This is a genomic window from Nonomuraea sp. NPDC047897 (assembly GCF_043204415.1).
Taxonomy (GTDB): Bacteria; Actinomycetota; Actinomycetes; order Streptosporangiales; family Streptosporangiaceae; genus Nonomuraea.
The window spans coordinates 57672-148191 of the sequence record NZ_JBIDCC010000018.1; the positions used below are offsets into that span (position 1 = coordinate 57672).

Genomic DNA, 90520 nt, shown 5'->3' on the forward strand with positions numbered 1-90520 from the left:
GGGGTCGCCCGTGACCGCGGGGCCCGTGGCCACGGGCGGCGCGGCGGCCGCCCACCCGGCCCCCGCGCAGGGCCGCCCCGTCCCGCCGGAGCGGACGATCATCTCCGTGCCCCGCAGGTGGCTGCTCTACGGGCCGCTGTCCGGCGCGTACCTCTTCACGCCGTTCGCGCTCGCGGGCGGCGCCATCGGGCTCGCCTTCCAGTGGGGCAACGAGTTGGGCGTCGGCCGCGACGCCGCCTGGCAGGCGGCCCGCTGGCTCGGGGACCGGCCCTATCTGCTGCTGGTCGCCGTACTGCTCCTGGTCGTGGCCATGCCGTTCGTGGGCGGCGTCATGTACGCGGTGTTCAACTGGGACTTCCGGCTGGAGGACCGCGACGGCTACCTCGTCGCCGAACGCGGGCTGATCAACCGGCGCAGCGTCTCGCTGGAGACGAGACGGGTGCGCGGCTACGAGATCGTGGACGGCCTGGCCGAACGCCGGGCCGGGGTGGTGCGGGCCTGGGCGATCGTGACGGGCCTCGGCGACTCCTCGACGCGGGGCCAGCTCCTGCCCGTCGTGCCCAGGAAGGTCGCCGTCGAGGTGACGGCCGGGGCGATCGGCCCGTTCCTGGCGGACCTGCGCCCCCACCCGCCCGTGGCGCGCAGGCGCCGCCTGTTCAGGGCGATCGCCCCGTGGCTGGCCGTGTGCCTGACCGCCCTGGCGGCGGCCGTGGCGACCGGGCTGCCGCTGTGGTGGGTCCTCACCGTGCTCGCCCTCGCGCCGGCCGGGCTGGGAGTGCCGCTCGGCCTCGACCGTTACCGGTCGCTGGGGCACGGCTACGACGGGGCGCGCCTGTCGGTCCGCTCGGGTTCGCTTCGGCGGTCCCAGGCGGTGGTGGAACGGCGGGCCGTGGTCGGCTGGCGGATCAGGCAGACGTGGTTCCAGCGGCGGGCCGGGGTCTACACGCTGATCGCCGGCGTGGGGGCCGGCGAGGGCGGCTACCATGCCGTCGACGTCTCGGCCGGCCAGGCCGGTGACTTCCCGGCCGAGGTGACGCCCGACTGGCTGGCGCCGTTCCGGACCGAGCCGGGCGCGCCGCGGTCATCCTGACGTACGGGCCGGCTCCCGCGACGCGTCCGGCGCGACGGCGCGGCCCAGACGGTCGACGACCTTTGCACGCGGGCGGCGGCCGAGCGGGCTCACCGAACGCGACCCACCGGCCGCGCCCTCCGGGAACGCGAAAGGGCGGCGGGGCACGTCTTTCAGGTCGTGCCCCGCCGCCCTTCCCGGCGGTGTCAGTCCTGGCGGCGGGCGCCGAACATGATCTCGTCCCAGGTGGGCACGGAGGCGCGGCGTCCCCTCGAACCCTTGCGCGGCTGGCGGGCCGCCGGCGCGGGCGGCGCGGACGGGACCGGCACGTCCTTCGCGGCCTCCTTGGCCTTGTCGCCCTTGCCTGGACCGCCCTTGCCTGGACCGCCCTTGCCGCCGGCGGTCGCGTCGTCCCTGCCCGGGCGGGCCGCCGGCACCGCCGCCGCGGCCGGTGCCGGCTTCGGCTTGGGCGCGGGCGGCCTGGGAACGGGCTTCGGCTTGGGCGCGGGCGGCGCCTCGGACACGTCGGCTTCCGCCGCCTCGGACACGTCCGCGCCTGAGCCCGTCGCGCCTGAGTCCACCGTGTCCGGGGCTGTCGCGCCTGAGTCCATCGCGTCCGGGGCTGTCGCGTCCGGGGCTGTCGCGTCCGGGGCTGTCGCGTCCGGGGTCGCCGTCGTTTCCGACGTCGTCGTGTCGGATGCGGTCGTTTCTGGCTCGGTCGTTTCTGGCTCGGTCGCCGTCGGAGGAGCCGGGTCGGGCGCGGTCCTGTCGGGCGTGGCCGGCTCCGGCTGAGACGGCTCGGCCGCTGCGGCTGGTTCGGTCGTCAGGGGCTGGGGCGTCTCGGCCGGCGTGGGTTCGGGCCCTCGGGTGCCGGTCGGGTCCTGCTGCGGAGCCCCGGCTTCCGGCGCGGCCTGCTCCGGTGCCGCTTCGATCGCGGGGCTGTCCTTGGACGCTGTCATGGACGGAGCCGTGGGTGCCTCGTCGGGTGTCGGCACGGGTGCTGCCTCGCTCACCGCATCCGACTGGGCCGCGGCCCCGTCGCTCGTGCCGGCTGTCGCTTCCTCGGTGGCCGCGGGCGCCTCCGCGGGTCCGGCGGCAACAGGGAGGGAGGGCGCTTCGGCGGGCGCCGAAGTGGTGGGGCCAGACGGTGCGTCCCGCACGCTGGATGCACCGGTGTCCGGTGTGCTCGGGTCTGGTGTGCCCGGGTCCGGTGTGCCGGTGTGCGGTGTGCTTGTGTCCGGTGTGCCAGTGTCCGGGGCGCCGGCGGCGGACGGCACGGGCTCCTCGACGCCCGTGACGGTGTGAGCGGGCTCCTCGGTGACCGGCTCAGCGGTCTGGGCGGGGGAGGCGGGCAGGGGTGTACCCGGGTCGGCCGGCTCAGCCGTGGGCTGTCCGGCAACCGGCGGTGCGGCAACCGGCGGTGCGACAGCCGGTGGCGCGGTGGCCACCCGGTCCGCTGCCAACTCCTCTGGGGCGGCCTGCCCTGCGGCAGCCCGCTCCACAGCGGCCTGGTCCACAGCGGCCTGGTCCACAGCGGCCTGGTCCACAGCGGCCTGCTCCCCAGCGGCCTGCTCCACAGCGGCCTGGTCTGCGGCGGCCTGATCGGCGGCCTGGTCTGCGGCGGCCTGCTCGGCACCCGTCCGCTCGGCAGTCGCCCGCTCCTCCGCACTCGTCCCGGTGGCCGCCGGCCAGGGATGCGCCGGTTCGGCGGGCCGTGGTCCGGGGGCGGGTGCGGGGGTGGGGTGCGAGGCGGGCGGGGCCGCGGGACCGGTCGGCGGCTGCTCCGCCGGGCGGGACGGAGCGCCGGACGGCGGTGGCTGGGGCGTGGGCTCGCGGGTCACCGGGGCGTAGAACGCCTCGGCCTCGACGGCACCACCACGCTCCTCCGTACGGCTGAGGCCGAAGTCGGCGGGCCAGGCCCCGGGCGCGCCACGGCGGGCGGGCGGCTCGGACGGCGAGCCGGCGCCGGGTCCGTCGTCGCGTGCCGGAACGGCCGGCGGCGCGGCGGAAGGGGACGGCGGGGCGGGCTCGCGCGAGGCGGCCGGGTCCGGCGGGAAGGCAGGGCGACGGGCCGGGGGCGTGCCCGGAGAGCGTTCGAAGGGCGGCGGGCCGAAGTCGGCGCCGCGCGGCGGCCCGTGGTGCCCGACGGCGGGCTCCTCCGGTTCGCGGCGCGCCGACGGGAACGGCAGCGGGTCCGAGCCGAGCGGCGGCACCGGCTGCAGCTTGGCCACGCGCGGCGTGAACGGCGTGACCGTCGTGTCCTCCACCGGAGGGCTCGGGTCGAAGTCGGCCGACGACAGTCGCATGGCCTCGTCGTCGTGGGGTGTGACGTGGCGGCGGCGCGGGTCGAACAGCCACTCGGCGTGCCGGGTGTGACCGTTCCAGACGTAGCCGAGCTTGACCCGCCACAGGCCGTCGTCGCGCTTGGCGGAGTCCCAGTCGATCTCGTCGGTGGGCACGCCGCGCCGGGTGAGCCGCTCGGCGACGAGCTCGCCGAGCGTCGGGCCGGCCGACGACTCGCCGGGCATCCGTACGGTCACGCGCTGCGCCTGTTGGGCGACGTACTCGCGTTCCTGCAGCACCGGCCCCTCGAACCAGCGCACGCGTTCGACCGGGATGCCGGCGGTAGCGGCGATCTCCTCCGCGGTCTCTCCGGCGCGGATGCGCGCCTGGATCTCCTTGGGGCGCAACGGGCTCTCCACTTCGATCTCGTACTGCCCGAGACGGGAGAAGTTGCCGCGGACGGCAGCACGGAGCCGGTCGTCCACGGGAAGTGTGAAGCGTGTACCTCGCCCGGCAGTCGCCAGCACGAGATAGGTGCCGTCCTCACTCACCGCGACGAGTCGGAGCTCCTGCATGCGAGTCCCTTCGTCAGCGTGCTCATTCTTCCCCCGGACCCTTGAGTCTCTCGCGTGTGCCGGTTGCCTGCCAGCACCGTACCCGGCATGTCCGAACATCGCCTTCATGGGATAGGCCCCGGGCGATGTGACGCCGGTCACATTTACCGATTCGATCCCCATCAGAGCTCACCGATCCGGAGAGTCCCCGACGGATTCTGTCGGACTAGGACGTGTGACGCACCGTGGTCGGGTGAAAACGCCGGACGGCCCGGATGGGCGAGCGAGGCGCCGGTGACGGGAACGCCCGCCCGTTCGAGCCGCCGGACGGCCGTCGCCAGGACAGCGGAGCCGGCTCCGTCGACGGCGAGCGTCGCGACGGCGGGCTTCCTGGCGTGCCTGCGCACCCAGTCGAGACCGGCGACGACGTCCGACAGGGCGCCCGTCCCGCCGCAGCCGAGCACGCGGACCGAGGCGAGCCTGGCCCGCGGCGCCATGCCGTGAACGCGTCCGGCGGCCTGGCGGGCCACCCGCGTGCCGTGCCCGGTGCAGTCGTCGCCCGTGCCGCCGGTGGCGTCGAAGGCCCGCCACGCCCGGTCGCCGAAGTCGCCGTGGGCCGGGTTCAGGCCGCTGTCGACGACGTACACGGTGGTCCCGGGGCTGCCCGCCGTGCCGGCGGGCAGCCGGTGGGGGCCGGGAACGGGCAGGACCAGCCGGTCGGGCTCCACCCCGCGCACCCGCGGGTCGGTGAGCAGCTCGGCCGCCTCGGCGGCGGTGAGCCAGGTGGCGAAGCCGGGCAGCGCGGCGGTGTAGTAGCGGCGCACCCGCCAGCGCACCTCGCCGACGAGGTCGCGGGCGGCGGCGCGGTCACGGGCGGTGACGAGGTACGCGCGGGTGGACTCGCTCGCGCCGGGCCGGACGGCCAGCCCGGAGGCAGGCGTCACGGCGAGGGGCACCGCGGTGGTCACCGCGGTCGCGACCGCCGTCGCGGCGGCCGCGGCGAGATAGACGGAGGGCAGGCCGAATCGTCGGGGCACGAGCCAGAAGGGTGCCTGTCACCTACGTCACAGGAACAACGGGACACGCGCCTGCGTCTATTCACGAGGAAGCTCTTTACCCGGCGCATGGCGAACGGCGCCCGCGGGCGATTCCACGACACGCACACCACGAAGGGGGACTGGTTTCAGGCATGGGCGGCGAGCAGCGGAAGTTCGAGCTGAGCCTGCCGCAGATCGGGGGAAGCGCCCTCGCGGCGCTGACGGCCGCGGTGGCCGCCTCGTACTTGGGGGTCGCGGGCACGGTGATCGGTGCGGCGGTGATGAGCGTCGGCAGCACGATCGGCACCGCCGTCTACACGCACTACCTCAAGCGCACCGGCGACAAGGTCAAGCAGCGCACGGTCATCGTCTTTCGGCGGGAGGACGGGGAGCCGCCGGGGGACGCCGGGAGCGAGGAGACACGGGACGCGCACGAGGGCGCGCCGGTGACGGCCGTCCACACCGCGCACACCGCGACCCACACCGGGGCCCACACCGGGGCCCACACCGGGGCCCACACCGGAGCCCACACCGTGGCCGACGGCACGGTCCGCGATGCCGGCGACGAGGGGAGAGACGCTCCCACTCTCGTGATGGAGCGGCCGGTGCCGGCGCGCGGCGACGCCGGGCTGCCGTGGAGCAAGATCGCCGCGGTGGCCGCGCTGGTGTTCGCGATCAGCATGGGCGGCATCCTGGCCTACCAGGGGCTGACCCAGACCACGGTGCACGAGCAGGTCACCGGCCAGACGCGGGAGAAGCGGCCCGACCCTGCGCCCGAACGCGAGGAGCGGCGGTCCGAGGAGCCCGTGGGGCAGACCGGCACGGCGCCGGCCGGACCGCCGGAGACGCGCGCGCCGGTCGCCACGCCCAGCGCGACCCCCACCCCCACGCCGACGCCGACATCCACCAGGTCCGGAGACTCTTCGGCGACGCCCACGCCCACGCGCGGCTCGGCGGAGCCGTCGGCGCCGGCCGCCGAGACGCCGCCGCAGGACGCCGAGGAGACGGGGGCGCCCGCAGTGACGGAGCCCGCGCCGCAGGTCAGCGAGCCGGACGCGGACCCGGAGCCCGACACGGACCCGCTCCCCCAGTAGGAGGCCCCGGTAGGAGCCCGGAGGGGTTCGGGGGGCCGCCTTCGCGTGGTGCGGGAGCGGGCGATCAGCCGAGGACGCGGTCGAGGTAGGCGTTGCCGAACAGCCGGTCCGGGTCCAGCCGGTCGCGCAGCGCGACGAAGTCGGCGAACCGCGGGTAGACCGTGGCCAGGTACGCGGCGTCGCGGGTGTGCAGTTTGCCCCAGTGGGGCCGTCCCTCCAGCCGCGTCATGATCTCCTCGACGCCCTCGAAGTACGCCGGGTGCGGGGTCGGCCGGTACATGTGGCAGGCGACGTACCCCGTCGGCCGCCCGTACGCGGTGGACAGCCACGCGGTGCTCGGCGGCGTGACCCGCACCTCCACCGGGAAGGTGATCCGCCACCCGGCCCGCTCCACCAGGTCGCGTGTCTCGCGCAGCGCCCGGCCGAGATGTTCGCGCGGCACGGCGTACTCCATCTCCAGGAAGCGCACCTCGCGCCGCGAGGTGAAGACCCGGTACGAGACGTCCACGGCCTCGGAGTCGGCCAGCGCCGCCGCGCTGAGCGCGTTGATCCGGGGGATCAGGCCGGGCAGCCGGGCGCCGGCGGCGCAGGCCAGGCCGAAGAGGGTGTTCTCCAGGAAGACGGCGTCCAGCCAGTGCTTGACCGCGCTCGGCGGCCGGGCCGGTCCCGGGTCGCGGTTGCCGGTCTTGACCAGGCAGGTGTCGGTGTGCGGCAGCCAGAAGAAGTCGACGTGCTCGTCGGTCGAGGTGATCTCGTCGAGCGAGCCGAGCATGCCGCTCAGCGTGGCCCGCCGCCGGCGGCTGCGCAGCAGGAACGCGGGCTCCACCCGCAGGGTCACGGCCGTGAGCACGCCGAGCGCGCCGAGCCCGACCCGGGCGGCGTCGAACAGGTCCTCGCCCGGCGCGGCGGTCACGACTGAGCCGTCGGCGAGGACCAGTTCCAGCTGGGTGACCTGGTCGGCCAGGCCGCCGGTGTCGCGGCCGGTGCCGTGCGTGCCGGTCTGGATGGCGCCGGCGACCGTCTGCTCGGTGATGTCGCCCATGTTGGCCAGGGCCAGGCCCCGCTCGTGCAGCAGCTCGTTGAGCGCCTTCAGCGGGGTGCCGGCGAGCACGGTGACCTGGTCGCCGGCCAGGGAGCGGACGCCGGTCAGCGCTGTGGGACGCAGCAGGATGCCGTCGGTGAGTGCGACGCCGGTGAAGGAGTGTCCGGTGCCGACCATGCGCACCCGGCGGCCGGTCGCGGCGGCGTCGCGCACCGCCCGCGCGACCTCCGCCGCGGAGGCGGGCGTGCGGACCTCGGAGGGGCTGGCCGACTGATTGCGCGCCCAGTTGGTGAAGACCATGGCCCCTCCGAGGCTCGTTCGACTAAACGTGAACGATACTCAGTTTTCCCAGCCTTGGGGAAGCGGGAAGACGTCGCCCGGCTTGAGGTCCTGCTTCTTGACGACCTCGGACACCGTGACCAGGTGGTAGCCGCGGCTCTGCAGCGTCTTGACGATCGAGGGCATCGCGTCGACGGTCTGCTTCACCCAGTCGTGCATGAGGATGATGCCGTCCTGCTCGGCGATCTCGAGCGTCTGCTTCTTGATGGCCTCGACGTTCTTGGTGTCCCAGTCACGGGAGCCGGCCGTCCACAGGACGATCGGCATGTCGAACTCGGCGGCGACCTCCGTCACCTGCAGGTCGGCCAGCCCGTACGGCGGGCGGAGGATCTTGGGCTCGACGCCCGCGGCCTTCTTGACCTCGTCCTGCGTCTTCTTGATCTCGCTGCGAATGGCCCACGGCTCGATCTCGGTGAACTTGGGGTGCTTGTAGCTGTGGTTGCCCAGCTCGTGGCCCTCCTCCGCCATGCGCTTGACGTAGGAGGGGCGGCTCTTCACGTACTGGCCCTCAAGGAAGAACGTCGCCTTGGCGTTGTACTTCTTCAACGTGTCGAGCAGCGTGCCCGCGTACTTGCCCGGTCCGTCGTCGAAGGTCAGCGCGATGCACTTGACCTGCGTGCAGTCGACGGGCTTGGGCGTCTTCTTCGCCGCCGCCGCCTTGCCGGCCGGGGGGGTGGGGGTGGGAGTGGTGTGGGCGAGCGCGGGTGCCGGGATGAGGGCGAGCGTGACAGCCGCGATGGCCAGAAGTGAACTGCTTTGTCGGGACATAAGAGTCGTATCCAATGTGAAGGGTGTTGCGAGGGATGTCTCGACCGTAGCGGATCAGCGTTCGGCGGGTGAAGCCACGTCGGGAATCCTCAGCAAACTCGAACCTCCCACACCCACCACGACGGCGACCGCCGCGGCGGCCAGCGCGAAGCCGTAGGCGTTGGACGCGCCGAACGTCTCGGTGAGCCGGCCACCGGCCCACGCGCCGATCGACACGCCCAGCCCGATCGAGGTCGAGATCCACGCCATGCCCTCGGTGAGCAGCGACGACGGCACCAGCCGTTCGGTCAGCGAGAAGCCGGTGATGAGCGTCGGCGAGATGGCCAGCCCCGCCACGAACAGCGCCACGGCCATCACCTTCGCGTCGCCGATGAAGACGATCGGCAGCAGTCCCACCGCGAACACGCCGAGCGCGCGCACGAACCGCCCGCGCAGCGAGATCCGCCAGTGCCGCGAGCCGAACCACAGGCCCGACACCATCGACCCGCCCGCGAACGCCGCCAGCAGGAATCCGGCGGCGCTCTTGACGCCCTCCTCCTCGGCGAACGCCACGGTGATCAGGTCGACCGAGCCGAACACCGCGCCGAGCGCCAGGTAGACGCACGACAGCAGGGCGATGCCGGGGATCAGGATCGGCGTGCCGCCGCCACCCCCGCGGACCGGCTGCACCGGCGGCTGCGTGCGCCGCTGGGCCGCCAGCGCGAGCGAGCCGCCCAGCATGGACACCAGCGCGACGAGCAGTCCCGCGTACGGGTTGATCGCGGTGGCCAGCACCGTGACCAGGGCGGGCCCGGTGACGAAGATCACCTCGTCGGCCACCGACTCGAAGGCGAAGGCGGTGTGCAGCCGGCCCGAGCCGGCGTGCAGCGCCGACCAGCGGGCCCGCACCATCGAGCCCAGCGACAGCGAGGTCGCGCCGACCAGCAGGCCGGCGGCGTACAGGACCCACTCGGGCAGCCCCAGCCGGGCGCACAGCATCAGCCCGCCCAGCGCGAGCGCGTTGACCAGGGCGAACGGCACGATCACCCGGGCCTGGCCGAACCGGTCCACCAGCCGCCCGGACAGCGGGGCGGCGATCGCGAAGGCGAGGTTGGTGGTGGCGGCGACCGCGCCGGCCACGGCGTACGAGTCGGTGAGTGCGGTGATCAACAGGATGATGCCGATGCCGAGCATGGACATCGGCATCCGGCCGAAGAAGCCGGCCAGCACGAAACCCTTGACGCCGGGCCCGTCGAACAACCCCCGGTAAGGCCCGACCACGTACTTTCCTCCTGTCACGCTACCCGCTTACCTTTACGTGCCGTATGTCCGGACGGCAAGTGGTTTTCCCTGTGTTTCGGCTAACCTTTCGCGGGTGTCGGGACTTCCTTCGCTCCGCGCCGTGCTCCTCATGGCCGCCGCCGCGGTCGCGCTGACCGTGGCCGGCGGGGGCGTGGCGGTGGTCCTGGGGGACGACACGTCGCGCACGGCCCGCGAGACGCCCCGCGTGCAGGCCTTACGGCCGGCGCAGCCCGAGCGGCTCGACCGGCTTGTGCCCAGCACGGCCCCCGTCAACGACCAGCGCGCCGACTTCGGCGCCGGCGGCCCCGGCGTCACCCCCACCCCACCCCACCTGCTCGCCGTCGCCCGTGGCGAGGTGTCCAAGCGGACCCGCCACGCGCTGGCCGCGATCAGGCACGTGCAGAAGGTGGCCGTGGCCGACGCCGGCACGGTGCAGGTGTCGGGCACCGGCGTCAACCTGCTGGCCGTGGACCCGGCCGAGTTCCGGTCCTGGACGCCCAAGACGGTCGCCGACCAGCCCGCCGTGTGGAGCGCGCTGGCCAGGGGCGAACTCGTCGCCGAGTCGTCGGCCGCCCGGCGGCTCGGCCTGGTGCTGGGCGCCGGCTACCAGGTGGACGGCGGCCCGCGGCTGCGCCTGGCCGCCTCGGCGCCGCTCGGGCTGAAGGGCATCGACGGGCTGGTCAGCAAGGAGACGGGCGCCCGGCTCGGCCTGGCGAGGGGGGTCGCGGTGCTGCTCCACGGCGCCCGGCCCGACATCAGTCAGGCGCGGGTGCGGCGGCTGCTCGGCTCGGGCGCGCAGGTGCTCTCGCTGACCGCCACGCCACGCAAGCCCCGGACGACGGCTGACCAACCCCAGGCCGGACAACCCCAGGCCGACCAACCCCAGGCCGGACAGCCGCGCGCCAGGCAGACCCCGGGCCCGGCCGCGGCCGGCCGGCCCACCAGCTACCTCGACCTCTACAAGCAGTCGGCCACCCGCTGCCCCGGCCTGTCGTGGACCGTGCTCGCCGCGATCGGCCAGGTGGAGAGCTCGCACGGCCGCAACAACGGGCCGTCCAGCGCCGGCGCGCTCGGGCCGATGCAGTTCATGCCCGCCACCTGGAAGGCGTACGGCGTGGACGGCGACGGCGACGGCAAGGCCGACATCTGGAGCCCGTACGACGCCGTGCCCGGAGCCGCCAACTACCTGTGCGCGAACGGCGCCGGGAAAGGCGGACAGAAGCTGCGCAAGGCGATCTGGTTCTACAACCACTCGTGGGACTACGTGAACAAGGTGCTGGGCATCGCCGAGGCCTACGCCCGCGCCTACGCCTGACGTGCGGCGCCGGGCCGCGCCGGGGCCGGGCAGCACGTCAGCGCGCACGGCACCGGCTCCGGCTCGTCCATGAGCTCGCGCACCATCCGGACGAACGCCGGGTGCGTGCCCGCCGTCGCCGCCCGCTCCATCGGCAGGCCCAGCTCCTCGGCCACCTGCCGGGCCTCGGTGTCGAGGTCGTAGACGACCTCCATGTGGTCGGACACGAACCCGATGGGCACCAGCACGACCGCCGGCGCGTCAACCTTGCGCAGGTGGTCGCACACGTCGGGCTCCAGCCACGGCACCTGGGGCGGGCCGCTGCGCGACTGCCACACCAGGTCCCACGGCCCGGTGCGGCCGAGCGCCTCGTTGACCAGCTCAGCCGAGCGGCGCAGTTGCGCCTCGTACAGGCCGCCCTCGGGACCGGCGCTGCGCGCCATGCCGACCGGGATGCTGTGCGCGGTGAACACCAGCCGGGCGTCGTCGCGGCCCAGCCTCGCCAGCGCCTGCCGGGTGTGGTCGGCCATCGCCTCGACGAACCCCGGATGGTCGCCGAAGTGACGCATCTTGACCAGCTCGGGACCGCCCTCGATCGAGATCCTGGCGATGTCCTCGTAGTACTGGCGGCAGCTCGAGTAGCCGGCGAAGGCCGAGGTGGCGAAGACCGCGGCCCTGCGCACGCCGTCGTCCTTCATCCGCCGCACGGTGTCCTCGCCGAACGGGTGCCAGTTGCGGTTGCCCCAGTAGACCGGCACGCCCGCCACCGGGCGCAGCGCCTCGACCAGGTCACGGTTCTGCTGGTTGATCGGGCTGACCCCGCCGAAGCCCTGGTAGTGCTCGGCCACCTCAAGCAGCCGTTCGCGCGGCACGCCGCGCCCGCGCACCACGTTCTCCAGGAACGGCAGCACGTCGTCCGGCCCCTCGGGACCGCCGAACGACAGGACCAGGAGCGCGTCGTAATTCCCCACGTGACAACCCTATGCCGGGGCGGTGACGGTCCACGCCGCGAGGTAGGTTCGATCGGGTGAGCGCATTCAACGACATACGCGACTATGTGGCCGTCCCCCGAGTTCTCTCGCTGAAGCTCTCGCCCGACGGCTCCAGGCTGGTCTGCGCAGTGCAGTCACTCAACCCCGACGGCAAGTCGTACGGCACCGCGCTCTGGGCGATCCCCGTCGGCGGCGAGCCGCCCCACCGGCTGACCCGCTCGGCCAAGGGCGAGAGCGCCGCCGAGTTCACCGCGGCGGGTGACCTGCTGTTCACCTCGGCCCGCCCCGACCCCGCGGTCAAGGACGCCGCCGACGAGGTGCCCGCCCTGTGGCTGCTGCCGCGTGCCGGCGGCGAGGCGCGCCAGGTGGCCGCCCGCCCCGGCGGCGTCGCCGCGGTCCGCACGGCCGGCGACGTGGTCGTGTTCGCCTCCGACGTGCTCGACGGCGAGGAGGCGGACGAGGCGGAGCGCCGCAAGGCGCGCAAGGACGCCGGGATCAGCGCGATCCTGCACGAGAGCGCCCCGGTGCGCTACTGGGACCACGACCTCGGGCCGGGCCGCACCCGGCTGTTCGCCGCCCGGCTCGGCGACGGCGACCGGCTGGAGGACGTCCGCGACCTGACGCCCGACCCCGGCGAGGGCCTGCGCGACGTGTCGTTCGACCTCACGCCCGACGGCTCGACCGTGGTCGCCACCTGGCGCGTGCACCTGCCGCTCGGGCAGTTCCGCGCCGAACTGGTCGCCATCGACGTCGCGAGCGGTGAGCGGCGCGTGCTGTTCGCCGACGACCGCCACGACTTCACCGGGCCGCTCTCCGTCTCGCCCGACGGCGCCCGCGTGGCCTGCGCCCGCGACCGGCACACCGCCCTGGATGTGTCCGCCCGCTCCGAGCTGTGGATCGGCGACCTGGCCACCGGCGAGGGCCGCGCTTGCGCCGCCGACCTGTTCCCGACGGACCTCGCCTGGGCGCCCGACTCCTCGGCCGTCTACCTGGCCGCCGACCACCAGGGGCGCCGCCCCGTCTTCCGGGTCGGGCTCGACGGCGAGGTCACCCGGCTCACCCTGGACGACTCGGCGTACCTCGGGCTCAACCCGTCGCCCGACGGGCGGTCGCTGTACGCGCTGCGCAGCGCCGTGGACCGCGCGCCCGGCCCGGCCCGGATCGACCTCGCCACCGGTGAGATCACCGACCTGCCCTCGCCCGCGCCGCGCCCCGAGGTGCCCGGCACGCTCACCGAGATCTCCGCCACCGCCGACGACGGCGCCACCGTCCGCGGCTGGCTCGTGCTGCCGGAGGGCGCCTCCGCCGCGCACCCCGCGCCGCTGCTGCTGTGGATCCACGGCGGCCCGGTCGCCTCCTGGAACGACTGGCAGTGGCGCTGGCAGGCATGGATCATGGCGCAGCGCGGCTACGCCGTCCTCATGCCCGACCCGTGCCTGTCCACCGGGTACGGCCAGGGCATGATCGACCGCGGCTGGGGCGACTGGGGCCCGCGCACCATGGCCGACCTCGACGCCATCGTGGACGCGGCGGTGGCCAGGGACGACATCGACGCCGAACGGCTGGGCGCGATGGGCGGCTCGTACGGCGGCTACATGGCCAACTGGGTCGCCGGGCACAGCGACCGCTACCGGGCCATCGTCACCCACGCCTCGCTGTGGCACCTCGACCAGTTCGCCGGCACCACCGACGCCCCCATGTACTGGCAGCGGGAGTTCGGCGACCCCGGCTCCGAACGCTACGCCAGGCTCTCCCCGCACCGCTTCCTCGACCGGATCGACACCCCGATGCTCGTCATCCACGGCGACAAGGACTACCGGGTGCCCATCGGCGAGGGCCTGCGCCTGTGGTGGGACCTGCAGCGCGTCGGCGCCGAGGCGAAGTTCCTCTACTTCCCCGACGAGAACCACTGGATACTCAAACCGGGCAACATCATCGCCTGGTACGAGACCGTTCTGGCATTCTTGGCCCAGCACGTGCTCGGCCAGGAGTGGAAGCGCCCGGACTCGGTGGCGTGATGACGAACCACACCGACTCCACCGACGCGGCCGGTTTCCTGCGGCTGGCCGAGGACATCGCGCGCGAGGCGGGCGACATGCTGCTCGCCAAGCGCCCCGGCATGTCCACCGCGTACGGCGACATCGAGACCAAGTCCAGCCCCACCGACGTGGTGACCGCGCTGGACAAGGCGTCCGAGCAGCTCATCCGCGCCCGCATCCAGGCCGCCAGGCCCGGCGACCGCATCCTCGGCGAGGAGGAGGGGGAGGCCGGCGGCGACTCCGCCGTGCGCTGGATCGTCGACCCGATCGACGGCACCGTCAACTTCCTGTACGGACTGCCCGAGTGGGCGGTGTCCATCGCCGTCGAGGTGGCCGGGCGGATCGTCGCGGGCGCGGTGAACGTCGTGCCACGCGGCGAGCTGTTCACCGCGGCGCTCGGCGCGGGCGCCCACCTGAAGACGGCCGCGCCCGGCGGCGAGCGGCTGCGCTGCAACACCGGTGTGCCGCTGGAGCGGGCGCTCGTGGCGACCGGGTTCGGCTACGCCGCCGGACGCCGCGCCGTCCAGGGCGAGGTGGTGGCGGCCGTGCTGCCGAGGGTGCGCGACATCCGGCGCGGCGGCTCGTGCGCGGTGGACCTGTGCTCGGTGGCCGCCGGCCGGGTGGACGCCTACTACGAGCGCGGCGTCAACCGGTGGGACTACGCCGCGGCGGGACTGGTGGCGAGCGAGGCCGGCGCCCGGATGGGCGGCCTGAACGGCGAACCGGCCGGATCGGGGCTGGTGCTGTGCGCGGCGCCCGGCCTGTTCGAGGACCTGCACGACCTGCTCGTCTCGCTCAACCCTGATCGCGACGCCTGACGTCTCGCTCGACCCTGATCGCGACGCTGGAGCGCCTCGCCTGCCGAAGCGGGGCCGGACATGGGAACGGCCGGGGCCCTCCTCCTCCACAGGGCCCCGGCCGTCGTCGTGCGGTCAGCCGGTCAGCGGGATGCCGTGCTCGTCCGCCAGGCGGCGCAGGTCCGCGATCTCGGCGGTGAGGGTGTCGGCGAGGTAGTCGTCTCCGGTGTCGCGGGCCTCGCGGAGGCCCTGGTATGCCTGGTCGAGACGGTGTTCGATCGTGGTCGTGAACTCGCCCATTCTCACCTGCTTTCTGCGGGGGTAACAGAAACTTCCGGGGCGAAAGCACCCCGCCCGTGCCATCGCACGTGGTCAAGGGTGTCCACCAGGCATACCCACGCCCGTCGTCGTCCCAAACCACCGAGGTGCCGCGCCGGCCGTCCGGTGGCTCCATCCGGCCGGCGCATGCCTTACCGTGCGCTTATCGACGTGCTGGGCAGAATGAACGCGGGAACCGGAAAGAGGTGCATCGGGCGTGCGGGTGCTGGTGGTTGAGGACGAGCGGGTGCTCGCCGACGCGATCGCGACCGGGCTGCGGCGCGAGGCGATGGCGGTGGACGTGGCCTACGACGGCGGCGGCGCGCTGGAGCGCACCTCCTACATCGACTACGACGTGATCGTGCTCGACCGCGACCTGCCGGTCGTGCACGGCGACGAGGTGTGCCGCCGCCTGGTGGCCCAGCGGACCGCCTCCCGCATCCTCATGCTGACGGCCTCGGGCGACGTGGACGACAAGGTGGAGGGGCTCGGCCTCGGCGCCGACGACTATCTCGCCAAGCCGTTCGTCTTCGTCGAGCTGGTCGCCCGGGTGCGGGCGCTCGGCCGCCGCTCGGCCCCGGCGTTGCCGCCGGTGCTGGAGCGCGGCGGCATCCGGCTCGACCCGGGCAAGCGGCTGGTCGAACGCGACGGGCGGGAGATCAGCCTCACCAAGAAGGAGTTCGCGGTCCTGGAGGAGCTGATGCGCGCCGAGGGCGCGGTCGTCAGCCAGGAGGACCTCCTGGACAAGGCATGGGACGAGAACATCGACCCGTTCACCAACGTGGTGCGGGTGACGATGATGACGTTGCGCAAGAAGCTGGGTGACCCTCAGGTGATCGAGACGGTGCCCGGAGTGGGATACAAGCTGTGATCCCGTCCCTCCGAGGCGGCGCGTTCGGCGGAGGGCCGGCGGAGGAGGCTCGGTGACCGAACGGCAGGACGGGCGTGAGGCGGTGCCCACGCATCCCATGATCAGCCCGCATTCGGAGCGCAAGGCGACGCGGGTGCAGGCTCCGCCGCCCAGCGGCCCGCCCGTCTGGGACGGTCCCCCGCCGCCCACCCACAACCCCCTCCAGCGGACTGCGCGCGAGCGCGTGCGGGAGCTGCCCGCCAAGCTGAGCATCCGCTGGCGGCTCACCCTCCTCTACAGCACGCTGTTCCTCGGGGCCGCCGGTGTGCTGCTGTTCTCCATCTACGCGATCGTCGGCCGGGCCATCGACGGAGGATGGCCGCGCCTCGACCTGAGCGAGTCCGGCCTGGATCCCCGTCTGGAGCTGCTGGCGCAGATCCAGTGGAAGGAGGCGCAGCAGGACGCGGTGCGGGAGGCGCGCGACATGCTGCTGCGCAGCTCCATCCTCGCCCTGGTGGGCGTGGGCATCCTCGCCGTCATCCTCGGCTACTTCGTCGCCGACCGCGCCCTGCGGCCCGTCGCCAAGATGAACGCCACCGCCCGCAAGCTCTCCGACAGCAACCTCGCCCACCAGCGCATCGACCTGCAGGGCCCCGACGACGAGCTGAAGGAGCTGGCCGACACCTTCGACGCCATGCTCACGCGGCTCAACGTCGCCTTCGACACCCAGCGCCGGTTCGTCGCCAACGCCTCGCACGAGCTGCGCACCCCGCTCACCATCAACCGGACGGTCCTGGAGATCGCGCTGTCCGACCCGGAGGCGTCCGAGGACCTCAAGGCGCTCGGCCGCACCCTGCTGGAGGTCAACGCCCGCAACGAGAAGCTCATCGAAGGGCTGCTGCTGCTCGCCAGGAGCGAGCGGGAGCTGGCCGTGCGCAAGCCGCTCGACGTGAGGGACGTGGCCCGGACGGCCGTCGAACAGGTCACGCCTTTCGCCGAGGAGCACCGAGTAACCCTCGCCACCGATCTGGTCAGCGCGCCTACCGTCGGTGATCCGGTGCTCCTGGAGCGGTCCGTCAGTAACCTCCTTGAGAACGCCGTGAAGTACAACATTCCCGAAAACGGAAAAGTCTGGGTCCGGACGGGAATGGTGGACGGTGCTCTGGTTGTTCAGGTGGCCAACACGGGGCAGCACGTCCCGGCGTACGAGGTGAACAGCCTGTTCGAGCCGTTCAGGAGGCTTCACGCGGATCGCGTGGATTCGGCCAAGGGAGCGGGTCTCGGGCTGTCCATCGTCCGGGCCGTGGTGCAGGCACACGGGGGCAACGTGACCGCGGTGCCCCGGGAAGGTGGCGGGCTGGTGGTGACCATTCGGTTGCCGAGTCGCTGATCCGGCGTGTTGGTCCGGTGGGGGCGTCTCGTTCTTGCCGCACATGTGGTTGGATGTGCCGTCGAAACACGGTGGTGCGTGACGCCCGGGCTGTGGGTTTCGCCATATTTGGCTAACCATCGCCACTGGCAGCAGGCCCTGACGTGTTGGGAGGTTTCGTTTGCCGTTCTCCAGGGGTACCGATGCACAATCTTCCCCGACGAGCGGGCACAAGACGTACCTCTCGGACGTTAGAAGACGCGCGACGAGCGCGAAGACATATAGATGAGGGGGATGGAGTAGCACCATGGCTACCGACTACGACAGCCCGCGCAAGACAGACGACGACCTCGGCGAGGACAGTCTGCAGGAGCTGCAGGCGCGCCGCACCGACAAGTCCTCGGGCAGCATCGACATCGACGAGACCGACCTGGCGGAGTCCCTGGAGCTGCCGGGCGCTGACCTGTCCAACGAGGAGCTCAGCCTGCGGGTCATCCCGCGCCAGGCTGACGAGTTCACCTGCTCGCGCTGCTTCCTCGTGCACCACCGCAGCCAGCTGGCCTCCGAGAAGAACGGTCAGCAGGTCTGCCGGGAGTGCGCGGCCTGACCGGAGCGAAGGATCTCGGGGCTTCGTCCGGCATGAACCGATGCCGGCCGGGCACTGAGCTGTCGCGACCATAGGACGGAGGCTTCGCGTGGCCGAACCGGACAGGGACCAGCAACCGCACAGTGAGGTCGCCGACTCCGACGTCGGCGAGCTCGTCGGCAGGCTCACCGAACCCGGTGACCTGGAGCCGGCCGAGCGGCGCAAGCTGCTCGGCCGCCTGACCCGTGCTCTGCGTCAGCGCTCGAAGCAGGCGAAGGCCGAGGGCACCGGACGGGGCCGGTGGCTGGCCGACGTCTTCCTCAGCATCACACCCCGCATCCCCATCCGAGACGTCCAGACCCTCTCGGAGCATCACCACGGACTGACCGGCGAGTTGCTCGCCGACGACCTGATACGCACCGCCCAGAAGGCCACCATGACGGTCGGCGCCATCGGCGGAGCGCTCGCGGCGGCCGAGTTCGCCGCCCCGCCCCTGCTGCTGTCGGCCCCCGCCCAGCTCGTGGCCGAGACCCTCGTGGTCGCCGCCATCGAGGTCAAGCTGCTCGCCGAGCTGCACGAGGTGTACGGCGTGCGCGTCGAGGGCACCGGCCCGCAGCGCGCGGCCGCGTTCACGGCCGCCTGGGCGAAACAGCGTGGCATCGACCCGCTGGCCCCCTCCTCCGTCACGCTGGCGCTCGGCGCCGCGACCAAGACGGCGCTGCGCAACCGCCTCATGCGGACGCTCGGGCGTCACCTGACCACGCTTGGCCCGTTCCTCACCGGCGCCGTCGCGGGCGGCGCGCTCAACCGGCTGGCGACCAAGAAGCTCGGCGAGGCGATCCGCACCGACCTGCGCGGCAAGCTCCCCGCACCCCCCGAACGCAAGCGCCTCGGCCGCTGATCCCCACACTCCTGCCCCCCGCCGCTCGGCAGGGTCGGGACACGCGGCGGAGGGCGGCTCACCGAGGCGCATCCGGTCTCATCTCCCTGCTGCGGCCGCGGAACTCCGCGACCACCTGGCCGTCGTTCCGGCGCACCGTGACGTCGTAGATGCCGCTGCGGCCGAAGCGGGTGCGCTCGGCGGCCTCGGCCACCAGCCCGTCGCCGGCGCGGGCCGGGGCCACGAACGTGACGTCCGCGCCGGCCGCCACCGTGACGGGGCCGTAGGTGTTGCACGCGCAGGCGAACGTGGTGTCGGCCAGCAGGAAGACGTAGCCGCCGTGGCACAGCCCGTGCCCGTTGATCATCTGGTCGGTCACCGTCATGCGGCACACCGCCCGGCCCTCGGCGAGGTCGACCAGCTCGATGCCGAGGGCGGCGGAGGCGGTGTCGGCGTCCAGCATGCGCCGCGCGCTCTCCACTCCAGCCCCTCTCCACTGACCGAATGTTCGGTAAACAAAACACTTCGTGACGGTGCCTGTCAAGGGGGTCGGGATCGGCGCGGCGGCGGCTTGCCAAGTGCGGGTGCCGCCGTGCCGGGCAGGGCCGGGTGCCGCCGTGCCGGGCAGGGCCGGGGGGAGGGTGGCGCCGGGATGGCCGGGAGATTTCGGTCCGGCCACCATCTGGAACATTTGGGCGAAATGTGTTAATCGCGTTTGTTTATGCAGGTCCTGGGCATGGTGCCTTAGGCGCCGCTCGCCGTCTGCGAGCTCGCGGCGAAGACTGGCACCGGTGGCCCGGCCGAACCTCGGCCGTGGCCGGCCCCTCCCTGGGCCCCACCAGCCGCTGGGTCGCCGTGCCAGGTCCCCGCCCGGGACCAGCGGGCGGCGGTCGCCGTGAGCCGCGCGGCGCGGCTCTCGACAAGCTGAGCCTAGGAGGACTTGGGTGGATGGCCGTAGCTCGTTCCTGATCGTCGCCAATCGGTTGCCGGTCGACCGGTCGATCGAGCCCGACGGAACGGCCTCATGGCGCAGGAGCCCCGGAGGGCTCGTCACCGCCATCGCACCGGTGATGCAGCGCCGCCACGGCGCCTGGCTCGGGTGGCACGGCGCGCCCGACGAGACGCTGGAGCCGCTCGAACAGGACGGGATGAGCCTCATCCCGGTCCCGCTGTCGGCCCGTGAGGTGGAGCTGTACTACGAGGGCTTCTCCAACGCCACGCTCTGGCCCCTCTACCACGACGTGGTCGCACCCGCGATCTTCGAGCGGGAGATGTGGGACGCCTACCGCGCCGTCAACGAGCGCTTCGCCGTCGCCGCGGCCGAGGCCGCCGACGAGGGCGCGGTGGTGTGGGTGCAGGACTACCAGCTCCAGCTCGTCCCCGCCATGCTCCGCAAACTCCGCCCCGACCTGCGCATCGGATTCTTCCTGCACATCCCGTTCCCGCCGGTGGAGCTGTTCTGGCGGCTGCCGTGGCGCAAGGAACTCGTCGAGGGCCTGCTCGGCGCCGACCTGGTCGGCTTCCAACTGCCCGGCGGCGCCTCCAACTTCCGCCGGCTGTGCCGCAGGCTGCTCGGCCTGCCGTACAAGGGGAACGAGATCTTCCTCGACGACCGGGTCGTCACCACCGCCGCGTTCCCCATCTCGGTCGACTTCGGCGAGCTGGACACGCTCGTCCGCGAGCCGCACATCATCCAGCGCGCCAAGGAGATCCGGGCCGAGCTGGGCGACCCCGAGCACGTGCTGCTCGGCGTGGACCGGCTCGACTACACCAAGGGCATCGGCCAGCGGCTGGAAGCGTTCGGCGAGCTGCTGGAGGACGGGACGCTCGCACCGGGAGAGGCCGTGTTCGTGCAGATCGCCACGCCCAGCCGCGAGCGGGTGGAGGAGTACCGGCGGCTGCGCGACGACATCGAGCTGCAGGTCGGCCGGATCAACGGCGAGCACTCCACGCTCGGGCTGCAGCCGATCCAGTACTTCCACCAGTCGTACGGCCGCGAGGAACTGGCCGCCCTCTACCTGGCCGCCGACGTCATGGTCGTCACGCCGCTGCGCGACGGGATGAACCTGGTGGCCAAGGAGTACGTCTCTTGCCACCACGACCTCACCGGGGCGCTGGTGCTCAGCGAGTTCGCCGGGGCGGCCGACGAACTGCGGCAGGCCTACCTCGTCAACCCCTACGACGTCGAGGACGTCAAGCGGCAGATGATGGCCGCCATGCGGGCCACACCGCCCGAGCTGGCCCGGCGCATGCGCACGATGCGGCGCCGGGTCGCCACCTACGACGTGGACCGCTGGGCAAGCGAGTTCCTCAACGCCCTGGAGTCACCTGCTTCAGCGCCCGCCACGAGTCATAGCGCTTCTTGGCCGTCCGATTGACCACGATCTGCGCCACGGACATGCCCACCCCCATCACGACCGCGTAGCCGATCGCCTCACCCATGCTGACCTCGGGGGAGTCCGGGTCGACCGGCGGCTCCTTGCCCGTCGTCTTCACCCAGACGAACCCGAGGATCTTGCGTGCCGCCCACGCGGTCGCCAGACCCACCAGTCCGCCGACCACCCGCCAGGCGACATCGGGCCTCTCCTCTGCCATGCGGCGTCTCCTTCCCGTAGGTAACGAACACTAGTCTCCACCGCTGGTGCGACCGCGGAAGCCGTACCATAAGGTGGCATGACTCAACAGCGACTACGCCATGCGCCCATGCCGGAGAAACCGACTCTCGACGGCTTGGAGCAGGTATGGGTAGCCCGCTGGGAGGACCAGGGCACCTACCGCTTCGACCGGTCCAAGACGCGTGAGCAGGTCTACTCGATCGACACGCCCCCTCCGACCGTCTCCGGCTCTCTGCACGTCGGCCACGTCTTCTCCTACACCCACACCGACACCATCGCCCGCTTCCAGCGGATGCGCGGGCGCGAAGTGTTCTACCCCATGGGCTGGGACGACAACGGCCTGCCGACCGAGCGCCGCGTGCAGAACCACTTCGGTGTCCGCTGTGACCCTTCGGTGCCCTACGACCGCGACTTCACACCTCCCGCCAAGCCCGACCCCAAGCGGCAGGTGCCGATCTCGCGCGGCAACTTCATCGAGCTGTGCGAGCGGCTGACCCTCGACGACGAGAAGGCCTTCGAGCGGCTGTGGCGGCGCCTCGGGCTGTCGGTCGACTGGACCATGACGTACGCGACCATCGACGGCCACGCGCGGGCCGCCTCCCAGCGGGCGTTCCTGCGCAACCTCACGCGCGGCGAGGCCTACCTCGCCGAGGCGCCGACCCTGTGGGACGTCACCTTCCGCACCGCCGTCGCCCAGGCCGAGCTGGAGGACCGCGAGTGGCCGGGCGCGTTCCACCGGATCTCCTTCTACGGCGAGAAGGGGCCCGTCTGGATCGAGACCACCCGGCCGGAGCTGATCCCGGCCTGCGTGGCCCTCGTCGCCCACCCCGACGACGAGCGCTACCGGCCGCTGTTCGGCACCACCGTGCTGACGCCGGTCTTCGGCGTCGAGGTGCCCGTGCTGGCCCACCGCCTGGCCGAGCCCGACAAGGGGTCCGGCATCGCGATGATCTGCACGTTCGGCGACCTCACCGACGTCACCTGGTGGCGCGAGCTGGCCCTGCCGACCCGGCCCGTCATCGGCCGCGACGGCAGGCTGCTGCCCGAGCCGCCCGACGGCGTCGACGCCGAGCCGTACAAGGAGCTGGCCGGCAAGACCGTGCACAGCGCCCGCGAGCGGATGGTGGAGCTGCTGCGCGAGTCCGGCGACCTCGACGGCGACCCGCGGCCGGTGCAGCGGACGGTGAAGTTCTACGAGAAGGGCGACCGGCCGCTCGAGATCGTCACCACCCGCCAGTGGTACATCCGCAACGGCGGCCGCGACGCCGGGCTGCGCGAGCAGCTCCTGGCCCGGGGCGCCGAGCTGCGCTGGCACCCGCCGCACATGCGGGTCCGCTACGACAACTGGGTGCAGGGACTGGCCGGCGACTGGCTCATCTCCCGGCAGCGCTTCTTCGGCGTGCCGTTCCCGGTGTGGTACCCGCTGGACGAGGCGGGCGAGCCCGACTACGCCCGCCCGTTGCTGCCCCGCGAGGACGAGCTGCCGATCGACCCGTCCGCGCAGGCCCCTGCGGGCTACACCGAGGACCTGCGCGGCAAACCGGGCGGCTTCGTCGGCGACCCCGACGTCATGGACACCTGGGCCACCTCGTCGCTCTCCCCGGAGATCGCCGGCGGCTGGGAGCGCGACCCCGACCTGTTCGCCAGGGTCTTCCCGATGGACCTGCGGCCGCAGGCCCACGAGATCATCCGTACCTGGCTGTTCTCCACCGTGGTCCGGGCGCACCAGGAGTTCGGCGCGCTGCCGTGGAGCGACGTGGCCATCTCGGGGTGGATCCTCGACCCCGACCGCAAGAAGATGTCCAAGTCCAAGGGCAACGTCACGACGCCGCTCGGGCTGCTGGAGGAGTACGGTTCCGACGCCGTCCGCTACTGGGCGGCCAGCGGACGGCCCGGCACCGACACAGCCTTCGACACCGGGCAGATCAAGGTCGGGCGGCGGCTCGCCATCAAGATCCTCAATGCGTCGAAGTTCGTGCTCGGTTTCCCCGAGGCCGAGGCCCAGACCGGGGCCGGGGCCGGGGCGGAGGTCGGCGCCGACCCGCTCGGACTCGTCACCGAGCCGCTCGACCTGTCCATGCTGGCCGCGCTGGCCGACGTGGTCGAGGAGGCGACGCGGGCGTTCGAGAACTACGACTACACCCGGGCGCTGGAGGCGGCCGAACGCTTCTTCTGGTCGTTCTGCGACGACTACCTGGAGCTGGTCAAGGCCCGCGCCTACGAGACCGGGCCGCGCGCGGCCTCCGCCCACGTGGCGCTGCGCCGGGCGCTCGACGCGCAGTTGCGGCTGTTCGCCCCGTTCCTGCCATTCGTCACCGAGGAGGTCTGGTCGTGGTGGCGCGAGGGCAGCGTGCACCGCGCCGCCTGGCCCGACGCCCGCCGTGGCTCCGGCGACCCGGCCGTGCTGACCGTCGCCTCCGAGGTGCTGAGCCGGGTGCGCAAGGCCAAGTCGGCGGCCAAGCTGTCGATGCGCGCCGAGGTCTCCCGGCTCACCGTGTCGGGGCCCGAGGCCGCGCTCGTGCGGCTGGCGCAGGACGACCTGTGCGGGGCGGGCAACGTGGAGGAGTTCGTCCTGGCGGACGGGCCGGAGCTGACCGTCGAGGTCACTCTGGAGGAGGGCCGCTGACGAGCGGCCCGTGACGCACGGCCGGCACGGCGCCCTCCGCCGGAGGGCGCCGTGCCAGACCCGATCATTCAACGGCGCGCATTACCCGGCCGGACGTGCCAGTCTGGGAGTGTGCTGAAGGACCGCCCCACCAAGCTCGTGCCACCCGTGCTGGCCACGATGGCCGCATGGTGTGCCTGCCTCATCCTCGTCGGCGTGGTGGTCTACTTCTTCGCGCTCGGCATCGGCCGGCTCAGCTTCGTGGCGCTGCCCGTGGCGATCGCCCTGCTGCTGACCGCGCTGCTGTTCCCGCTGACCAACAGCCTGCGCCAGGCCGGCATGCGGCCCATCTACGCCACCTGGATCACCATGCTGGTGGCGCTGGCCGTGCTCGTCGGCACCGGCTGGCTGATCGGCGCCCGCGCCACCGAGGAGTTCCCCAACCTCGTCGAGCAGGTGCAGGCCACCGCCCGCGACGTCCAGGAGTGGCTGATCACCGGCCCGCTGCACCTGCAGCAGGCGCAGATCACCCAGTACGTCGACGAGGTCGCGGCGATGGTCAACACCCAGCGCACGGCGATCACCGGCACCGTCCTGTCGGCCGGCGCGGTCGCCGTCGAGGTGCTGGCCTCGCTCGTGCTGCTGCTCTTCGTCACGTTCTTCCTGCTCAAGGACGGCGACCGGATCTGGGGGTGGTTCCTCAAGGGATTCGGCTCGATGTCACCGCGCGTCGACCGGGCGGGCCGCGCCGCGTGGACCACGCTGTCGCACTACGTGCAGGGCACCGTGGCCGTCGCCGCCGTCCACGGGCTGATCATGGGCATCGTGCTCGCCGGCATGGGCGTGCCGCTGTGGGCGCCGCTGGCCGTGCTCATCTTCCTGGCCAGCTTCATCCCGATCGTCGGCATCTTCTTCGCCGGCACGGTCGCCACGCTCGTCACGCTGGGCGCCAAGGGCATCGTCTACGCGTTGATCTTCGTCGGCATCCTGGTGGTGGAGCAGCAACTGGAGAACCACGTCCTTCAGCCGCTGATCGTGGGCCGGGCGCTCAACTTCCACCCGCTGGCGATCATCATCGTGCTGGCGGTCGGCGGCATCCTCGGCGGCATCGCCGGGGCGGCCGTGGCGGTGCCGGTCGCGGCCGTGATCTACCGGGCGCTGCCGGAGCTGCGCCACCAGCCGATGGCGCTGCCACCGGCCGAACCGTCGGCCCCGCCGGGCGGCCCCGAGCCGCCGGGCCCGGCACAGCCCTCCGACGACGACGCGCGGCCGGCCACCACGGGCCCCGCGACCGCGAGTACCGAGGCCGCCGCGGCCCCCACGACCACGAGTGCCGAGGCCGCCGCGTCGCCCGCCGGCAGGCCGTCCGAGGGTTCGGAGACAGCCGCCGGCGCGGGGTGATCAGGCCGAGCGCCCCACCGGCAGCGAGTAACCTCGTCATCCGTGACCCGTTCGCCCGTGACGACCCCGCCGCCCGCCCCGTTCCCGTCGGCACGACACTCCACCTGCGTGCCTGGTGCAACGGGATCGCCGGCCGCAAGGCGTACCTTGAGGCTGAGGGGCGCATCGGCGCCTCCGACGGCCCGGTCGCCGTCCGGGCGGCGGCGCTCTTCGTCCAGGTGGACATGGAGCACTTCGCGAGGCACGGCGACGCGGCGGCCATCGCCGCCGAACACCACGAATTCGAGGTGAATCCTTGACCGGTATCGACCCCGCGGCGACCGGCGACCAGCCGGGCACGACGGAGATCCTCATCCAGCGGCTCGACCCCGGCCTGCCCGCGCCCGGCTACGCCCACCCGGGCGACGCGGGCGCCGACCTGCACGCGGCCGAGGACGTGGAGCTGCTGCCGGGCGAGCGGGCGGTCGTCGGCACCGGCCTGGCGATCGCGCTGCCCGACGGCTACGCCGCCTTCGTGCACCCGCGGTCCGGGCTAGCCGCCAGGCACGGCGTCACGCTCGTCAACGCGCCGGGCACGGTCGACGCCGGATACCGGGGCGAGATCAAGGTGACCATCATCAACACCGACGCCAAGGAGCCGTTCCGCGTCAGGCGGGGTGACCGGGTGGCGCAACTCGTCGTCCAGCGGGTCGAACGGGCGGTGTTCCGCGAGGTGGAACGGCTGCCCGACTCGGCGCGTGGCGGCGGCGGGTTCGGTTCGACAGGACGTTGAGCGTCCGCCAGGACGCCCAGGCAGGGGAGAGTGAGACACGTGTTCCGACGTCGTCGGCATGAGCAGTCCGAGCGGGTCGTGCCCGAGGAGGCGACCGCGCCCATGCGTGAGTCCGGCCCGTGGGACGCCGAGGAGCCCCACCCCGACACTGACAGGATCGATCTCGGCGGCCTGCGGCTGCCGCACAACCCCGACTTCGACGTCCGGCTGGCCTCGGTGGGAGACCAGCACATCGGCGTCGTCGCCATCCACGGGGAGAGCACGCTGCAGCTCCAGGCCCTGGCCGCGCCCAAGACGCTGGGCCTGTGGGACGAGGTCAAGACCAAGGTCATGCAGCAGGTGAGCACGTTGCGCGAGCGGCCGGGCCCGTTCGGCACCGAGCTGACCGGCGAGATCACCACCGAGGGCGTCGCCCGCCCGGCCCGCTACATCGGGGTGGACGGCCCGCGCTGGTGCCTGCTGGCCATCGTGCACGGCGACGCGGCCGCCGACGACGCCGCAGCCGGGCCGTTCCTCGACTTCCTGCGCGACGTCGTGGTCGTGCGCGGCGACGAGCCGATGGCCCGCGAGGAGCCGATCGTGCTGCGCAGGCCCAGCGAGCCCGGGGCCGAGACCGACGACCGGCCCGGGCTCAACCCGTTCAAACGGGGGCCGGAGATCAGCGAGATCCGCTGACGGCCCCCGCCCGGCTCTCATCGCATAAGCTGATTCATCATGACTACGGCAGGACCCCCCAAACGCGGGGGATTGCGTGGGTTCTTCAGTCGGCTGGCGTCCCCCCAGACCGAGATCGAGGCCCAGGAGCTGCGGGCGGAGGCCGAGCAGACCGGCGCGACGCCGATCGCCTCGTGTGGCGGGCGGCGTCGCTTCTGCGTAGCCGGTACGCTGCGTACGGTGACACTGCGCCCGCGCGGCGGCGCCCCCGCGCTGGAGGCCGAGCTGTACGACGGGTCGGACGTCATCGACCTGGTCTGGCTCGGCCGCCGCAAGATCGCGGGGATCGAGCCGGGCCGCATCGTCAAGGCCGAGGGTCTGGTCAGCATGCAGGACGGGCGCAAGGTGATGTTCAATCCACGCTACGAGCTGCGCCCAGGGAGTTGATCAGTGAGTACCGAGGCGGACGAGGTCGCCCACGACACCGTGGAGGCGGCCGTACGGTCCCAGCTCGCCAAGGCGTTCGGCGGGGTGCGCGGCATCGTCGAGGCGGCGGTTCCCACGGCGGCGTTCACGCTGTCCTGGATCACCACCGAGGACCTCAGACTGTCGCTGATCATCAGCATCGCGCTGTCGGTGCTGCTCCTCGTCGCCCGGCTGGTGCAGCGGTCCACCCCGCAGTTCGTGATCAACAGCCTGGTCGGCATCGCCATCGGCGCGTTCTTCGCCAGCCGCACGGGTGACGCCAAGGACTACTTCCTGCCGGGCATCCTGTGGAACGGCGCCTACGCCGTCGCCATGCTCGTCTCGATCGTGACCCGCTGGCCCGTCGTCGGGTTCCTCATCGGCTCCGTGACGGGCGACCCGACCGGCTGGCACAAGGACCCCGGCATCGTCAGGCTGTGCACCCGGCTGACGTGGCTGCTCATGCTGCCGTGCGTGGTGCGGGTGGCCGTCCAGCTCCCCGTCTACCTGTTCGGCGGCGGCGACCAGGCCGTGGCGGCGCTGGGCCTGGCGAAGATCGCGATGGGCTGGCCGCTGCAGATCGCCGCGCTGGCCGCGATGGTGTGGGTGCTCGGCCGGGGCCGCACCCCGATCAAGCCGATCGCCCCCGCCTGAGCGGGCCCGTCGCCGCGACGGCGCGGGGCCGCTCGCCGCGACGGCGCGCGGCCGGGTCCGTCACGGACCCGGCCTCCACATCGAGGGTCAGTGCTGCGACAGGGTCAGTGCTGCGACAGCAGGTGCGCGAGCTCTCCCTCGACCTCCTGGTTGGCGACGAACAGCAGCTCGTCGCCGGCCTCCAGCGGGTCGTCGTCGGAGGGCACCAGGACGCGTCCCTCCCGCAGGATGGCCACCAGCGCCGAGTCGACCGGCCACGGCACCGAGCCGGCCCGCTGGCCCACGACCGGCGCGTCGTCGGCCAGGGTCAGCTCGACGAGGTTGGCCTGCCCCTGGCGGAACGTCATCAGCCGCACCAGGTCGCCGACGCTGACCGCCTCCTCCACCAGAGCGCTCAGCAGGCGCGGGGTGGAGACGGCCACGTCCACGCCCCACGACTCGTTGAACAGCCACTCGTTGTTGGGGTGGTTGATCCTGGCCACCACGCGCGGCACCCCGTACTCGGTCTTGGCCAGCAGCGACACGACCAGATTGACCTTGTCGTCGCCGGTGGAGGCGACGACGACGTGGCAGTTGTTGAGCCCCGCCTCGTCGAGCGAGGCGATCTCGCAGGCGTCGGCGAGCAGCCACTCGGCGCGCGGCACACTGTCGATCTTGATGGCTCTGGGGTCGATGTCGATGAGCAGGACCTCGTGGCCGTTCTCCAGCAGCTCCGCGGCGATGGACCGGCCGACCGCACCTGCCCCCGCGATGGCGACGCGCATCAGTCGTCCTTCCCCGGTGCCGCGGCCAGCACCTTGTTGATCCGGTCCATGTCGTCCTCGGCGGCGATGACGTGCAGGATGTCACCCTCCTGCAGCACGGTGTCGTCGGCGATCACCAGCGACTCGCCCATCCGGTTGATGAACGCGGCACGGCACCGGGCGCGCGGCTCCAGCTCCACGGCCCGGATGCCGATCCAGGCGGGGTTCACCGGCACCTCGGCCAGCACGACCCTCCCCGTCGGGTCGCGCCACAGCGGCTCGGCGCCCTCGGGCATGACGCGGCGCAGGATCTGGTCGGCCGTCCAGCGCACGGTCGCCACCGTGGGGATGCCCAGCCGCTGGTAGACCTCCGCGCGGCGGGGGTCGTAGATGCGGGCGACGACGTTGTCGACGCCGAACGTCTCACGCGCCACCCGCGCCGAGATGATGTTGGAGTTGTCGCCGCTGGACACCGCGACGTAGGCGGTGGCGGACTCGATGCCCGCCTCCATGAGCACCCCGCGGTCGAAGCCGACACCCGTGACCCGCCGGCCGCGGAACCCGGCCCGCAGGCGGCGGAACGCCTGGGGGTCGCGGTCGATGATCGCGACCGAGTGGCCGTTGTCCTCGAGGATGTGCGCGAGGGTCGATCCGACCCGCCCGCACCCCATGATCACTATATGCATACTCCCCCGCATCTCGCGGTCGGCCGGTTGCTCGACACCAGTATGGCCTGATAGGGGAGTGCTCGCCTGCAACCAGCGGATCGAGGACTACGCTCTCGTTCTGTGGCGAAGATGACGGATCTTCTCAAACGCCTCCTCGTGGGGCGGGCGCTGCGCAGCGGGCAGCTCCACGAGCAACTGCTGCCCAAACGCATCGCCCTGCCGGTGTTCGCGAGCGACGCGCTCTCCTCGGTGGCGTACGCGCCGCAGGAGATCCTCATCATCCTGTCGCTGGCCGGAGTCTCCTTCTACGCCTACAGCCCGTGGGTGGCGGCGGCGGTCGTGGTGGTCATGCTCACCGTCGTCGCCTCGTACCGGCAGAACGTGCACGCCTATCCCAGCGGCGGTGGCGACTACGAGGTCGCCACCACCAACCTCGGCCAGAACGCCGGGCTGACCGTGGCCAGCGCGCTCATGGTCGACTACGTGCTGACGGTCGCGGTGTCGGTCGCCAACGGCGTCGACTACGTCGGGGCGACCATCCCGTTCGTCGCCGCCCACAAACCCGCCGTCGCCATCGGCATCGTCGTCCTGCTGACCGTGGTCAACCTGCGCGGCCTGCGCGAGTCGGGCAGCGCCTTCGCCTTCCCCACCTACGCGTTCATGGCGGCCGTGCTCGGCATGGTCGCCTGGGGCGGCGTGCGGCTGCTCCTCTTCGGCGACGAGCTGCGGGCGCCCAGCGCCGACTTCGACATCGTGCCCGAGCAGACCAACCTGACCGCGTTCGCCGCGGCCTTCCTGGTGCTGCGCGCCTTCTCCACCGGCTGCGCGGCGCTGACCGGCGTCGAGGCGATCAGCAACGGCGTGCCCGCCTTCCGCAAGCCGAAGAGCGGCAACGCCGCCGCCACGCTGCTCATGATGGGCCTGATCGCCATCAGCATGTTCGGCGGCATCATCGCCCTCGGCCTGGCCTCCGGGGTGAAGGTCGCCGACCCGTCCGTGGTGGCCGAGGACCTGCTGCGGCCCGACGGCACCCCGGTCGGGCCCGGCTACCACCAGCAGCCGATCATCTCGCAGGTGGCCGACGCGGTGTTCGGCGGCGGCTCGCTGCTGTTCGTGGTGATCTCGGCGGTGACCGCGCTCATCCTGTTCCTCGCCGCCAACACCGCCTTCAACGGCTTCCCGGTGCTCGGCTCGATCCTCGCCCAGGACCGCTTCCTGCCCCGCCAACTGCACACCCGCGGCGACCGGCTGGCCTTCTCCAACGGCATCGTCATCCTGGCCGCGGCGGCCTGCCTGCTGCTGTGGGGGTTCCAAGCGGACGTCAGCCGGCTGCTGAACCTCTACATCGTCGGCGTCTTCGTGTCCTTCACGCTCAGCCAGACCGGCATGGTCATCCACTGGACGCGCCACCTGAAGACCGAGACCGACGCGCGGGTGCGCCACCAGATGCACCGCTCGCGGGCGATCAACTTCTTCGGCGGCGTCATGACCGGCCTGGTGCTGGTGGTCGTGCTGCTGACGAAGTTCCTGGTCGGCGCCTGGATCGTGTGCATCGCGATGCCGGTGCTGTTCCTCATGATGAAGGGCATCCGGCGGCACTACGACAACGTGGCGGCCGAGCTGGAGATCACCGGCGACTACGACACCACCATGCTGCCGGCCCGCAACCACGCCATCGTCCTCGTCTCCAAGATCCACAAGCCGACGATGCGGGCCCTCGCCTACGCCCGGGCGACCAGGCCGTCCACTCTGGAGGCCGTCACCGTCGGCGTGGAGGGGGCGGAGGCCCGCCAGTTGCAGGAGGAGTGGGAGCGCCGCGGCATCCCGGTGCCGCTGAAGATGCTCGACTCGCCGTACCGGGAGATCACCCAGCCGATCCTCGACTACGTCAAGCACCTGCGGCGCCGCTCGCCCCGCGACGTGGTGACGGTGTTCATCCCCGAGTACGTGGTCGGCCACTGGTGGGAGCACCTGCTGCACAACCAGAGCGCGCTGCGGCTGAAGGCGCGGCTGCTGTTCAAGCCCGGGGTGATGGTGACGAGCGTGCCGTGGCAGCTCCACTCCTCCGACCGGCTGACCGGCCGTCCCGAGCCGGCCGCGCCGGGGTCGGTACGCCGGCCGTCGCGGGGCCGCGCCGAGGACGAGGAGATCGGCGCCCGCTGACGCCCCTTCCCGGACACGGCAGACCGGGGCGTGCCCGGCCACGGCATAGGGTGTCCGTGTGGACAGTGAGGACAGGGCATCTCTGGAGCTGACGGTCGGACCGGTCGCGCACGGTGGCTGGTGCGTGGCCCGCCACGAGGGGCGGGTGGTGTTCGTCCGGCACGCGCTGCCTGGCGAGCGGGTCGTCGCCGAGGTCACCGAGGAGACGGCCCGGTTCCTGCGCGCCGACGCGGTCGAGATCCTCGACCCGTCACCCGACCGGGTGACGCCGCCGTGCCCCTACGCGGGCCCCGGCCGCTGCGGCGGCTGCGACTGGCAGCACGCGAGTCTGGCAGCGCAGCGGGCGCTGAAGGCCGACGTGGTGGCCGAGCAGCTACGCCGGCTGGCCGGCGTCGAGACCAAGGTCGTGGTCGAGGAGGTGCCGGGCGCGCCCGGCGGGCTCGGCTGGCGCACCCGCGTGCAGTTCGCCGCCCGCCCCGGCGGCGAGCTGGGCTTCCGCAAGCACCGCTCGCACGACATCCAGGTGGTCGACGCCTGCCTCATCGCCCACTCCGAGGTGGAGGCCGTCGGCGCGGAGCGGCGCGCGTGGCGGGGCGCCGCCGGCGTCGAGGTGATCGCCGCTACCGGCGGGGACCGCGCCGTGGTCGTCAGGCCCCGCCCGCACCGCAGCGTCGCCGTGCCCGACCTCGACGCGCCCGCGTCGATCCTGCTCGACCAGGGCAAGGGCCGCACGGTGGCGCGGCACGGCTCCGGGGTGCTGCGCGAACGGGCCGGCGAGCGGGAGTTCCGGGTGTCGGGCAGCGGCTTCTGGCAGGTGCATCCCGGCGCCGCCGACGCCCTCCTCGACGCCGTCCTGTCCTACGCGGCCCCACAGCCGGGGGAGTGGGCGCTCGACCTCTACTGCGGCGTGGGCCTGTTCGCCGCCGGGCTGGCCGAGGCGGTCGGCCCGGGGGGCGCGGTGTTCGGCCTGGAGTCCGACGCCGCCGCCGTCCGCGACGCCCGCGCCAACCTGCGCGACCTGCCGCAGGCCCGCGTGGAGCGCGGACGGGTGGAGGAGGGGCTCGACCGGTTCGAGATCGAACGGGCCGACCTGGTCGTCGTGGACCCGCCCCGCTCGGGGCTGGGCCGCGAGGTGGTCGACCGGGTCGCCATGCTTGAGGCGCCGCGCGTCGTGTACGTCTCGTGCGACCCGGCGACGCTGGCGCGTGACCTGGCGTGGCTGGCCGAGCACGGCTACCGCCTCGACGGACTACGGGCCTTCGACGCCTTCCCGATGACCCACCACGTGGAGTGCGTGGCCCTGCTGGTCAAGGAGTAGACCGTGAACATGGGTGTCCCGGAACTCATCCAACTGCTTGTGATCGTCGCTGTGGTCGTCATCATCGTCCGGCTGGTCACCCGCCGCCGCAAGTAGAGGCGCTCGAAACCGCGTTCGGCGGCGGCCGCCCACTTTCGCAAAGGGCGGGCAGGGACGCGGGGAAGAGGCGTAGCGTGCGGATCATGTCTCCGCGGCCCTCCCACTCCGTCACCGCTGAACGCGGGCCGTCGTCCCCGCGCCCGCCCGGCCCGCCGGGCGGGCCCGCGCCGGGTTCGCCGCGCCGGCGTCGCCTCGCGGTCGCGCTCGTCACGGCGGGGTTCACGGCTGCCGTGGGCACCGTCGTCGTGGCGTCCGGCGGGCCGATCGGCGGGGCGGCCGACGTCCCCGGCCACCTGCTCGCGTCGAGCGGCGGCTCCGTCACCGGCTCGCCCGGCGGCTCCCCGGCCCACGGCGACGACGAGGCGGGGTCGCGCGAGCCGAGGCCCGAGCAGCAGGCACGCTTCCTGACCCGGCTCGGCGCGATCGCCCCGTGGCTGGCGTCCGAGGCCGACCGCTCGCTCAGCCGCGCCCGCGCCACCTGCGACGACATCCGCCGCGGCGTCCCGGACGGCCGCCTGGTCAGCGACGCCCAGGAGCGCTTCACCGACGTCGCCGCCGGTCAGGCCGCCGAGATCGTGCAAGCCGTCAGGGACTGGTGCGTGTCCTGACGGCTCGCGGTCCTGACGGCTCGCGTGTTCTGACGGCCTGTGCGTCCCGATGGCCTGTGCGTCCTGACAGCTCGCGCCTGGTGGTCCGCGCCTGTGGCTCGCACCTGGCGGCCCGCCGGGTGGCTCAGAGCCGCGGGTCCACCGGCTCCGACTCCAGGGCGAGGATCGCGAAGACCGGCTCGTGCACCCGCCAGCCCGGCTCCCCGTCGGTGAGGCGGGCCAGCGCCTCCAGGCCCAGCGCGTACTCGCGCAGCGCCATCGACCGCTTCTTGCCCAGGAAACGCCGGCGCAGCACGTCCAGCGACTCGGTGTAGTCCGGCCCGTAGATGATGCGCAGGTACTCCCGCCCCCGCACCTTGACGCCCGGCTGGACCCGGCCCGGCACGTAGCCCGCAGGCTTGACCACCATGCCCTCGCCGCCGGCCGCCGTCAGCGACTCCCACCAGTCCGTTGCCTCAGCCCGCGACCGGGCGGAGTCCAGCGACACGGACACGTGCCGCGTCCGCGTGATCAGCGGCGAGTCGAGCCGCGCCAGCGTCTCCAGGTGCCAGGCGTGCGGCTCCAGCGCCGTGGCCCGTCCCTCGCACGCCAGGATCTGGAACGGCGCCAGCCGCACCCCCTCCAGCCCGTCCACCGGCCAGCAGTAGCGGGCGTAGGCGTCGCGGAACAGGGCAGCGTTGGCGGAACGGCGCCGGGTGCGGTCGAGCAGTCCGCCCACATCCAGGCCGCGCCCGGCCGCCGTCTCCAGCGCCGACACGGCCTCGGGCAGCGCCGTCCGCGCGGCCGCCCCCACCGAGGCGTACTGGCTGCGGATCAGCTCGCCCGCCTTGGCCGACCAGGGCAGCAGCTCGCAGTCGAGCACCACCCAGTCGGAGCGCAGCTCGGCCCACAACGGCTCGCACGCCTCGCGTAACCGGTCGACCAGCGGCGCCGTGTCGTCGAAGAACGGCCGCCCGGTGCGGGTGTAGACGCTGCCCGTGCCGCCGTCGGCGACGCCGAACCGCTCCCGGGCCACCTCGGGGGTACGGGCCAGCACGGCGACGGCCCGCGAGCCCATGTGCTTCTCCTCGCACACGACCTCGGTCACCCCGGCGGCGGCGAACTCCTCGAACGCCTCGTGCGGGTGCTCCAGGTAGCCGTCGAGCCGCGACGTCTCCGGCGGCGCCATCGTCGGCGGCAGGTAGACCAGCCAGCGCGGGTCCACCGCGAACCGGCTCATCACCTCCAGCGCGGCGGCGGCGTTCTCCTCCACCACCTTGACCCGGGTGCCGAACCGGGTCTCCACGTACCGGGTGCCCCGCACGTCGTTGATGTCCAGCATGCCGGGCTCCCGGCCGGCGTCGGGGCCGCCGAGCGGCTTGACCGGCTCGTACCAGACCTTCTCGGCGGGCACCTGGACGAGCTCGCGCTCGGGGTAGCGCAGCGCCGTCAGGTGGCCGCCGAACACGCAGCCGGTGTCGAGGCAGATGGTGTTGTTGACCCATTCGGGACGGACCGTGGGCGTGTGGCCGTAGACGACCATGGCGCGGCCCCGGTAGTCGTCGGCCCACGGGTAGCGCACCGGCAGGCCGTACTCGTCGGTCTCGCCGGTCGTCTCGCCGTACAGGGCGAACGCGCGGACCCGGCCGGAGGCGCGGCCGTGGAAGGACTCCTTCAGCCCGGCGTGCGCGACGACGAGCCGTCCGCCGTCGAGCTGGTAGTGGCTGATCAGGCCGTCCATGAACGCCCGCGCCCGGGCGACGAACTCCGGCGGCTCGGCGGCGAGCTGGTCGAGCGACTCCTGCAGGCCGTGCGCCACCTTGACCTTGCGGCCGTTCAACGCGCGGACCAGCTTCTGCTCGTGGTTGCCCGCCACGCAGATCGCGGTGCCGGCCTCCACCATGTCCATCACGAGGCGCAGCACGCCCGGCGTGTCGGGGCCCCGGTCCACCAGGTCGCCGACGAACACCGCCGTGCGACCGTCGGGGTGCCGGACGCCCTCCCAGCCGAGCCGGGTCAGCAGCGCCTCCAGCTCGGCGCGGCAGCCGTGCACGTCGCCGATGATGTCGAACGGCCCGGTCAGCTCCCGCCTGTCGGTCCACGCCTTGTCGAGCCCGACGGCGGCCGTGTCGATCTCCTCGACGCCGCGCAGCACGTGCACCCGGCGGAAACCGTCCTTGGAGATCCTCGGCAGGGACCGGCGCAGGTCCTTGCGCTGCCGGATCACCACGCCCGCGCCGAAGTCGCGGTCGGGTCGGGTGGCGTTGCGTTCGATCGCCACCTCCTCCGGCACGTCGAGCACGATCGCGTCGGCCAGCACGTCGTGGCTCCTGGCCAGGTCGATCAGCGCCTTGCGAGCGGGGTACTGCACGTTCGTGGCGTCCACGACGGTCAGCAGGCCGCGCGACAGGCGCACGCCGACGATGTGGTGGAGCAGGTCGAACGCCGCGGGCGTGGCCGACTGGTCGGTCTCGTCGTCGGAGACCAGGCCGCGGCAGTAGTCGGAGGAGATGATCTGCGTCGGCTTGAAGTGCCGGGCGGCGAAGGTCGACTTCCCGCTGCCCGAGACGCCGACGAGCACCACGAGGGACAGCTCAGGAATCCTGATCACGGGTGAAGACTCCCATCTGGGTGGGCGGGCCGACCTCGGGGTCGTCGTCGCCGACGGGTTTGACGGCGAGGCGGTATCCGTACCGGGCGGCCACGCCGGCGGCCCAGTGCGCGAACTCGGCGCGGGTCCACTCGAAGCGGTGGTCCGGGTGGCGCATCCCGGTCAGGAACTCGTAGCGCACGTTGTACTCGGCGTTCGGCGTGGTCACCAGCACGTGCGCCGGCCGGGCGTGCCCGAACACCACCCGTTCCAGCGCCTCCAGGCGCGGCGGGTCGACGTGCTCGACGACCTCCATGAGGACGGCCGCGTCGTAGCCGGACAGCCGCTTGTCGGTGTAGGTGAGCGAGCCCTGGAACAGGTGCAGTCTGGCGCGCTTCAGCTCCGGCATCCGGTCCAGCTTCAGCTTGCGCGCGGCGATCGTCAGCGCCATCGACGACACGTCCATCGCGCCGACGCGGGCGAACCGCGGCCTGGCGAGCAGCTCGCCGGCCAGCTCTCCCTGGCCGCAGCCCAGGTCGACGACGCTGGTCGCGCCGAGCTCCTCCAGCATCGCCAGCACGGCCTCGCGCCGCTGGACGCTCAGCGGGCGGGGCGGGACGGCCGGGGGGCCGTCGTCCGGCGTCACGGGGGCCTGGGTGACCGGACCCTCCTGCGGCGTCACATGGGCCGGTGTGACCGGGCCCTCCGCCACCGCGGGGTCGAGCTGCTCCTCGGTGTCGTCGCCGAGCTCAGCCAGCCGGGCCAGCGCCGTACGGGCCAGCGCCCAGCGCCGCCCGAGGTAACGCCGCGTGATCAGCCCGCGCTCGGGGTGGTCGCGCAGCCATCCCTCGCCCGCCCGGATCAGCTTGTCCACCTCGTCCGGCGCGATCCAGTAGTGCTTGCCGTCGTCCAGCACGGGCAGCAGCACGTACAGGTGGTTGAGCGCGTCGGCCAGCCGCACGGCGCCGCGCAGCTCCAGCCGCACGTACCGCGAGTCGCCCCACTCGGGGAAGCCCTCGTCCAGGGGCACCGACTGAGCGGACACCTCCCAGCCGAGCGGTGCGAACAGCCGCCGGGCCAGCTCGGGGCCGCCACGGCAGGGCAGCGCGGGTAGCCGCACCTCAAGTGGCAGCGGCCGCTCCGCCAGCTCCGGCCGGGCCCGGCACCGCCCGGCGCGGGCGGTGCGGAACACGTCGGCCAGCGCCACGGCCAGCAGCGAGGAGGCCGCGTACGGCCGGTCGTTCACGTACTGCGACAGGCTGAAGTCGGGCGAGCCCTTGCCGCGCGAGCGGGCCAGCGACACGGAGTCCACGTCGAGCAGGAGCGCCGCCGTGCAGCGCTCCTCGCCCGCCTCGGGATAGAACACCGTGGCCGTGCCGAAGGACTGGCCGAACTCCTGCACCCGGTCGGGATGCTTGTGCAGGAGGTATCCGAGGTCCGTGGCCGGCCGCGCGGTGGTCGAGATCGTCAACAGCACGGGCCAAGTCTGCCGGAGCGGGCAAAGCGGCGCTAACGGATAAGTCGCGAGAGGCTACACGTGGGGCAGGACCTCCGCGGCGATCAGCTCCAGGTGCTCCAGGTCGGACAGGTCCATCACCTGGAGGTAGACCCGCTCGGCCCCCCGCTTCGCCAGCTCGCCGATCTTCTCCACCACCTCGCCGGGCGTGCCCGCGAGCCCGCCCTCGCGCAGGTCGGCCAGGCCGGTGCCGATGGCGGCGGCGCGCCGCTCCAACTCCGCCGCGTCCCGTCCGACGCACACGGTCTGCGCCGCCGACAGGATGACGGTCCGCCCGGCGTCCGCCGCCGCCCGGCGTACCCGGTCGAACGCCTCACCCGTGTCGGGCAGCGTACGGAACGGCACGTTGTACTCGTCGGCGTAGGCGGCGGCCAGCCGCGGGGTGCGCTTGGCGCCGAAGCCGCCGATGATGATCGGCGGGTGCGGGCGCTGCGCCGGCTTCGGCAGCGCGGGCGAGTCGGCGAGCCGGTAGTAGCTGCCCTCGAAGGAGTAGGGGCCCTGCGCCGTCCACAGACCCCGGATGATCTCCAGTTGCTCCTCGAACCGGCCGAAGCGCTCACCGACCGGCGGGAACGGGATGCCGTACGCCGTGTGCTCGGCGTCGAACCAGCCGGTGCCCAGCCCCAGTTCGACCCGGCCGCCGCTCATCTGGTCCACCTGGGCGACGCTGATCGCCAGCGGGCCGGGCAGCCGGAACGTGGCCGGCGTCACCAGCGTGCCGAGCCTGATCGTGGAGGTCTCCCTGGCCAGGCCGGCGAGGGTGATCCAGGCGTCGGTGGAGCCCGGTCCCGGGTCGCCCGCGCCGATGCGCTGGTAGTGGTCCGAACGGAAGAACGCGTCGAAGCCGAGCCGTTCGGCGGCGCGGGCGACGGTGAGCAGGTCGTCGTAGGAGGCGCCCTGCTGGGGCTCGGTGAAGATCCGCAACTTCATGGACGCCATTATCGGCACAGAGCGGACGGCATCCGGAGAATGCCCCCCACGCCGGCCCCGCCCCTTGCTAACGTCTGCCGCCAGTGCTCTGTGTAACCACGTGACGACTCGGGGTGGGCCATGTCGGGTTCGCGGCGCCAACGGGAGCCGGGCATGCTCCCGCGTCCTCTCGCCTTCCTCGCCGCGCTGGCGCTGTCCGGCACGACCGGGGTGGCGGTGGGGCTGCTGCCCGGCCGGGCGCAGCCCGACGCCGGACCCCGCTCCGCGCCCGTTGCCGGGGCCGGGGGCGGGGCCGGAGCCGACACGCCCACCGGTCGGCCGCCCGGCACGGACGCAGCCCCGGGCGCCACCCCGGGCGCAACCCCGGGCGGGCCGGGCACGGGGGAAGGGCCGGCGTTCGTCGCCTTCCTGGACGCCACCCGCACGCCGGTGCTGGGCCTCGCCGCCCACGCCCGCCGTACCGGGCTGCGCCGCTACGCCGTCGGCCACGTGATCGCCGAGCCGGGCGGCTGCGTCCCGCGCTGGGCAGGCCCGGCGGCCGGCGGCACGGCGGTCGCGTTCGGCGACCTGCGGGGGCCGTTCGCCGACCTGCGCGCCGGCGGGGGACAGGCCGGGCTGGTGCTCGGCGGGCCGGCGGGCCGCGGGCTGGCCGGGGCGTGCGCCACCGTCGACGACCTCGCCGCCGCCTACCGTTCGCTCGTCACCGCCACCGGAGCCGCGTTCCTGGACTTCGAGGTGCGTGACGGCGGTGACCACGTCGCCGCCGAACGCCGGGCCCGCGCCGTCCGGGCGCTGCAGGAGGCCCTGCCGGTGCGGGTCGGCTTCACGCTGGAGCTCCACCCGGACGGCCTGGCCGAGCAGGACGTCGAGCTGCTCCGGCTCACCCGCCGGCTCGGCGTGGACGTCACCACCGTCAACCTCCTGGCTCCTGTCGAGGCGCGCGGACGGCACACGCCGTACCCGGTGCGCGAGGTGGCCGCCCTGTGGGAGCCACGGCCGGAGACCGGGGCGTCCGACGGCCGGTTGGGGCGGGTGGCGTCCGCCGTCCGGGCGGCGCGCGACCAGGTCGCCGAGGCCCAGGGCCTGACCGGCGCCCGCGAGGCGGGGCGGCGCATCGCGCTGACCCCCGTGCTCGACGGCCCCGACGGCCTGAGCGAGGCCGACGCCCGCAGGCTGTCGGCGTTCGCGGGCCGCCACGGCCTCGCCTGGCTCTCCCTGCGCGGCCCCGCCCAGGACCCCGCCGTGGCCCGCATCCTCTGGCGCACCCCTGCCTGAACTGTAGGATTTCGCACGAAGTGAGCTGGTTCGTGCGGTGAGGGGGAGGGACGGTGGCGGCCCGGCCGGAGAGAGCGAGAAAGGTCCTCCTCTACTGGATGGACGCCATGGTGGCCCTCCTCGCCGTCGGCATCACCGCCTACATCGCGTTACGGGCCGCCCAGGGCAGGATCGCGCTGCCGCGCGCCCTCGCCGCCGAGGTGAGCCTGCTCACCGTCTTCGGCCTCTTCCCGTTCATGCTGCGCGACGCCTTCGACGCCCGGCCGCGGCCCACGGTGAAGCTCGTCGTCTCGGGACTCGCGGCGGCCGCGGCCGTGGCGCTCGTGCCGGTGCCGCCGGACGGCGGCACCGGCGAGGGCTCCTGGGCGATGGTCGCGTTCCTGTGGGTGTCGGTCGCCGTCCTCTACCTGCCCGTGTGGGGAGGGCTGGCCCTCGCTGCCGTGGTGATCGGCCTGACCTCCTCGTACGTGGCCCTGGTCACCGGCCGGCCGTGGCCTGGCGTGGTGGTCGTCGAGGGGCTCAGCGCGCTCGCGATGACCGTGGCCATGTGGCTGTGGCGCTGGCTGTGGTGGACGATCAGGGACGCGCACGACAGCAAGGAGGCCAAGGCGCGGCTGGCCGTCTCCGAGGAGCGGCTCCGCTTCGCCCGCGACCTGCACGACCTGCTCGGCCACAGCCTCTCCGTCATCACGCTCAAGAGCGAGCTGGCCGCCAAGCTCGCCACCAAGGACGCCGAGCGGGCGGCGCGCGAGATGGCCGACGTGCGCCGCCTCGTCGCCGAGTCGCTCACCGAGGTGCAGGAGGCCGTGGACGGCTACCAGACGCTGGACCTGGACGAGGAGCTGGCCGGGGTGCGCGCCGCGCTGGAGGCCGGGGGCACCCGCTGCGTGATCGAGGTTCGCGCCGGTGACCTGTCGCCCGCGGCCCGGGCGCTGCTGGCGTGGGCGGTGCGCGAGGGCGGCACCAACGTGCTCAAGCACAGCGCGGCCACCCGGTGCGCGATCACGATCGAGGGTGGGGTGCTGGAGATGCGCAACGACGGCGCGCGGCGATCGACCGCCGAGCCGGGCAGCGGGCTGCGCGGGCTGGCGGAGCGGATGACCACCGCGGGCGGCTCGCTCACCGCGACCGGGCTGCCGGACGGCGACTTCGTGCTCCGGGCGGCGGTGCCCGCATGATCCGGCGCGCCGCCCGGGGACTCGGCCGGTTCGCCCGGCCGGCGACCAACCTGGACAAGGTCCGCTGGCTGATCGTCTACTCGACCGACTTCGTCCACCTGATCGCCCTCCTCGGTCTGTACGAGGTCTACCTGGGATGGGAGCACGGCTTCCCGCTCGCCGCCGCGGTCCTGTCCGCCGTTCTGCTGGTCGTGCAGGTCGTGCTGGCGGGGCGGACGTTCAGGGTCGCGGTCAGGGGCGGCCGGCGGCCCACGGCCGTCCTCGCCGTCACCGGAGTGATCACGCTCCTGCTGACGGTCCTCCCGCTCGTGTACGCGGTCGCGCTCTGGCTCGGCATGCTCGCGCCGTTCGTGCGCAGGCGCACGCTCCTGCTGGTGTCCGTCGCGACGGTGGTGGTGCTCAACGGCTATGTCGCGCTGGTCCAGGCGCTGTACCTGCCGCTGGTGTTCGTCCAGGTCGGTGCGTCGACGGTGGTGGTCGGCGCCGTCCTGGCCAACCTGGCGCTGTGGCGGATGGCCAGGGAGGCGCACGAAGGGCAGGAGGCCAAGGCCCTGCTCGCCGTCTCGGAGGAACGGCTGCGCTTCGCCCGCGACCTCAACGACCTGCTGGGCCAGAGCCTCGCCGGCATCTCGGGCAGGACGGCGCACGCGGAGGAGCGGCTGCGCGACGACCCCGTCGCGGCCGCCGCCGAGATGTTCGAGGTCCGCGACCTGACCCGGCAGGCGCTACGGGAGGTGCGCACCGCCGTGCAGAACTACCGCGCGCTGGACCTCGACGAGGTGCTCTCCAGCGTGCGGGCGGTGCTGGAGGCCGCGGGCGTGCGCTGCGTCGTGGCCGCCGACACCTCGTCCCTGGCGCCGGAGACCCGTACGCTGCTGGCCACCGTCGTCCGTGAAGGGGCCACGAACGTGCTCAAACACAGCAAGGCCGAGCACTGCAGGATCACGATCGAGGACGGAGTGCTGGAGATGTCCAACGACGGAGTGAACGGCCCGGCCGGCGACCCGAACCCCAACGGGCTCGGCGGGCTGTCCCAGCGTGTCGGCGCCGCGGGCGGCACGCTGTCGGCCACGCCCACGGGCGAGGGCACCTTCCTGCTCCGCGCGGCGGTGCCGGCATGACGACGCGCGTGCTGCTGGCCGACGACGAGCACCTCATCCGCGGCGCCCTGGCCGCCCTGCTCGACCTGGAGGACGGCATCGAGGTGGTCGCCCAGGTCGGCCGGGGCGACGAGGTGCTGGCCGCCGTCGCCGAACACCGGCCGGACGTCGCGGTGCTCGACATCGAGATGCCCGGGATGGACGGGCTCAGCGCGGCCGAGCAGATCAGCTCCCACTGCAAGATCGTGATCCTGACCAGCCTGGGCCGTCCCGGCTACCTGCGCCGCGCCATGGCCGCCGGGGTCAGCGGATTCCTCGGCAAGGACGCCTCCGCCGAGGAGCTGGCGATGGCCATCCGCAAGGTCCAGACCGGCGGCCGCTACCTCGACGCCGAGCTGGCCGCCGCCGCCATGGCCGCGGGCGACAGCCCGCTCACCGAACGTGAGCGCGACGCGCTGCGGCTGGCCAGCGACGGCGCCGCCATCTCCCGGATCGCCGCCGAGCTGCACCTGACGGAGGGCACGGTGCGCAACTACCTGTCCAGCGCCATGACCAAGCTGGGCGCCCAGAACCGGTTGGAGGCCATCCGCACCGCCCAGCGCATGGGCTGGCTGTGACCCGCGTGCCATAAACGCCGTCACGCCGGGTAGGTGCCCTGACCTGGGGAGGGGCGGACATGGCTTATCGGGGCACACACCAGGAGAATCTCGGCCACGTCGTCTTCATCACGGCGGCGGCCGCCATCGGCGGGTTCCTGTTCGGCTACGACAGCTCCGTGATCAACGGAGCTGTCGTCGGCATCCAGAAGCACTTCGCCGTGGGACCCGTGGAGATCGGTGTCGTCGTCGCCATCGCGCTGCTCGGCTCGGCCATCGGCGCCTGGACCGGCGGACGCCTGGCCGACCGGTGGGGGCGGACCAGGACGATGCAGGTGGCGGCCGCGCTGTTCGCCATCAGCTCGATCGGGCAGATGCTGCCGTTCACCATCTATGACCTCGCCGGGTGGCGGGTGCTGGCCGGTGTCGCGATCGGCATGGCGTCCGTGCTCGGGCCCGCCTACATCGCCGAGGTGGCGCCGGCGGCCTACCGGGGCCGGCTGGGGTCGTTCCAGCAGCTCGCCATCGTGCTCGGCATCGCCGTGTCCCAGCTGGTCAACTATGTGATCGCGCGGCTGGCGGGCGGCGACGTCAACAACCGGCTGTGGGGGCTGGAGGCCTGGCAGTGGATGCTGGGCGCCTGCGTCGTGCCCGCGCTGCTCTACTGGCTGTTCGCCGCGAACATCCCCGAGTCGCCCCGCTACCTGGTCATGGCCGGCCGCGACAAGCAGGCGCGCAAGGTGCTCGCCGAGGTCGAGGGTGACCACGTGGACCTGGACGCCCGCCTGGCGGAGATCCACACGGTGCTCAGGACCGAGGACAAGCCGACGCTGCGCGACCTGCGCGGCTCGGCCCTGGGGCTGCTGCCGATCGTCTGGATCGGCATCGTGCTGTCGGTGTTCCAGCAGTTCGTGGGCATCAACGTGATCTTCTACTACTCGTCCGTGCTGTGGCAGTCGGTCGGCATCACCCAGGCCAACTCGCTGTTGATCAGCTTCTCCAGCTCCGTCATCAACATCATCGGCACGTTCATCGCGATCGCGCTGGTGGACCGGATCGGGCGCAGGCCGCTGCTGCTCATCGGCTCGGCGGGCATGGCGGTCTCGCTGGCCACGGCCGCGTGGGCGTTCAGCGCCGCCGAGACGGTGAACGGCTCGCCGCAGCTGCCCAGCCCGCAGGGCCCGATCGCGCTGGTGGCCGCCAACACGTTCGTGCTCTTCTTCGCCCTGTCCTGGGGCGTGGTGGTCTGGGTCCTGCTGGGCGAGATGTTCCCCAACCGGATCCGCGCCGCCGCCCTCGGCGTCGCCGCCTCGGCGCAGTGGATCGCCAACTGGGTGATCACCGTGTCGTTCCCGGCCCTGTCCGAGTGGAACCTGCCGCTCACCTACGCCATGTACGCGGGCTTCGCGGTGCTGTCCTTCCTGTTCGTCATGCGCTGGGTCCGCGAGACCAAGGGGCGGCGCCTGGAGGAGATGGGCTAGAACGCGTGGGTCTCCTTCGCGGACGCCGCTCAGTCGTGGCGCACGGTGATGGCCTGCACCGGGCAGGCGCGGGCGGCCAGCTCGACCTCGTCGGTCAGGGCGTCGTCCGGCGCGGCGTCGTAGGTGAGGACGTCGTCGCCGTCGAGGCTGAACACCTCGGGCGCGGCGAACACGCACTGGGCGTGGGTCTGGCACAGGGTCATGTCGACGTGGACGCGCATGACGGGTCCCTTCAGGTGGTGACGGGCGGGTTGAACCGGGAGTACGCCTCGAACGCCCAGCGCTGCGGCACGGCCCCGGCCACCTCGACGACCTGCTCGACGTCGAAGTCCACCAGCCGCTGCGCCCCGGGCACCGCGGCGGCCCGCTCCGGGTCCCAGTCGACCCGGGCCCGGCCGGTCAGGTGCAGTGCCCGGCCGCCTTCCCAGTCGAGGAACAGCAGCCCGCACCGGGGGTCGAGCTCCAGGTTGCCCAAGGTCATGAACATGGCGTTGCCCACGTAGTCGGGCCAGGTCAACCGCCCGGCGCCGGTCACCCGGACGAAGCCGGGACTGCCGCCCCGGTGCGAGGCGTCGGCGCCGTGGCCGGGCGCGCGGGTGGCGACGAAGAACGTGTCGGCGCCCGCGATCCAGCGGAGCTGGCCGTCGTCCGGCCGCTCGCTCCTGGTGGCCGCCCCGGTCCCCGCCGGGGCGGGCTCGTCGGTGGGTGTACGGGTCTGGATGTACTTGGGGCAGTTGGCGTACACCTGCTCCGTACGGACCACGAGGCCCGACCCGTCGCGGCGGGCGCGGCCGTTGACGCGCATCCGCCTGCGGGTGCCGGGCTCCAGCGCCAGCATCCCGATGTCGCGCTCCGTGTCGAAGCGGCCGGCCAGCGGGTCGCCGGGGCCGGGCAGCCGGTCCACCGTGACGGTCCGCTCGTCCGGCGCGGCGGCGAAGCCGGGCGGCCCGGCCAGCGGGCTGGCCCAGACCGCCCCGGCGGCGTCCGCGGCGGCGATCACCAGCAGCCGCTGCCGGGCGAGGAACTCGGCGGCCACGGCGGGCACGGCCGCCTTCACCCCGGCCGACCCCCAGCCGGAGCCGGTGAACCCGGCACGCCGCTGTGCCGCCGTCTCTCCTTCGTGCGTCATCACGGCTCTAGAAGAAGCCGCAGGTCGGAGCGCCCTGGGTGGGCGCCGGCGCGGCGCCGGCCGCGTTCGGGGCGTAGATCTCCAGGCGGATGCCGTCGGGGTCGGTGAAGAACACGCCGCCGGACGACGCGCCCTCGCCGTGCGGCACGATCCCGTCGTAGACGAGGGTCGCCCCCAGCTCGCGCAGCACCTCCTCGGCCCGGCGCACCGCCTCGACGTCGGGCACCTGGAACGACAGGTGGTGCAGGCCCGGCCGGTCGGCCGGGAAGTCGCCGTCGCTCTGCTGCCACAGCGTGACCATCAGAGTGCCCTCGCGGCCGAGGAAGGCGAACCGGCGGTCGCCGCCGGTCTGCTCGCCGACCACTTCGAGGTCGAAGACCCGCTGGTAGAAGGCGATGGAGCGGGACAGGTCGGTGACGTTCAGGCCGACGTGGCCGGTCTGCAGCGCGGGCGTGCCCATGCGGAACCTCCAGCAGTTCTAACGGTTTGCTACATTACTTGCCGTTAGAATGGTGGAGCATATTTCTCACGGCGTCAACTCTTGGGTAGCGTGAGAACGTGGATGTGGCCGACTTCTCCGGCGGGGGTGCCCCGCTGCTCGGAGAGCCGCCGCCCGTCGAGCTGGCCAACACCGCGCACGCGGTGCGCGGCCGCCTGCGCGACGGCCTGCGCACGACCGAGCACCTGGCCGCCTGGCTGCGCGACGTACGGCCGCGGCTGGCGGTCCCGCTGACGGACGCGGACCTGCACGGGGTGACCGAGGACGACCTGGCGCAGGCCAGGGAGCTCCGCGACGCCATCCGCACCCTGGCCGCCGCCGCCGCGGCCCGCTGCGCCGCCCACGACGAGGACGACGACGGCCTCGCCGGAGCCCCCGCACCGGACCCCACCCCGCACCCCGCGCCGCACCCCGCGCCGCACCCCGCGCCGGACCCCGGGGCGGTCGAGGCGCTGAACCGCCAGGCGAGACGGGCGCCACGATGGCGCGAGCTGGTGCTCGACCCGGAGCCGCGCGCGGTCGTGCGCAGCGCCGACCGGCCCGTCACCGCCGCCCTGGCGGTCCTCGCGGAGGAGGCGATCGACCTGTTCGCCGGCCCGGCCCGGCACCGGCTGCGCGCCTGCCGGGGGCCGGGCTGCGTCCTGCACTTCGTTCGCGAGTCCCCCCGGCGCGAATGGTGCTCGCCCGGCTGCGGCAACCGCGCCCGCGCCGCCCGCCACTACGCGAAGGTCCGCCGCCCATGATCGACGACGTCGGAGTCCACCGGCACCTCAGAACGAGGTGAGCTGCGCCAGGCCGGCCGCAAGGACCTGGGCACGGCGACTGCCGGAGCCGCCGTGCCCAGGACCGGGTCACGCCATCAGCGCCGCAGGGTCAGCAGACCCGGCCGGTAGGGCAGCAGGCCGTAGTCGCCGCCGGAGTTGGGGTTGCGTCCCTGGTAGAGCAACTGCAGGTTGCAGGGGTCGACGGTCATGGTCTGGTCGGCACTGGTCCGGATCAGCTCGCCGTGACTGATGTCGTTGGTCCAGGTGGCGCCGCTGTTGGCCTTGCCGGCGAAGGGATTGCTCTCGGTCGCGGCCTGCGGTGTCCACGAACCGTTCAGGCTGGTGGCGGTGAACGAGCGGAAGTAGCGGCCCTGCGCGCCGATCGCCTCGACGATCATGAGGTATCGGTTCTGACCCTGGAGCTTGTAGACCTGGACGGCTTCGAACAGGTTGTTCGTCGTGTCGCTCATGATCACCGTCGAGGTGCTGCCAAAACTGCCCGGGAAGTTCCCGATGGGCATGCTGGCCCGGTAGATCTTGCCGTTGTCGCCGGCGAAGAACAGGTACATGTTCGTGCTGTCGCCGATGAGCGTCTGGTCGATGGGACCCGTGCCGGAGCCCGAGATGCTCCCGGAGAAGAGGACCTGCTGTGACGACCAGCCATTGGGGTTGGTGGGGTCGCTGGAGGTCCGGTAGGAGAAGGCGGTGCCGCCCCACTGGTAGGCGAGCACCCAGATGTTCTTCGGGGCGAAGTGGAGGAGCGTGGGCGCGACGGTGGCGGAGGACATCGTGTTCTGGCCGGCCGAGGCCATGTCGGACCAGTTGGTGAAGGGGCTGAAGTTCATCGAGCCCCACCGGGTGCCCGTGTCGTGCGTCGTGGCGTAGACGAGATGCCTGCCGTTGTGGGGGGCGACGGTGAAGTCCTTGAGCGAGACCCACCCCGCCTTCGGGGTCGCCAGCGGGCCCGTCGAGGTCCAGCGGTACGTCGAGGGAAGATCGCACGTACCGGGATCGCCGCCGCCGACCGGGACGAGTTGCCATTGCTGGTTGGCGCCGCCCCAGTCGTCGTACTGGACGATGTTGGCGCCGTCGGCGGTGGAGCCGCCCTGGACTTCGAGGGCTTTGCCGCTGTGGCGTGAGATGAGCCTGATGTGGCCGTCCGGGCTGTCGGCGAGGCGCCATTGCTGGTTGACGCCGTTGCCGTCGGCCCACTGGACGATCGCGCCGCCGTTGGCGGTGGAGAAGTTGTGGACGTCGAGGACCTTGCCGGAGTGGCGGGACCTGATGCGGTAGTGGCCGCCGCCGGAGTCGACGAACTGCCACTGCTGCTGGTTCTGGTTGTTCCTGGTCCACTGGGTGATGCGGCCGCCGTCGGCGGTCGAGAGGTTGTAGACGTCCAGGGCCTTGCCGCTGTTGCGGTTGACCAGGACGTACCACGCGCTGGTGTCGACGGTCGCGGCCGACGCCTGGGGCGTGAGGAACACGCCGACGAGAAGCAGGGGCGCGAGAACCGCGAGCACGTGCCTCACAGGGTGGGATGCACCGGCCACCCGGCCGGTGACGGAGCGCGCGGCGGTCGGGCCTGCGGCCCGGAAGTGCTGGTGACGGCTCGGGGACATGCGGAGCTCCTTGGGGGTGGGGGTGGCGCCCGGCCCTTCTGTTAGCGCTAACATTCGCGTGGTGAGAGCAGTGCGGCCTACCCGGAGTCCCGCCTTCCGGGAGATCAGCCGCACTGCTCGTGCAGTGAGAGGTTCACCGAAGCGGACGGACGGCGCTCCGCGAGGGTCCGCGCTCCTCCGTGACGCCCAGGCGTCCGGGCGGCCGGCCGGTGGAGCTCACGCGGTGCCCGGGTTGTAGGTCCACTTCTGGTTGCCGCCGCCCCAGCAGCCGTACAACTGCAGCCCCGTGCCGTTGCCGGTGCCGCCGCCGACGGCGTCCAGGCACAGCCCGGACTGTACGCCCACGATCGTGCCGTCGGAGTTGACGCGCCACTTCTGGTTGTCGCCCCCCCCAGCAGGAGTAGATCTGGATCTTGGCGCCGTTGCCTGAGCCCCCGGCGTCCAGGCACTTGTCGCCGTACCTCAGCTCCCCGGCCGTGGTCCGCGTCCACCGCTGGTTGCCCTGGCCGTTGCAGTCCCACAGCTGCACCGCGGTGCCGTCGGTGGTGCTGGAGTTGGGCACGTCCACGCAGCGGCCGGAGGCCGTGTTCCTGATCTCGCCCCCGCCGGGCGGCGGCGTCGTGCCGCCGCCGTTGAGCACGTCGAGCACCGCGGTGTAGGCGGCCTTCTTGTTGCCGTTGCCGTCGAAGAGCAGGGGGGCGGCGTTGGCGCCGAGCCAGGAGTCGCTGTCGCGAACTCCCCAGACCGAGATGCCGGTACAGCGCGGCACCGCCAGGCAGTCGCGGACGACGTTGGCGTACGTGGTGGCCGAGCCGCCCTGGATGTCCAGCTCCGTGATCTGCACGTCGACCCCCAGTGCCGCGAAGCTCTGGATGGTCGTGCGGTAGTTGCTGTTGTAGGGACTGTTGCCGTTGAAGTGCGACTGCAGGCCGACGCAGTCGATCGGCACGCCGCGGGCCTTGAAGTCCCTGACCATGTTGTAGACGCCCTGCGTCTTGGCCCAGGTCCAGTTGTCGATGTTGTAGTCGTTGTAGCAGAGCTTGGCGGCCGGGTCGGCGGCGCGCGCGGTGCGGAAGGCCACCTCGATCCAGTCGTTGCCGGTGCGCTGGAGGTTGGAGTCGCGCCGGCCGCCGGAGTTGCCGTCGGCGAAGGCCTCGTTGACCACGTCCCAGGCGTAGATCTTGCCCCTGTAGTGGCCCATGACGCCGTTGATGTGGTTGATCATCGCCTGCCGCAGCGAGCTGCCCGACAGCGACTGCATCCAGCCCGGCTGCTGGTTGTGCCAGGCCAGGGTGTGCCCGCGCACCCGCTTGCCGTTCTGCACGGCCCAGTTGTAGACCCGGTCTCCGGCGGTGAAGTTGAACTGCCCCCGGTTGGGCTCGGTGGCGTCGATCTTCATCTCGTTCTCGGCCGTCACCATGTCGAACTCGCGACTGGCGATCGTCGTGTAGGCGGGGTCGCCGAGCTTGCCCGCGGCGATGGCGGTGCCGAAGTAGCGGCCGCTCTGCGCGGCTGCCGCGCCGAGCGTGTTCGCCGCGGCATGGGCCGGAATCGCTGGTGCCAGTGCCGTGATCAGGCCGAGTGCGCCGAGCACGCCGGTGATCAGCGTGCGGCGGCGCGCGCCGAGCGGCCGTCGGGCGGCAGGCGGGGACATGGCGTCGACACGCATGCTTGAGCCTCCTGTGCGGATCATGGGAAGGATCGCGCGGGACACCCCCGCGGGACCGGTGCAGCGCCCGGTGGGGACGCCATCCGCAGGCGTCGGGACGGCAGTCCCCCGGCTCCGGGCCGGTAGAGGAGATCGCCTCGGGCACTCAGTGTGAGAATCGCGTCGAAACTTGTCAAGGACGGAGTGAAACTTTCGGCCACGCCTGCCGCTTCCTGTGTCGAGCATGGCGATCACGGTGGCGCTTGTGGCTCCTGAAAGTTTCGGCCGTACTCGCCGGGCGCTCGGATGAAAGTTTCATGGCGACGCTCTCGCGACTCGCCCGCGGTCGCACCCGATAGCCCGAGGTGAGCGCGCTCGGGCGCTCCCTCCGCCGACCCGCCGCGCCCGAGGGTGCTCTTGACAGCGCCTTTCCGCCCCGTGTGTGCTCCGTCCCGCCGCCTCTGTCGGCGGCGGGGAGTGCGACCAGTCGATGTCTTGTTAGCGCTAACAGCGGAGAGGTGGAACCATGAAGCGGAACGCGCCGCGAACGAGCAGGCACGCGGTCGTCGGAGCGGCCCTGACGGCTCTGATCACAGCGATAGCCACCGCCTTGTCCGTGGTCCTCACCGCCGCACCGGGGGCGTCGGCGGCGGTCCTCACCGAAGTGACGAACTTCGGAACCAACCCCGGCGGCCTGCGGATGTATCTCTACGTCCCCGACACGGTGACCTCCCGGCCGGGAGTCCTCGTGGCGATGCACGGCTGCAACGGCTGGGCCCCGGGCTTCCACCAGGGCACCGAGTTCGCCTCGCTGGCCGACCGGTACGGCTTCATCGTCATCTACCCACAGGCCAACAAGAGCGCCAACGGCATGTCGAACTGCTTCGACGTGTGGTCGGACGAGGCCCTGCGCCACGGCGGCGGCAGCGACCCGGTGTCGATCGTCTCCATGACGGCCTACGTGCTGCAACGCCACAACGGTGACCCGGAGCGGGTGTTCGCCACCGGCTTCTCCTCCGGCGCGATGGAGACCAACAACCTGCTCGCCACGTATCCCGACGTGTTCAAGGCCGGCGCGCCGTTCGCGGGCGTCCCCTATGGCTGCCTCGGACCGGCCGGATGCGGGGACAAGACGCCGCGGCAGTGGGGTGACCTGGTCAGGAACGCCTACCCCGGCCACACCGGGCCCCGGCCGCGCGTCATGGCCTGGCACGGCACCGCCGACTCCGTGCTGCCCTACACGATGCTGCAGGAGGAGGTCGACCAGTGGACCGACGCGCACGGACTGAGCCAGACCCCGACCTCCACCGACAGCCCGCAGCCCGGCTGGACCCGGCGGGTCTTCGGTTCCGGGCAGGTCGAGGCGTACACCATCACCGGCGCCGGCCACGACCTGCCGCGACCCGGGATGGCCGCCCACGCCATCCGCTTCTTCGGCCTGGACGGCGGCTCGTCCACCACGACGCCGACCCCGCCGCCCGCCGGGCAGATCAAGGGCGCCGGCTCCGGGCGTTGCCTGGACGTGCCCGGCGCCGCCACCGCCGACGGCACCGCGGTGCAGTTGTGGGACTGCAACGGGCGCGTCAACCAGCAGTGGGCCGCCACCACGGCCGGCGAGCTCAGGGTTTACGGCAACAAATGCCTCGACGCGGCCGGCACCGGCAACGGCAGCGGCATCCAGATCTACCTCTGCCACGGCGGCGCCAACCAGAAATGGCGCCTGAACGCCGACGGCACCATCACCGGGGCGCAGTCCGGGCTGTGCCTGGACGCCGTGGGCCAGGGCACCGCCAACGGCACCCGCCTCCAGGTATATTCCTGCCACGGCGGCGCCAACCAGCGCTGGACCCGCACCTGACACACCGCGACGAGGAGGGGCGGGGAGGACGGGAACAGCACCTGCTCCCGCAGTACGGTGGCAGCATCACTGCTGGGTGGCGGCACCGGCGCGGTGATCGGGACGCCCGGCTGGACCCGGCGTTCTCAGGGTGGGATTGATTCGCCAGGCTGTGCGGCCCCTGACGCTCGGTCGGCGCCCCTGTGGACGCGCACCGTGCGGTCCACGAGCTCGCGCAGGACGCTCTCGTCGACGTCGGTGAGCCGTTTGAGGTAGAGGCAGCCCTTGCCGGCCCTGTGCGGGCCGAGCCGGGCGAGCACCGACGCGTGTCGTTCCTCGAACCCGCCCACGAGGTAGAGGACGAGATGCTGCTTGCGCGGGGAGAAGCCCACCAAGGGCCAGTCGCCCGCGCGCCCGCTGCTGTAGACGTAGTGGTAGCTCCCGAACCCGACGATGCTCGGACCCCACATCACCGCGGGCTCGCCGGTCACCTCGCCCAGGATCGCGCGCAGCCGTTCCGCGTCGGCCCGCCTGCGCTCGTCGGGGACCGCTGACAGGAAGCCGTCCACGTCGGCGTCGGTGGGGACCGTCACCGGTTCTCTCGAAGTCGCCATGACGTCATGCTGCCACGCTCGCCCGACACCCCCCGATGCCCGGCGGCGCCGGATTTATCGGTATGCCTACCGATAGTCCTACGGATATTCGGCCGTGGCGGCAGCGCCTACCGTCTGGCGGCAGCAGGGGCGATCACACCCCCACGAAGGAAGACGCACGCCCTTCAACACCCCCCGTTCCCGGCAGGCCCGTGCTCCCAGGCGATCCCTGCGGCGCGGACCCGCGTGCGCCCACCCGGGCGACCGGCCGGGAAAGCCGAAAGGAGCACAGCGTGAAACTCAAGCCACTGGCCGCCGCTACCGTGGGAGTCGCCACGGCCGCGGCCATGGTGTTATCCGTCTTACCCGCGCACGCGGCCCCGCCCGGAGCCAGGGGAGCCGGTGGCCAGGCCCGCGTCGCCGCCGCGGCCGACCCGGAGTCGCAGGCCGCGGCCGTCGCCGACCGGGCCGTCGCCAGCGGCCTCGACGAGCTGGCCAAGGGACCCGACGAGGCGTACCGCCGGCTGAACGTGGTCCGCGGCGCGGGCGACATGTTCTACGTCTCCTACGAGCGCACCTACAAGGGGCTGCCGATGGTCGGCGGTGACGCCGTCGTCGTCACCGACTCGGCCGGGCACGTCCGCGACACCGTGGCCGAGTCCGGGCCCAGCCCGAGCGACGTGCCGACGACTCCCGAGGTCAGCGCCGAACGGGCCACGAAGGTGGCCAGGGCTCGCCTCTCGCGCGTGGACGACACCGAGGAACCCCGCCTGGTGGTGCTGCTCTGGGGCGACAAGCCGCGCCTCGCCTGGGAGGCGGTCGTCAGCGGCGTCACCGACGGCAAGCCGAGCATCCAGCACGTGTTCGTGGACGCCCGCACCGGCGAGTTCGCCGACTCCTACGACCTGGTCCGCGAGGGCACCGGCAACGGCCACTACTACGGGCAGGTCACCATCACCACGAGCGGCTCCGGCGGCTCCTACTCGATGACCGACCCGACCCGGCCCGGCATCAGGTGCGGCGGGCAGAACGGCTCCGCCTACACCGGCCCCGACGACTCCTGGGGCAACGGCCAGGGCACCAACTTGGAATCGGCCTGCGTCGACACGCTGTACTCCGTCCAGCGCGAGTGGGACATGCTGCGCGACTGGCTCGGCCGCGACGGCATCAACGGCCAGGGCGGCGGCTTCCCCGCCCGCGTCGGGCTGAACCAGGTCAACGCCTACTGGAACGGCAGCTACACCAACTTCGGCCACAACCAGGCGAACACCCGCCAGGCCACGCCCATCGACGTGGTCGCCCACGAGTACGGCCACGCCATCTTCCAGACCACGCCCGGCGGCGCCGGCTCCGGCAACGAGAACGGCGGCATCAACGAGGCCACCGGCGACATCTTCGGCGCGGTCACCGAGCACTACGCCAACCACCCGAACGACGCGCCCGACTACCTGGTCGGAGAGGAGGTGGACCTCGTCGGAGACGGCCCGATCCGCAACATGTACAACCCGGGCGCGCTCGGCGACCCCAACTGCTGGTCGACCTCCATCCCCGGCACCGAGGTGCACGCCGCCGCCGGCCCGCTGAACCACTGGTTCTACCTGCTGGCCGAGGGCAGCAGCCCCGGCGGCGGCAAGCCGTCCAGCCCCATCTGCTCCGGCGGCCCGTCCTCGGTGACCGGCATCGGCATCGAGAAGGCCGCCAAGATCTTCATGGGCGCGCTCAACCGCAAGACCTCAAGCTGGCGCTACGCCAACGTCCGGTCCGCCTCCGTGGCGGCGGCGGTCGAGCTGTTCGGCGCGGGCAGCGTCGAGTGCAACACGACCAAGGCGGCGTTCAGCGCGATCAGCGTGCCCGCCCAGTCCGGCGAGCCCGCCTGCGGCACCCCCGGCAACGACTTCTCCCTGTCGCTCAGCCCCGCGTCGGGCAGCGCCCAGCCCGGGCAGCAGGTGACCACCACGGTCAACACCCAGACCACGTCCGGCAGCCCCCAGACGGTGAACCTGTCCGCCTCCGGCCTGCCGAGCGGCGTCACGGCCGCCTTCACCCCGACGTCGGTGACGTCCGGCAACTCCGCCACCCTGACCCTGACCGTCGGCGCTTCGGCGGCCCAGGGCACCTACCAGATCACCGTCACGGGCACCGGCACGACGCCGCACACCGCGGTCTACACCCTGCAGGTCGGCTCCGGCGGCCCCGGCGGCTCCGACCCGCCGGACATCAGCCTGGCCAGCGTCAAGGCACACCTGTCGCAGTTCCAGTCGATCGCCACCGCCAACGGCGGTAACCGCAGGTCCACCGGCAGCGGCTACACCGCGTCCGTCTCGTACGTGGAGCAGAAGCTGCGCGCCGCCGGCTACACCGTGGTCCGGCAGAGCTGCACCTCAGGCTGCACCAGCGGTTCGGGCCCCAACCTGATCGCGGACTGGCCCGGCGGTGACGACAACCAGGTGATCATGGCCGGGGCGCACCTGGACGGCGTGTCCGCCGGTCCCGGCATCAACGACAACGCCTCCGGCTCGGCCGCGCTGCTGGAGGTCGCGCTGACCCTGGCCGCCGAGCGGCCCACCATGACCAAGCACGTGCGGTTCGGCTGGTGGACGGACGAGGAGCAGGGTCTGAACGGCTCCAGGTTCTACGTCAACTCGCTGTCGGCGACCGAACGATCGAGGATCAAGGCGTACTACAACTACGACATGGTCGGCTCGCCCAACGGCGGCTACTTCATCAACAACATCAGCACCGCGGTCGCCCAGCCGCTCAAGCAGTTCTACGACAACCTCAACCTGCAGCCCGAGGAGAACACCGAGGGCGCCAACCGCTCCGACGACGCCTCCTTCCGCAACGCGGGCATCGCCACCTCCGGCGTCGCCGCGGGCGCCAGCTACACCAAGAGCACGGCGCAGGCGGCCAAGTGGGGCGGCACCGCCGGACGCGCGTACGACCCCTGCTACCACGCCGCGTGCGACACCAGCTCCAACATCAACGACACCGTCCTCGACCGGGCCGCCGACGCGGCCGCCTACGCCGTGTGGAAGCAGGCGGTGGGCAGCGGCACGCCGAGCCGCGACTTCTCCGTCTCGGCCAGCCCGGCGTCCGGCACCGTGCAGGCCGGCTCGCCGGCCACGACCACGATCCGCACCACCACCACGGCCGGCGACCCGCAGGTCGTGAACCTGTCGGCGACGGGGCTGCCGACGGGCGCCTCCGCCTCCTTCAACCCCGCCTCGGTGACGTCGGGCGGCTCGTCCACCCTGACGATCACGACCGCGCCGACCACCCCCGCCGGCTCCTACACCGTCACGGTGACGGGCACCGGGCAGACGGCGACGCGGTCCGCGACGTACGCGCTGACCGTCCAGGGCACCTCGGGCGGCCGGACGTTCACCAACGGCACCGACTACCAGATCCGGGACTACGCCAACGTGCAGAGCCCGATCACCTCCACGGCGACGGGCGCCGCGACCTCACCGGTCCGGCTCTCCGTCACCATCAACCACACCTGCGCCGAGGACCTGGACATCTGGCTGCGCGGCCCCAACGGCCAGTGGTACGCGGTCGACAGGTACGGCGGCACGAGCTGCACCTCGTACGGCACCAGGACGTACACCGTCCCGGTCAGCCAGCAGGCGGCGGGCACCTGGGTCCTCGACATCGAGGACGTCTACGCCGGTGACACCGGCTACCTCGACACCTGGAGCATCACCGTCTGACCCGTCCGATCCCCGAAGGGTCCCGGCCGCCGGCCGGGACCCTTCCCGTCACAGCGGCCACGCCACGTCGTTGCGGGTGCGGACGCCGAGCTTCTGCAGCACCTTCGCGACGTGCGTGTCGACCGTGCGGCGCGACACGAACAGCACCTCGGCGATCTCCCGGTTCGTCCGGCCCTGCGCGACGAGCCTGGCCACCTCGCGTTCCCTGGGCGACAGCCCGCCGCCCGCGGGCCTGCGACCCCGGCGCGGCGGGCAGCCGGCGCCGATCTCCCGCAGCCGGTGCCGGCAGCGGGCCGCGTCGTGGGCGGCGCCGAGCGCCGCGTACCGCTCGGCCGCGCCGGTGACGATCTGCGCGGCCCGTTCCACGTCACCGAGCTCCAGCCGGGCGAGCGCCTCCGCCTCCGCCGCCCGCGCCCCGCCGTACGGGCGGCCCATCGCGGCGTACGCCGACCCCGCGCGGGCCTGGCACGCCACCGCCTCCTCGAACCGGCCGTCGGCGTGCGCCAGCGCGCCGCGCACCACCTCCAGCGCGGCCACGGCCGACGGCGCGCTGCGGCCCTCGATCCCGGACGCGAACTCCACCACCAGCGCGCCCGCCTCATCGCGGCGCGCCGCCCGCAGCAGCGCGGTGACGGCCGGCGGGACGAGCTGGTCGCCCCACACCCACACGCCCTTGCGGCGTAGCCGGGCCACCGCCGCGCGGGCCTCGGCGAGCGCCGCCTCCACCCGGTCGCGGGCGAGCAGCAGCTCGACCAGCCCGCCGGAGGCGGCCGCGGCCACCGGCAGGAAGGCCGAGTCGGGCTCCCGGACCCCGGCGTCCTCCAGGTGGCGGCCCGCCTCCTCCCACTCGCCGCAGGCCAGCGCCAGCATGCCGAGGACGAGCTGCGCGTCCACCCCCAGCAGGGGCGTCTCCGGCATCATCTCGACGGCCGCGACCGCCCGCTCCCGCAGCCCGGACCAGCGCCCGGTCAGCCAGTCGAGCCTGATGGACGACATCTCGACCAGGTAGACGGGGTACAGGGCGCCGCTCTCCTCGGCCAGCCGCCGGCCCAGCTCGGCGTACCGCCGGGCGGCGGCGTAGTGGCCGAGCGGGATCGCCGCGTCGCACAGGTTGGAGTAGGCGCGGGCCACCTGCCGCCGCACTCCCGCCGACGGGTGGCCGACCGGCAGGGTGTCGGCCAGCGCGAACGCCTCCGGCGAGCCGACCAGCATGGCGAAGGCGACCTTGTTCGCGCGCACCGTCGCCGTGAGCTCCGGGTCGCCGTCGGCGACGACCAGGCTCTCGGACCGGTCCATCCACTCCTGGTGGGCGGCGATCGGTTCGGTGCCCCATGCCGGCATGGCCAGCAGCGCCAGCCCTCGGGCGGCCATGCCGGGCCGGTCCGCGAGGTCGGGGAGCGCGGCGAGCACCTCCTGCCGCCCGGCGGGGATGGCGCCCGCCTGGTTGGCCAGCAGCACGCCCAGGTTGAGCCGGGCCTCGCCGCGTACCTCCCGCGACAGGAAGTCGTCGGCGAGCAGGTGGCGCAGCAGCCGGACGACGCGCCGGTGGGACAGCCCGACCGCGGCCAGCCTGCTGAGCCGCAGGGCCAGCGGCCCGCGCGCGTCACGCGGCAGTTTGGGGTCGGCGAGCATGCTCTCCAGCAGCTCTACGGCGAGCGGGACGTCGCCGAGCGCGGCGGCCTGGTCGGCGGCGGCCTCGCCGTGGCGCCGCCAGGCGTCGAAGTCGCCCGCCCGCCGCGCGTGGTAGGCGATCTGGACGAGCGGCGGCGGGTCGAGCGCGGCCAGCGCGGCCACGGCCCGGCGGTGGACCGACCGCCGGTCGGGGCCGGGGATCGCGTCGTAGACGGCCTGCTGGGCGAGCGCGTGCCGGAAGCCGTGCTGACCGTCGGGATGCTCCATCAGCACGCCCGCCCGCAGCGCCTCGCACAGCCCGGCCCCGTCCCGGGGCAAGCCGTCCCGGGGCAAGCCGTCCCGTGGGGAGCCGTCCCCGGCGACGGCGGCGAGCAGCGGCTCGTCCGCCGGCAGCTTGAGCACCGCGGCGGCCCGCACGACCCGCAGCGCGCCGGGGGACAGCCCGGCCAGCCGCTCGGCCATCGCCTCGCGCAGCAGCACCGGCACCGCGATGCGGTCGAGCGCCTTCGGCTCCTCCCCGACACCGCCGGCTGCGGCGCCGCCGGCGTCGGCGAGCAGCGAGCGGACCACCTCCTCCACCACGAACGGCACCCCGGCGGTGCGCTCGTGCAGCCGGGCGGCGAACGCCGCCGGCAGCCCGTCCCGGCCGAGCAAGCCGCCCGCCATGCGCGCGACATCGTCCACGTCCAGCGGGGCCAGCGCCACCACCTCGCTGTTGACGCCCGGCGGATGCCGGTACGCGTGCCCGAACGGCAGCCCCGGCACCGGCAGGTCCTCCCGCCGGAACGTCACCACCAGCGCCAGCCCCCCGGGCGGCTGGTCGATGAGGAAGCGCAGCAGGTCGCGCGTGCCGTCGTCGGCCCAGTGCAGGTCCTCCACCACCAGCACGACCGGGCCCACGGCCGCCAGCAGCGCGTGGACGGCCCGGAACAGCCGGTGCCGTTCGGCGCTCGGGTCGTCGACCGGCGGCGGAGGCGGCGCGGGCGGCAGGTCGCCGGCCAGCTCCGGCAGGTAGCCGCGCAGCGCCCCGGTCACCGGGTTGAGCGCCGGCCGGGCGGGCAGAGCGGCGCCGACGTGGCGCAGCGCGTCGAACACCGGCCCGTACGGGAACGGCTCCCTGAGCTGGTGGCAGTGGCCGACGAGCACGGTGCGCTCCCCGTCGGGCAGCAGCTCGACGGCCGCCCGGACCAGCCGTGTCTTGCCGATCCCCGCCTCACCCTGCACGAGGGCCACCGCGGGCGGCCGGGTGATCGCGCCGAGGAGGGTGCCGAGCTGCGCGTCGCGTCCGACCAGCGCGGGGGGAGCGAAGGCCGTCATCGGAGTCTCCGGATCAGTGCGGCGTACCGGAACTCCGTTATCCACCACCGGTCAATCTTGGTCAACAGTCTCCTTACTCGCCTCGGGCGCTCCGCATCGCCGTCGACGGGGCGGGAAGGGGAAGGGCGGGACGTCCGGAGAAAGGCTGCCTCGATGGCCGGAACATTCGATCAGGGGGACCCGGGCGGGCCGTCTCGTTACCTGCCGATCGCCGAGCACGGAGTGGTCGGCGACCTGCGCACGGTGGCGCTGGTCGGCACCGACGGCACCGTCGACTGGTACTGCTGCCCGCGCTTCGACTCGCCCAGCGTGTTCGCCTCGATCCTCGACGCGGACCGGGGAGGGTGCTTCGAGCTGGCCGCCGCCGTGCCGGCGAGGACCAAGCAGTTCTACTTCCCCGACACCAACGTGCTGATCACCCGGTTCTTCACCGAGGACGGGGTGGGCGAGATCCAGGATTTCATGCCGGTGAGCGACCATGCCGGCGACGGGCGCGAGGCCGACCGGCACCGGCTGATCCGACGGGTCGTCTGCGTGCGCGGGTCGATCCCGTTCCGGGCGCGGGTGGCGCCCCGGTTCGGCTACGGGGCGCAACCGCACGAGGTGACCGAGCGCGGCGGCGTGGTGCTGTTCTCGTCCGACGACCTGTCGCTCGCCCTGACCGCGACCGTGCCCGTCGCCTGCGACGAGCGGGACGCCGTGGCGGAGTTCACGCTCAAGGAGGGCCGGTCCGAGGTGTTCGCGCTGGACCGGGTGGGCGCCGACGTGGAGCCGCGTGGCTGCCCGCACGCGGAGGCGGACGCGGAGTTCGCCGCCACGGTGGGGTTCTGGCGGCGCTGGCTGGCGGCCTCCCGCTACCGGGGCCGCTGGCGGGAGATGGTGCACCGTTCGGCGCTGACGCTCAAACTGCTCACCTACGCGCCGACCGGCGCGATCGTCGCCGCGCCCACCACGAGCCTGCCCGAGCAGATCGGCGGCGAACGCAACTGGGACTACCGCTACCTGTGGGTGCGTGACGCCGCCTTCTGCGTGTACGCGCTGCTCCGGCTCGGGTTCACCGACGAGGCGGCGGCGTTCATGGACTTCCTGACCCGGCGCGTCTGCCGCGACGCCGGCGGGCCGTCCGGGCCGCTGCAGATCATGTACGGCATCGACGGGCGCACCGACCTGCCCGAGCGCGTCCTCGGTCACCTGGAGGGGCACCGGGGCTCGGCCCCGGTGCGGGTCGGCAACGCCGCCGTCGGCCAGCTCCAGCTCGACATCTACGGGGCCCTCATCGACTCCGTCTACCTCTACGACAAGTGGGGGCAGCCCATCTCCAGCGGCCACTGGGACGACGTCTGCTCCCTCGTGGACTGGGTGTGCGAGCACTGGGACCAGCCCGACGAGGGCGTGTGGGAGACGCGCGGCGGGCGTAAGAACTTCCTGTACTCGCGGCTGATGTGCTGGGTGGCGATCGAACGGGCGATGCGGATGTCCCGCCGCCGCGGCCTGCCCGCCGACATCCAGCGCTGGCGCGACACCCGGGACACGATCTACCGGAAGCTCATGCGCCGCGGCTGGTCGGACACGCGGGGCGCCTTCGTCCAGCACCAGGACGGCGACGTGCTCGACGCCGCCGTCCTCATGATGCCGCTGGTCAAGTTCATCTCGCCGACCGACCCCAAATGGCTGTCCACCCTCGACGCGCTCACCGCCGACCTGGTGTCGGACTCGCTGGTCTACCGGTACGACCCGCGGGCCAGCCCGGACGGCCTGCGCGGGGAGGAGGGCACGTTCTCCATCTGCTCGTTCTGGTACGTCGAGGCGCTGGTGCGCGCGGGGCGCGTGGAGGAGGCGCGGCTGGCGTTCGAGAAGATGCTCACCTACGCCAACCACCTCGGCCTGTACGCGGAGGAGATCAGCCGGAACGGTGAGCAGCAGGGCAACTTCCCGCAGGCTTTCACCCATCTGTCCCTCATCAGCGCCGCCTTCAACCTCGACCGTGCCCTCGGCTGACACCGCGTCCGGGCTCGCCCGCGTGCACCTCGTCGCGACGCGGGTAGCCTGTCGGGGTGGCAGAGCGCCCGAGAAGGGCTCTGACCTGCCGCTTCCGCAGCGATCGACATCCCCCGTCCGCCCCTCCGACGAGAGGACACGCGTGTTCCAGGCAACCGCCAGGCGCTCGGCGACGCTCGCGGCCACCCTCATGGCCGGCCTCGCGGCCGCGTCGCTCGCGCCCGCCACCGCCACCACTACCGCCACTGCCACCGCGGCCACCACTGCCACCGCGGCCACCACCGCCACCGCGGCCACCACCGCCACCGCGGCCACCACCGCCACCACCGAAGCCGTGCCGGACCGGCCCGCCATCATCGGCGGGCGGGTCGCGACGGAGTCCTACCCGTTCATGGCGTCGTTCCGGCTGGCCGAGCAGCCCGACCACCACTGCGGCGGCGCCCTCGTCGCCGCCGACTGGGTCGTCACCGCCGCGCACTGCCAGGGCCTGCTGAAGCCCGGCGCGACACGGGTGCGCGTGGGCTCCGCCGACCGTGACGAGGGCGGCGTGCCCGCCGGAGTCAAGCGGGTCGTCGTCCACCCCGGCTTCGGCTCCTCCTGGGGCCCCCGGGGCCGCGAGGCGGACCTCGCGCTGGTCCGGCTGGACCGGCGGGTGGACCTCGCGCCCATCCCCATCGCCGCGGAGCCGGGCGCCGTGGGCGCCCCGAGCCGGGTCCTCGGCTGGGGCATGACCTGCGAGAACAGGAAGAACCCGGACTGCGCGGACGGCTCGCGCCTGCTGCGCGAGCTGGACACGGTGCGCGTGGCCGACGACCGGTGCGTCACGATCGACGGCGTGGCCGAGTTGTGCGCGGGCGAGCGTGACGGGCGCGCGGCCAGTGCCTGCAACGGCGACTCCGGGGGGCCGCAGATCCGCCGGGTCGGCGGCCGGTGGGAGCTGATCGGCGCCACCTCGCGCGACGGCGACGACGTGGACGACCGCATGGACGGCGGCGCGGGCTGCTCGACGAGCCCCGCCGGCGGACCGGGGGTCGGCATCTGGACCGACGTCACCCGTTACCGCTCCTGGATCGCCCGCACCCTCGGCGAGGACGCGCCCGCGGAGGTCCGCACCGACTCCTGACGGCCTCCCGCCGCCCCCGGCCCCCAGGGGCGGCGGGTCAGGCGTCCGGGTTGCGGGCGATGATCGCGCCGTTCAGAGCCGTCGCGAAGGCGGTCCAGGCGACGTACGGCACCAGCGCCATCCCCGCGCGGCGGTCGGCCCGCAGGAATCGGCGCAGCAACGCGAGGTTGGAGACGTTCAGCGCCACGATGTCCACCATCGCCAGCCTGGGGGAGCGGGCGGCGAAGAACAGGGGCGTCCAGGCGGTGTTGAGCGCCAGGTTCAGCGCGAGCGCCCGCACCAGGCCCGCCCGCTCCGGCGCCGCCCCGGCGGTCTGCGCGAAGCCCTCCCCGGAGCCCTCCCCGGAGCCCTCCCCGGAGCCCTCCCCGGACTCGGCTCTGGAGCCCGCCCCGGACGCCGCTCCGCCCGTGGTGGACGCGGTGGTGAGGGCCCGCGCTCCGGCGTATGCGATCAGCCCGTACAGCGGCGTCCAGACCAGCCCGAAGGCCTGCGGGGGCGGCTGCCACGGCGGCTTGCGCAGCTTCCGGTACCAGCGGGAGCCGCTGTCGGTGGCCCGGGCGCCGACTGCGGCGCCGGCGGCCACGGCTGTCCCCGTCGCGAGCAGGTTACGGGCGAAACGATGTCGGTCGCGTGTCATCCCGCCCCCCTACCCGGAGCCGGGCGGATCACCGGCGGTGGTGGAAACGCCGCCGCAGCATGCCGAAGACCACGGCGCCGAGCCAGATCACGAACAGCACCTTGACCACGCCCCATCCGCCGGCCACCATCCCGACGAACATCATCGCGAACAGGATCGGCAGCCAGGGCGCTCCGTGCCGGTGCGGGCCGTGGCCGTGCGGGCCCCGGCGGGGGTGGTGGTGGCGCGCGGCGGCCACCTGGTGGCGGTGCGCGTTCACCGCGGCGCGCCAGTCGCCGGGGCCCGGCACGACCGGCTCGCGGTGTCCGGACGGCCGGCCGGAGCCCGGCAGGTCGGCCGTCACCCGGGCGAGGTCGCGCTCGGTGCGCGCCGCCAGCGTCTGGTCGAGCCGCTCGTCCAGCTCGGTGTGGTCGAGCCGGCCCAGCGCGAAGTGCTCGCGCAGGGCGGCCATCGTCTGCTCGCGCTCGGCGTCGCCGATGCGCAGGTCGCCGGGTCCGGGGCGCGGATCCGCGCCGGTGTGGTGCCCGGCCGGGTCCGTCGGCCGTTCCGCGCCGGTGCCGTGGTGGTGGGGGTCCATGCGTGACTCCTCCTTTGCGGACCGGTCTTCCGCGAGGGCGCCGGTCATCGCGTCACTCCTCGCCCGGGTCGCCGTCGGCCAGGATCTGGTAGAGCTTGCGCCGGGTCTCAACAAGAGTCTTACGCGCTTCGCGGATCTGCGCGTCACTCCCGGACTGCAGAACCTGCATCATCGCGAACGCCGACTGCCGGGCCAGGTCCCACAGCTCGGCGCTGTTGTCGTCGACGTCGGGCCGCATCTCGTCCCAGGGGGCGCGCACCTCGTCGCCGTGGGAGTCGATGTAGGCGCGGCCGCTCTCGGTGAGGCGGAAGGTCCTGCGGCCGTCGTTCTCCTCGGAGACGACCAGGCCCTCGTCGGTGAGCTGCTGCAGCGCCGGGTAGACGGCGCCGGGGCTTGGCTTCCAGCCGCCTTCGCTGCGCTCGGCGATCTCCTGGATGATCTGGTAGCCGTTGCGCGGCTCCTCGGCCAGCAGCGCCAGGATCGCGGCGCGCACGTCGCCTCGCTTGGCCTTGCGGCCCCGGCCGCCCCAGCCGCGGTGGCCCCACGGCCCGCCTGGCCCGAACGGCCCGCCCGGGCCCCAGGGGCCGCGCCCGAACTCGGGCGGGAACGGCCGCCTGCCGCGTCCCCGGTGGTCGTGCGGGCCGTGGTCGTGCGCGGCGTGGTCGTGCGGGCGGTGGTGGCGCCGTCCGGCGTCCTCCCAGGCTCCGGCGATGGCTTTGAACGCCTGGTGGGCGGCGTGCCTGAACTCTCGTTGGTCGGGCCAGGGGCTGCCGGCCGCATGTGTCGAGGTCATGGGGGTTCCTCCAGCTCTAGACTGTTCTCGATGCTTCAAAGATATATCGACAACATGTCGCCAGCAATGTCCTGAGGGGAGTGAGGTAGATCACGAAAAAGCTGAGAAATAGGGGAACAGGATCGGCAGCGGGGTCGTTGTTCAGATCAGACGAGGTCGTTCCGCGTCGGCAGGGCTGGGGGGTGCTGTCGCCGCTGGAGACGACCTCGTCTGCGTTTGCGGCCACCTCGCCGGCCGGGCTCTGGGCGGTTGCGCTGGGCCGGCGGCCCCGCAGTCGAGCCGATCAGTAGCCCGACGGGCGCACCAGCCCTGTTTCGTAGGCGAAGACCGCCGCCTGGGTCCGGTCGCGCAGTCCGAGCTTGACCAGGATCCTGCTCACGTGCGTCTTGACGGTCTGCTCGGCGATCACCAGGTGTCCGGCGATCTCCGCGTTCGACAGCCCCTGCGCGATCAGCGACAGCACCTCGGTCTCGCGTTCCGTCAGGTCGCCCACGCGCTCCTTCAAGGGGGTGCGCGGGGCGCCGCTCACCCGGGAGAACTCGGCGATCAGGCGCTTGGTGACGTTCGGCGCGAGCAGGGCGTCTCCGGCCGCCACCACCCGCACGGCGTGCGCCAGTTCGGCCGCCGACGCGTCTTTGAGCAGGAATCCGGACGCGCCCGCGCGCAGCGCCTCGTAGACGTAGTCGTCGAGGTCGAACGTGGTCAGGATCAGGACCTTCGCGGTCGTGTCCGGCTGCCCGGCGATGCGGCGGGTCGCCTCGATGCCGCCCAGCTCAGGCATCCGCACGTCCATCAGCACCACGTCGGGGGCCAGCTCGGCGACCTTCTCGACGGCGTCCAGGCCGTTCATGGCCTGGCCGACGACCTCGATGCCGGGCTCGGCGTCGAGCAGGACGGTGAAGCCCTGGCGGACCATGATCTGGTCATCGGCTATGAGCACGCGGATGCTCGTCATGGGGTGGCCTCGATGCCTTTCTGCGAACCGACGGGCAGGAACGCGCTCACCTCGTAACCGCCGTCCGGCGTGGACCCGGCCGCCAGGTCGCCGCCCAGCATGGCCGCCCGCTCGCGCATGCCCAGCAGCCCGTGTCCCGCGCCGGTCGAGGGCGGGGCCGGCGCGGCGGGCGCGGCGTTGACGACCCGGATGGTGAGGGTGTCGGGGTGGTAGCGCAACCGGAGCGCCACCGGCGCACCCGGCGCGTGCCGCATGGCGTTGCTGAGCGCCTCCTGCATGATCCTGAACGCCGACAGCTCCACGCCGGGCGGCAGCGGGCGCGGCTCGCCCACGGTCTCGGCGGTGAGGGCGACGCCCGCGCCCCGGACATTGGCGAGCAGTTCGCCGAGCCGGTCCAGGGTGGGCTGCGGCGCCCCCGCGGGTGTGTCCTGGGCGCGCAGCACGCCCAGGACCCGGCGCAGCTCGGTCAGCGCCTCGACGGCGTTGGCCCGGATGCCCGCGAGGTTCTCCTTCAGCTCGTCCGGCGGATCGTCCACCAGGTGCGGCGCCACCTGCGCCTGGATGGAGATCACCGACATGTGGTGCGCGACGACGTCGTGCAGCTCGCGGGCGATCCTGGCGCGCTCCTCCAGCAGCGCGCGGCGGCCCCGCTCCTCGGCCGTCAACTCCTCCTGGGCCTCCAGCCGGGTACGGGTCGTCCGGATCAGGCGCACCACCACCCCGACCGCCACCGCGACCGCGTCGACCGCGAGGGCCACCAGAGGATCGCCGCCCGCGTTGCCGTCGGGGAGGAACACCATGCACGCCGCCGCCACCAGCGTGGTGAGCGCCAACGCCTCGGCCGCGACGCGCGGGCGCACCCGAAGGGCGAGCAGGAACAGCACGCCGGCCTGCAGCGCGATGCCGGAGCCGGTCCACGGGAACGCCAGCGCGTCGGCGTGCAAGGTCATCGGGGAAGCGGGCCGCCCGGGCGGCCGAGGGTGCACCATCCAGGGAAAGGTCAGGCTCTGCGGGAGGTGGGTCATCCCCGTCCTCGCGCCGATGACCGTGACGGCGACCGACGCCCACCAGGCGGGCAGCGGCCGCGACATCGCGATCACCAGGATCGCCGCCTGTGCCATGGCGAGCAGCGGGACCGTCGGGTCCACGCCTTCTCCAACGGGGAAGACGCCCATGACCAGCGCGTACACGATGACCAGGACATGGGGGAGCCGGGACAGCCGGTGTGGCCTCGCCATTCGGGGGAGGGGGTCGGCGGCCGTCGTCCACAGGTCCGCGCGCAAGGTGCGGAGGACCCTTCGCAGCCTGCCCACCTCGCGCGACGTCCCTTCTGTCCTTCTCGCCCCTTCTTACCGCTGGATGATCCAGCGTAGCCTCGCCCGCGGCTTCCGGATGAGGATCAGGCCTGGCCGCCACGCTCGGGTGTGCGCGCTTTGCCGTACAGTCCGGATCATGATGGGTCACACGCACGCGATGACGGGGGCCATCGCCTGGCTGGGGCTGGCGCCGGGGCTCGCGGCCCTGCCGATGGTGATGGAGTCCGGCCGGTTCATCTCGACCGGCGTCATGGTCAACGCGCTCACGCCGGCGGAGCTCATCGCCGGGGCGCTCATCTGCGCAGGGGCGGCGATGCTGCCCGACCTCGACCATCCCAGCGCCACGATCGCGCAGACGTTCGGCCCGGTGACATGGGCGCTGAGCAAGGTGGTCAACTGGCTGGGCGGCGGTCACCGCGGCGCCACCCACTCCTTAGTCTTCGCGGTCGCGGTCGGGTTCGGCGCGCACTGGCTGGCGAGCACCTATCCGATCGGCCGTGACATCCTGGTCGTGCTGCTCATCGGCCTCGCGCTGCGCGCGATCGGCATCGGCATCCCGGGCAACAAGGCCGGCTCGGCGCTGGTCAACATCGGCCTGACCGCGGGCCTGTACGCGGTGTTCCTCTCGCTCGGCGTCGGCTACGCCTGGCTCGGCCTGGCCGTGGGGATCGGCTCGTTCGTGCACGTCGTGGGCGACTGCATGACGGAGAAGGGCTGCCCGGTGCTGTGGCCCATGTCGGTGAAGTTCCTGCTGCCGTGGAAGATCGGCATCAAGACCGGCAGGAAGTTCGAGCAGAAGATCCTCGCCCCCGTGCTGTCGGTCGCCATCATCGGCCTGCTCTTCCTGCGACTGGTCCCCGCCTGAGGCTTCCACCGATTAACTTGATGTCGAGATATTCTAGAGATATCTTGATATCGAGACATCCGCCGCGCCCCGGTACTTAGGGTCACCTAACGTGCTGGTCGATCCCCGGGTGCGGGAGGATTCACCTTGAGCAACTGTCTATGGAGGAGGCGAATCACCGTGTCCGCGAACAGCTTCGGCAGCCGTGACACGCTGCGCGTCGGAGACGCGTCATATGAGATCTTCCGGCTGGATGCCGTCGAGGGTGCTGCCCGCCTCCCGTACAGCCTGAAGATCCTGCTGGAAAACCTCCTCCGCACCGAGGACGGCGCCAACATCACGGCCGACCACATCCGGGCGCTGGGCGGCTGGGACCCCGCCGCGCAGCCGAGTGTGGAGATCCAGTTCACCCCAGCCCGCGTGATCATGCAGGACTTCACCGGCGTGCCCTGCGTGGTCGACCTGGCCACGATGCGCGAGGCCGTCCGCGACCTGGGCGGTGACGCGGCCCGCATCAACCCGCTGGCCCCCGCCGAGATGGTCATCGACCACTCGGTCATCGTCGACTACTTCGGCCACCCCGACGCCTTCCAGCGCAACGTGGAGCGCGAGTACGAGCGCAACCGCGAGCGCTACCAGTTCCTGCGCTGGGGCCAGACGGCCTTCGACGAGTTCAAGGTCGTCCCGCCGGGCACCGGGATCGTGCACCAGGTCAACATCGAGCACCTGGCCCGCGTCGTGATGACCCGCGACGGCAAGGCCTACCCCGACACCTGCGTCGGCACCGACTCCCACACCACGATGGAGAACGGCATCGGCGTCCTCGGCTGGGGCGTCGGCGGCATCGAGGCCGAGGCCGCGATGCTCGGCCAGCCCATCTCCATGCTCATCCCGCGCGTGGTCGGCTTCAAGCTCAGCGGCAAGCTGCCCGCGGGCGCCACCGCCACCGACCTGGTGCTCACCATCACCGAGATCCTGCGCAGGCACGGCGTGGTGGGCAAGTTCGTGGAGTTCTACGGCGAGGGCGTCTCCAGCGTGCCGCTGGCCGACCGGGCCACGATCGGCAACATGAGCCCCGAGTTCGGCTCCACCTGCGCGATCTTCCCCATCGACGGCCAGACCGTCGACTACCTCCGCCTGACCGGCCGCTCCGAGGAGCAGATCGCCCTGGTCGAGGCCTACGCCAAGGCCCAGGGCCTGTGGCTCGACCCGTCCGCGCCCGAGCCCGCGTTCTCCGAGTACATCGAGCTCGACCTCGGCACGGTCGTCCCGTCGATCGCCGGTCCGAAGCGCCCCCAGGACCGCATCGCGCTGTCCGACGCCAAGAGCGCCTGGCGCGCCGCCGTCAAGGACTACGCGCCGACCGTGCTGGGCCCCGCCGACGAGGCGTCCGCCGAGTCGTTCCCCGCCTCCGACTCCCCGGCGATCGGCCACGACGGCAACGGCGACAAGCCGCACGCCGCCCCGCTCAACGGCTCCCGGCCGCACAAGAAGGTGCCGGTCACCCTGGCCGACGGCACCTCCTTCGAGATCGACCACGGCATCGTCGCCATCGCCGCGATCACCTCGTGCACCAACACCTCCAACCCGTTCGTCATGCTCGGCGCGGCCCTGCTGGCCCGCAACGCCGTCGAGAAGGGCCTGACCCGCAAGCCGTGGGTCAAGACCTCGCTGGCGCCCGGCTCGCAGGTCGTCACCGGCTACTTCGAGCGCTCGGGGCTGCAGCCCTACCTCGACAAGATCGGCTTCAACCTCGTCGGCTACGGCTGCACCACCTGCATCGGCAACTCCGGCCCGCTGCCCGAGGAGATCTCCGAGGCGGTGCAGGCCAACGATCTCGCGGTCACCGCCGTGCTGTCCGGCAACCGCAACTTCGAAGGCCGCATCAACCCCGACGTCAAGATGAACTACCTGGCCTCGCCGCCGCTCGTCGTGGCGTACGCGCTGGCCGGGACCATGGACATCGACCTCGACAACGAGCCGCTCGGCACCGGCTCCGACGGCCGGCCGGTGTACCTGCGCGACATCTGGCCGTCGCCCGACGAGGTCTCGGCCGTGGTCCACTCCGCCATCGGGCGCGACATGTTCGAGCGCGACTACGCCGACGTGTTCAAGGGCGACGACCTCTGGCGGTCGCTGCCGATCCCGACCGGCGACACCTTCGAGTGGGACCCCGACTCGACCTACGTGCGCAAGGCGCCCTACTTCGACGGCATGCCCGAGCAGCCGGAGCCGGTCACCGACATCACCGGCGCCCGGGTCCTGGTCAAGGTCGGCGACTCGGTCACCACCGACCACATCTCGCCGGCCGGCTCCATCAAGACCGGCACGCCCGCCGCCCAGTACCTCCAGGCGAACGGGGTCGAGGTCCGTGACTTCAACTCCTACGGCTCCCGGCGCGGCAACCACGAGGTGATGATCCGCGGCACGTTCGCCAACATCCGCCTGCGCAACCAGATCGCGCCGGGCACCGAGGGCGGCTACACCCGCGACTTCACCCAGCCCGACGCCCCGGTGTCGTTCATCTACGACGCCTCGGTCAACTACGCCGCCGCCGGCACGCCGCTGGTGGTGCTGGCGGGCAAGGAGTACGGCTCGGGCTCGTCGCGTGACTGGGCGGCCAAGGGCACCGCGCTGCTCGGCGTCCGCGCCGTCATCGCCGAGTCCTACGAGCGCATCCACCGCTCCAACCTGATCGGCATGGGCGTGCTGCCGCTGCAGTTCCCGGAGGGCGCCAGCGCCGAGTCGCTGGGGCTGACCGGTGAGGAGACGTTCGACATCACCGGGGTGGCGGAGCTCAACGGCGGCGGCATCCCGAGCACGGTGCACGTCAAGGCCGGCGACGTGGAGTTCGACGCGGTGGTCCGCATCGACACGCCGGGCGAGGCCGACTACTACCGGCACGGCGGCATCATGCAGTACGTCCTGCGCTCGCTGCTCGCCAAGTCCTGACCCCCGGCCGCGGGGGTCGCCGCTGGACGGGGAGCGAATCCCGCCTCCCGGCAGCGCGGCCTGGGCGGCTCTGGCACGATGAAGGATGCCACCCGGCGAACCAACACTTCGCCGGGTGGCACCGTCGTTGTCAGATCATCTGAGTGAGTACGCCGAGGGCCTCGTCGACCGTCTCATCGGGAGCGTGGCCCACGTAGAACTCGAACCGGTCCGGTGACAGGGCCCGGATCTGCTCCACCATCGCCCAACTCGTCTTCGCGAGGCCCGTCCCGTCGGCGGAGACCCTGATGTGGGTGAGGTAGCCGCGTTCTCGCGTTGTCAGGGGGATCGCGAAAACGAGCCCCAGCTTCGAGCGATTGAGTCGATCGTTGCTGAGTACGAGAACAGGCCGGGGAAAGCCCTGCTCCCGGCCGGTCGGATCGCCGAGATCGGCGAACCAGATGTCACCTCGGGTGGCCTTCATTCTTCTCCTCGGGGAACGTGATCAGCCCCTCCCATTCGGGGGCGATCCGGCGTGACCGGGATCGCGGGCCCATGACCAGCTCGCGTTCGGCGAGATAGTCCGCCCAGGCATGGGGATCCTCTCGCTGGGCGCGCTCGATCTGCTCGTTGAGCTCCTCCCAGAAGTGCTTGCGTTCGTAGTCGTGGATCGCTTCGTTGAGCACCTCGGTCATGCTCCGGCCCTCCTGTCGGGCGATGCGGGCGATGCGGTCTCTCGTGGCGACGCTGACGCGTATGGTCGTTGCTGCTTTGGGCTTCACGCTCATACTCCAGAGGCTACGTCGGCGTCTGTCGAAACCCTACACCTGATCGACTACGTTCGATGCGTGAACGGCGACTCTCCGTGAGGATGGTTGACTCTCCCGCATGTCGAACGAGTTGCTGGTGCTGGTCGTCGGTGGTGTCGCGGTGTTCGCGGGGGCCGTGGTCCAGGGGAGTGTGGGATTCGGGCTGGGGCTGGTCGCGGCGCCGGTGCTGGCCCTGCTCGACCCGGGCATCATGCCCGGTGCCATCCAGGTGGTGAACCTGACGATGCCGCTGTTCACGCTGGCCGCCGAGTGGCGCTGGGCCGACTGGCGCGGGGCCGGCTTCGCGCTGCTCGGGCGGCTGCCGGGGAGCGCCATAGGCGCGGTCATCGTCGTCTACGTTTCCGTCTACACCTTAGGCGTCCTCGTGGGCGTCATGGTGCTCGTGGCCGTCGGGCTGACCGCGCGGGCGCTGAGCGTGCCACGCACCCGGGCGACGATCGCCGCGGCCGGATTCCTCTCGGGGATCACCGGCACCGCCACGGGCATCGGCGGGCCGCCGATCGCGCTGGTCTACCAGGGCGCCAAGGGGCCCGAGATCCGGGCCACGCTGGCGATGTTCTTCTCCCTCAGCGCCGCGCAGGCGCTGGTCATCCTGGCGCTCGTGGACCACCTGCCGGCCCGGGCCCTGGCCACGGGGGCGGCGCTCATCGTGCCCATGGTGCTCGGCTTCCTGGTGTCGGGACCGGTGCGCCGCTTTCTCGACGGCGGGCGGGTGCGAGCGGCCGTCCTGACGGTCGCCGTGGTCTCCTCCGTGGTGCTCATCGCGCAGAGCCTCGCGGCGTGAGGGAGGCGGGCCGCGCTTGCAGCGGCGGCCCCGACCACTTGCCGGGCAGGCCCGCCCCCGCGTCTCGGGTCGGTGCGCGATGGCGTGCCGCGGGGCGGGCAGGCCCGCCCCGCACCTCGGGTCAGTGCCTGATGACGCGCCGCGGGTCCGGCAGGCGGGTGGCGGCGGCCGGCTCGTAGACGCCGGAGAGCGCGATGAACAGCAGCGCCACGCCCAAGGCCCCGGGGTCGGGGACGCCGACGGCGTGCTCGCCCACGTAGCTGGCACGACCACGCCGGGGGGTGAGGGGCGCGGTGCTCAGGGCGCCCTCGATGGCGGCTTCGGCGGCAGCGGTGAAGGGGGCGTCGGCGGCATCGCGGGCGGCCGCGGCCAAGGCGTCGATGGCGGGAGCGAGCGCGTCCACGAGGGTGCAGTCGCCGACCTCGGCCCCGCCCGCTCGGTGGACGGCGGCGAGGCTGGATCTCGCCGCCTCGGCGACGGCCGGCGCGTCGGGCGCCTTGTCGTCGGACCACGAGACGCCGGCCAGATGCTGGAAGAGGAGCCCGAAGAGCGGACCGGAGGTGCCGCCGACGTCGTTGAGGAACGCCTCGGCCAGGGCGGCCACGCCGTCGGTCCCCGCCGCGTTCAGCTTGACCGCGCGGCGCACGCCACCGGCGAGGTTGTCACCGAAGTCGCCGTCGCCGACGAGCTGGTCGAGGGCGGTGAGGTCGTCATGGACCTGGGAGACGATCAGCGCATAGCGGTCGAGTACGGCCCGGCCGGCCGGGGCGTCGCCCACGTGCGCCTGGGCGACGACCGGTCCGGCGACGACGGTCGCCGAGGTGCCGGGGCTCGCCGCCGTGCCCTGGGTCGCCGTGTCCTGCGTCGCCGTGCTCTGGGTCAGGGCGCCCTGGGTCAGGGTGCGGGAGGGAAGGACAAGCGGGGTGTCGGCGGGTGCGGTCCACAGGTCGGCCCACTCCGGCCTCATCCGGGTGAGCGTGATGGAGAAACCGGCCATGTCCAGGGCCGCGGTGAACGTGCCGGGCACGATGGCCAGCGGCTGAACGCCGCGGGCCGTCAGCAGGTCGTGCAGGGTGGCGCCGATGGCGTGCAGTTCCAGGCTGGTCGTGGCGCCGAGGCCGTTGACGACGACCAGCACCTTGTCCCGCCCCGCGGGCAGGGCCGCAAGCAGATCGTCGGTCATCTGCCGGACGAGCTCCTCGACCGGGCGGTGGCCGATGGTGCGCGTACCCCGCTCGCCGTGGATCCCGACACCGTAGTCGAGCGTGCCGGAGGCCAGGTCGAAGGCCGGTGCCCCGGTCGCGGGCGAGGTCTGGGCCCGGGCCGCGACGGCGAGGCTGCGGGACCGCGCGACGATGTCCGCGCCCAGCCTGGCGAGGTCCTCCAGCCCGGCGCCCTGGTCGGCGAAGGCCCCGAGCAGCTTCTCCAGGACCACGGTCGCGGCGGTGCCCCGGCGGCCGGTCGCGGTGTCCGTCCTGTCGGTGGCCAGGTCGTCGTCGACCAGGACGGTGGCCACGGGGATGCCGTCGTGGCGGAGGCGTTCCGCCGCGATCTGGAAGTTGATCACATCGCCGGTGTAGTTCTTGATGATGAGCAGGACGCCGTCGCTCTTCGCGACGGCCACACCGGCCTCGTAGATCTGCCGGTTGTGCGGGGACGCGAAGACCTCGCCGGGGCAGACGGCGTCGAGGCCGCCGGGGCCGAGGAGGCCGGTGTGCAACGGCTCGTGGCCGGAACCGCCTCCCGAGACCAGCGCGACGGTGCGGTTGGGGCTGCCGGTGCCGGCCCGCAGGTACAGCGGGTCGCTGTTCACCTCGATCAGGCCGGGGTGAGCGAGCGCGAGACCGCGCGCGGCGCGCAGAACCGTGTCGGCCTGCGGAAGGAAGTACGTCATCAGGGACACTCCGTCGGGAACGAGGGTTGATGGATCAGTAGCGGGTCAGGGCAGCGCGGGCGCGCACTGATCCCGTACGAGTCGCCAGACGTCCGCCGCCGTCTCGCGGCTGAGGGCGTCGCCGGCCAGTTCGCCGCACGCGGCGGAGTCGAGGCGGCGGATGCGGGCCCGGACGTCGTCAAGGGCGGCAGGCGCGACGGAGAGGCTGTCGCAGCCGAGGCCGATGAGCAGCGGGACGACAAGGGGGTGGGCGGCGGCGTCCCCGCACACCGAGACCTGCCTGCCGTGCCGGTGGGCGGCTGCCACGGCAGCGGCTGTCGCGTTCAGCACGGCGGGGTGGGCGGCCATCGCCGGTGTGGCGTCGGGGCTGCGACGGTCCAGACGGAGGACCTGGCAGGTGAGGTCATTGCTGCCGATGGAGAAGAAGTCGGCCTCGCGAGCGAGGTCGTCGGCCGCGGCCACGGCCTCGGGCAGCTCCACCATGACGCCCAGGGGCGGGGGAGCGACGCCTGTGTCGTCGGCGGCCCGGTGCAGCAGCCGACGACAGGCTCGCAGCTCCCGCACGTCGGCGACCATGGGGATCATGATGCGCAGGTCCGTCTCCCTCCCGGCGCGCAGCAGGCTGCGCAACTGGTCGGCGAAGGCATCGGGTCGGGCCAGCATGAGCGGCAGGCCGCGGCCGATGCGTCCCTGCCGGGCGCCCGGCAGCAGGAAGGGCGGGAGCTTGTCGTCGGCGAAGTCGAGCGTCCGGGCGGTCACGGTCCGGCCGGCCAGCGTGCGCATGATGGGGGCGAGGACAGCCGAGTGCTCTTCCCCGGTGGGCCAGGCCGGATGGCTCAGGAAGGGCAGTTCGGTGCGGAGCAGACCGACGTCGGCTCCCGCGGCCACGGCCGCGCGGGCGTCGGCCACGGTGGCCGCGTTCGCCAGCAGGCCGACACCGTGACCGTCCACGGTCTCGGCGGGCAGATGACGTTCGGCCGCCAGCGCTTCGCGGCGGATCCGCGCGGTGTTCATCGCCGCCAGGGCCTTGGCACGCTCCTCCTCCGCGGGGCGGACGACGACGTGCTCCCGCTCGCCGTCCAGGAGGATCTCCTGGCCGTCGGCCTGGTCGAGCAGGTCGGCGTCGACGGCGAGCACGAACGGGATGTTCTGCGCGCGGGCCACGATGGCGGCGTGGGAATTGGGCCCGCCGGTGACGGAGACGGCGCCCGTCACCGCGCGCCCTGGCTCCAGCAGGTCGGCCGCACCGATCTCGTGGGCGACCAGGACGAGCGGCTGGTCGGGGGCGGGACCGGGTTCTCCGTGCAGGTGGGTCAGCACGCGGCGACCGACCTGCCGCACGTCGGCGGCGCGTTCGGCGAGGGTGGGGTCGTCCAGCCCGGCGATGGTGCGGGCGTAGGTCTCGACGGCCTCGTGGATCGCGATCGGGACGGGTGCCCCGCGCCGGGCGCGCGCGACGGCCTCCTCCCGCAGCTCGCCGTCCTGCGCGATGAGGGCGTTGACCTCCATGATGTCGGCCTCGTCGCGCCTGCCCCGCGCGCGCAGTGAGGACGACAGGGCCATGAGGTCGTCCGCCACCGCGTCGAAGGAATCGGTGATCTGCCGGTCGGGGGCGTTCTGCGGCCGGTCGGGCAGAGCCCTCGGCACGAGACGGTCGGTGCGGTGCAGGACTCCCAGGCCCACGCCGGGAGCCGCCTGACGCCCGGGGTAGACGCGACGGTCGGTCACGGCTTCGCCACCGTGTCGGCGAGGGCACGGAAGATCAGGGCGGTCGAGGTGGCTCCCGGGTCCTGGTGGCCGACGCTGCGCGCCCCGAGATAGGAGGCGCGGCCCTTACGTGCCTGCAGGGGGGTGGTGGCGCGCATGCCCTCTTCGGCGGCGTCCGCGGCAGCCGCCGCGGCGGCGGCGAAGCCGGTTCCGTGGCGAGCCCGTTCCTCGAAGGCGGCCACGGCGGGCGCATACGCGTCGATCATCGTCTTGTCGCCGGGTGCGGCTGTCCCCAGCTTCTGGATGCTCGCCAGGCCGGCGGCGAGTGCCTGAGCGAACGCGGGCGGGTCGGCGAGGGGAGTGTCCAGCGCTTTGCCCAGGGCGCGGAACGCGCCCCCGTACAGCGGCCCCGAGGCGCCCCCGATGCTGGAGATGAGGGTGGTGCCGGTCTTGGTGAGCACGGCTCCGACGGTGTCCGGGGTGAGGTCCGACAGGGCGGCGACAGCGGCGGTGAACCCGCGATCCAGGTTGGTCCCGTGGTCGGCGTCGCCGATCGCCGAGTCGAGCTGGGTGAGGTGATCCCTGTGCCGGCCCACGGCGACGGCGATGGCCCGCACCCACGCACGGGCGAGGTCGATGTCCATGGGGAGTCTCCGTTCGATGATCGGTGCATACGGGTCGATGGTGAAAGGTCGGGGGCGGAGCGCGGTTCGCACGGCTGCCTCCCCTGGGCCGTGCCTCATGCGCAGCCCCGCCCCACCCGGTTCAGGCCCCCCAGCGTAGGGCGGGGGTGTTCACGGGCGCGTCCCACAGAGACAGCATGTCGACGTCCGCCCGGCACACGGTGATGGAGACGCCCGCCATGTCCAGGCTGGTCACGTAGTTGCCCACCAGGCTGCGGGCGATGGTCACGTCCTTCGCGGCGAGTACGCCCGCCACCTCGTTGAACACCACGTACAACTCGATGAGCGGGGTCGCGCCCAGCCCGTTGACCATGACGATGGTCTCCTCACCGGCGGCCAGAGGCTGGTCGTCGAGGATCGCGTCCATGCAGGTGGCGACGATGTCCGCGGCGGAGCGCATCTTCTCGCGGCGACGGCCGGGCTCGCCGTGGATGCCGACGCCGACCTCCATCTCGTCGTCCGGCAGGTCGAAGCCGGGCTTCCCCACGGCCGGGGCGGTGCAGGCGGTCAGCGCCACGGCGAACGACCGTGACGCGGCGTTGACCCGTCTGGCCGTCGCCGCCACGGTCGCGAGATCGGCGCCCCGCTCGGCCAGCGCGCCGGCGATCTTCTCGACGAAGACGGTGGCCCCCGTGCCGCGCCGCCCGGCGGTCCACGTGGAGTCCTGCACCGCGACGTCGTCGTCGACCAGGACGGTCTCCACCGTGATGCCTTTGTCCTCGGCGAGTTCGGCTGCGAGCTGGAAGTTGAGGCGGTCACCGGTGTAGTTCTTCACGACGAACAGCACCCCGGCGCCGCTGTCGACGGCCTTGGCCGCGGTGAGCATCTGGTCCGGCACGGGAGAGGTGAACACCTCGCCAGGGCATGCGGCGTCCAGCATGCCCGGTCCGACGAAACCGCCGTGCAGGGGCTCATGTCCCGAACCGCCGCCGGAGACGACGGCGACCTTGCCCGGTCTCGGGCCACCCGCGCGGGCGATCACCCTGCCTGCGACATCGACGGCCAGCTCGGGATGTGCGGCCGCGATTCCGGCCAGCGCGTCGTCGAGGACGGACTCGGGCCGGTTGACGAGCTTCTTCACGACGGCACTCCTTCGGAGACGACAGGTGCGGTCGCCTGGCTCGGGGCTGCCGCGGGACGAGCCTTGAGTGCGCTGTAGACGACGCCGGCGACGACGGCACCGACCAGCTCGGCCACCAGGTAGACGGGCAGTTGCGTCCAGTGCACCGTGCCGCCGAACAGCTCGCCGGTGAGCATCGGACCCAGCGTTCTGGCGGGGTTGATGGAGCTTCCGGTGACGGGGGCCACCGGGATGATGATGGCGAACACGGCCAGGCCGATGGCCAGGCCGGCGAAGCCGCCGACCGCACGACGGTCGATGGCGCCGAAGACGACCAGGGCAAGGATGAACGTGCCCACCGCTTCGGCGAAGAAGGCCTGGCCGGCCCCGACTCCCTCGCCGTAGGCGGCGATGCCGAGGCCCGCGTCGACCGCTTCGGTCCCCAGCACCCCCACGATCGCGAGCGAACCGAGCACGGCCCCGACGACCTGGGCCGCGATGTAGCCGGGGACGAGGCGCCAGGGCAGGTTCCGCGTGGCGGCGAGGGCCACGGTGATGGCCGGGTTGATGTGGCAACCGGAGACGTGGCCGATCGCGTAGACCATCGCGATGACCGCGGTGGCGAACGCGAGCGAGATCATTCCGAGCTGCGCCATGGTGAACGGGGCGTCACCGCCGATGATCGCGGCCGCGGGGACGGACCCGACGCCTATGAACACCAGCACGGCGGTGCCCAGCGTCTCGGCGAGGAGTTTTTGCGGGTAGGAGTTCTCTTCCATCGGACGGCGCCCGGTGCCGACGCTGGCAGGGGCGCTTCACCTCCTCCATGTGATGCGGGCTGTTCAGGGGAGGGGCCGCCGCGTCCTCCTGCTCGGGCGGAACCCTGGGCGGCCAGGTGGGAACCGGACGATCCACTCTCCGGCAGGCGTTCATCATTGCTGAACGTTGTTTCGGAAGTTAAGCCCACGTTTCATGCCTGTCAAGAGGTTCGACACATGGTGGGCCGCAAGCCGCGCCGGGACGGACCGTGCCGCGGGACCGCGCCGCGAGACTGTGCTGCGGGCCCGTGCTGCGGGCCCGTGCTGCGGGACCGCGCCGCGAGACTGTGCTGCGGGACCGCGCCCGGCTAGGCGCCCAGGGTGTAGGCGGCCCGGCGCGGGGCTCCCAGGTCCCGGGACAGGTTGCGTGCGGTCTCCCGCACCGCCACGGCGAACTCCTGGCGCGTCGATCCGCCCAGCATGCGCTCCACCGGGCCGACGATGCCGATGGCGCCCGCCACCTCGCCGGAGCGGTCGAAGACCGGCGAGGCGATGCCCGCGTCCCCGATGGCCGCCTCCTGGTCCTCGACCGCGTAGCCGGCCCTGATGACCTCCTCCAGGTGGCCCGCCAGTTCCTTCCGGTCGGTCATGCTGGCGCCGGTGAGCACCGCCAGCTCCCCGGCGAGCAGGCGTTCGCGCACGTCCGCCGGCGACGACGCGGCGATGGCCTTGCCCAGGGCGCACGTGTTCCACGGGATGCTGGCGCCCACCTCGAGGATCTGCACCGCGCCCTCGGGGCGGAACGCGTGGTGCAGGATCAGCACGTGGTCGCCCATGAGGACCCCCACCCACACGGCCTCCCCGGTTCGCTTGGCCAGCCCGTCCGCCCAGGCCAGGGACCTTGTCCGCAGCTCGTGCGTGTCCAGATAGGCGTTGCCCAGCTGCACGAGGTTCGGCCCGAGCTGGTACTTCGAGCTGTCCCGGTCCTGCGCGACCAGGCCCTCGGTCTCCAGCGTGCGCAGCAGTGCGTGAACCGTGGGCTTGGCGACGCCCAGCCGGTCGGCCAGCTCGGTCACGCCCAGCCGGGGACCGCCGGAGGCGAGCTCTCGCAAGATCTGCACTGCTCTGTGCACGGCCTGGACCATTGAGCTCTCCGATTCAGTATTGCTGAACAGCGTTCCGACAATTAGTGTTGCGGTTCATGAGCACACCCGTCGGCATCGTACTCGTGTCCCACAGCGCCGAGCTTGCTGCAGGACTGCGCCTGCTGGTGGAGCAGATCGGCTCCGACGCCGTTCCCGTCGTCACCGCGGCCGGAACCGGCGACGGCGGGATCGGCACCAGCTACGAGCTCGTTCTCAACGCGATCAAGGACGCCGACCGGGGCGCCGGCGTCCTGATCCTGCCCGATCTCGGCAGCTCCGTGCTGACCACCCGCGCCGTCCTGGACGACCACCCCCGTCCCGACGTCGTCCTCGTCGACGCTCCCTTCGTCGAGGGCGCCGTCGCCGCGGTGGTCGCCGCCGCGTCCGGTGCCGACCTGCACGCCGTCGCCGGCTCCGCCGAGGAGGCCCGCCATGTCCGCAAGCTCTGACGCCGCCGGCGCCGTCCGCCACGAGGTGACCGTGGTGCTTCCCGCGAACCTCCACGCCCGCCCCGCGGGTCACCTCGCCCGCGCCGCACACCAGTTCTCCAGCACCGTCGAGCTGGACTGCAACGGCAGGACGGTCAATCCCACCGGAGTCCTCGGCGTCATGGCACTGGGGGCCACGGCCGGCAGCGCGGTGACCGTACGGGCCACCGGGCCCGACGCCCACCAGGCGGTCGCCGCGCTGAGCGACATCCTCGCCCACGTCGAGTAGCCCCGATCGCCCCGAGGCCGCGGCCGAAGAGCCGCGGCCCCTACGTCCCCGGCCGGACCCACCCCCCGGCCGGGCCCACCCCCCGGCCGGCAGCGCGCCCCCCGGCTGACCCCGATACCCTCGCCCGCTCCGGTGCGTCCCGGAATCGGATGTGCGTGCCCGTTCCCGCACCTCCCGGAGGCCGTTCGTGCCATCCGCCGGCGCGCACAGCGCTCGGTCAACAGGCCATGCCGGCGCGGCACATGTTCGCACCGCCCGGTGAGCACCCGCCCATCCTTTCGCCTGCCTCGGTGGGGGATCGGTCGCGAGGAAGACGTCATCGCCGTACGCGACTCTCGGCCCGGCGCCTTCCGTCGGACCATTCCGCTCACACGAGGGGTTCCTCGCCTCACGAGGGCCGGCCCTCCGCGCACGATCACACGAGGCGGTTCGCCTCGCACGAGAGGCGCTGACGTGTAGGGACCCGGCGGCGCGTTCGCCCGGTCCGGCGACCGGGCTGTCCCCGCCGGACGTCTGGCGGCGCGTCCGCTCCGCCCGGCAGTCAGGGGTGTGCCGCCGGACCGGGGCGCCGCCGCCGTCGTCCGCCGTCGTCCGCCGCCGCCTGCCGTCGCCTGCCGTCGCCCGCCGCGGTCGCCGCGGCAGCCGCGGCCGATGCGATCGCCGTCGCATGCCGTGGTCTGCGCGGTCGTGCGATCGCCGTCGTCCGCAGGCGCGACGCCGACGTGGTGCGGCCGTCGGGAAAACGGTCACCCGGTGCTTCCGGGGTTGACCGTCAGTCGCCCGCGAGCGGGGGGCGCGGAGGGGCCGGGATGTTGACCGCGTGTTTCCTGATTGTTACCTGCAACAACAAACTCCCCCTTCGCTGGGTCTTCCCAAGCAGGCCACCGCGGATTACGTTGCCGCAAACAACATTCATCCGGGCCCCTCCGGAAGAAAGGACCCTGCACATGCGCAAGGGGATCCTCAGCATGACCGCCGCGGCCGCCGCGCTCGCCCTCGGTCTCACCGCCTGCGGGGGCGACAGCGGTCAGACCACGACCGGCGCCACCGCACAGAGCTCACCGCAGCAGAAGGCCGGCAAGATCGGCGTAATCCTGCCCGACAGCAAGTCCTCGGCCCGCTGGGAGACGGCGGACCGCAAGTACCTGGAAGAGGCGTTCAAGGCCGCCGGGGTGCAGTACGACATCCAGAACGCCCAGAACGACAAGACCGCCTTCCAGACCATCGCCGACCAGATGATGACCAACGGCGCGACCGTCCTGATGATCGTCAACCTGGACAGCGGCACCGGCAAGACCGTCATCGAGAAGGCCAGGTCGCAGGGCGTGGTCACGATCGACTACGACCGGCTCACGCTGGGCGGGAACGCCGCCTACTACGTCAGCTTCGACAACACCAAGGTCGGCACCCTGCAGGGCGAGGGGCTGGCCGCGTGCCTGGCGGACAAGAAGGCCGACAAGCCGATCGTGGCCTACCTCAACGGCTCGCCGACGGACAACAACGCCACCCTGTTCAAGCAGGGCTACGACGGCGTGCTCAAGCCGAAGTTCGACTCCGGCGAGTACGTCAAGGGCCCCGACCAGGCCGTGCCCGACTGGGACAACGCCCAGGCCGGCACGATCTTCGAGCAGATGCTGACCAGCCAGCCCAAGATCGCCGGTGTGCTGGCCGCCAACGACGGCCTCGGCAACGCCGCCATCACGGTGCTGAAGAAGAACAACCTCAACGGCAAGGTGCCGGTCACCGGCCAGGACGCCACCGTCCAGGGCCTGCAGAACATCCTCGCGGGCGACCAGTGCATGACCGTCTACAAGGCCGTCAAGAAGGAGGCCGACGCCGCGGCCAAGCTCGCCGTGGCGCTGGCCAAGGGCGACAAGCCCCAGGCGAGCGGCAGCGTCAAGGACCCGGAGACCGGCAAGGACGTCCCGGCCGAGCTGCTGGACCCGCAGGCCATCACGATCGAGAACGTCAAGGACGTCGTGGCCGACGGGTACGTCACCAAGGAGGAGCTGTGCACCGGTGAGTTCGCCGCCAAGTGCACGGAAGCAGGAATCCAGTAACAAGCGGAACGGGGTACGGCCGGCGCCGCCGGGCCCGGCCGTGCCCCTCCCCGAGGGAGACCCATGACCCCCCTGCTCGAAGTGCGCGGGATCGACAAGAGCTTCGGCCCGGTGCAGGTCCTGCACGACGTCACGTTCCAGGCCCATGCCGGCGAGGTGACCGCGCTCGTCGGCGACAACGGCGCCGGCAAGTCGACGCTCGTCAAGTGCATCGGCGGCATCCACCCCATCGACGCCGGAGAGATCTTCTTCGACGGCAAGCCCGTGCAGGTGCACGGTCCGCGCGACGCGGGCGAGCTCGGCATCGAGATCGTCTACCAGGACCTCGCGCTCTGCGACAACCTCGACATCGTCCAGAACATGTTCCTCGGCAGGGAGCGCCGCAGCGGCCTGGTCCTCGACGAGGCCACGATGGAGGAGCTGGCCCAGCAGACGCTGAGCGGCCTTTCCGTGCGCACCGTCAAGTCCATCAGGCAGCAGGTCTCCAGCCTGTCGGGCGGCCAGCGGCAGACCGTCGCCATCGCCAAGGCCGTCCTGTGGAACAGCAAGGTCGTCATCCTCGACGAGCCCACCGCCGCGCTGGGCGTCGCCCAGACCGCCCAGGTGCTGGAGCTCGTCCGCAGGCTCGCCGACACCGGCCTGGCGGTCGTCCTCATCTCCCACAACATGAACGACGTCTTCGCCGTCTCCGACCGGATCGCGGCGCTCTACCTCGGCAGGATGGCCGCCCAGGTCAGGACCGCCGACGTGACGCACGCCCAGGTCGTCGAACTGATCACCGCCGGCCGAAGCGGGGACCTCGGCCTGAAGAACGGGGTCACCCGATGAGCAAGACCACCGAACTGACCGACGAGGCCATCGTCGAGGCCGTCCGGCGGCCGTCGATCGGCAACACCGCCCGCGCCTACACCGAGCGGGTCCGCCGCGGCGACATGGGCGCGCTGCCCGCCGTGCTCGGCCTGCTCGTCCTGTGCACGGCCTTCGCCGTCGCCCGGCCGTCCTTCGTCACCGCCATCAACTTCGCCAACCTCTTCACCCAGGGCGCCGCGATCACCGTGATCGCGATGGGTCTGGTCTTCGTCCTGCTGCTCGGCGAGATCGACCTGTCGGCCGGCTTCACCAGCGGCGTCTGCGCCGCCGTCCTCGCGGTCGTGCTGACCAACATGGGCATGCCGTGGTACGTGGGCGTGCTCGCGGCCATCGTGACCGGGACGGTCATCGGCTCCGTGCTCGGCGGCCTGGTCGCCAAGATCGGCATCCCGTCGTTCGTGGTGACGCTCGCCGCGTTCCTCGCCTTCCAGGGTCTCGTGCTGGTCCTGGTGAACGAGGGCACCAACATCTCCATCAGCGACCCGGTCATCAAGGCCGTCGCGCAGCGGAACCTGCCGCCCGCGCTGGGCTGGGCCCTGTACGCGGCCTGCGTGGTGAGCTACGCGCTGGTGCAGCTCCTGCGGGCGCGCAAGCGGGCCGCCCGCGGCCTGGTGGCGGAGCCGGTGTCGCTGATCGCCGCCCGTGTCGGCGCGCTGGCCGTCCTCGCCGGGGCCGCCGTCTACCTGCTCAACCTGGAGCGCAGCCTCAACCCGGCGTTCGCCTCGCTCAGCGGCGTGCCCATCGTGGTGCCGATCATCGTCGCGCTGCTCGTGCTGTGGACGTTCGTGCTGCGCCGCACCGCGTTCGGCCGGCATCTGTACGCCGTCGGCGGCAACGCCGAGGCGGCCCGCCGGGCCGGCATCGCGGTGGACCGGATCAAGGTCAGCGCGTTCATGATCTGCTCGTCGATGGCGGCCGTCGGCGGCGTCATCGCCGCGTCGCGGGCCAGCTCGGTCGACCCCAACACCGGCGGCAGCTCCGTGCTGCTCTACGCCGTGGGCGCGGCCGTGATCGGCGGCACCAGCCTGTTCGGCGGCAAGGGCCGGGTGCTCGACGCCGTCCTCGGCGGCGCCGTCATCGCCGTCATCGACAACGGCATGGCCCTCATGCAGTACGGCGCCAGCGTCAAGTACCTGGTCACCGGGTTCGTGCTGCTGCTGGCGGCCGGCGTGGACGCCCTCGCGCGCAAGAGGGCGGCCGCCGCTGGTCTAAGGTGAGCACCGAATTCCCGCCATCGAAGGAACCCCAGAAGATGCGTGCCGGCCCGTCCCAGGAGGACATCAGGCGCCACAACCTCGGCGCCCTGCTCCGTCATGTCCATCTGGGCGGGCCGATCTCGCGGGCCGAGCTCACCACGCGGATGGGGCTCAACCGCAGCACGATCATGGCGCTCACCTCCGACCTGACGGCGGCCGGACTGGTGCGCGAGGAGCTGCCGCGCGAGACCGGCCGCGCGGGCCGGCCCTCGCTCGTGGTGCGCCCGGAGTCGTCGCGCGTCTACGTCTTCGCCTTCGACGTCGGCCCCGACCGGCTGGCCGCGGCCCGGGTGGGGCTGGGAGGCGCCATCCTCGACCGCCGCGAGGCGGCGCGTGAGCGCGGCCCGTTCCGGCTGGAGGAGCTGGCCGGGGCGCTGGCCGGCTTCGCGCGGCAGATGCGGCGCAAGACCCGCGACGACACGGTGTGCGTGGGCGCCGCCGCGGCCGTGTCCGGCGGCGTGCGCAAGAGCGACGGCGTCATCAGGTTCGGGCCCAACCTGCGGGCCGACGAGGTGCCGTTCGGTGAGGAGCTGGGCCGCAGGCTCGGCCTCGGGCTGCCGGTCACCGTCGGCAACGACGCCAACCTGGCGGCGCTGGCCGAGCACAGCCGAGGCGTCGGCCTGGGCGTGCGCGACCTCATCTACCTGCACGGCGACGTCGGCATCGGGGGCGGCATCATCGCGGGCGGCCACCTGCTGGGCGGCCACGACGGCTACGGCGGCGAGGTCGGCCACATGGTCGTCAACCCGGGCGGGCGGGCCTGCGGCTGCGGCTCGTCGGGCTGTCTGGAGGCGGAGGTGGGGGAGCGGGCGCTGCTGGAGGCCGCGGGCCGGCTCGGCCGGCACGGGGCGGCCCAGCACGGCCGCGACGCCGTGCGGGCCGTGGTGGACGCGGCGGACCGGGGCGACATCGTGGCGCAGGAGGCGCTCGGCCGGGTCGGCGACTGGCTGGGGCTCGGCGTGGCCAACCTGGTCAACATCTTCAACCCCAAGATGGTGATCTTCGGGGGCATGCTGCGCGAGGTGTACCTGGGCTCGGCGGCGCAGGTGCGCAGCAGGCTGGCGCTGCACGCGATGGCGCCGCAGCGCGAGAAGCTGCGGCTGCGGACCTCGGCGCTGGCCGACGACGCGACGCTCGTGGGGGCGGCCGAGCTGGCCTTCGCCCATGTGCTGGCCGACCCGCTGGAGGCGCTGGCCCGCGTCAGCGGCTGACCGGCGCCTCCCGCCTGCCCTCCTTCGCGGTCGACCGGCCCCGTCGGCCCGGCTCCTGCTCAGCGGAGGGCCGACGGCGCCGTCCAGGTTCCTGCTGCTCAGCGGGGGGTCGACGGCGCCGTGCAGGTTCCTGCTCAGCGGACCCGGGCCGACGGCGCCGTCCAGGTGTTGCAGGCGCGGGCCGAGCCGCCGGTGTAGCCGCGGTCCTGCCAGTAGGCGAGGTTGCGGGGCTTGCCGTGCGCCTTGCTCTCGCGCGAGTCGCCGACCGCGTCGATCCAGTCGGCCCAGCCGACGTCCGGGGCGATCGAGTCGAGCGCGGCGCTGTAGAAGACGCCGGCGAAGCACTCGGCCTGCATCTCCAGGCGGTGGCTGACGAGGGAGCGGCCCGAGCCGCGGGCGCGCCAGTACTGCCGGTTGAACTCGTCCAGGATGCCGGTGAGCTGCTGCACGTGGTGGCCCCATTCGTGGGCGACGGAGTGTGCGATGTTCATCCGGAACGGGTCCTTCAGGTCCCGCTTCATGATCCGGATCGCGACCGTGCGGTGGCCGTTGCAGTACTGCGCGCCGTTGCCGGTGATCCTGCCGCAGACCGACGAGCTGCCCGTGGTGACCTGCAGCCGGGGCGGGGTGTAGCGCAGGCCGGCCGCCTTGAACCGGGCGGCCCAGAAGCGGTTCGCGCACCGCGCCATCGCCCGGTGGAACGCCTTGACCGAGGCGGCGCTGCCTTCCCGGATCGCCGGGACGGCGCACGCCAGGGGGGAGGCCGTGCCCGACCGGTAGATCCGGTTCTTGGCCAGCACGGCCGGCGGCGCCGCGGCCGTGGCGTTCGCGACCGGCCGGGCCGTCTCGGCGCCGGCCGTACCCGGCAGGGCCAGGCCCACGGCCACGCAGACGGACGTTGCGACAAGGGGAATACGCACGATCGCGGATCTTAGACCACTTCATGGTGTTTTGTTGGTCAGTCCTTTACCTCGCGGGCCGCGCCGGAAACGGCGGCGCGGCCGCGCCCCGAGGGACGCGACCGCGCCGGTCGTGCGGATGTGCGGTCAGGCGACGTAGCGGGGGGACACGGACCAGGTGTTGCAGGAGCCCGGCGAGGCGGAGGCGTAACCGCGCTTCATCCAGAAGGCCTGCGAGGAGCCCTTGCCGTGGTCGTTCTGCGCCCAGCCCTTGTGGCCGTTCTTGCGGAACCACTCGACGGTGGCGTCCCACTCGGCGGGGTTGATCGGCAGCGTGTCCTTGACGGTGCTCATGAAGACCGACGAGAAGCACTCGGCCTGCAGCTCCGAGCGGCGCGACAGCAGCAGCCGGCCAGAGTTGCCGGTCTGCGTCCGGGCGACCGCCCAGTAGTTCCAGATGCCGGACACGGCCTGCACGTGGTGACCGTACTCGTGGGCCATCAGGCGGGTGATGCCCAGCGCGAACGGATTGCGCAGCTGCGTCTTGGTGATCAGCATGTACATCGTGCGGTCGGTGGAGCAGTAGACGCCGTCGGCGCCGGACGCCCACGGGCCGCAGGGCGTGCGCACCTTACGGGTGATGATCCGCAGGCGCGGCTTGCTGAACGACAGCCCCGCCTTGCGGAACTGCGTGGCCCACGACCGGTTGAGACAGCTCGTCACCCGCGTCAGGAAGCGCTTGTAGGCGACGGTGCTGCCGCGGGGCAGGTCGCCGGGCGAGCAGTTGGAGCCCGCCAGCCGCCCCGTCTTGTACAGCGGGTTGGCCGTCGCGGCGGCCTTGCCGCGCGGCGGCGCCGCGAGCGGCTGGGCCTGCTGCCTGACCTGCTGCTGTGCCTGCTCCTTCTGGGTGAGGGTTTGGGCCTGGGCCGACGTCGCCGTGCCGGCGCCCGCCAGCGTCACGATCACGCCTGCGGCCACCAGTGACGTCAGTCTTCTCATGGGGAGAGTGTTCATAGTGAGGGAAAGACTAGGTCAAGATTGGACAAATGTGAGCGATTTGACTCGATGGGGTCAGGCGGCCCGCCACGAACTAGACTTCACCCCGTCGGTGCAAAGAAGCAGAGGGGAACGCGTCCGTGAGCGGGTTGCTGGACTCGGTAGAGGGACCGCACGACGTCAAACGGCTCGATGCCGAGCAGCTCCCGGAGCTGGCGGGCGAGATCCGCGACCTGCTCGTCGACTGCTGCTCCCGGTTCGGCGGCCACCTCGGGCCCAACCTCGGCGTGGTCGAGCTCACGATCGCCGTGCACCGGGTCTTCGACTCGCCGCACGATCCCGTCATCTGGGACACCGGCCACCAGGCGTACGTGCACAAGCTGCTCACCGGCCGGCTGGCCGGCTTCGGCGCGCTCAAGCAGGAGGGCGGCCTGTCGGGCTACCCGAGCCAGACCGAGTCCGAGCACGACTTCGTCGAGAACTCCCACGCCTCCACCGCGCTGTCCTACGCCGACGGCCTGGCCAAGGCCTTCAAACTGCGCGGCGAGCGCGACCGCACCGTGGTCGCGGTCATCGGCGACGGCGCGCTGACCGGCGGCATGGCCTGGGAGGCGCTCAACAACATCGCGGGCGTCAAGGACCTGCCGGTCGTCATCGTCGTCAACGACAACGGCCGCTCCTACTCGCCGACCATCGGCGGCCTCGCCTCGCACCTGTCGAAGCTGCGGGTCACCCGCCGCTACGAGGACTTCCTCGACTACGTCAAGGACAAGATCGGCAACGTCCCGGTCGTCTACGACGCGCTGCACGGCTTCAAGAAGGGCGTCAAGGACGTCCTGGCCCCGCAGATCATGTTCGAGGACCTCGGGCTCAAGTACATCGGCCCCGTCGACGGCCACGACGAGCAGGCGATGGAGGCGGCGCTGCGCACCGCCCGCGACTTCCGCGGCCCGGTCATCGTGCACGCCCTCACCCAGAAGGGCCGCGGCTACTCCCCGGCCGAGAACCACGACGAGGACCAGTTCCACTCGCCCGGCGCCTTCGACCGGGCCACCGGCGCGGAGAAGCCCAAGGGCCGCATCTGGACCGACGTGTTCAGCGAGGAGCTCGTCCGGCTCGGCAAGGACCGCGAGGACATCGTCGCCATCACCGCGGCCATGCTGCACCCGACCGGCCTGGCCGCCTTCGCCGACGCCTTCCCCGACCGGGTCTACGACGTCGGCATCGCCGAGCAGCACGCGCTGACCAGCGCGGCCGGGCTCGCGCTCGGCGGGCTGCACCCGGTCGTCGCCGTCTACGCGACGTTCCTCAACCGCGCCTTCGACCAGTTGCTCATGGACGTGGCCCTGCACCGGCTGCCGGTCACCGTGGTGCTCGACCGGGCGGGCGTCACCGGCGACGACGGCGCCAGCCACAACGGCATGTGGGACCTGTCGATCCTGCAGGTCGTGCCCGGCCTGCGCATCGCGGTGCCACGCGACGGCGAGCGGCTGACCGAGCTGCTCGGCGAGGCCTTCGCCGTCTCCGACGGCCCCACCGTGGTCCGCTTCCCCAAGGGCCCGGTCGCCGCGTCCGTCGAGGCGGTCGGCAAGCTGGGCGAGATGGACGTGCTGCGCGCCGCCACCGGCGAGCCCGACGTGCTCCTCGTCGGCGTGGGCCCGATGGCGCAGACCTGCCTGGAGGCGGCCACCCTGCTCGACGCCCAGGGCATCACGGCCACCGTCGTCGACCCGCGCTGGGTCAAGCCGCTCGACGAGGCGCTCGTCCTGGCCGCCGGCGCCCACAAGCTGGTCGCCGTGGTCGAGGACAACGGCCGCGTCGGCGGGGTCGGCGACGCGGTGGCGCGGCTGCTGCGCGACGCCGACGTCGACGTGCCGGTGCGCACCTTCGGCATCCCGCAGGAGTTCCTCGACCACGCCAAGCGGGCCGTCATCCTCGGCCGGATCGGGCTGACCGGACAGGACCTCGCCCGCCGCATCACCGAGGCGGTCGCCAGGCGCAGCCAGCAGGTCGAGACCCCGCCCGCCCGCCGCTAGCCGCGAGCGCGGTGCTCCGGAGGCGCATGGACACCTCCGGTGTGGGAAGGGTCACAGATCGTGGACATCCTTCGCACCAAATCCGTCGAGCAGTCCATTCGTGACACCGAGGCTCCGGAGCACCAGCTGCGCAAGAGGCTGACCGCGGTCGACCTGACCATCTTCGGCATCGGCGTGATCATCGGCACGGGCATCTTCGTGCTGACCGGCCAGGTGGCCAAGCTGACGGCCGGTCCGGCCGTCGCCCTCTCGTTCGTCGTGGCGGGCGTCGTGTGCGGCCTGGCGGCCCTGTGCTACGCGGAGTTCGCCTCGACGATCCCCGTGGCCGGATCCGCCTACACCTTCTCCTTCGCCACGCTCGGCGAGTTCCCCGCGTGGATCATCGGCTGGGACCTGATGCTCGAGATGGCGCTGGCGGCCGCGGTGGTCGCGGTCGGCTGGTCCGGCTACTTCGCCTCGCTGCTGAACTCGATCGGGCTGCCGCTGCCCGCCGCCATCGCCGGCGACGATCCGGTGGTGAACGTGCCGGCCATGGTCATCGTGTTCATCCTGACCGCGGTGCTGGTGGCCGGCATCAAGCTGTCGTCGCGGGTCAACACGGTGATCGTGGCCATCAAGGTCGGCGTGATCCTGCTGGTCATCCTGGCGGGCCTGTTCTTCGTCAAGGTGGCCAACTACACGCCGTTCATCCCGCCCTCCGTCCCGACCGAGCAGGTGGCGGGCCTGAAGGCGCCGCTCATCCAGGTGCTGTTCGGCATCACGCCCGTGTCGTTCGGCGTGATCGGCATCTTCTCCGCCGCGGCGATCGTGTTCTTCGCCTTCATCGGCTTCGACATCGTCGCCACCGCCGCCGAGGAGACCATCAACCCGCAGCGCGACATGCCGCGCGGCATCATCGGGTCGCTGGTCATCTGCACGATCCTGTACGTGGCGGTCTCGCTCGTCGTGGTCGGCATGCAGAAGTACACCGAGCTGAGCACGTCCGCGCCGCTCGCCGACGCGTTCACCGCCGTCGGCCAGAACTGGGCGGCCGGGCTGATCAGCCTGGGCGCGATCGCGGGGCTCACCAGCGTCGTCATGATCCTCATGATGGGGCAGACCCGGGTGCTGTTCGCCATGTGCCGCGACGGGCTGCTGCCCCGCAGGATGGCCAGGGTGCACCCGAAGTTCGGCACGCCCGCCCGGCTCACCGTCATCATCGGCGTGGTGTCGGCGCTGCTGTCGGGCTTCATCTCGCTGGGAGCGCTGGCCGAGCTGGTGAACATCGGCACGCTCTTCGCGTTCGTCGTCGTCTCCGCCGGGGTGATCATCCTGCGACGGACCCGGCCCGACCTGCCGCGCGCGTTCCGCACGCCGATGGTGCCGCTGCTGCCCATCCTGTCGGTGCTGGCCTGCCTCTACCTCATGCTCAACCTGCCGGTCGAGACGTGGCTGAGGTTCCTGATCTGGATGGTGCTCGGCGCCGTGCTCTACTTCGCCTACGGCTACCGCCACAGCCGGGCGGCGCGGCAGGACGCCGGCCAGGCGCCGACGGCCTGATCTCTGCGGGGACTGACCTCAAGGGGGGCGGGGGGGGGGGGGGGGGGGGGGGCCCCCCCCCCCCCCCCCCCCCCGCCGCCCGCCCCCCCCCAACCCCCCCCCCCCCCCCCCCGCCTAACCCCCCCGCACCGCACCGCGCAACACCCCACCC

77 protein-coding genes and 1 pseudogene (1 of these 78 running past the window's edge) are annotated in these 90520 nt (G+C 72.6%); 41 read left to right on the forward strand and 37 right to left on the reverse strand.

Annotation, left to right across the window (positions count from 1 at the left end; translation table 11 throughout):
- A protein-coding gene (locus tag ACGF0J_RS32685) for a PH domain-containing protein (protein ID WP_393152121.1) crosses the window boundary here: on the forward strand, positions 1–1090 show its 3' portion. The gene continues 449 nt to the left of window position 1, outside the view; only the last 1090 of its 1539 coding nucleotides appear in the window; its start codon lies off the left edge, out of view; it ends in the stop codon at positions 1088–1090.
- A 185-nt stretch (positions 1091–1275) separates the two neighbouring features.
- On the opposite strand, the gene sepH is transcribed toward ACGF0J_RS32685, so the two are convergent.
- Both sepH and ACGF0J_RS32695 read right to left on the reverse strand, forming a co-directional pair.
- Positions 1276–3927 (reverse strand): septation protein SepH, encoded by a 2652-nt coding sequence (gene sepH, locus ACGF0J_RS32690; RefSeq protein ID WP_393152123.1) that lies wholly within the window; start codon positions 3925–3927, stop codon positions 1276–1278.
- Positions 3928–4088: 161 nt separating this feature from the next.
- Entirely contained in the window at positions 4089–4943 is an 855-nt protein-coding gene (locus ACGF0J_RS32695) for a S8 family serine peptidase (protein ID WP_393152125.1), read from the reverse strand.
- Between the two features lie 152 nt (positions 4944–5095).
- Here ACGF0J_RS32695 and ACGF0J_RS32700 point away from each other — a divergent pair, with 152 nt between their 5' ends.
- Positions 5096–6037 (forward strand): hypothetical protein, encoded by a 942-nt coding sequence (locus tag ACGF0J_RS32700; protein WP_393152127.1) that lies wholly within the window; start codon positions 5096–5098, stop codon positions 6035–6037.
- A 64-nt stretch (positions 6038–6101) separates the two neighbouring features.
- Here ACGF0J_RS32700 and ACGF0J_RS32705 read toward each other — a convergent pair whose 3' ends face one another.
- Genes ACGF0J_RS32705 through ACGF0J_RS32715 form a run of 3 tightly spaced genes read right to left on the reverse strand, consistent with a single transcriptional unit; the run spans position 6102 to position 9464 of the window.
- A complete protein-coding gene (locus ACGF0J_RS32705; protein ID WP_393152129.1) occupies positions 6102–7379 on the reverse strand; it encodes a D-arabinono-1,4-lactone oxidase in 1278 nt (425 codons plus the stop codon).
- 39 nt (positions 7380–7418) lie between these two features.
- Positions 7419–8186, reverse strand: a complete 768-nt coding sequence (locus ACGF0J_RS32710; protein ID WP_393152131.1) for a polysaccharide deacetylase family protein — start codon at positions 8184–8186, stop codon at positions 7419–7421.
- A gap of 54 nt (positions 8187–8240) precedes the next feature.
- Positions 8241–9464, reverse strand: a complete 1224-nt coding sequence (locus ACGF0J_RS32715) for an MFS transporter (protein ID WP_393152133.1) — start codon at positions 9462–9464, stop codon at positions 8241–8243.
- A gap of 76 nt (positions 9465–9540) precedes the next feature.
- On the opposite strand from ACGF0J_RS32715, the gene ACGF0J_RS32720 reads away from it, so the two are divergent.
- Positions 9541–10782, forward strand: coding sequence for a lytic murein transglycosylase (locus ACGF0J_RS32720; protein ID WP_393152135.1), 1242 nt, complete (start codon positions 9541–9543; stop codon positions 10780–10782).
- On the opposite strand, the gene ACGF0J_RS32725 is transcribed toward ACGF0J_RS32720, so the two are convergent.
- A complete protein-coding gene (locus tag ACGF0J_RS32725; RefSeq protein ID WP_393152137.1) occupies positions 10773–11732 on the reverse strand; it encodes a ferrochelatase in 960 nt (319 codons plus the stop codon). The genes ACGF0J_RS32720 and ACGF0J_RS32725 overlap by 10 nt on opposite strands.
- A 56-nt stretch (positions 11733–11788) precedes the next feature.
- Between ACGF0J_RS32725 and ACGF0J_RS32730 the strand changes: the two genes are divergently transcribed.
- The gene (locus ACGF0J_RS32730) at positions 11789–13771 is read left to right on the forward strand and encodes a prolyl oligopeptidase family serine peptidase (protein ID WP_393152139.1); all 1983 of its coding nucleotides are present in this window, start codon (positions 11789–11791) and stop codon (positions 13769–13771) included.
- Positions 13771–14610, forward strand: a complete 840-nt coding sequence (locus tag ACGF0J_RS32735; protein WP_393152141.1) for an inositol monophosphatase family protein — start codon at positions 13771–13773, stop codon at positions 14608–14610. The genes ACGF0J_RS32730 and ACGF0J_RS32735 overlap by 1 nt, the downstream gene beginning before the upstream one ends.
- A 114-nt stretch (positions 14611–14724) precedes the next feature.
- Here ACGF0J_RS32735 and ACGF0J_RS32740 read toward each other — a convergent pair whose 3' ends face one another.
- Positions 14725–14889: a hypothetical protein gene (locus tag ACGF0J_RS32740; RefSeq protein ID WP_393152143.1), complete on the reverse strand. Its 165-nt coding sequence runs from the start codon at positions 14887–14889 to the stop codon at positions 14725–14727.
- 235 nt (positions 14890–15124) lie between these two features.
- On the opposite strand from ACGF0J_RS32740, the gene ACGF0J_RS32745 reads away from it, so the two are divergent.
- From ACGF0J_RS32745 to ACGF0J_RS32760, 4 genes are all read left to right on the forward strand, one after another.
- On the forward strand, positions 15125–15778 hold the full coding sequence (locus tag ACGF0J_RS32745; protein WP_393152145.1) for a response regulator transcription factor: 654 nt from the start codon (positions 15125–15127) through the stop codon (positions 15776–15778).
- 97 nt (positions 15779–15875) lie between these two features.
- A complete protein-coding gene (locus ACGF0J_RS32750; RefSeq protein WP_393152263.1) occupies positions 15876–17147 on the forward strand; it encodes a sensor histidine kinase in 1272 nt (423 codons plus the stop codon).
- A 286-nt stretch (positions 17148–17433) separates the two neighbouring features.
- Positions 17434–17733: a DUF4193 domain-containing protein gene (locus ACGF0J_RS32755; protein ID WP_020542847.1), complete on the forward strand. Its 300-nt coding sequence runs from the start codon at positions 17434–17436 to the stop codon at positions 17731–17733.
- An 88-nt stretch (positions 17734–17821) separates the two neighbouring features.
- A complete protein-coding gene (locus ACGF0J_RS32760) occupies positions 17822–18613 on the forward strand; it encodes a hypothetical protein (protein WP_393152147.1) in 792 nt (263 codons plus the stop codon).
- Positions 18614–18671: 58 nt separating this feature from the next.
- Here ACGF0J_RS32760 and paaI read toward each other — a convergent pair whose 3' ends face one another.
- The gene (gene paaI, locus ACGF0J_RS32765) at positions 18672–19055 is read right to left on the reverse strand and encodes a hydroxyphenylacetyl-CoA thioesterase PaaI (RefSeq protein ID WP_393152265.1); all 384 of its coding nucleotides are present in this window, start codon (positions 19053–19055) and stop codon (positions 18672–18674) included.
- Between the two features lie 481 nt (positions 19056–19536).
- On the opposite strand from paaI, the gene ACGF0J_RS32770 reads away from it, so the two are divergent.
- Positions 19537–20970, forward strand: coding sequence for a trehalose-6-phosphate synthase (locus ACGF0J_RS32770; RefSeq protein ID WP_393152149.1), 1434 nt, complete (start codon positions 19537–19539; stop codon positions 20968–20970).
- Here ACGF0J_RS32770 and ACGF0J_RS32775 read toward each other — a convergent pair.
- Positions 20903–21187, reverse strand: coding sequence for a DUF4235 domain-containing protein (locus ACGF0J_RS32775; RefSeq protein ID WP_101788618.1), 285 nt, complete (start codon positions 21185–21187; stop codon positions 20903–20905). The two genes, ACGF0J_RS32770 and ACGF0J_RS32775, sit on opposite strands and share 68 nt — an antisense overlap.
- 78 nt (positions 21188–21265) lie before the next feature.
- Between ACGF0J_RS32775 and valS the strand changes: the two genes are divergently transcribed.
- The 7 genes from valS (at position 21266) to ACGF0J_RS32810 (ending at position 27758) form a co-directional block, all read left to right on the forward strand.
- The gene (valS, locus tag ACGF0J_RS32780; RefSeq protein ID WP_393152151.1) at positions 21266–23833 is read left to right on the forward strand and encodes a valine--tRNA ligase; all 2568 of its coding nucleotides are present in this window, start codon (positions 21266–21268) and stop codon (positions 23831–23833) included.
- A 111-nt stretch (positions 23834–23944) separates the two neighbouring features.
- A complete protein-coding gene (locus ACGF0J_RS32785) occupies positions 23945–25213 on the forward strand; it encodes an AI-2E family transporter (protein WP_393152153.1) in 1269 nt (422 codons plus the stop codon).
- The gene (locus tag ACGF0J_RS32790) at positions 25210–25512 is read left to right on the forward strand and encodes a hypothetical protein (protein ID WP_393152155.1); all 303 of its coding nucleotides are present in this window, start codon (positions 25210–25212) and stop codon (positions 25510–25512) included. Before ACGF0J_RS32785 ends, ACGF0J_RS32790 begins: the two co-directional genes overlap by 4 nt.
- Positions 25509–25985 (forward strand): dUTP diphosphatase, encoded by a 477-nt coding sequence (gene dut / locus ACGF0J_RS32795; protein ID WP_393152157.1) that lies wholly within the window; start codon positions 25509–25511, stop codon positions 25983–25985. The genes ACGF0J_RS32790 and dut overlap by 4 nt, the downstream gene beginning before the upstream one ends.
- A 39-nt stretch (positions 25986–26024) precedes the next feature.
- The gene (locus ACGF0J_RS32800; RefSeq protein WP_393152159.1) at positions 26025–26660 is read left to right on the forward strand and encodes a DUF3710 domain-containing protein; all 636 of its coding nucleotides are present in this window, start codon (positions 26025–26027) and stop codon (positions 26658–26660) included.
- Positions 26661–26699: 39 nt separating this feature from the next.
- Complete coding sequence (locus tag ACGF0J_RS32805) at positions 26700–27086, forward strand: OB-fold nucleic acid binding domain-containing protein (RefSeq protein WP_393152161.1); 387 nt, start codon at positions 26700–26702, stop codon at positions 27084–27086.
- 3 nt (positions 27087–27089) lie between these two features.
- Entirely contained in the window at positions 27090–27758 is a 669-nt protein-coding gene (locus ACGF0J_RS32810) for a DUF3159 domain-containing protein (RefSeq protein WP_393152163.1), read from the forward strand.
- 104 nt (positions 27759–27862) lie between these two features.
- Here the strand turns inward: ACGF0J_RS32810 and ACGF0J_RS32815 are convergent, their stop codons facing one another.
- Both ACGF0J_RS32815 and ACGF0J_RS32820 read right to left on the reverse strand, forming a co-directional pair.
- Positions 27863–28522: a potassium channel family protein gene (locus tag ACGF0J_RS32815; RefSeq protein ID WP_393152165.1), complete on the reverse strand. Its 660-nt coding sequence runs from the start codon at positions 28520–28522 to the stop codon at positions 27863–27865.
- Positions 28522–29187, reverse strand: a complete 666-nt coding sequence (locus ACGF0J_RS32820) for a potassium channel family protein (protein WP_393152167.1) — start codon at positions 29185–29187, stop codon at positions 28522–28524. The genes ACGF0J_RS32815 and ACGF0J_RS32820 overlap by 1 nt, the downstream gene beginning before the upstream one ends.
- Before the next feature lie 111 nt (positions 29188–29298).
- Between ACGF0J_RS32820 and ACGF0J_RS32825 the strand changes: the two genes are divergently transcribed.
- The 3 genes from ACGF0J_RS32825 to ACGF0J_RS32835 all read left to right on the forward strand — a co-directional run bounded on the left by ACGF0J_RS32825 (position 29299) and on the right by ACGF0J_RS32835 (position 33357).
- Complete coding sequence (locus ACGF0J_RS32825) at positions 29299–31332, forward strand: APC family permease (protein WP_393152267.1); 2034 nt, start codon at positions 29299–29301, stop codon at positions 31330–31332.
- A 58-nt stretch (positions 31333–31390) separates the two neighbouring features.
- A complete protein-coding gene (locus ACGF0J_RS32830; RefSeq protein WP_393152169.1) occupies positions 31391–32650 on the forward strand; it encodes a class I SAM-dependent RNA methyltransferase in 1260 nt (419 codons plus the stop codon).
- A gap of 182 nt (positions 32651–32832) precedes the next feature.
- Positions 32833–33357, forward strand: coding sequence for a hypothetical protein (locus ACGF0J_RS32835; RefSeq protein WP_393152171.1), 525 nt, complete (start codon positions 32833–32835; stop codon positions 33355–33357).
- A 124-nt stretch (positions 33358–33481) separates the two neighbouring features.
- Here ACGF0J_RS32835 and ACGF0J_RS32840 read toward each other — a convergent pair whose 3' ends face one another.
- The 3 genes from ACGF0J_RS32840 to ACGF0J_RS32850 are packed head-to-tail and all read right to left on the reverse strand — an operon-like array spanning position 33482 to position 38372.
- Entirely contained in the window at positions 33482–35947 is a 2466-nt protein-coding gene (locus ACGF0J_RS32840) for a polynucleotide kinase-phosphatase (RefSeq protein WP_393152173.1), read from the reverse strand.
- A complete protein-coding gene (locus ACGF0J_RS32845) occupies positions 35931–37403 on the reverse strand; it encodes a 3' terminal RNA ribose 2'-O-methyltransferase Hen1 (protein WP_393152175.1) in 1473 nt (490 codons plus the stop codon). The genes ACGF0J_RS32840 and ACGF0J_RS32845 overlap by 17 nt, the downstream gene beginning before the upstream one ends.
- 54 nt (positions 37404–37457) lie before the next feature.
- The gene (locus ACGF0J_RS32850) at positions 37458–38372 is read right to left on the reverse strand and encodes an LLM class F420-dependent oxidoreductase (RefSeq protein ID WP_393152177.1); all 915 of its coding nucleotides are present in this window, start codon (positions 38370–38372) and stop codon (positions 37458–37460) included.
- Between the two features lie 153 nt (positions 38373–38525).
- On the opposite strand from ACGF0J_RS32850, the gene ACGF0J_RS32855 reads away from it, so the two are divergent.
- The 5 genes from ACGF0J_RS32855 to ACGF0J_RS32875 all read left to right on the forward strand — a co-directional run bounded on the left by ACGF0J_RS32855 (position 38526) and on the right by ACGF0J_RS32875 (position 44002).
- Positions 38526–39647 (forward strand): hypothetical protein, encoded by a 1122-nt coding sequence (locus ACGF0J_RS32855; protein ID WP_393152179.1) that lies wholly within the window; start codon positions 38526–38528, stop codon positions 39645–39647.
- A 98-nt stretch (positions 39648–39745) separates the two neighbouring features.
- Complete coding sequence (locus ACGF0J_RS32860; RefSeq protein WP_393152181.1) at positions 39746–40825, forward strand: sensor histidine kinase; 1080 nt, start codon at positions 39746–39748, stop codon at positions 40823–40825.
- The gene (locus tag ACGF0J_RS32865) at positions 40822–41946 is read left to right on the forward strand and encodes a sensor histidine kinase (RefSeq protein ID WP_393152183.1); all 1125 of its coding nucleotides are present in this window, start codon (positions 40822–40824) and stop codon (positions 41944–41946) included. Before ACGF0J_RS32860 ends, ACGF0J_RS32865 begins: the two co-directional genes overlap by 4 nt.
- Positions 41943–42542, forward strand: a complete 600-nt coding sequence (locus ACGF0J_RS32870) for a response regulator transcription factor (RefSeq protein ID WP_393152185.1) — start codon at positions 41943–41945, stop codon at positions 42540–42542. Before ACGF0J_RS32865 ends, ACGF0J_RS32870 begins: the two co-directional genes overlap by 4 nt.
- Positions 42543–42601: 59 nt before the next feature.
- Positions 42602–44002, forward strand: a complete 1401-nt coding sequence (locus ACGF0J_RS32875; RefSeq protein WP_393152187.1) for a sugar porter family MFS transporter — start codon at positions 42602–42604, stop codon at positions 44000–44002.
- A 29-nt stretch (positions 44003–44031) separates the two neighbouring features.
- Here the strand turns inward: ACGF0J_RS32875 and ACGF0J_RS32880 are convergent, their stop codons facing one another.
- The 3 genes from ACGF0J_RS32880 to ACGF0J_RS32890 are packed head-to-tail and all read right to left on the reverse strand — an operon-like array spanning position 44032 to position 45591.
- Complete coding sequence (locus ACGF0J_RS32880) at positions 44032–44223, reverse strand: ferredoxin (protein ID WP_393152189.1); 192 nt, start codon at positions 44221–44223, stop codon at positions 44032–44034.
- A gap of 11 nt (positions 44224–44234) precedes the next feature.
- Positions 44235–45131, reverse strand: coding sequence for a pyridoxamine 5'-phosphate oxidase family protein (locus ACGF0J_RS32885; RefSeq protein WP_393152191.1), 897 nt, complete (start codon positions 45129–45131; stop codon positions 44235–44237).
- 7 nt (positions 45132–45138) lie between these two features.
- Positions 45139–45591: a VOC family protein gene (locus ACGF0J_RS32890; protein ID WP_393152193.1), complete on the reverse strand. Its 453-nt coding sequence runs from the start codon at positions 45589–45591 to the stop codon at positions 45139–45141.
- 98 nt (positions 45592–45689) lie between these two features.
- Here ACGF0J_RS32890 and ACGF0J_RS32895 point away from each other — a divergent pair, with 98 nt between their 5' ends.
- Positions 45690–46373, forward strand: coding sequence for a CGNR zinc finger domain-containing protein (locus tag ACGF0J_RS32895; RefSeq protein WP_393152195.1), 684 nt, complete (start codon positions 45690–45692; stop codon positions 46371–46373).
- 116 nt (positions 46374–46489) lie between these two features.
- Here ACGF0J_RS32895 and ACGF0J_RS32900 read toward each other — a convergent pair whose 3' ends face one another.
- The 3 genes and pseudogenes from ACGF0J_RS32900 to ACGF0J_RS32910 form a co-directional block, all read right to left on the reverse strand.
- On the reverse strand, positions 46490–48013 hold the full coding sequence (locus ACGF0J_RS32900) for a non-reducing end alpha-L-arabinofuranosidase family hydrolase (RefSeq protein ID WP_393152197.1): 1524 nt from the start codon (positions 48011–48013) through the stop codon (positions 46490–46492).
- 216 nt (positions 48014–48229) lie between these two features.
- Positions 48230–48358: an RICIN domain-containing protein gene (locus ACGF0J_RS32905; RefSeq protein WP_393152269.1), complete on the reverse strand. Its 129-nt coding sequence runs from the start codon at positions 48356–48358 to the stop codon at positions 48230–48232.
- Between the two features lie 100 nt (positions 48359–48458).
- A pseudogene (locus ACGF0J_RS32910) lies at positions 48459–49907 on the reverse strand (endo-1,4-beta-xylanase); the annotation flags it as partial.
- Positions 49908–50187: 280 nt separating this feature from the next.
- Between ACGF0J_RS32910 and ACGF0J_RS32915 the strand changes: the two are divergent.
- Positions 50188–51519, forward strand: coding sequence for a PHB depolymerase family esterase (locus ACGF0J_RS32915; RefSeq protein ID WP_393152199.1), 1332 nt, complete (start codon positions 50188–50190; stop codon positions 51517–51519).
- Positions 51520–51644: 125 nt separating this feature from the next.
- Here the strand turns inward: ACGF0J_RS32915 and ACGF0J_RS32920 are convergent, their stop codons facing one another.
- Complete coding sequence (locus tag ACGF0J_RS32920) at positions 51645–52112, reverse strand: DUF1801 domain-containing protein (protein ID WP_393152201.1); 468 nt, start codon at positions 52110–52112, stop codon at positions 51645–51647.
- Positions 52113–52384: 272 nt separating this feature from the next.
- Between ACGF0J_RS32920 and ACGF0J_RS32925 the strand changes: the two genes are divergently transcribed.
- Positions 52385–55801, forward strand: coding sequence for a M20/M25/M40 family metallo-hydrolase (locus ACGF0J_RS32925; protein WP_393152203.1), 3417 nt, complete (start codon positions 52385–52387; stop codon positions 55799–55801).
- A gap of 48 nt (positions 55802–55849) precedes the next feature.
- Here the strand turns inward: ACGF0J_RS32925 and ACGF0J_RS32930 are convergent, their stop codons facing one another.
- On the reverse strand, positions 55850–58750 hold the full coding sequence (locus ACGF0J_RS32930; RefSeq protein WP_393152205.1) for an ATP-binding protein: 2901 nt from the start codon (positions 58748–58750) through the stop codon (positions 55850–55852).
- Positions 58751–58903: 153 nt separating this feature from the next.
- Between ACGF0J_RS32930 and ACGF0J_RS32935 the strand changes: the two genes are divergently transcribed.
- The gene (locus ACGF0J_RS32935) at positions 58904–60748 is read left to right on the forward strand and encodes a glycoside hydrolase family 15 protein (protein ID WP_393152207.1); all 1845 of its coding nucleotides are present in this window, start codon (positions 58904–58906) and stop codon (positions 60746–60748) included.
- A gap of 142 nt (positions 60749–60890) precedes the next feature.
- The gene (locus tag ACGF0J_RS32940; RefSeq protein ID WP_393152209.1) at positions 60891–61871 is read left to right on the forward strand and encodes a S1 family peptidase; all 981 of its coding nucleotides are present in this window, start codon (positions 60891–60893) and stop codon (positions 61869–61871) included.
- A gap of 37 nt (positions 61872–61908) precedes the next feature.
- Here the strand turns inward: ACGF0J_RS32940 and ACGF0J_RS32945 are convergent, their stop codons facing one another.
- The 5 genes from ACGF0J_RS32945 to ACGF0J_RS32965 all read right to left on the reverse strand — a co-directional run bounded on the left by ACGF0J_RS32945 (position 61909) and on the right by ACGF0J_RS32965 (position 66071).
- Positions 61909–62508, reverse strand: coding sequence for a TspO/MBR family protein (locus ACGF0J_RS32945; RefSeq protein ID WP_393152211.1), 600 nt, complete (start codon positions 62506–62508; stop codon positions 61909–61911).
- Between the two features lie 28 nt (positions 62509–62536).
- On the reverse strand, positions 62537–63085 hold the full coding sequence (locus tag ACGF0J_RS32950; RefSeq protein ID WP_393152213.1) for a DUF1707 domain-containing protein: 549 nt from the start codon (positions 63083–63085) through the stop codon (positions 62537–62539).
- A gap of 52 nt (positions 63086–63137) precedes the next feature.
- Complete coding sequence (locus ACGF0J_RS32955) at positions 63138–63878, reverse strand: PadR family transcriptional regulator (protein WP_393152215.1); 741 nt, start codon at positions 63876–63878, stop codon at positions 63138–63140.
- Between the two features lie 283 nt (positions 63879–64161).
- Positions 64162–64833, reverse strand: coding sequence for a response regulator (locus tag ACGF0J_RS32960; RefSeq protein ID WP_393152217.1), 672 nt, complete (start codon positions 64831–64833; stop codon positions 64162–64164).
- Positions 64830–66071, reverse strand: a complete 1242-nt coding sequence (locus ACGF0J_RS32965; RefSeq protein WP_393152219.1) for a sensor histidine kinase — start codon at positions 66069–66071, stop codon at positions 64830–64832. The genes ACGF0J_RS32960 and ACGF0J_RS32965 overlap by 4 nt, the downstream gene beginning before the upstream one ends.
- Positions 66072–66285: 214 nt before the next feature.
- Here ACGF0J_RS32965 and ACGF0J_RS32970 point away from each other — a divergent pair, with 214 nt between their 5' ends.
- Both ACGF0J_RS32970 and ACGF0J_RS32975 read left to right on the forward strand, forming a co-directional pair.
- Positions 66286–67014, forward strand: coding sequence for a metal-dependent hydrolase (locus ACGF0J_RS32970; RefSeq protein ID WP_393152221.1), 729 nt, complete (start codon positions 66286–66288; stop codon positions 67012–67014).
- A gap of 153 nt (positions 67015–67167) precedes the next feature.
- Complete coding sequence (locus ACGF0J_RS32975) at positions 67168–69945, forward strand: aconitate hydratase (RefSeq protein WP_393152271.1); 2778 nt, start codon at positions 67168–67170, stop codon at positions 69943–69945.
- A 130-nt stretch (positions 69946–70075) separates the two neighbouring features.
- Here ACGF0J_RS32975 and ACGF0J_RS32980 read toward each other — a convergent pair whose 3' ends face one another.
- Entirely contained in the window at positions 70076–70408 is a 333-nt protein-coding gene (locus tag ACGF0J_RS32980) for a type II toxin-antitoxin system PemK/MazF family toxin (protein ID WP_393152223.1), read from the reverse strand.
- The gene (locus ACGF0J_RS32985; protein WP_393152225.1) at positions 70389–70712 is read right to left on the reverse strand and encodes a ribbon-helix-helix protein, CopG family; all 324 of its coding nucleotides are present in this window, start codon (positions 70710–70712) and stop codon (positions 70389–70391) included. Before ACGF0J_RS32985 ends, ACGF0J_RS32980 begins: the two co-directional genes overlap by 20 nt.
- A gap of 100 nt (positions 70713–70812) precedes the next feature.
- Here ACGF0J_RS32985 and ACGF0J_RS32990 point away from each other — a divergent pair, with 100 nt between their 5' ends.
- Positions 70813–71538, forward strand: a complete 726-nt coding sequence (locus ACGF0J_RS32990; protein ID WP_393152227.1) for a sulfite exporter TauE/SafE family protein — start codon at positions 70813–70815, stop codon at positions 71536–71538.
- A gap of 121 nt (positions 71539–71659) precedes the next feature.
- Here the strand turns inward: ACGF0J_RS32990 and ACGF0J_RS32995 are convergent, their stop codons facing one another.
- The 6 genes from ACGF0J_RS32995 to ACGF0J_RS33020 form a co-directional block, all read right to left on the reverse strand.
- Positions 71660–73432 carry a dihydroxyacetone kinase subunit DhaK gene (locus ACGF0J_RS32995; protein ID WP_393152229.1) on the reverse strand — a complete coding sequence of 591 codons (1773 nt, stop codon included), beginning with the start codon at positions 73430–73432 and terminating at the stop codon, positions 71660–71662.
- A 45-nt stretch (positions 73433–73477) separates the two neighbouring features.
- Entirely contained in the window at positions 73478–75160 is a 1683-nt protein-coding gene (locus ACGF0J_RS33000) for a putative PEP-binding protein (protein ID WP_393152231.1), read from the reverse strand.
- On the reverse strand, positions 75157–75783 hold the full coding sequence (dhaL, locus tag ACGF0J_RS33005) for a dihydroxyacetone kinase subunit DhaL (protein ID WP_393152233.1): 627 nt from the start codon (positions 75781–75783) through the stop codon (positions 75157–75159). Before dhaL ends, ACGF0J_RS33000 begins: the two co-directional genes overlap by 4 nt.
- Positions 75784–75904: 121 nt before the next feature.
- A complete protein-coding gene (dhaK, locus tag ACGF0J_RS33010; protein ID WP_393152235.1) occupies positions 75905–76903 on the reverse strand; it encodes a dihydroxyacetone kinase subunit DhaK in 999 nt (332 codons plus the stop codon).
- On the reverse strand, positions 76900–77661 hold the full coding sequence (locus ACGF0J_RS33015; RefSeq protein WP_393152237.1) for an MIP/aquaporin family protein: 762 nt from the start codon (positions 77659–77661) through the stop codon (positions 76900–76902). Before ACGF0J_RS33015 ends, dhaK begins: the two co-directional genes overlap by 4 nt.
- A 347-nt stretch (positions 77662–78008) precedes the next feature.
- The gene (locus ACGF0J_RS33020; RefSeq protein WP_393152239.1) at positions 78009–78773 is read right to left on the reverse strand and encodes an IclR family transcriptional regulator; all 765 of its coding nucleotides are present in this window, start codon (positions 78771–78773) and stop codon (positions 78009–78011) included.
- Between the two features lie 68 nt (positions 78774–78841).
- Here ACGF0J_RS33020 and dhaM point away from each other — a divergent pair, with 68 nt between their 5' ends.
- The 6 genes from dhaM to ACGF0J_RS33050 all read left to right on the forward strand — a co-directional run bounded on the left by dhaM (position 78842) and on the right by ACGF0J_RS33050 (position 84899).
- Complete coding sequence (gene dhaM, locus ACGF0J_RS33025; RefSeq protein WP_393152241.1) at positions 78842–79234, forward strand: dihydroxyacetone kinase phosphoryl donor subunit DhaM; 393 nt, start codon at positions 78842–78844, stop codon at positions 79232–79234.
- Positions 79218–79502, forward strand: a complete 285-nt coding sequence (locus ACGF0J_RS33030; protein ID WP_393152243.1) for an HPr family phosphocarrier protein — start codon at positions 79218–79220, stop codon at positions 79500–79502. The genes dhaM and ACGF0J_RS33030 overlap by 17 nt, the downstream gene beginning before the upstream one ends.
- A 947-nt stretch (positions 79503–80449) precedes the next feature.
- Complete coding sequence (locus ACGF0J_RS33035) at positions 80450–81562, forward strand: sugar ABC transporter substrate-binding protein (protein ID WP_393152245.1); 1113 nt, start codon at positions 80450–80452, stop codon at positions 81560–81562.
- A gap of 63 nt (positions 81563–81625) precedes the next feature.
- Positions 81626–82390, forward strand: coding sequence for an ATP-binding cassette domain-containing protein (locus ACGF0J_RS33040; RefSeq protein ID WP_393152247.1), 765 nt, complete (start codon positions 81626–81628; stop codon positions 82388–82390).
- Complete coding sequence (locus ACGF0J_RS33045) at positions 82387–83649, forward strand: sugar ABC transporter permease (RefSeq protein ID WP_393152249.1); 1263 nt, start codon at positions 82387–82389, stop codon at positions 83647–83649. The genes ACGF0J_RS33040 and ACGF0J_RS33045 overlap by 4 nt, the downstream gene beginning before the upstream one ends.
- A gap of 35 nt (positions 83650–83684) precedes the next feature.
- The gene (locus ACGF0J_RS33050) at positions 83685–84899 is read left to right on the forward strand and encodes an ROK family protein (RefSeq protein WP_393152251.1); all 1215 of its coding nucleotides are present in this window, start codon (positions 83685–83687) and stop codon (positions 84897–84899) included.
- Positions 84900–85033: 134 nt separating this feature from the next.
- On the opposite strand, the gene ACGF0J_RS33055 is transcribed toward ACGF0J_RS33050, so the two are convergent.
- Both ACGF0J_RS33055 and ACGF0J_RS33060 read right to left on the reverse strand, forming a co-directional pair.
- Positions 85034–85819, reverse strand: a complete 786-nt coding sequence (locus tag ACGF0J_RS33055) for a neutral zinc metallopeptidase (RefSeq protein ID WP_393152253.1) — start codon at positions 85817–85819, stop codon at positions 85034–85036.
- A 126-nt stretch (positions 85820–85945) separates the two neighbouring features.
- On the reverse strand, positions 85946–86797 hold the full coding sequence (locus ACGF0J_RS33060) for a neutral zinc metallopeptidase (RefSeq protein ID WP_393152255.1): 852 nt from the start codon (positions 86795–86797) through the stop codon (positions 85946–85948).
- 146 nt (positions 86798–86943) lie between these two features.
- Here ACGF0J_RS33060 and dxs point away from each other — a divergent pair, with 146 nt between their 5' ends.
- Both dxs and ACGF0J_RS33070 read left to right on the forward strand, forming a co-directional pair.
- Entirely contained in the window at positions 86944–88830 is a 1887-nt protein-coding gene (dxs, locus tag ACGF0J_RS33065) for a 1-deoxy-D-xylulose-5-phosphate synthase (protein WP_393152273.1), read from the forward strand.
- Between the two features lie 60 nt (positions 88831–88890).
- Positions 88891–90369 (forward strand): amino acid permease, encoded by a 1479-nt coding sequence (locus tag ACGF0J_RS33070; RefSeq protein ID WP_393152257.1) that lies wholly within the window; start codon positions 88891–88893, stop codon positions 90367–90369.
- Positions 90370–90520: the final 151 nt, after the last annotated feature.

Bases quoted from the DNA above. Each gene is read 5' to 3' on its own strand.
- ACGF0J_RS33045 (WP_393152249.1), top strand. From the start codon at position 82,387: ATGAGCAAGACCACCGAACTGACCGACGAGGCCATCGTCGAGGCCGTC.
- valS (WP_393152151.1), top strand. From the start codon at position 21,266: ATGACTCAACAGCGACTACGCCATGCGCCCATGCCGGAGAAACCGACT.
- ACGF0J_RS32775 (WP_101788618.1), bottom strand. From the start codon at position 21,187: ATGGCAGAGGAGAGGCCCGATGTCGCCTGGCGGGTGGTCGGCGGACTG.
- paaI (WP_393152265.1), bottom strand. From the start codon at position 19,055: ATGCTGGACGCCGACACCGCCTCCGCCGCCCTCGGCATCGAGCTGGTC.
- ACGF0J_RS32735 (WP_393152141.1), top strand. From the start codon at position 13,771: ATGACGAACCACACCGACTCCACCGACGCGGCCGGTTTCCTGCGGCTG.
- ACGF0J_RS32920 (WP_393152201.1), bottom strand. From the start codon at position 52,112: ATGGCGACTTCGAGAGAACCGGTGACGGTCCCCACCGACGCCGACGTG.
- ACGF0J_RS33060 (WP_393152255.1), bottom strand. From the start codon at position 86,797: ATGAGAAGACTGACGTCACTGGTGGCCGCAGGCGTGATCGTGACGCTG.
- ACGF0J_RS32875 (WP_393152187.1), top strand. From the start codon at position 42,602: ATGGCTTATCGGGGCACACACCAGGAGAATCTCGGCCACGTCGTCTTC.
- ACGF0J_RS32960 (WP_393152217.1), bottom strand. From the start codon at position 64,833: ATGACGAGCATCCGCGTGCTCATAGCCGATGACCAGATCATGGTCCGC.
- ACGF0J_RS33030 (WP_393152243.1), top strand. From the start codon at position 79,218: ATGTCCGCAAGCTCTGACGCCGCCGGCGCCGTCCGCCACGAGGTGACC.
- ACGF0J_RS32970 (WP_393152221.1), top strand. From the start codon at position 66,286: ATGATGGGTCACACGCACGCGATGACGGGGGCCATCGCCTGGCTGGGG.
- ACGF0J_RS32880 (WP_393152189.1), bottom strand. From the start codon at position 44,223: ATGCGCGTCCACGTCGACATGACCCTGTGCCAGACCCACGCCCAGTGC.
- ACGF0J_RS32985 (WP_393152225.1), bottom strand. From the start codon at position 70,712: ATGAGCGTGAAGCCCAAAGCAGCAACGACCATACGCGTCAGCGTCGCC.
- ACGF0J_RS33015 (WP_393152237.1), bottom strand. From the start codon at position 77,661: ATGGAAGAGAACTCCTACCCGCAAAAACTCCTCGCCGAGACGCTGGGC.
- ACGF0J_RS32850 (WP_393152177.1), bottom strand. From the start codon at position 38,372: ATGAAGTTGCGGATCTTCACCGAGCCCCAGCAGGGCGCCTCCTACGAC.
- ACGF0J_RS32855 (WP_393152179.1), top strand. From the start codon at position 38,526: ATGCTCCCGCGTCCTCTCGCCTTCCTCGCCGCGCTGGCGCTGTCCGGC.
- ACGF0J_RS33040 (WP_393152247.1), top strand. From the start codon at position 81,626: ATGACCCCCCTGCTCGAAGTGCGCGGGATCGACAAGAGCTTCGGCCCG.
- ACGF0J_RS32820 (WP_393152167.1), bottom strand. From the start codon at position 29,187: ATGCATATAGTGATCATGGGGTGCGGGCGGGTCGGATCGACCCTCGCG.
- ACGF0J_RS33035 (WP_393152245.1), top strand. From the start codon at position 80,450: ATGCGCAAGGGGATCCTCAGCATGACCGCCGCGGCCGCCGCGCTCGCC.
- ACGF0J_RS32860 (WP_393152181.1), top strand. From the start codon at position 39,746: ATGGACGCCATGGTGGCCCTCCTCGCCGTCGGCATCACCGCCTACATC.
- ACGF0J_RS32885 (WP_393152191.1), bottom strand. From the start codon at position 45,131: ATGACGCACGAAGGAGAGACGGCGGCACAGCGGCGTGCCGGGTTCACC.
- ACGF0J_RS32835 (WP_393152171.1), top strand. From the start codon at position 32,833: ATGTCTCCGCGGCCCTCCCACTCCGTCACCGCTGAACGCGGGCCGTCG.
- ACGF0J_RS32750 (WP_393152263.1), top strand. From the start codon at position 15,876: ATGATCAGCCCGCATTCGGAGCGCAAGGCGACGCGGGTGCAGGCTCCG.
- ACGF0J_RS32935 (WP_393152207.1), top strand. From the start codon at position 58,904: ATGGCCGGAACATTCGATCAGGGGGACCCGGGCGGGCCGTCTCGTTAC.
- ACGF0J_RS32980 (WP_393152223.1), bottom strand. From the start codon at position 70,408: ATGAAGGCCACCCGAGGTGACATCTGGTTCGCCGATCTCGGCGATCCG.
- ACGF0J_RS33050 (WP_393152251.1), top strand. From the start codon at position 83,685: ATGCGTGCCGGCCCGTCCCAGGAGGACATCAGGCGCCACAACCTCGGC.
- dhaM (WP_393152241.1), top strand. From the start codon at position 78,842: ATGAGCACACCCGTCGGCATCGTACTCGTGTCCCACAGCGCCGAGCTT.
- ACGF0J_RS32930 (WP_393152205.1), bottom strand. From the start codon at position 58,750: ATGACGGCCTTCGCTCCCCCCGCGCTGGTCGGACGCGACGCGCAGCTC.
- ACGF0J_RS32740 (WP_393152143.1), bottom strand. From the start codon at position 14,889: ATGGGCGAGTTCACGACCACGATCGAACACCGTCTCGACCAGGCATAC.
- ACGF0J_RS32705 (WP_393152129.1), bottom strand. From the start codon at position 7,379: ATGGTCTTCACCAACTGGGCGCGCAATCAGTCGGCCAGCCCCTCCGAG.
- ACGF0J_RS32890 (WP_393152193.1), bottom strand. From the start codon at position 45,591: ATGGGCACGCCCGCGCTGCAGACCGGCCACGTCGGCCTGAACGTCACC.
- ACGF0J_RS32990 (WP_393152227.1), top strand. From the start codon at position 70,813: ATGTCGAACGAGTTGCTGGTGCTGGTCGTCGGTGGTGTCGCGGTGTTC.
- ACGF0J_RS32825 (WP_393152267.1), top strand. From the start codon at position 29,299: ATGACGGATCTTCTCAAACGCCTCCTCGTGGGGCGGGCGCTGCGCAGC.
- ACGF0J_RS32965 (WP_393152219.1), bottom strand. From the start codon at position 66,071: ATGGCGAGGCCACACCGGCTGTCCCGGCTCCCCCATGTCCTGGTCATC.
- dhaL (WP_393152233.1), bottom strand. From the start codon at position 75,783: ATGGACATCGACCTCGCCCGTGCGTGGGTGCGGGCCATCGCCGTCGCC.
- ACGF0J_RS32945 (WP_393152211.1), bottom strand. From the start codon at position 62,508: ATGACACGCGACCGACATCGTTTCGCCCGTAACCTGCTCGCGACGGGG.
- ACGF0J_RS32870 (WP_393152185.1), top strand. From the start codon at position 41,943: ATGACGACGCGCGTGCTGCTGGCCGACGACGAGCACCTCATCCGCGGC.
- ACGF0J_RS32700 (WP_393152127.1), top strand. From the start codon at position 5,096: ATGGGCGGCGAGCAGCGGAAGTTCGAGCTGAGCCTGCCGCAGATCGGG.
- ACGF0J_RS32755 (WP_020542847.1), top strand. From the start codon at position 17,434: ATGGCTACCGACTACGACAGCCCGCGCAAGACAGACGACGACCTCGGC.
- sepH (WP_393152123.1), bottom strand. From the start codon at position 3,927: ATGCAGGAGCTCCGACTCGTCGCGGTGAGTGAGGACGGCACCTATCTC.
- ACGF0J_RS32815 (WP_393152165.1), bottom strand. From the start codon at position 28,522: ATGCGCGTCGCCATCGCGGGGGCAGGTGCGGTCGGCCGGTCCATCGCC.
- ACGF0J_RS32805 (WP_393152161.1), top strand. From the start codon at position 26,700: ATGACTACGGCAGGACCCCCCAAACGCGGGGGATTGCGTGGGTTCTTC.
- ACGF0J_RS32865 (WP_393152183.1), top strand. From the start codon at position 40,822: ATGATCCGGCGCGCCGCCCGGGGACTCGGCCGGTTCGCCCGGCCGGCG.
- ACGF0J_RS32915 (WP_393152199.1), top strand. From the start codon at position 50,188: ATGAAGCGGAACGCGCCGCGAACGAGCAGGCACGCGGTCGTCGGAGCG.
- ACGF0J_RS32900 (WP_393152197.1), bottom strand. From the start codon at position 48,013: ATGTCCCCGAGCCGTCACCAGCACTTCCGGGCCGCAGGCCCGACCGCC.
- ACGF0J_RS32995 (WP_393152229.1), bottom strand. From the start codon at position 73,432: ATGACGTACTTCCTTCCGCAGGCCGACACGGTTCTGCGCGCCGCGCGC.
- ACGF0J_RS32950 (WP_393152213.1), bottom strand. From the start codon at position 63,085: ATGGACCCCCACCACCACGGCACCGGCGCGGAACGGCCGACGGACCCG.
- ACGF0J_RS32955 (WP_393152215.1), bottom strand. From the start codon at position 63,878: ATGACCTCGACACATGCGGCCGGCAGCCCCTGGCCCGACCAACGAGAG.
- ACGF0J_RS32710 (WP_393152131.1), bottom strand. From the start codon at position 8,186: ATGTCCCGACAAAGCAGTTCACTTCTGGCCATCGCGGCTGTCACGCTC.